Consider the following 115,343-nt stretch of genomic DNA (forward strand, 5'->3'; position numbering starts at 1 on the left):
AATTTCCCAGAACACAGTTATTTGCGTTATTTCGATTGCTTATGAAGACGCCGCTCCCGGTCTGTCGGCTTGGCGTGCATGATTTTTATCGGGCGACGTGTAATCAGGCGGAACTTTTGGCAAGGATATCCATTCTTGACGCGAGGCTCCTAACCTCAGTTCCCCTCTGAATTGCCCGCCGCGAGCGGGCATTTTTTTGTCACCCCGTGAAAATACCATTTGGCACAGGGAACAGCTCCCGGGCGCATCGCGTTTTCCTGCGTTGGTCAACACGAGGGGATAGCTCATGTCCATAAATCTCAGACGAACTTGTGTGGTTGCCGTATTTGCCGTCCTGTCCATCCCGGCTGCCTCTTTCGCTGCCGACATGATCAATTACGGAAGGGAAACGGCCCCGAAATACAAAGTGCACCATCATCCACGTGCCGTTGCAAATGTCTATGCTGCCGGCGCGCCCTTACGCTGCAACGATAATATCGTGTCTTACCGCTCCCCTTACGAGCGGCATACGGAAGTGGTTACTCTCTGCCATCCGCCGCTAAACTGGCAAACAGAGTCTTCTACCGCAACAATATGGTCGCCTTGATCTTGTCATAATTCATTTGATGTGCTTTTGTTCGCTCGCCCTTGTGGGAGGGGGTAAAGGTTGAGACCCGCTGGCTGTTTCGATACGGCAAGCGGGTTTCCCTTTTTTTGGCGTCCGGCCAGCCACAGGCAGTGCGAGGAATGCCGCAAATTCTCAACGTACGTCCAGAAGACGACGCAAACTTTGCTTTTCTCATTGAAGATGAATGGTAGCGGGAGAGGGACTTGAACCCCCGACACGCGGATTATGATTCCGCTGCTCTAACCACCTGAGCTACCCCGCCACAGGGAAAACGTGACAGCCATGTGACCGTCCGCTCCATCAGGATGAGCGGCTTATAAGGTGCCGCTCCCCAAAGTGTCAAGCGCATGACGCGCAAAAAATTCGCTTTCCACACGGCGGTGAAAACCGATTTGTTTCAGGCAGCAACCGGCTTTTCCAAAAGCGCCTTCAGCGAAGCCTCGGCGTCCACCGAGCGTTCCGAACGTTCGATGAAACCACCACCGTAAACGCGGGCATCCGCGCCCGGTGCAGAATAGAGCACGCAGGCCTGACCGGGAGCGACACCCGCCTCGCCGGTCATCAAATCCACGTAGATGCCGTTTTCATCGGCATGCAACATCGCTTCGGTTGGCGGGCGGGTGGAGCGCACCTTGGCGAAGCAGGCAAAGCCCTGCCCGGCCTCGTCCGCAAGCGCGCCATCGCCAAGCCAGTTCATGTCTCGCAGATAGACACGGCGGGTCTCCAGCGCCTCCCGCGGACCGACGATGACCCTGCGGCCACGCGCATCGAGATGCACGACATACAGCGGCTCCCCAGTCGCGACACCAATACCCCGGCGCTGACCGATGGTAAAATGCACGATACCGTCATGGCGGCCGAGTACGCGCCCGTCCAGATGGACGATATCGCCCGCCAACGCCGCATTCGGCTTCAGCTTGTTGATGATATCGGTATATTTGCCCTGAGGTACGAAACAGATGTCCTGACTGTCGGCCTTCTTGGCGACGACGAGACCCATATCTTCCGCCAGCGCGCGTGTTTCGGCCTTTGAGAGGCCGCCGAGCGGAAACCGCAGATAGTCGATCTGCTCCTGCGTCGTTGCAAACAGGAACCAGCTCTGGTCACGATCGCTATCGATCGGGCGATAGAGCGCGCGGCGTCCCGGTTGGCCGGCAACGGGATTGGGACGCGAGCGGATGTAGTGGCCGGTCGCCAGCGCATCTGCGCCGAGTTCCTGAGCAGTGGCGAGCAGATCGGCGAATTTTACCGTCTGGTTGCAGGCAACGCAGGGGATCGGCGTTTCACCCATCGCATAGGCTTCGGCAAAGGGATTGATGACGGTTTCGCGGAACCGCGCTTCATAATCCAGCACATAGTGGGGAATGCCGAGCGTTTCGCAGACCCTGCGCGCATCGTCAATATCCTGTCCCGCACAGCAGGAGCCGGCGCGGTGCACAGCCGCACCGTGGTCGTAAAGCTGGAGAGTTATGCCGAGGACGTCATAGCCCTCGCGCTTGAGGATACCGGCCACAACCGAAGAATCGACGCCACCGGACATGGCGACAACGATCCGGGTGTCTTCCGGCCTCTTGTCAAAATCGAGCGTATTCACGTTTTTTCCCATCGTCAGTCATAACGGGGGTAAAGGCCCCGCCGCCTGTCGGTCATCCGCTGCGGCAAGCCTTAGTCGAAAAAGACTGTCCTGCCTCGCCACCATGCGGATTTAAGGGCTGCATATAGAAAGGAATGGCCGCGCACGCAAGTACGGGGCGGAAAACCGCCCCGTAAAGCCATTAGAGTGAGGTGGTGACCGGTTGTTAAGCGCCCGCCGTCTTCTGGCCGCTGCTGCCAATCCACTTGTCGCGCTCCCTCCACAGGGCCGGCAAAGCCAGCAAGCCTATTGCGGTAAGGGCAATTAGCGTCTTGCTGACCTGCGAAAGTTCGGCCGTACGGCCATCCAGATAATAGACGCCATAGACGATAGCCACGTGCCAGACATAGACCTGAAGCGAATGGCGGCCGAGCAGCTGCAGGAATTTCAGCGAGAGCACCCAGATCACGCCCTCCGCAATCGAGCGGACGATCGGGCGGTGATGCTTCGGACCAGCGATCACCAGCCAAGTGAGACCCACACCAACAGCAAGGAAATTGATGAGGTAGACCGGGCCGAAATCGGCACGGATCTCCATCGTGGAGAACTTGCCCATCACGAATTCCGGCATCAGGCCCCAGGCGGTTGCGATACGAAGCGGCATGAAAAACAGGCAGATGAGAAGTGCCGCCTTCGGAAGCCATGTTTGTTGCGGTGAGAAGATCGCCTTCCACGGAATGCGGTTCTGCGCCGTCATCGCGCCCAGCACCAGCGCCGAGTAGAACACCAGCTGCCAGCCGAGAAGATTGAAGCTGACGCGGATACCCTGCTCGTCGGCACCCTTGACGAGTTCATTGAGCGGCGTCGTCACGATCTGCTGAAGACCGAGCTGGCCGGCCATCCAGACCAGCAGCGAGCCTGCCATGACATAAGCCCATTTGCCGTCGAGGCAGAGTTTAACGAGGACGGGTGCGAACAGCATGTAAACAATGTACTGCGGCAGAATATCCATGAATGTAGGCTGGAAAAGGAATGTCGCAATCGCCGCCAGACGCAGCGGATCGTCGAACGACGTCATGCCCAGCCAGTTGTACCAGATATAGGGCGCATGCGGGATGACCATGCGGAAGAACAGCACGGCGATGACGAGACCCATCGCATAGCGATAGAGCTCCATCGCCCGGTTCCAGATCATCTGTTTGCCGGCATCATAGCCATATTTCATCATCTTGCGGGCATAGACCATGCCGATCAGCAGACCGGACAGAAAGACGAAGCCCTGCGCGTCTTCCACGAAGGCAAACTGGCGGTGATTGATTTCCACCAGCCAGAAACCGCCTGCAAACACCAGATGGTTGATCAGCATGAAGACGAGGAAGTAACCACGCATCCCGTCGATCAGGTCAAAGCGTTTCATCTCGATAGCTCTCCGTTCTCGCGGGCCGTGCATTGCCCGGCCACCCAGCCCGGCTTGCGGGAGGCGGGCCGGGAATTGGATTGTCAACGCTGTTTTGCGCCTGTGGTTCCCTTCCCAAAGCGGTTTAGAACCGGCGCGAAAAGTAACATTGACGTGTACGCATGCTGGTTAGGATGCGCGGACTGAACACCGGATGAATGAAAAACGGCAATTCCGTGGAGCAAAAGAGCTATGCGTCAGCGCCACGCCTCGACGAAGAGGGCGCAAACCCCTGCATGGCAGGGAAAACGCGGACAGCCACTCGCGGGACGATACAGATATCACCCGTTAGATTTATCAGTCATTTTTTTGGAGAGTTGCGATCTGCCACCGCGATCACTGAATTATCGACGAAAGACAATGTCGCGGCATCACGCATCGCGGTACGCAAAAGCCCGGAGGTTGGTAAAACCTCCGGGCTGTTTCATTCAGACAAGACTACGCGTCGTCTCAGGCAGCGGCCTGAATGGCGGCGACCTGCCAGTTGTCGTTACCGCCACGGCGCACGAAGGTCCACATTTCCACCGCTTCGGACGGATGCTGCTCGTCCCCTTCGATCACCTTGCCGGAGGTGCGGTCGCGCATAATGTCGATGGCGGAGTAGCGCATGGCTACCGTTGCATAGTCCTGGCCCTCTTCGTGCCAGGCTTCGGCAACATCGCCCTGCAGCAGCGTTACGTCGCGCACGTCGTTTTTCACGCCGCTCGTCGCGTTGTCGCTCAGTTCCTCAGCAAGATAGGACATGGCTTCCGGCGTCGTCAGCTTGCGCAACGTGCCGTAATCTTCAGCCCCATAGGCAGCCTGAACATCCTGCAGCATTTTCTGGAAGACTTCGAGATCGCTCTGGGTAATGCCAATTTCGTCACCTTCGGACATAGCATTGGCATGTGCCACCGGCTTTGCGGTTGCGGCAGTGGCCGCGGCTGCGCCGCCCGCAGCACCGGCAAGCGCGCCGATCTTCGGAATCTTGAACGAGGATGCGGAAGGACCTGCCTGCGGGCCGCCATTAAAGGAGGAGCCGGAATGATCCGTGCGCTGCGATCCGCCTGCGCCACCGAAAGCCGGCTGGCCCTGACGGCGCGATGCGAAGAAACGCATGGCGAACATGACCAGAAGGCCAATCAGCGCCACCTGCAGCAACATACCGAAGAAACCGGCCATACCGCCGAAACCGCCGCCCATGAGCATGCCGAACAGGCCACCCATCAGCAGTCCGCCCATCAAGCCACCCATCATGCCGCCAAACAGGCCACGGCTCTGCTGCGGTGCCTGCGCACCGGGACGCGCCGGCTGTGCAGCGCCGGGCGTCGCCTGGTTTTGCTGGGTGTTAGGAGTCATGCTGCGGTTGATCGGCGCGGTCTGGCCGGGGGCGGTGCTGGTCGACGGCGGCGCGGAAAACGTCCTTGTGCCGCGGCTACCGAAACCGCCGCTCGCACGGCGTGCTTCCGCCATATCGACGGCTACGAAAGATACCGCGATACCAAGCGCGGCGACTGCGAACAAACCTTTGAAGCGCCGAAAGGCAGCAAACATCACTATCTCCTGTTGGCCACCCTCCCATGAGCGGCATATCAGCACGCGATATAGCAACTCATGATCATCATTTTTAGTATGCCCGCCTTAAATTTTTCGTGATATGCAACCAGAGAGAGAAACACGCACACATTTCGGTGAAACCGGCGGTTCAGAAACAAAAAAACCGGCACAGGGTTTCCCCTGCACCGGCCCTTATTGTCCCCTTGGGAGGAACGATAGGTATCAGTCGATGTTGAATGTCAGCGGCCTGACCTGGCGGATTGCCGGGTTGGCGCGCAGCTTGTCCAGCACGTCTTCGGAAACCGGACCATCGACATAAAGAAGCGCGATGGCGTCGCCGCCTTCCTTTTCACGACCGAGCTGGAAGTTGGCAATGTTGACGCCAGCCTCACCAAGCGTGGTGCCCATGAAGCCGATCATGCCGGGAACGTCGGTGTTGGTGATGTAGATCATGTGCGATCCAACATCCGCATCCATGTTGATGTTCTTGATCTGGATGAAGCGCGGCTTGCCATCCGAGAACACCGTACCAGCAACCGAGCGAACCTGGTTTTCAGTCTTGACCGTCAACTTGATGTAACCGTCGTAAACGCCGGTCTTGTCACGCTTGACCTCGGACAGGATAACACCCTTTTCCTTGATCATAACAGGCGCGGAAACCATGTTCACATCCGCAACCTGGCTGCGGATAAGGCCCGCCAGCAACGCGCTGGTCAGCGCCTTGGTGTTCATGTTGGCGGTTGCACCATCATAAAGGATTTCGATTTCCTTGGTGGCGCTTTCCTGCACCTGACCGACGAAGGAGCCGAGGACATCCGCCAGACGGATGAAGGGCTTCAGGCGCGGTGCTTCTTCCGCCGTGATCGATGGCATGTTGATGGCGTTGGAGACGGCACCCTTGACCAGATAATCCGACATCTGCTCGGCAACCTGAAGCGCAACGTTTTCCTGTGCTTCCGTGGTCGAAGCGCCGAGATGCGGCGTGCAGACGACATTGGGAAGACCAAAAAGCGGGCTTTCGGTGGCGGGCTCGACTTCGAAAACGTCAAAGCCTGCACCGGCGACATGGCCGGACTTGATGGCGTCGGCAAGAGCCGCCTCATCCACCAGACCGCCACGGGCGCAATTGACGATACGTACGCCCTTCTTGGTCTTGGCAAGGTTTTCGGCATTGAGGATGCCGCGTGTCTTGTCGGTCATCGGCACATGCAGGGTGATGAAATCGGCCTGCGCCAACAGCTCGTCCAGCTCAACCTTCGTCACGCCCATTTCCTGCGCGCGCTCCGGCGACAGGAAGGGATCGTAGGCCAGAACGTGCATCTTCAGGCCAAGTGCGCGCGAGCAGACGATGGAGCCGATGTTGCCGGCACCGATGACGCCGAGCGTCTTGCCGGTGATTTCGACACCCATGAATTTCGACTTTTCCCACTTACCCGCCTGCGTGGAGCTATCGGCAGCCGGAAGCTGACGAGCGACGGCGAACATCAGCGCAATCGCATGTTCGGCAGTGGTGATAGAGTTGCCGAACGGCGTGTTCATGACGATGATACCGCGGCGCGAAGCGGCCGGGATATCGACGTTATCGACGCCGATACCGGCGCGGCCGATGACCTTGAGATTGGTCGCCGCTTCGATCAGCTTTTCGGTCGCCTTAGTGGCGGAACGAATGGCAAGACCATCGTAATTGCCGATGATTTCAGCCAGCTTGTCCTTGTCCTTGCCGAGTTTCGGCTGGAAATCGACTTCGACGCCACGATCACGGAAAATCTGGACGGCGGTTTCCGACAGTTCGTCGGATACGAGTACGCGAGGTGCCATGGTTCAGGGGCTCCTTGAAAAACGGTGCAGTTTTAAAAGCGGGAAATCGGCGGCCCTGCATCAACGCAGGGCCGGTATCAAAATCAGGCGGCAGCCTTGGAAAGTGTTGCCTTCTGCGTCTGGTAGGCCCAGGCGAGCCAGGGCATGACGGCTTCCATATCGGCCGTCTCGATGGTTGCGCCGGCCCAGATGCGCAGACCGGACGGTGCGTCACGGTAAGCGCCGATATCGAGGGCGACATTTTCCTTTTCAAGCAGGGCAACGATGCCCTTGGCGAAATCCGCCTGCGCAGCAGCATCCAGCGCCTGTACGTCGGGATCGACGATCTTCAGGCAGACGGAGGTGTTGGAGCGGGTTTCCGGCTTGACGGCCAGGTTGGCGATCCAGTCGTTCTTCTCGATAAAGTCGTAGATGACCTTGGCATTGGCATCAGCACGGCCAATCAGCGCCTTCAGGCCACCAAGGTTCTTCGCCCACAGCAGCGCGTCGATATAATCCTCAACGCAGAGCATGGACGGGGTGTTGATGGTTTCGCCAGTGAAGATGCCTTCGATGAGCTTGCCGCCGGAGACCATGCGGAAGATTTTCGGCAGCGGCCATGCCGGCGCGTAGCTCAGCAGACGCTCGACAGCGCGCGGCGAAAGGATGATGACGCCGTGGCCACCCTCGCCGCCCAGAACCTTCTGCCAGGAGAAGGTCACGACGTCGAGCTTTGCAAAGTCCATATCCTGCGCGAAGGCCGCCGAGGTGGCATCGCAGATAGTCAGACCCTTGCGGTCAGCAGGAATGAAATCGGCATTGGGAACGCGGACACCGGAGGTGGTGCCGTTCCAGGTGAAAACCACATCGCGGTCGAAATCGACTTCTGCCAGGTTCGGCAGCAGGCCGTAATCGGCCTCCAACTTGCGTACGTCCTTCAGCTTCAGCTGCTTGACGACATCGGTAACCCAGCCGGCACCAAAGCTTTCCCAGGCAAGCATATCGACGCCGCGTTCACCGAGCAGCGACCAAAGGGCCATTTCAACGGCGCCGGTGTCGGACGCGGGAACAATGCCGATGCGATAATCGGCGGGAACATTGAGAATTTCACGGGTGAGATCGATGGCCTGCTTCAGCTTGGCTTTGCCAACCTTGGCGCGATGCGAGCGACCGAGCGGTGCATCGGATAGAGCATCTAGCGACCAACCGGGACGCTTCGAGCAGGGACCAGAAGAAAAATGCGTATTGCCCGGACGGAGGTCCGGCTTCACTATATCTGTCATTTGACTACCCTTTCAGATAGGCGCCTCTCGTTAGGGAGAGGTGTCCTGACGCCGTTGCTATTCCTCTCACCGGCCTCCGTCAAGCGGAATATGTCGCTACGCATGAGAATTTTAGTCCATATGCGTCATGCGACGAATTGGATACCGCTGAAAACAAAAACCGCCCGCACCGGAGGAGGATGCGAACGGCTTGAAGCTAACAGTCGGGCGTGACGTTTATTTATAAACGGCAGGCTGCAGCGGAATATCGGCAGGCGGCATGTATTGCGCGGTATCGCAGCCGTTAAAGACATAACGGCCACCGACGCGAACCTCATGCGAATACAGACCCTTGTCGCGGCCAGGACCGCCACCATTCGCAAAATCGAACATGTCGCCCTTGTTGATCTGGCGGAAGCGGTAACCGACATCTGCCTTCAGATTACAGGTAACATCGATCGATGCACCGGCCATCAGGGCATAGGCGAAGCGCCACTTGCCTCTGCCGCCATGTTCGGTGGTCGGGTCGCAGCCAAGGCCGTTGGTGCTGCACGAAGTATTGCGCAGCTTATCCCATTTGACGTAGGAGCCGCCGATACCGCCACCAACATAGGGCGTGATGCGGCCATAGGTACCAAGATCGACATAGGCGTTTGCCATCAGCGTGTATGCTCTAAGCGAGCTGAGATCCGCTGAAACGCAGGGACCGGGCACGGAACCACAGCCGCCGATGGTAGAACCGCGGAAATCCGATTTACCCATGTAATCGAAGGTTACGTCACTGCGGAAATAGTTGTTGAACTGATAACCGACACCGGCGCCGACGATGTAGCTATCCTTGACATTAGCCGTATCAAAATCGGCGAGATAACCACCCGGTCCACCCTGATAATAGTTGGCGCCGCGAAGCTTGTTGAAGGAATAACCGACGTCGCCGCGCAGATACCAACCACTTGCCTGCGTGATCTGCACTTCGGGTGCCTCGACATAGGCAGGCGCAGGTTCAGCTTGATAAAGATCGGCAGCGAAGGCGCTCGTGCCGGTCATCAGAACGGCCAGAATGCCGGCCAAAGCGTTTTTCATGACTTCCACTCCAGAAGAGGCACCTGCCGTTGCGGCAGCAAATGCCAGTGAACTGTTCAGTCACGGAGATTGGCGTAAAATGGTTAAGTCCCGATTAACCACGATCATTCACTATATTTATTAGGCAATACTCAAAGAAAAAGCCGACTCGAAAGCCGGCTTTTTCTTTTCACATTTGGTGGCGCAATTTATGCAGCCGAGCGGGCATTGGTGATAACGCCGACGAGATCGTTGACGATCTGCTCCACCTTCGCACTATCGTCGCCCTCCGCCATGACGCGGATCAAAGGCTCCGTACCGGAGGGGCGGATAACGAGGCGGCCATTATTGGCCAATGCGCTTTCCGCATCGGCGATCGCCTGCTGCACGATCGGATTTTCCAATGGCTTGCCGCCGGAAATACGGACGTTCTTCAAAAGCTGCGGCACCGGCTCGAACTTGCGGCAAACCTCGCTGACGGTGAGGCCCGAACGTTTGACCTTGGCGAGAACCTGCAAAGCTGCCACCAGCCCATCGCCAGTCGTGCCATAATCCGACAAGACGATGTGGCCGGACTGCTCACCGCCGACGTTGAAATTGTGGTTGCGCATATGTTCGACAACATAACGGTCGCCCACCTTGGTGCGGGCAAGGGTGAGACCCTTGTCGCCAAGGAAACGCTCAAGACCGAGATTGGACATCACGGTTGCGACAATGCCGCCACCACGCAGGGTATTGTCGGAAGCCCAGCTGTCGGCAATCACCGCCATGAGCTGGTCGCCGTCGACGATCTCGCCGCGTTCGTCGACGATGATGACACGGTCCGCATCGCCATCGAGCGCGATGCCGATATCGGCCCGCACCTCATGCACCTTTTTCTGCAGGGCTTCCGGGTGGGTGGAGCCGCATTCGAGATTGATATTGATGCCGTTCGGCTCGTTGCCGATGGTAACGACTTCGGCGCCCAGTTCCCAGAGTGCTGCGGGAGCCACCTTGTAGGCAGCGCCATTGGCACAGTCGATGGCGATCCTGAGCCCGCTCAGCGTCACATCACGCGGCAGGGTACGTTTGACGAATTCGATATAGCGGTAGATATCGCCATCCACGCGCTTGGCGCGTCCGATCTCGCTCGGCTTGGCGAGCTGGGCATAGAGATCCTTGTCGAGAAGATCTTCGATTTCCAGCTCAAGCTCGTCGGAAAGCTTGTATCCGTCGGGTCCGAAAAGCTTGATTCCATTATCGGAAAATGGGTTGTGCGACGCCGAGATCATTACGCCGATATCGGCCCGCAGCGAGCGGGTCAGCATGGCAACAGCGGGGGTTGGAATGGGCCCGAGCAGGAAGACATCAAGGCCGGCCGCGGTGAAACCTGCGACCAGCGCGTTTTCCAGCATGTAGCCCGAAAGCCGTGTATCCTTGCCGATCACGACACGATGGCGATGATGGCCCCGGCGGAAGATCGTTCCGACCGCAATGCCCACACGCATCGCCAGATCCGGCGTCATGGGAAAGACGTTCGATTGTCCGCGGATACCATCGGTTCCGAAATAACGGCGTGCCATTTGAACTCCAAATCTTTCGGGCATTCCGGCATAGCATAAAACTACCGGAAGCGTTTTTGGCTAAATGCCACAAACCACGATAAACAGCACGTAAATTACCGCAAAAATGGCTTATATCTTGTTACCAAACTGAAAAGGCCACCCGGAAAACCGGATGGCCTTTTTCAATAGTCGTCTTGGCCAAGCAATCAGTGCGGCTGCGGCTCCATGCCGCCTTCAGCCTCGCCGTCGCCCTTGGCTTCGCCGTCACCCTTGACTTCGCTTGGGCCGTCCTTCTTGGTGCCTGCTTTCGGAACAGCCGAGCCACGGCTGCCAGGAGAATCGTCACCCAGATCGCGGGCCGGCTTCTCGCCCCTCAGCAAAGCCTTGATCTCGTCGCCCGTGAGGGTTTCGTATTCAAGAAGACCCTCGGCAATAGCAACGAACCCGTCGTGATTGTCCGTCAGGATACGACGTGCCTCTGTATAGGCCTCGTCGATCAGGCGGCGGACTTCGGTGTCGATCGTCTGAGCCGTTGCCTCGGAGACATTCTTGGACTGCGAGACGGAATGGCCAAGGAAGACTTCCTGCTGGTTTTCACCATAGGCGACCTGGCCGAGAGCGTCGGAGAAGCCCCATTGCGTTACCATGGCGCGGGCAAGCTTGGTGGCCTGCTCGATATCCGAAGATGCGCCGGAGGTGATGTTTTCCTTGCCGAAGGTCAACTCCTCGGCAACGCGGCCACCCATCATGATCACCAGACGCGACACCATCCATTTGTAACTCATGGAGTAGCGGTCACCTTCAGGCAACTGCATGACCATGCCGAGTGCACGGCCGCGCGGAATAATTGTCGCCTTGTGCAGCGGATCAGCCAAAGCAACCTTGAGCGCGGTAATCGCATGCCCCGCCTCGTGGTAAGCGGTCAGTTTCTTTTCCGCTTCGGTCATGGCGGAGGAGCGGCGTTCCGCACCCATCATGATCTTGTCCTTGGCGTCCTCGAACTCCTGCATGGTAACCACGCGCTTGTTACGGCGGGCGGCCATCAGGGCGGCTTCGTTGACGAGGTTCATCAAGTCAGCGCCCGAGAAACCGGGGGTGCCACGGGCCAGAACCTTGAGATCGACATTCGGAGCCAGCGGCACGTTGCGAACGTGAACCTTGAGAATGCGCTCACGGCCGACGATATCCGGGTTCGGCACGACGACCTGACGGTCGAAACGGCCGGGACGCAGAAGCGCGGGATCGAGAACGTCCGGACGGTTGGTGGCGGCGATGAGGATGATGCCTTCATTCGCCTCGAAGCCGTCCATCTCGACCAGCAGCTGGTTGAGCGTCTGTTCGCGTTCGTCATTGCCACCGCCGAGACCGGCGCCGCGGTGACGACCGACAGCGTCGATTTCGTCGATGAAGATGATGCACGGCGCATTCTTCTTGGCCTGCTCGAACATGTCACGCACGCGGCTTGCGCCGACGCCGACGAACATTTCCACGAAGTCAGAACCGGAAATGGTGAAGAACGGCACATTAGCTTCACCCGCGACGGAGCGCGCCAGTAGCGTCTTACCAGTACCTGGAGGGCCGACCAGCAGCACGCCGCGCGGGATCTTGCCGCCGAGTCGCTGGAACTTCTGCGGATCGCGCAGGAATTCCACGATTTCCTCAAGGTCCTGCTTGGCTTCGTCCACACCTGCGACGTCGTCAAACGTCACGCGGCCGTGCGCTTCCGTCAAAAGCTTGGCCTTTGACTTGCCAAAGCCCATCGCGCCGCGCGAGCCGCCCTGCATCTGCCGCATGAAGAACAGCCAGACGCCGAGGATGAGGAACATCGGCAAAAGCGTGCCGAGATAGCTCAAAAAACCGGAAGAACCGTCGCTCTCGGGACGCGCGACGATGGTGACGTTCTTGCTCTGCAAGCGCTCCATCAAGCTGTCGTCGATTACTGGGGAATAGGTCTGAAAGGCCGTGCCGTTCTCGGTATAGGTTCCGAGAACCCGGTTACCGGTGACGGTCACGTCGCGAACTCGCCCGGAATCCACATCGCGGAGAAACTGGGAATACGGAATTTCCCGCGAACCCGTTTGCGTCGGCGAAGTCTGGAACATGCTGAACAAAGCGATCAGCAAGAGGGCAATCACGGCCCACAAGGCGAAATTTCTGAAATTTGGGTTCATCGAACTCCCCGAACTCACACGGACATGTTTGCTGCCCGCTATTACTCGACCCTAACATAAGGACGACATCTGCCGTTGCCAAGGCAAAGGGCGTTATCTGATGCGTTTTGGTGTAAAAACTATTCCAAGGCAATTCACGAAAAAGAGGCCGGATTTAAACCGGCGGCTGTGGATAGGCCGCACGGCCGAATAAAACCGCGATGGCATTCGCCAACTCAAGGTCGAAGCGCGGCAGAAAAAGATCGAAGGGGGCAAGCCTCGGCACGATACTGATGGCACCTTCCGGAGAGGCTCGACCGGGAACCAACGCGGCAATTTGCGGCAGGATCGCCATCGCCTGTTTTGCAATCCCTGGCGGCACCGCTGGAAAAAGCGCTGCCGCATCCGCAATACCACCCGTCCTGCCCGCCGCAATATTGACCGGAAAAGCCGACGTGTTTTTCACAAGGAAACGATCGTCCCAGAGGCCCTGCCCACCAGCCTCGACTTGCAGTTCCGGCATATTCCGATGCTCGCGGAAAAGATAAAGCCCGTCCTTTCGGCGATCGAAAAGAACGCGGCCAACCGTTATCCGTCCGTTCTCGCCGGTTTTTAGAAACTGCAACACCCGATCCATGCTGCTGGCCGCCGGGAAATAGGCCCTTCCACCGAGATTAGCGATGAGCACCGCTAGCCCGTGCCGAAATTCGGGAAGATCGGGCATCAGGCCTTCAACCGACAATCTGGCGAGCGTGGCGTGAAAGACTTCTACGTTTTGTTGGAGAAAAAAGGCGGTTTTCTCGGAATATGCCTGTCGTTTAACGGCGGCCTGCGCATCAAACGGCGGCGGAGAGTCGGAAAGCGACTGCCGCACACGAACCCGCTCGTAGCGCGCGTTGTCATTACTCGGGTCGTCAAACCAGCCACGCGAGCGAGATGATACGAAATCGCGGATCTCCTGTCTTTCACAGGTCAGGAACGGCCGCATGATCCAGTGGCGTCCACCGTATAATACAGCATCCGCCATGCCGGCGAGGCCGAGATTTTCGCTGCTGCCGCTTCTGGCGGCACGCATCGCCACGGTTTCCCGCTGGTCGCCAAGAGTATGCCCCGTCACGATGAGATCAGCGCCAATGTCGCTCGCAACGTCGGCGATCAGAGTATATCGGGCAAGACGAGAGGCTTCGGAAATGCCGGAAGCGGGTTTGGGGTCATCCCATCGGCGCACGGTATGCGGGATACCGAGTTCCGCGCAGAGCAGGGAGACCTTGTGAGCCTCATCAGCGGATTCCGCCCTTAGGGCATGGTCAACCGTGACGGCGGAAAGCTGCACCCGGTCCGGGCCTGCCTCCGCCCTCGCCTCATGCGTTGCCAGCAACAGACCGGTGGAATCGCTACCGCCGGAGATTGCGATGAGAATATGGACGGGTTTGCGAAGATTTTCGACGAAGGACCTAGCCGCAGCGAGCGGCGCAACCGTCTTTTCGTTCAAAATGCGGACATCAACCGGCATGGAAAGACCGCCGCCATGGCAGGAGCAAGATCAGCAGCTCAGCCGCTTCTGTTCGCTGGCAACCTTGTTCAGCACAGTCTTTGAAGCACTGGGATAACGCTTCGGCACTTCGCGCAGCGTGGCGCAGGCGGTCTCGGTGTTGTCCAGAGCTGCAAGCGACATGCCGAGCTTCATCAGCATTTCCGGTGCTTTCGGAGACTTGCCATAGGTCTGATGGCCGTTCAGGAAGGTTTTTGCGGCCTCGTTGAACTTGCCCTGCGAATATTGTGCCTCGCCCAGCCAGAAGCTGGCATCGGCGGCCTTGGTGCCCTTCGGGTAACCCTGGAGATATTGCTGGAACCCCTGCTCCGCCAGCTTGTAATCGCCGGAAAGAACATGGCCGTAAGCAGCCTGATAGATATCGCCCTCGCTGGTGAGTGCTGCGGTGTTGACCGGATCGGTCTTGCGCGAACCGTTGCCGGTGGTAACGCCCGGAAGACTACCGGAAGAATTGTTGGCACCCTGGTTCAATGAGCCACCGATCGGCATGCCCTTGGAATCAAGCTCGATGGAGCCAAGCGTCGTCTCTCCCGGTGCACTCGTCGGCGCGTTCGCGGAAGAGGACGGCGAAACGGAAGCGCCACCCTGAGGTGGCGTTTCGATGATCGTTGCAACGTCGTCGCTCGGCGGAGCGGCCGGAGTGGCCTCCGCCTTCTTTTTCGGCGCAGTGGTACTCGCGCCTTTGCCGCCTTCCAGTTCCTGGAAACGGAATTCATTGTCTTCCTGCGCCTTGCGGATCGTTTCCTGCATCTGCAAAAGCTGGAAGCTCATTTCTTCGATACGGCCGTTGAGCTGCCGGATCTGTTCTTCAAGCTGCTGAACCTTATAGGCTTCATTGGCCTGAACCCGCACAATTGGGACCTGCTGAGAGTTGATCGTGCCGAAGCTACCCCCCGCACCGAACAGCGGACCCGAAACGGCTGTGCCGCTCAAGCCGGTGCAGGCTGCAAGCCCCAGCATTCCCGCCACGACAAGTTTCTTCATCTCATTTGCCCTGCCTTAACTGATTTGCACCGGAATGGCGCAAGCCGGATTTTTTCCATATCAACCGAAAAAGCAACTTAACTTCGGCCAAACTATGAAAAAAACGAAAGGCGGCCCATAGACCGCCTTCCAGTCGAGATCACAAAAGCGTTAGGCGATTACATGCCTGCGCCACCGAGAACCGTCACAGCGCGGCGGTTCTGCGACCAGCAGGAAATGTCATCGCAGACGGCGACCGGCTTTTCCTTGCCGTAGGAGATCGTCTTCATGCGGCTTGCCGGAACGCCCTGGGACGCCAGGAAGTCACGGGTTGCAGCGGCACGACGGGCGCCGAGCGCCAGGTTGTATTCACGCGTACCGCGCTCGTCGGCATGGCCTTCCACGGTGATGGCGTATTTCGGATAACGGGCAAGCCACTGTGCCTGGCGCTGCAGCGTCTGCTGCGCGTCTGCACGGATGGACGTCGAGTCCGTATCAAAGAAGATGCGGTCGCCAACATTAACCGTGAAGTCCTGCTGGGAGCCGGGCGTCGCAGAGCCCGCACCGCCGAGACCGAGCTCACCGGCGCTGTTCGGCATGTTCTTCTTGTTCGCGCAGCCTGCGAGAGCAAGAGCGAGCGTCATGGCGATAACAGCCGGATTACGGGCCAGTTTCTGCATCGGGCTGAGTGCCGAAGTGTGTGTACGGCTCATCGCCGGTCTCTCCTTGGGATTGCAATAACGTTGCCAGACACTAACGGATCGAGGTTAATAGCCGGCAAACGCTTATGGTTAACAGAAAGGAAACGTCCCACTTTTTTGCTCCCTCACAACACTTTGCGGCAAGAAAGAGGCAGTTTCCCGTACGGCATGTGTAAAAACATGACGGCGCCGGTTGGCCGGCGCCGTCATGGCAGTCAATATCAGTCCAGAAGCGGCGACCAGGCCGGGTCCGAAGCGAAGGTGGGAGTCTTGATCAGCTGTTCGTTGTAGCCGGTCAAGTCGATCGAATAGAGCTGCGGACCGCCAGCACCAGCGTTCTGGCGGAAGAACATCAGCACACGGCCGTTCGGCGCCCATGTTGGGCCTTCATTATGAAAGCCGCTGGTCAGAATGCGCTCACCCGAACCGTCGGTTTTCATCACGCCAATCGAGAACTTGCCGCCCGATTGTTTGGTGAAGGCGATCAGATCGCCGCGTGGCGACCAGACCGGCGTGGAATACGACCCGTCGCCGAACGAAATACGCTGCTGTCCTGAACCATCGGCATTCATTACGTAAATTTGCTGACGGCCGCCACGGTCGCTTTCAAAGGCAACACGTTGCCCATCCGGGGAGAATGACGGTGCAGTATCGATCGCGGACGTGTTCGTCAGGCGCGTCGTGGTTCGTGAGCGCAGGTCCATGGTGTAGATATTGGCGTTACCATCCTGCTGAAGGCTCATGATGACCTTCTGGCCATCCGGCGAGAAGCGCGGCGAGAATGTCATGCCGGGGAAATTACCGACCACTTCGCGCTGTCCGGTTTCCAGCTGCAGCAGGTAAACGCGCGGCTGCTGGCCTTCAAACGACATGTAGGTGACTTCCTGACGGTTCGGCGAAAAACGCGGCGTCAGAACGATGTCGTTCGAATTGGTGAGGTTACGGACGTTGAAGCCGTCCTGGTCCATGATCGACAGCTGACGCTTGCGGGCTGTCTTCGGGCCGCTTTCGGAGACGAAAACGACGCGGGTATCGAAGTAACCCTTTTCACCGGTGACGCGCTCATAAATGGCGTCCGCGATGATGTGGGCGACACGGCGCCAGTTTTCCGGCTGCGTGAAGAACTGCTGCCCGGTCATCTGCTGGCCTGCGAAAGTATCCCAAAGGCGGAACTCCGCACGCAGACGGCCATCGCTTTCACGCGTCACGCGGCCCGTTACGAGTGCCTGCGCGTTGATAACCTTCCAGTCCTCAAAACGCGGCTGCTGATCCGGGTTGGCGATTTTTTCGATGAAGGCACTCTTGTTGACTGGCGCAAACAGGCCGGAACGCTGCAGATCGGCAGCAATTACGGCCGATACCTGCGCGCCGATGCCGTCACCCGAGATGAAGTCGGTGATGGCGATGGGCAAGGGTTCGACGTTACCCTTGTTGATGTTGATTTCCACCCGCGCAAAAGCCGGTGCGGAGAAAACCGACATAAGGGCCGCGACAGCGAGCACCAGCCGGATCGGCGAAAATATCTTCATGTTGCCAGGCCTTTCAGCATTCATAGCAATTCACTGGGATCGAAATTCACTACGACTTCGTTCCATGCATCATATTTGTCGGCAGGAAGGTTCGTGAACGGAGCAGAACGCATGATGGCGCGATAGGCACCACCGGAAAGGGCGCGACGCGTTCCCTCGGAACCACCCGTTGCTTCGATCTCGGGTCGGCCGATGATGGATCCATCACGGTCAAGCTTCATGGTGACCCGAACGCGAACGTCCGAGGCATCCGCCATGCCGGGAATGATCTGCCAGTTTTTCTGGATTGCGCCACGCAGCGCATCCATTTCCGTCTGGCTGAGCGTCGAACCGCCCGTGGTCTTTTTGCCGCCAAGCGATGCCTGCTGGGTGGAGCGCTTTGCACCACCACCGGAGGGCGCCTGCTTGTTCAAAAGCGCGGCAACATCGTCAGCGTTAAAATCGCTTTCCTTCGACGAAGCGGATTTCGCCGTTTCCTGCTTTTTCTCACCCGGCTTCTTGTCGGAAGGCTTGTCCGTGGACTTTGCCTGATCGGGCTTGGTCTCTGCAGGCTTCTCAGCGGGCTTCTGCTCGGCAGGTTTGGTCTCAGCCTGTTTCGGCACTTCCGGCTTCGGCGGCTCCGGGCGGGAATTCGGGCGCGGCACATTCGGCGGCACGGGAATTTCGGCCGGTTCCTGTTGCACCGGGGGTGGCTCTTCCGCTTTCGTTTCCTGCGGCGGCGGCTCCGTCTTCGGTTGCGGCGCGATCTCGGGCTTGGTCTGCGGCAAGGCGGCCATTTCCTGCGGCTTCGGAGCCGAGGTCTCTTCCTTGACGATTTCCTTCACCTCATTCGCCTTGGTGTCGACAACCGGCTGCGGCTTTTCCTGCTTTGGCGGAGCGGCCGCACTGATATTGTCGTTCGGCTTTGTAGTAGGTGTCGGCGGCGCTTCTATATCGGCCACGTTGTTGCCGACATTCTGAGCGTTCGGAACGATATCCGGACGTGTAGTCGGAACCGGGGCCGACTTTTCCGCCTTCGGCGCGTTCTTGTCGCCTTGCTGGATCTGGCTCAATTCCTCGATTGGCACCAGCTCCACAGGCAGTGCCTCAGCCTGCGACACGTCAAGAGGCTCCGGCGAGCCCAGGGAAACGAGGGCGAAAGCCAGAAGCGATGCGTGCACGATCGCGGATGTGGTAAGGCTGCCCTTCATCGCTGACGTCAATTATCCTGTTTCTGCTGGGTCACAAGGCCGATATTCTTGAAGCCCGCTGCCTGGATACGCGCCATCACGTCGGCGACGACGCCGTAGGCGGCAACGGAATCCGCGCGCACGAAGATGCGTTCGTTATAACCTGTCGTGGCGATTGCCTGCAGCTTGTCGGCCACCTCGGCCGCCTGGATTTCCGTTTCCTGCAAATGGATCTGGCCATTGGCATTGACGGAAATCGTGATCGGCTGCGTATCCGAATTCAGCGCGTTGGCAGATGTCTGCGGCAGGTCGATCGGAACGCCGACCGTCATCATCGGTGCGGCCACCATGAAAATGATGAGCAGCACAAGCATGACGTCAACCAGTGGCGTCACGTTGATTTCGCTGATCGCGCCGCCCCTGCGACGTCCGCCGCGCCCACGGCGTCCACCGGAACCGCCGCTGCTGCCACCTGCTGACATACCCATAACATCTACTCCATTTTGCCTTGCGGCAAATTACTGCGCGGCGCGCTTATTGGGCTGCCTGCCGCGTCTGAAGTTTTTCATCGATCTGGCGCGACAGGATCGCGGAGAACTCGTCGGCGAAACCTTCCATGCGAGCGGAAAGCTTGTGTGCGTCAGCCGTGAACTTGTTGTAGGCGATAACCGCCGGAATAGCCGCGACAAGACCGATGGCCGTTGCCAGAAGCGCTTCGGCGATACCCGGCGCCACGACCGCAAGGTTGGTGGACTTCGAACCGGCAATCGCCTGGAACGAGGTCATGATACCAACGACCGTACCGAAGAGGCCGATGAACGGACCGGCAGAACCGATCGTCGCCAACGAACCGAGGCGAGCCTCGTATTGTTCGCCTTCACGAGCAATCGTCACGTCCATTGCCCGGTCGATACGCATTTGCAGACCGATGGGTGAACGGGCGCCGCGTTCAAATGATTTCTTCCACTCCCGCATGGCGGAAACGAAAATTGCCGCGAGACCAACATTCTGGCGTTCTGCCAGAGTGCGGTAAAGCTCTTCGAGCGACTGGCCAGACCAGAAGACCTGTTCGAACTGGTCGAACTGGCGCTTTGCCTTGCCGAAGCTTACGTATTTGTCGAAGACGATCGCCCACGTCCAGACCGAGGCGGCGATAAGTCCAATCATCACGAACTTCACGATGAGGCCCGCCTGCATAAACAGCGCCCAGAGACTTACATCGTGCGTCGCCGCTGCCAAACCTGCCTGTTCCATAAATATCCAATCCCCGAATCCAAACGCCCGGTACGGGACCGGGCGATTCAAACGCGTGTTAACGCTCGAAGCTATGCAGCAACAGCCGCAAACCCCTTTGCCATACCCCGATACTTGCCAGTAAGCCTTACTTGCCAATAAATTTGGTGAAAGGAAGGCGTGCGCCGCACAAATGCCAGTTGCTAAAGTAAGACACCATTATGGTTAAAGGAGTGTTACAACCGCGCCACGTCTGATGGATTTACTGGACCAGCCCCGAACTTACTTCAGGAATTTTTCGGCCACCGTCTCCGGAAGGCGCCTTGGCCGGCCATTGGCATTGATGACGGCGATGATGACCTTGGCGGCAACAAGCAGCGTTTCGCCGCGCCGGATTTCCTGATTGAGCACCATTTTTGCGCCCCCGGCCTTTTCGGTAAGGGTGGTGATCGTCAACACATCATCCATCCGGGCCGGGCTCTTGAAATCGATCTCCATACGATGGACGACGAAAATGAGACCCTCCTCGTCGGCGGTCAGGAGTGCGCTTTGCTCGCAGCCGAGGCAACGCAGGTAGTCGGTTCGACCGCGCTCGAGAAAATGCAGATAGCGCGCGTGATAAACGAGGCCGGAAAAATCCGTGTCCTCATAATAGACCCGCTGGGTCAGGCGGTGCCCATGTTCGATGAGTTCGCCGGAAAGCGAAACCACAAGCTCGCTCATGATATCTCCTTGGAAAGTTCGGCCGCACCTGAACGACCCTCGCGGACGATAAGATGCTCGTGGCGCTGAGGCAGCATCTCGATGCGCTCAGCAATGAAACGGGGTCTGAGATCGTGTTCCACCAGCGCGGAAGGCTGCGCGGGCAGCCAGCGGAACTCCACCTCGACGCCATCCAGCACGCGATGCACTATATCGCTTTCATGGAACGGCAAAGGCTGGCGCAGCGAAACCAGATAATAAAATGCCAGTTCATGCGCGGCATAATCATCATAGGCGAAAAAATTCTCCGCCGACCAGAGAAGACGCTCGACAACGCAATCCCGGTCAAGCTCCTCGCCGATCTCGCGGATGATGGTCTGCTCGGAGCTTTCACCGATTTCCGCCCGCCCGCCCGGCAGGGCCCAATAGCTATCCTTGGCGCCGCGCTGGCCGAGAAGATAGTTGTCGTGGAAAATCAACGCCGCCACACGCATGCTGAACAGCTGCGGCTTGCGGTCCAGCCGGATCATATGGCGCTCAGGGGCAGAAGTCATTTGGCGTCCAGGTCGCCGTCATACCAGACAAGGTGTCTTGTGGTCTCAGGCAGGTGTTCTATTTCATCCGCGATGAAATAGGGCGGAATATCGAGTTCGGTCAATGCATCACGGGTCGCAGCGACCCAGCGAAACTCCAGCTCGTTATCGCCATCCTGAACGCGGTGAATGATATCCGTGGGGTGAAAGGCAAGGGTCTCTGGCAAATCCATCAGGTAATAGAAACCGAGTTCGTGCCACTCCTTACCCTCATAATGGAAAAAATTCTCGACCGCCCATAGAAGCCGCCCGACCTTCGCTTCGACGCCAAGTTCCTCGACCATTTCGCGCGCCAGCGTTTCTTCGGAACGCTCGCCCATTTCGGCGCGGCCACCCGGAAAGGTCCAGAATTTCTCATGGGACGCGCGGTGCACCAACACGTGGCCATCCCGAAACGCCAGCCCCGCAACGCGCATCTGGAAAATGCGTTTCGGCTTGAATTTCATGCGGATACGGGTGTCCTGCACCGTGGTGTCTTGTGTCATTAACTGAACCTGCTGGCTGGAAACATCAAATCGGTTTCCGTCCACCCTAACGCATCCATCTCGGCTTTTCTCGCCTTTGCGTCGTCTCCCACAATGAATTCATCCAGTTGTGGCGGCTTGATCATGGTGCCGGACAACATGGCATGCACCTGCCCGCGATGATGCGTCTGATGCTGGAAGAGATGGGACAACACATCATCGCAGCGATCCTGCTGGATGCGTGTTCCACGATGAATATTGACGATGGCAGCGAGGCCGTCTTCATCCAGCATGTCGACAAAATCGATGAGTTCTTCGTCCAGTTTCGCTTGGGCAACATGCAGCTCCGCCATGGTGGCGAAAGGCTCTTCCTCTTCAAAAGCGGCAAGGCCGAGCGTCCCGCCTTTAATCGCGTCGATATAAAACAGGTCAACGGTGTAGATGTGGTTCAGGGTCGCCCGAAGGGTTGGAAAGAAGCTGACGCGAGCGGCCACGAATTCCTCCTGCAACAGCTGAAGACAAGCCTGATGCAGCCTTAAATTAGCCAGCCGGTTGTTGCGCGCGAGTTTGCGGAAAACCCGCGTCGGATCGTAGGCCATCGACGTCCCTTCTCATGGCGCCTGATAACGCCGCTTTTCAATCGACGTGTTCGAGCTCGGACTTGCTCTTCAGAACCTTCGCCCCATCTTCCTGCTCGATAAGATAAGCGGGTTCGTCCTTGCTGGCCTTGCGCTTTATCGTGGAACCGGAAATCGTTTTTTCGACATCATCAGTAAACGTCTCGACGATTTTTCCTTCGCCGGTTCCGTTGCCCCATTTCCAGCGAACCTTCGTACCCTTGCGATATCCAGACATCATCATTTCCTGACCAAAGAAAATCAAATGCGAAAGCGCCGGGCTTGTTCCCTCAATCCTCTTCCAGCGTCAGCCGGAATTGCGCCGCCTCGAGATCTTTAGGCGGCTGCATGCCCAGATGTTTCCAGGCAGTACCGGTCAGAACGCGGCCGCGCGGCGTGCGCTGGATGAAACCCTGCTGGATCATGTAGGGTTCTATGATGTCTTCGATCGCATCACGCGGCTCCGACAAGCCAGCGGCGATGGTCTCGATACCAACAGGGCCGCCGCCGAAATTGACCGCGATCATGGTCAGATAGCGCATGTCCAGCTGATCGAGACCCATTTTGTCGACAAGCAACCGCGTCAGTGCTTCGTCGGCAATCTCACGGGTGACGGCTTCCGCCCGTGCCACCTCAGCGAAATCGCGAACCCGGCGCAAGAGCCGTCCGGCGATGCGCGGCGTGCCGCGTGCACGCCTTGCTATCTCGCGTGCGCCATCGTCGGTCATGTTCAGACCCATCAGCCGCGCGCCGCGCCGAACGATCAGTTCCAGCTCGTCGACAGTGTAGAAGGCCAGACGGACAGGAATGCCGAAGCGGTCGCGCAGCGGCGTTGTCAGCAAACCAAGACGCGTGGTCGCGGCAACGAGGGTGAACTTGGAAAGATCGATCTTCACCGAGCGGGCCGCAGGCCCCTCACCGATGATGAGGTCGAGCTGGAAATCCTCCATTGCCGGATAGAGAATTTCCTCGACTGCCGGGTTGAGACGATGGATTTCATCGATGAAGAGCACATCGCGCTCCTCGAGATTGGTCAAAAGTGCGGCAAGGTCGCCAGCCTTGGCGATCACTGGTCCAGAGGTGGACTTGAAGTTGACGCCAAGCTCCTTGGCCATGATCTGCGCCAGCGTGGTTTTGCCGAGACCGGGAGGCCCGACGAACAACACATGGTCCAGCGCCTCGCCACGGTTCTTTGCCGCCTCGATAAACACCTTGAGATTGGCGCGAGCCTCGGCCTGGCCGGTAAAATCGTCCAGCGACTGCGGGCGCATTGTGGTGTCGATATCTTCACCGCGCTTGTCCGCCGAAATCAGTCTGTCCGCATCGCTCATAGAGGGCATTCCATTGTTCTAAACCAATTCAAGAGATGGTCTTCGCCGCTATATCACGACTGTCGCACGAAGGCGCTTCACGAAATTCAGCATCGCACCCGGCTTCGTTCGCTTGCTGCGCGCAGCTTAGCGTGAAAGTTCGCGCAGGCCGAGCCGGATGAGTTTGGCGCTGTCGCCGCCCTCCCCGCCGTTCTTCAGCGCTGCCGCAACGGCATTTGCGGCCTGATCGCGTGAATAGCCGAGATTGGTGAGCGCCGACACGGCATCCGCCACCGGCGCGGAGGCGACACCCTCGCCAAGTTCCTGCTTGAGCCCGATGGAAGCCGAAGCTTCTCCTGCAAAGGCAGGCGCCTTGTTGCGAAGCTCGGTAACGAGGCGCACCGCCACCTTCGGCCCTACGCCCGGCGCACGCGAAATCATCACCTTGTCCTGCAGCGCTATCGCATTGGCGAGTTCAGAAGGCGACAGGGTAGACAAGACGGCCAGCGCCACTTTCGAACCGACCCCCTGCACGCTCTGCAGGAGATTGAACCATTCCCGCTCAAGTGCGGACAAAAAGCCGAACAGCCTCAACTGGTCTTCGCGCACATAGGTTTCGATGAAGAGGACGACCGCTTCACCAGCGGAACCTATTTTTGAGAGTGTGCGCGCCGAGCAATAGGCGACGTAACAAACGCCGTGCACATCCACCAGCACGTAATCCGTACCGATTTCCTCGATGGTGCCTTTAAGTTTTCCGATCATGATGCCGCCCGCTGCAATGAGACTTCAATATTCAACCGGCCGCCAATAGCCGCGCCATCCTGTCGCCGCCGCGATTATGGGCGTGGCAGATTGCGATCGCCAAGGCGTCCGCCGCATCGTTACCCTTGAATTCTGCTTTCGGCATCAGGATTTTCAGCATCATGTGGATTTGCTGCTTTTCGCCGTGCCCAACACCTATGACGGCTTTTTTGACCGCGTTCGGCGCATACTCGAAAACAGGCAACCCTGCCCGCGCCGGAACCAGCATGGCAATGCCGCGCGCCTGACCGAGCTTCAGCGTGGCGACAGCATCCTTGTTCACGAACGTCTGCTCCACCGCCGCCTCATCGGGCTGATAGCTGTGAACGGTATCCGCCAGCCCATCATGCAGCTGGCACAGGCGGGAGGCGAGATCCATATCACCATCCGATGTCACAGTGCCGGAAGCGACAAACCGAAGGCTGTTGCCGAAGGTTTCGATGACACCCCATCCGGTGCGCCGCAACCCGGGGTCGATACCGATGATTCGAATCGTCTTTTGCATAAGCCACCCTATCTTTTCGGCTGCGACCCTGCCAGCGATAAGTGAACAAAACGACAACATTGATCAAATTTGCAGTGCAGCATTTACCTCTGCTTAAACCGCGTACCGCATTGTTCCCGCACAAAATCAAAAAAGGGGAGCTGCGGACATGATGATCCGCAGCGCAATATTTTCGCCATATCAGCCATCCGGTGGCGCCATCAATGCATGGTGCGGGAAGTGATACGGCATTGAGGGCTGCATCGGCCATGCTGAACCGTTTTCATTCCATATCCACCAAAGTGCTCGTGATTTTCCTTGCGCTGATGACGATCTCGACCGGGGCTCTCACGCTTCTCGGCTATCAAAGCAGCAGCGGCGTTCTCGAGGAACAGGCGTCGAAATCCATGGAGAGCATTCTCGTCTTCAGGGGCGACATGCTGCAGGAACGCCTTGAGCAGCTTGAAACGCAGGCGGATTCCATCGCCAAGATCGAATCCCTGCAGATGGCGGTAGTTTCCATGCGCAGCGGCTGGGGCACCGTGCAGAAGAGTTCCGGCGACGCAAAGGCGGAACTGCAACGCGTCTTCGTCAAGGAAAACCCCTACGGAGAGAAAGAAAAGCTCATCAAGCCCGAAAATCCGAGCGGCTTTTATTATTCCACCCATGAAAAAACCCAGACGGATATCGGCGGCTACCTCAAGGGAACCCCATTCAGCGATGTTCTTTTCATCGATCCGGCCGGCACGGTTTATTACTCCTATCTGAAAGGACCGGCTTTCGGGGAAACCGTCACGGGTGGCGCCTGGGCGGATAGCGGCCTTGGGGCTGCTTTTGCGCGCGGAGCCACCAACGCAGGAAAAGCCGTGAACGACGTGGCGCAGACGAGTTTCTCCGGCCTGCGCATCGACGCCGCGACTAAAGAGGCCAGCATCTATTTCGGCATTCCGGTAGTCAAATTCGGTGCGTTCAAGGGCATCGTTCTCTTCCGCGTCAAACAAGAGGTCTTCAGCCAGATCCTCGCGAAAGGCATCTCCGCCGGCAGCTCCGAACAATCCGCGATCGTTTCCGCCGATGGCAAGGTTCTGGGCGTGGACGGCAACGGTCTCGTCAGCCTTAATCCGGCAATCTATGGCTTCCATGCACAAGCACTCAATACGTCCGGCATGACGATCGCCAAGATCAACCGTCCGGACGGCGAAGCCAATGCCTATGCCCGCGCCTTCTCGTTTGCCGGTGAAAAATACGTCGCGGTGGAAAGCATGTTGCGCAGTGAGTTGAACGCCGGTTCCATTTCGATTGCCGGCACGCTAGCCGTCATCGGCCTTTGCGTTCTGGCAGCGATGTGCGCGGCAACCGCCTTTTTTGCACGGCGCCTGTTCGCACCGCTGGAGAAGCTGGCCGGGCTGACCGGCGAAGTGGCGGCAGGCCGTCTCGATGCCGAGATCGGCAATCAGGACCGCAAGGACGAGATCGGCCGCATGGCGCGCGCGCTTGGCAGTTTCCGCGAAAAACTCATTTTGCAGCGGGAAATGGAAGCGACCACGTCCCGCACGCGCGAGGAAGCCGAAACGGCACGCCGCGCACATCTTGCGGAACGAGAGGCCGAGGCCGGCACGCTGCAAATGGTCGTGCGTTCTCTTGACGAAGGGCTGGATCGACTGGCAAGCGGCAATCTCGCCTATCGCATTGAGACTGTCTTCCCAGACGATCTTGAAAGTCTGCGCCACAACTTCAATACGGCGCTTGCAAGGCTCAGCGAGACCATGCAGGCCATCGGCGGCAATTCCGCCGCCGTTCGCGGCGGCTCGGAGGAAATGCGGGTAGGTGCAGACCAGCTCGCTGAGCGCACTGAACGGCAGGCCGCCTCCATTACCGAGACGGCAAGCGCCATCAAGGCAATCACCGAAGCCGTCCGCGACCAGATCGAACGTGCCGAACAGGCAACACGGATCGCCCGCGACGCCAGTACGCAGGCCACTGCGTCCAGCCACGTCATGGAGCAGACCATCGCCGCCATGGAAGCGATCCAGACCTCGTCGCGCCAGATCAACCAGATCATCGGCGTTATCGATGAAATCGCCTTCCAGACCAACCTTCTCGCCCTGAACGCAGGTGTGGAAGCCGCGCGTGCGGGCGAGGCCGGCAAGGGTTTTGCCGTTGTGGCGCAGGAGGTGCGCGAGCTGGCACAACGCTCGGCCGCCGCCGCAAAAGAAATCACCAGCCTGCTGAAGCGCTCCACCGACGAGGTTTCCACCGGCGTGGCACTGGTCGAAAAGGCGGGGGCCTCGCTAACCGGCATCGGCAAGCACGTGCAGACCATCAGTTCCCGCATCGAAGAGATCATGGAATCCACCCGCGAGGAGGCGCATACGCTTGCTGAAATCAACAGCACCGTCACCAGTCTCGACACCATGACCCAGCAAAACGCCGCCATGGTGGAGGAGACGACGGCGGCCATTCACAATCTCGCTTCCGAGGCGGGAGAGATGGACGGCAGGCTCGGACAATTCGTGCTCGCTTCCGACCGGCAACCTCCAGACCATCGCGAAACCCGGCAATTCCGTCGAGCGGGCTAAAAAAATGAAAAGGGGCCTCTTTCGAGGCCCCAATTTTTTTGAACCATCCTTCAATTCTGCGCGACTTCTATGGTAAATCGGGACACGCGCCTTACATCCGCATCAAAGACAGAATTTGTGTAGGAGCGTTGGATGATCCCCTTTTCCATTCTCGACCTTTCGCCAATCGGCGAAGGCGAGAGCGTCAGCCAGGCGCTTGAAAATTCTCGCCGCATGGCGATCAAGGCTGAAGACCACGGTTACAACCGCATCTGGCTTGCGGAGCACCATGGCATGCCTGGTATTGCGAGCGCAGCCACATCGCTCGTGATCGCCCATGTTGGTGCCGCCACGAAACATATTCGCGTCGGTTCAGGCGGCATCATGCTGCCTAACCACTCCCCGCTCGTCATTGCCGAACAATTCGGCACGCTGGCGGCACTGTTGCCTGGCCGGGTCGATCTCGGACTTGGCCGCGCGCCGGGAACCGATATGCGGACGGCAAGGGCGCTGCGCCGCAATCTTGATGCCGGTGCGGAGAACTTCCCGCACGACATCATCGAGCTCCAGCAGTACCTTGGCCAGCCCCAGCAGGATCAGGCGATCCTTGCCGTGCCCGGCATGAATTCGCACGTGCCGCTCTGGTTGCTTGGCTCAAGCACCTATAGCGCGCATCTGGCAGCGGCACTCGGCCTGCCCTATTCCTTTGCGTCGCATTTTGCGCCTGACATGCTGATGGAGGCGATCCATATCTATCGCGAGCGCTTCCAGCCCTCTGCGACGCTGGACAAGCCCTATGTGATGGTTGGAGTGATGGGAGTCGGCGCCGATACCGACGAGGAGGCGCAATATCTCTTCACCTCGTCACAGCAGCAATTCGTCAACCTGCGCCGCAATGTACGCGTCCCGTTCCCCAAGCCGGTTCAGAGCATGGACGACCACTGGAACGAGATGGAGCGTTTTTCGGTGGAACATACCTTGCGTTTCGCCGCCGTCGGCTCGCCTGAAACAATCGGACGCCACCTCGACGGCTTCCTCGCCGAAACGCAGGCCGACGAACTGATCGTCTCGATGCCGATCCACAATATCGAAAAACGGCTGCGATCCGTGGAGATCTTCGCCGATGTGCGGACCTCCATCAGGAAGGCCGCCTAAACAAAAAGCCCCGGAGCGAGGACGCTGCCGGGGCTTTTTTTTAAATCTGAACCGTCAGGCGGAAAGCTTGGCGAGAATTTCTTCCGAAACTTCGAAGTTGGAATAGACGCTCTGCACGTCGTCATCGTCTTCGAGATTGTCGATGAGCTTCATCAGCGACTGCGCCTTTTCCTCATCCACCGGCACCGTGTTCTGCGGCTTCCAGATGGCCTTGACGCTTTCAGCTTCGCCGAGCACGCCTTCCAGCGCCTTGGAAACCTCGTTCATCGCCTCGAAACCGCAGATGATGGTGTGACCGTCCTCAGAAGATTCGACATCGTCGGCACCAGCTTCGATAGCCGCTTCCATGACCTTGTCGGCATCGCCGACTTCGGCCTTGTAAGTGATCTCACCGACGCGGTCGAAGGAGAAGGAAACTGATCCGGTTTCGCCGAGTGCGCCACCAGCCTTGGTGAAGATGGAGCGGACGTTGGAGGCGGTGCGGTTGCGGTTGTCGGTCAAGGCCTCGACGACGACGGCGACGCCACCCGGGCCGTAACCCTCGTAACGGACCTCATCGTAGTTTTCGCTGTCTGCACCGGAAGCTTTCTTGATCGCGCGCTCGATATTGTCCTTCGGCATGGACTGGGCCTTGGCGTTCTGAATTGCCAGGCGCAGGCGCGCGTTCATGTTCGGGTCGGGCATGCCCGCCTTTGCCGCAACGGTGATTTCACGCGCAAGCTTGGAAAACATTTTGGACCGAACGGAGTCCTGCTTGCCCTTGCGGTGCATGATGTTCTTGAACTGTGAATGACCAGCCATGGAAAACCTGATTGTCTTAATTTGGAGATTGCGGGCCTTATAAGTGCGATATGCCCGCCGTTCAAGCCCGCAAGCGCTTTCTCTTGGCCGCAAGAATATAAGGAACTGATTTATCCGCTTTTCGTTTTGACAATGAAAGCGGAAGAGCGGGACATTTTTCACCCTCCCGATCGCCGCAGCAAACCCAACGGAGGAAACACATGGTCAGCCTGACTGAAGCAAGAGAAAACCCTGCCCGCCAGCTCTGGGATGAGGTCAATTCGGTCCATGCCGGCATGCTTGGCCTCGAGGGCCTGCACAATCATATGCAGCCGATGGCACCGCACGCCGACCCCAAGACCAACACGATCTGGTTTTTCTCCAAGAAAGACACCGATCTCGTCAAAACGCTGAAGCCGGGTTCGCGGGCTCATTTTTGTGTCGTCGGCAAGGACCATGATTATCACGCCTGCCTCTCGGGTGTGCTCGAGGCGCGCGACGACAGGACAAAGATCGAAGAATACTGGAACTCTGTCACCGCAGCATGGTACGAGCACGGTAAGAGCGATCCGCAACTGACGATGCTGGCGCTGCATGTTGACGATGCGGAAATCTGGGCCTCGACTGACAGCACGCTAAAATTCGGCTGGGAAATCGCCAAGGCCAATATGTCCGACGATAAAATGCCTGATGTCGGCGTTCGCCAGCACCTCGCCTTCGCCTGAGATACCGACTCCCCCGACTTTCCTCGCCGGTCGCTTTACTACATGCCTTTAGGCACCAGTATCTGCGGCTGGCGGGGAAGGTTTCTCATTGAGACCCGGATGATCGCATCTTTTGCGTAGGCAATCTGGAAGCTTTCCCCAAACATCGTCAGAAACTGCTCCAACGGAGGCCCAGTGCGGTGCATGGGCAAGATCAGTGCGGAGCGCAGGCGCTTGACCACGCGGCTCATGCTGTCGGCCCCCATCGTCAAACCACCATCCACTGGAACCATCAGCACATCCAGACGACCGATTTCGGCATAATGCTTGTCCGTCAGTTCGTGATGCAGATGGCCGAGATGGCCGATACACAGCCCCGCAACCTCGAAGATGAAAATGGAATTGCCGTTTTCCTGAAAGGATTCGTAATCGCCCCAGCGGTTGCGAATGTCAGTCGCGACGTTGCGGATATAGACATCACCGACCAGAAGCTTGTGCTCGGCCTTGTCTCCGGGCGTATCGCTCCAACCGTGCAGCACATGCTGAATGGCCGGATCCGGACTGAGAGTGAAATGCGTCATATGCGCCCGGTTCATCGTCACCACTGTCGGCGTGACCGGTGGGCGATAGACACCATTATAATCTGTGGCGATCGTCACGCCGCCAGGACTTTCGATGAGATAGGTGGAATGGCCGATGAAGCTGATCTTCACCTCTTCCTTAGCCGTGGCCTGCGCCAGCTGGGCACCTGCCGGTTTGAAGCTGGCGAACATGACGCCGGGAATGTTGCGGGCGATTGCCTGGCACTGGCTAACGGGAGGGCGGCTTCCAGCCTGGGAAAAGGCCGCTCCCGCGCACGCAACCAGTCCGGCCATTGCAAGCATTAGCACGCGCAGCATCATGCCACTCCCTCGAACTTGCGAAGAAAGGAAGATGAGGCAGGTTTTGCAGGGCGTCCAGCGCCAACAGCGGCGGAACGCTCACGATCTCGTCATTGTGAACGGGTGATGAGCGCTAGAAGCCGAAAGCTCACGCCCAGAAGGACGGGAGGGTTTCGGAGAGCCTCGGGCCAATTCGCAGCGGTGCGATCTTTTCCGCAAGGCCGGTCCGGTCGGAAATCTCGACGCCGACGCCGCAGATCGTCGCAGGTCCACTGGCGGCTTCGAAACGGCCCTTCGGCATTTTGGAAATGAAGCGGTTGATCGGCTCTTCCTTTTCCATGCCAAGCGAGCTGTCGTAGTCACCGCACATGCCGGCGTCCGACATATAGGCCGTGCCACCGTTCAAGATCTGGGCGTCAGCAGTCGGAACATGGGTGTGGGTGCCGACGACGAAGCTTGCACGTCCATCAACGAAATGACCGAAACACTGTTTTTCGCTCGTCGCTTCCGCGTGGAAATCGAAGATGATGGCGTCGGCCTGCTCCTTCAGCGGGCAAGCAGCGAGAATGTTCTCCGCCGATTTGAAGGGATCGTCCAGTTCCGGATGCATGAAGACCCGGCCCATGATGTTGGCGACAAGCACACGCGCGCCGTTGCGGGCGTAAAAAATGCCCGAGCCCTTGCCCGGCGTACCATCGGGATAATTGGCTGGCCGCAGGAACTGGTCATGGCGCTCGCAGAAGGAAACGGCCTCCTTCTGGTCCCAGACATGGTTGCCGGTCGTCACCACATCCGCACCGGCATTGATGGTTTCGAGATAGATATCCTCGGTGATGCCGAAACCACCGGCGGCGTTTTCGCCATTAACGATGACGAAATCGAGCTTCAGATCGGAAACAAGCCCGGGCAACCTGTCCCAGACAGCCGTGCGTCCGGTCTTGCCAACCATATCTCCGAGAAAAAGAAGCCTCATTCACCCGCCCCGATCTTGCGCATGTTCCTAAATTCCGTCCCCTCTAACGGGTAATCCATCTTTTAAAAAGTGCTAAAGCGCCTTTTTCCCATCGGTCATCAACGGCTAAGCCGAAAACCAGCGCAGGCCACTCTCCGTCAGAACCGCCTGAAGCGGCACGTCATGCGGCTCCGCCGGCACGGATGGCACTTCCTGACAATCAAATGCGACGCCGATGAGAACGGGCGCTCGGCCTTTGCCGTGCAATCTCGCAATAGCGCGATCATAATGACCCGCGCCATAACCGATACGCTGACCCTGCCCGTCAAAGACGGAAAGCGGGACGAGCAGAATATCCGGATCGAGAACTTCTGCGTCCTCTGCCGGACCGGTCGTGCCGAAGCCCGTCTTCACCAGCGGTGCATCCGCATCAAAGGCGCGGAAAACGATGGTCTCCCGGTTCAGCACAACGGGAAGGGCGAGGCGCCCGCCTCTTGTCCGCAGTGCCTCCATCAGCGGCCGAATATCGGCCTCTGAACGGATGGGCATGAAACCGGAAATAACGGCACCTGGCGAGAACGGAATGGCAGATGCACCATATGCCGTCATCGCCTCGCTTTTTTGCTGACGCTCGGCTTGTGGCAACGCATCACGCGCGGCAAGCCTTTCGCCGCGCAGCCTTGCTTTTTCGGCGATGTCGCCAGACATCAGGCAGCCCGGCTCACGAGCACCTTGTCGATACGGTGTCCATCAAGGTCTATGACCTCAAAACGCCAGCCGTTGCGGGTGATGTGTTCGCCCAGTTCCGGCAGGCGACGGAACTCGTCAAGCACCAGACCGGCAACGGTCTCGAACTCGGCGTCTTCGTCGATCTGGAAGCCCATGCGGTAAGCGAACTCATCGGCGGGCATCCAGCCGGCAACGAGGAACGAACCGTCCTCGCGCTCGACGATCGCCGGCTCCTCGTCATTGTCTTCCTGGAAGGCACCTGTGATTGCTTCCAGAACGTCGCCAGAGCTGACGATACCTTCGAAATGGCCGTATTCGTCATAGACCAGCACCATATGCACGGTGGAGCGGCGCAATGACTGGATGACATCGACAGCACTCGTCAGATCCGAGACGACGGGAACTTCGCGCAGAAGCTCGCGCACGTTCAGCTCCTTGCCGGATGCCAGCGCATCGAAAGCGTCCTTGGCGAAAAGCACGCCCAGAATTTCATCGGAGGCGCCGTTGCGCACGGGCAGGCGGGAACGCTGCGTTTCCCGAAGCTGAACACGGATTTCTTCCGCACTGTCTTCAATATCGACGACTTCCACGTCGCGGCGCGGCGTCATCAGGCCACGGGCATTACGGTCGGCAAGGCGCATGACGCTGGTGATCATCGCCGATTCCTCGGTTTCGATGACGCCGGCGCTATGAGCTTCCGCCAGAACCGTGCGGATTTCGTCATCCGTGACCGATGCATTGGACGTGCCGCTATGGCCGAGAAGCGCAAGGATGGCTTTACCGGATTTGTCGAGAAACCAGACCAGTGGCGCGCCGACCTTGGAGAGCATCACCATAGTGGGTGCAACACGGGCAGCGATCTTTTCCGGATCGCGCAGCGCAATCTGCTTCGGCACCAGTTCGCCTACGATCAGCGACAGATAGGTGATGGCGACGACCACGGAGCCCACGCCCAACGCATCGGCAACCCGATCGGGGACGCCCTGCACCGACAGCCATGCCGTGAACCGTGCGCCGAGGGTGGCACCGGAAAACGCACCGGAGAGAACGCCGACCAGAGTGATGCCGATCTGCACCGTGGAAAGAAAGCGTCCGGGATTTTCGGAAAGACCGAGCGCCATCGTGGCGCCCTTGCTGCCGTGCGCGGCAAGCACTTTGAGCCTCGCCGGTCTGGAGGAGACAACGGCAAGCTCGGACATGGCAAGCACACCGTTCAATACGGTGAGCAGGACCACGATCATAATTTCAGTAAACAAGTTTAGCTCTTTGGGCTGTTGAACGGCACGTCGCGGTTTTGGCCGCAGCGCCCTCTTTCAAAAAAAAGGGCATGACAGACATACCAATTGAGATAATAGGGAATTGTTCCGCCATTGCAATGACAGCAGCATAAAAAAGCCGTCTCCGGCAGCAATGAAAAATAACTGTCGACACTATGAGAGTCAGAAGAAGAATCGGGGAGTGACCCGAAACTTCAAGTGCGATCCACGGCGACCGATGGAGATTTACGATCCTGGGTGCCTACAAATGTAGGTGGGCGCCATGTGTCCAGCCCCACGGGACTGGCCAGGGACAGCTCCCTTTGGATCGAGTATGGCCCCAGGGATTGTGGTTCCTGTCGGGAAGCGCAGAACGCCTCTTAGATATAGGACGTATCCAACCAAACCACCAGAGGGCCAAGAACGAATTTTGTTGCTGGAAAGCTTTGCCGGCGATCAATGCGCCGCAGGCTTTGGCCGCGCCAGGAGTTTTTCGGTAATACCGTTCAGACGGTCGGCCAGATCGCTGATGGCAACGGCAACCATCTCGTCCGATCTTGCCTTGTGTTCGGCCATACCGTCGCGGTTGCGAGAAAGGGACGCTATTTCCCCCTCAAGCTTTTCGATCTTGCGGTTGAGCTCGGAAAGTTCGTCCATCACCATGATACCCGACATGACGGTCAAGCGCAGATCACCGATTTCGCCGAACTGGCTCTTTAGATGCCCCACATAACGGTCAAAACGGGTAGCGAGATCGGTCAGGTGCTCTTCCTGCCCTGCCTCGCAAGCCATGCGGTAGGCCTTGCCGTCGATCATAACAGTAACTTGCGCCATGAAACCGCTCCCTATCGATCCAGCACCGCGCGAATCGTCTCCATCGCCGTCACCAGACGGCGGGAAACCTCGCGGTTGACTTCTTCGAGACGATTGGCGCGAAACTCGGCCTGGTCCAGCTCGTGCGCGAGCCTTGCGCGATCGACATGGACCCGCTTGACCTCGTTATCGATTTCGCCCGTCTCCCTTTGCCGTTCGATACGCATATCGATGGCATTTTCGAGATTTGTGATGGCAGCGCTCAGCTCCGTCACCGCAGATTGTACGGTCTTCTCAGCCGACATCGTTTTTTCCAACTCGCAAGTAACCGGCCGAATCGTCCGGTTTCAGGCCTTTTCAACATCCAAGAGGTTATTACCCGATTTATCATCACGTCAATCAAACCAGTGCATTGAGGCGTTTTGCTCTGTGGATGAACGAGGAAACGGCGACACATATCGCACGATTTTTCTCGAGACACCCGTTTTGCTAAACGATTTTTATCCTTGAGAGAACCGCAATTGCCCGTGGATTTATTGACTTGCCTGCCTCACCTGCTATGGATCAACCCGCTTTTTGGATAGTTGCGTAAAACTATCTCCCTTCACCCGGAAACAGACGGAAAAGCCATGATTTCTCGCGACAAACACGACCGGATGGCCAATGCAATCCGCTTTCTTGCCATGGATGCAGTAGAGAAGGCCAACTCCGGCCATCCCGGCCTGCCGATGGGCGCAGCTGATGTCGCCACTGTTCTTTTTACCCGCTTTTTGAAGTTCGATCCCAAGAGCTCGCTGTGGCCGGATCGTGACCGCTTCGTGCTGTCTGCGGGCCATGGTTCGATGTTGCTTTACTCGCTGCTCTATTTGACGGGCTACGAGGACATGACGATCGACGAGATCAAGCGTTTCCGTCAGTTCGGCTCCAAGACTGCCGGCCATCCCGAATATGGCCACGCGACCGGCATCGAAACGACGACCGGCCCGCTCGGCCAAGGCATCGCCAACGCCGTTGGCATGGCAATCGCCGAACGCAAGCTGGAAGAAGAATTCGGCTCCGATCTGCAGAACCACTTCACATATGTGCTGTGTGGCGACGGCTGCCTCATGGAAGGCATCAGCCATGAAGCCATCGCGCTCGCCGGCCACCTGAAGCTTAACAAGCTCGTTCTCTTCTGGGATGACAACAACATCACCATCGACGGTGAAGTTGGCCTTTCCGACAGCACCGACCAGATCGCCCGCTTCCAGGCTGTTCACTGGAACACCATACGCGTCGACGGCCATGATCCGGATGCGATTGCCGCCGCGATCGAAGCTGCACATAAATCCGACCGCCCGACCTTCATCGCCTGCAAGACCGTGATCGGTTTCGGCGCACCAAACAAGCAGGGCACCCACAAGGTTCACGGCAACCCGCTGGGCGCCGAAGAAATCGCCGCCGCCCGCAAGAGCCTCAACTGGGAAGCCGAAGCTTTCGTCATTCCGGAAGACGTGCTGGATGCATGGCGTCTCGCCGGCCTGCGCTCCACCAAGACCCGTCAGGACTGGGAAGCCCGTCTCGAAGCCACCGAAGCCGGCAAGAAGGCCGAATTCAAGCGCCGCTTCGCCGGCGATCTGCCCGGCAACTTCGACAGCGCGATCGATGCCTTCAAGAAGAAGATCATCGAGAATAACCCGACCGTCGCCACCCGCAAGGCGTCCGAAGATGCGCTCGAAGTCATCAACGGCATCCTGCCGGAAATGATCGGCGGCTCGGCCGACCTGACGCCGTCCAACAACACCAAGACCAGCCAGATGAAGTCCATCACGCCGACGGACTTCTCCGGCCGGTACCTGCATTACGGCATCCGCGAACACGGCATGGCAGCAGCGATGAACGGTATCGCACTGCATGGCGGTCTCATTCCCTATGCCGGCGGCTTCCTGATCTTCTCGGACTATTGCCGTCCGTCGATCCGTCTGGCTGCCCTGATGGGCATCCGCGTCGTCCACGTTCTGACGCATGATTCCATCGGCGTCGGCGAAGACGGCCCGACTCACCAGCCGGTGGAGCAGATCGCCGCGCTGCGCGCCATCCCGAACCTGCTCGTCTTCCGCCCGGCGGATGAAACCGAGACGGCGGAATGCTGGCAGCTGGCGCTTGAGCAGAAGCATCGTCCTTCGGCGCTAGCGCTCACCCGCCAGAACCTTGCGCCTTCGCGCAAGGAATACGAAGAAAAGAACCTTTCCGCTTACGGCGCCTACGAACTCGTATCCGCAAGCGATGCCAAGGTTTCGATCTTTGCATCCGGCTCGGAAGTGGAAGTAGCGCTCAAGGCCGCAGCGACGCTGAAGGACAAGGGCGTTTCCGCCCGCGTCGTTTCCGTTCCCTGCTTCGAGCTCTTCAAGGAGCAGCCGGAAACCTACCGCAACGCCATCATCGGCAAGGCTCCGGTCAAAATTGCGGTGGAAGCCGCCATTCGCCAGGGCTGGGATTACTTCATCGGCTCCGACGGCGCTTTCGTCGGCATGCATTCCTTTGGTGCGTCCGCGCCGGCGAAGGATCTCTTCAAGCACTTCGGCATCACGGCGGAAGCTGTCGTCGCCGCAGTCGAGGCAAAACTTGCATGAGGGCTTCCCAAGCCCTCACATTCCGCAAAGACCAAGCACATATCTTGTTCGGGAGACTATAAATGACTGTAAAAGTTGCCATTAACGGCTTTGGCCGCATCGGCCGCAATGTTCTGCGTGCCATCGTCGAATCCGGCCGCACCGATATCGAAGTCGTTGCCATCAACGACCTCGGCCCGGTTGAAACCAACGCCCACCTGCTGCGCTACGATTCGATCCACGGCAAGTTCCCGGCAGATGTGAAGGTCGAAGGCGACACGATCATCGTTGGCGGCGGCAAGCCGATCAAGGTTACGGCCGTTCGCGATCCGGCAACGCTGCCGCACAAGGAACTGGGTGTCGACATCGCGCTCGAGTGCACCGGCATCTTCACCGCCCGCGACAAGGCCGCTGCCCACCTGACGGCTGGCGCGAAGCGCGTCATCGTTTCCGCTCCTGCTGACGGCGCTGACCTCACGGTCGTCTTCGGCGTCAACGACGATCAGCTGACGAAAGACCATCTAGTCATTTCCAACGCGTCCTGCACCACTAACTGCCTCGTGCCAGTTGTGAAGGTTCTCGATGACGTCGTTGGCATCGATCACGGCTTCATGACGACGATCCACTCCTACACGGGCGACCAGCCGACGCTGGACACCATGCACAAGGATCTGTACCGCGCCCGCGCCGCAGCCCTTTCCATGATCCCGACCTCGACGGGTGCAGCCAAGGCCGTTGGCCTCGTTCTGCCGCACCTCAAGGGCAAGCTGGACGGCACGTCGATCCGCGTTCCGACCCCGAACGTTTCGGTCGTCGATTTCAAGTTCATCGCCAAGCGCGACACGACGGTTGAGGAAGTCAACGAAGCAATCAAGTCCGCTTCCAACGGCAAGCTGAAGGGCATTCTCGGCTACACCGAAGAGCCTTTGGTCTCCCGCGACTTCAACCACGACAGCCACTCCTCGATCTTCGCGATCGATCAGACCAAGGTCATGGAAGGCAAGTTCGTGCGCGTTCTTTCCTGGTACGACAACGAGTGGGGCTTCTCCAACCGCATGTCGGATACGGCCGTCGCATTTGCGAAGACCATCTGAACAGGCACCACGGTTCGCGAATTAAGAAAAACCGGCAGGCGCAATCCTGCCGGTTTTTCTTTGCCAAAAAATTGCCGGCGGGACGAGGGACCCGCCGGCATCGATCCTGAAGCAAGGCGGGGCGCTTCGGATCGAAGACCATCGCCCGGCAAGAGGCGCATGAGACCAGGCCGACCAAGTCTGATGAACTGCACAACCCGTTATTTCTTGTTGTTGATGATAATCTGATCCGAACTGCTACCGCTCCAGATCGTATCGAAAGTCTGTTGCCTCAAATCGCTTTGCTGCATGGAAAGCTTCATCATGCAGTCAGCGAAATCACGCGAACCTTCAGGGTAACCAAACACCCGGCAACGCTCGCGTTGGGCGGCCATGTTTTCAGCCGTCTGTTCCGTGCTGGAACAGCCCGAAACAATTGGGCCGACCGCCAGCAAGGCAATAAATATAGTAATGGATTTCCGTTTCATCCGATCGCTCCGGTCATGGTGAAAGCAACTCGGACGCGACAACTAACGTAGCTGCATTGTCTCTATGTTACGTCGAATCGCCGGCACGCGAATTGTTTGCGCGAAACATCCACAGCGCTACACGCCATGAACGTTTCGCCCGGGCGCCGAAAAAAATCCCATTTCCTGCCTTCGTCTGGTCCACTTTGAAACGGACAAGAAGAACAGGGACAACGGTCGTGCGCAATGCACTTCGGCCCTGCCGTATCATTCGATACACCCCGCCTTGCGTCGCCTTTCATCGCCACCCACAACAGCGCTGACAGACCGCAACCCGTGGCGCATTGACTGCAAACGTGCAGGGCATTGATTGCGACGGCCAGCGCGGTTTGAAAGAGGCGGTGGACGTGGAATCATTTTATCTTCTGTTGCTGGTGGCAACTGTTCTGGTTCTCGTCGCAGCGTTCTCAAGCCTCATCGCCTTCCGGTTCGGCGCACCGCTCCTGCTGCTCTTCCTGATGATTGGCCTTGCGGCAGGCGTGGATGGCCTCGGTATCCAGTTCACCAACAATCCGCTCGCCTATATGCTCGGCTCGCTCGTTCTCGCCGTAATCCTTTTCGATTCCGGTTTCGGTACGTCGATACAATCCTTCCGGCTTTCGGCAGCCCCCGCCGTCGCCCTCGCCACCGTCGGCGTCATCCTCACATCCGTGTTTTTCGCAGGCGCTGCCGCCCTGTTGCTCGGACTGTCGTGGCTGGAAGGCCTGCTGCTCGGCGCCATCGTCGCCTCTACGGATGCGGCAGCCGTATTCTTTCTCTTGCGCATCGGCGGCATTCATATCCGCGATCAGGTCCGCTCAACGCTTGAGGTCGAATCCGGCACCAATGATCCCATGGCGATTTTCCTCACCGTCGCGCTGGTCGAGATCATCGCCAAGGGACAGGGACTGGCCGGCATCGACACCGGCTTCCTGCTGCTGTTCGTCGAGGAAATGGGTCTCGGTGTTATTTTCGGCCTGCTCGGCGGCGTCATGATCGCAACAGTCGTCAACCGTTTCGCTGCCGACCGCGGGCTGGCGCCGATCTTCGTGCTGGCTCTTGCCCTGCTGGTCTTCTCCTTCACCGGCGCTGTTGGCGGCAGTGGATTTCTTGCGGTCTATGTGGCGGGCATCGTTGCCGGCAACCGCCGGATTTTTGCCAAGGAGACCATCCGCCGTTTCCATGAAGGGCTGACCTGGCTTGCCCAGATCATCATGTTCCTGATGCTCGGCCTTCTGGCAACGCCATCGCAATTTCCAGCGATTGCTATTCCGGCCGTGCTGCTTGCGCTTTTCCTGATCTTTGTCGCCCGCCCGCTTGCGGTGTGGCTCAGCCTCATGCCCTTCAACTATACCCAGCAGGAAACCTCCTTCGTGGCATGGGTGGGCCTTCGTGGAGCGGTTTCCATCCTGCTTGCCATCATGCCCATTCTTGGCGGCCTGGACGATGCGCAAATCTATTTCAATGCCGCCTTCATCATCGTGCTCGTGTCGCTTCTGCTGCAAGGCTGGACCATCAAGCCGGTGGCAACACGGCTCGGACTGATCGTGCCGCCGCGCATGGGTGATGTCGACAAACTGGAAGTGGACCTTCCCGGCACTGCCAATCACGAACTGATTTCATACCGCGTGGCCAAAGGCAGCGCCATCATGCAGGGCGAGCGTATTCCCCGCTGGGCAATGCCCTCGCTCGTCGTGCGCGACGGCAAATCCATTCGCTACCAATATGCCGGGCGCCTGCGCGAAAATGATCTCGTCTATCTTTTCATCGCGCCCGGTTATACGCGGCTGATCGACCGGCTGTTTGCAAGCGCCCTGCCGGTTGCGGATGACGACGCCGATTTCTTCGGGATCTTTGCAATCTCTCCCGCGCGTCCGGCCACGGAGCTTGACGCCGCCTACGGCCCCGGCCTTATTTCGGCAAACGAGCATGCCATGAGCATCGCGGAACTGATCGAGGCGCGCCTTTCCGGCAAGGCAGATTATGCCGACCGGGTGCGCCTCGGTTCTATTGTTCTCATCGTTCGGGCGCTGGACGAACATGAGGCGATTACCGGGATCGGAATTTCGCTTGAGCCGGTCGAACCGGCTATCGGCCTGCCGATCTTTATCAGCTTTTCGGAAATTCTCCGCCGCGTGCGCGCTTATCTGGCGCAGCGGCGCCAGTCGGGCTCCACCGCTGCCGGCAAGGGCATTTCCGCGCCTTCAGACGAGGCAAGAGAAAATGAGGCCTGACCGGCTTGCGTCGGCAATCAGGCATAGTATGGTCCGTCCCGAACTCGCAACGAAATCAGGATCGACCTATGCCCGCCTTCAAGACCATCGATGACCTTAACGATATTGCCGGAAAGCGCGTCCTTGTCCGTGTTGATCTCAACGTGCCGGTTGCGGATGGCAAAGTGACGGACAGCACCCGTATCGAGCGGGTTGCACCGACCATTCTGGAGCTTTCCGAAAAAGGCGCAAAAGTCATTCTGCTCGCCCATTTCGGTCGCCCCAAGGGTGAACCGGTCGCCGACATGTCGCTCTCCCAGATCGTGCCTGCGGTCGAGGAAGTGCTGGATCACGCCGTTTTCTTTGCATCCGATTGCATCGGTGCGCCGGCAGCCGACGCAGTCGCGAAAATGAATGATGGCGATATCCTGCTTCTGGAAAACACCCGCTTTCACAAGGGCGAAGAGAAGAATGACACCGCCTTCGTCGAGGCTCTGGCAGCCAATGGCGATATCTATGTGAACGACGCCTTCTCTGCCGCGCACCGTGCGCACGCCTCCACCGAGGGCTTGGCGCGTCATCTGCCCGCCTATGCCGGTCGCACCATGCAGGCCGAGCTGGAGGCGCTGGAAAAAGGCCTTGGCCAGCCTGTTCGCCCGGTCGTCGCCATTGTCGGCGGCGCCAAGGTTTCCAGCAAGATCGATCTCCTGATGAATCTCGTCAAGAAGGTCGATGCCCTCGTCATCGGCGGCGGCATGGCCAATACCTTCCTTGCCGCGCGTGGCGCACAAGTCGGTAAGTCCCTCTGCGAGCACGACCTTGCCGAAACCGCAAAACAGATCATGATCGAGGCGGCGACATCCGGCTGTGCGATCGTACTGCCGGAAGACGGCGTGGTTGCCCGCGAATTCAAGGCCGGTGCGGCAAATGAAATCGTCGATATCAACGCCATTCCCGCTGACGCCATGGTTCTCGATGTCGGCCCAAAATCGGTCGAAAGCATCAAAGCCTGGATTTCGCGCGCGGAAACGCTGGTCTGGAACGGCCCGCTTGGCGCCTTCGAAATCGAGCCCTTCGATGCGGCAACCGTTGCTGCCGCAAAACATGCCGCCGAATGCACGAAGGCCGGCAAGCTCGTCTCCGTCGCCGGTGGCGGCGATACGGTCGCGGCACTCAACCATGCCGGAGTCTCGGACGATTTCACCTATATCTCGACGGCAGGCGGCGCCTTCCTCGAATGGATGGAAGGCAAGGAATTGCCGGGCGTTGCCATCCTGACCGCCGCCAAGTAGACTTCCCACACTTGCCTGACACGAGGCCGGACAAGCGATGCTTGGCCGGCCTCGTTTTTTGGTAAGTGCGCATGGGAGGAAAGTTTCAAACGATTGAAATGATTTCAATCGTTTCAATGAGTTAGCATGCCATTTCCCTGCCCTGGAACTTCTGTTATCGGGAATTTATTGTGCCTTGGGAGAATAGCAAATGACCGAACGTCTCGAAGACATCGCAATCAAAATGGTTGCAGACGGCAAGGGCCTGCTCGCCGCCGACGAATCCACAGGAACGATCAAGAAGCGTTTCGACAGCATCAACCTGGAATCAACCGAGACCGCCCGCCGCGATTATCGCGAAATGCTGTTCCGCTCCGACGACGCCATGAAGAAGTGCATCTCCGGCGTCATCCTTTACGAAGAAACCTTGTTCCAGAAGGCCGCCGACGGTACGCCATTCGTGGACATCATCAAGGCCGCCGGCAGCCTGCCGGGCATCAAGGTGGATATCGGCGCCAAGCCGATGGCTTTCCACCCGGGTGAATTCATCACCGAAGGCCTTGACGGCCTGTATGAGCGCCTGCGCAAGTACCATGAAGCCGGCGCGCGTTTCGCCAAGTGGCGCGGCGTCATCACCATCGGTGATCAGCGTCCGAGCTGGGGTTCGATCAAGGCAAACTCCCAGTCGCTCGCCCGTTACGCTGCCCTCTGCCAGCAGGCAGACATCGTGCCGATCGTGGAACCGGAAGTGCTAATGGACGGCGAACCCGGTACGCACGATATCGATCGCTGTGCGGAAGTCACGCAATGGGTTCTCCAGACCGTGTTCGCGGATCTGTTCGACGCCCGCGTCAACCTTGAAGGCATGATCCTCAAGCCGAACATGATCATCGACGGCAAGAATGCCCGCAAGGCTTCCGTTGATGAAGTGGCGGAAAAGACCGTGAAGGTTCTGAAGGCGACCGTGCCTTCTGCCGTTCCCGGCATCGCTTTCCTTTCCGGCGGCCAGTCCTCCGAAGAGGCGACGGCGCATCTCTCCGCCATGAATGCCGGTTACGACCTGCCCTGGTCGCTGACCTATTCGTACGGCCGCGCCCTTCAGGACACCGCACTCAAGGCGTGGGGCGGCAAGCAGGAAAATGTCGCCGCCGGCCAGCGTGCTTTCACTCACCGCGCGATGATGAACACCCTGGCTGCCAAGGGCAACTGGAAGCAGGAACTCGAAAAGGCTGCCTGAGGCATAGCCCCAGGCATTTATAGAAAATTGAAGCCGCCCCTTGGGCGGCTTTTTCTTTATGGGCGCAAAAGCAGCGTCGCCGACCAGATGACGAAGGCGGCAACCGCTATCTTCCAGCAATCGCCTCTTTTCTTGAGGCCGGGCAGGCCCAAGGGGCGGATGATCTGCACAATCATCGCCAGCAGTAAAAAAAGGCCGATCGCCTTTGTCATTTATTGAGCCTTTTCTCTATTTCTGCATCGTCACAGGCTGGACATTTTTACCGTTCACCAGAAGAGTGCAACTCATTCGGGTAACCCCCGTCTTATGGCCTGCCGACCATACGTTCGAACGCATGAGAGTGTCTTCATGAGCAGAAATCTTCTACCCGTATTCGCTCTTTTATCCAGCACTCTGTTTCTTTTTCTCGGTAACGGCCTTCAGGGTCTCGTGCTACCCATGCGCGGTTCGGCGGAAGGTTATTCCAATGAAATTCTGGGCTTTCTCGGCACCTCCTGGGCGGCAGGCTTCGTCATTGGGTGTTTTGTGGCGCCCGCCATCGTGCGCCGTGCGGGGCATGTGCGGGCATTTGCTTCCTTCGTGGCGCTTGTCTGCCTGACCGTGCTGATGACCGGCCTCGTTATCGATGATGTCTGGTGGATTACGCTCCGCGCGCTTACAGGCTTCTGCACCGCCGGCACTTCCATGATCATCGAGAGCTGGCTGAACGAGCGCGCGACGAATGAGAGCCGCGGCATGATCTTTTCGCTCTATATCGCCATAACGCTGCTTGGCGTCGTGGCTGGGCAGATGATCGTGCCGATGGGCGATATCAGTAATAGCTCGCTGTTCATGATCTGCGGCATCATCTATTGCATCGCCATTCTGCCGGCCACGCTTTCTAAGGCTGCCAGTCCCCAGCCCTTGCAAAAGGTGAAGCTGGACTTACCCGCCCTCTATCGGAATTCGCCGGTCTCCTTCGTCGGTATCCTGATGATCGGCATCGCCAATGGTGCTTACGGTACGCTTGGCGCCGTTTTCGGCGCGCGGGCGGGCCTTGATCCGACCATGATCGCCATCATGGTTTCCGTCACGATTTTCGTCGGCGCACTCGCCCAGTTTCCTGCAGGCCGCCTTTCGGACCGGATTGACCGCCGTTATGTGCTTGCAGGACTGGCGGGGCTTGGCGCGGTTGCGGGCCTGGCCGTGGCGGCCGTGCAGCCGCATGATGTCTATGTGCTCATTCCGATGATCGCCATTTACGGCGCCGCCGCGAACGCGCTTTATCCCATCGCCGTAGCGCATGCCAACGACTTTGCGGCATCGGAAGACTTCGTCAAGGTTTCCGGTGGACTGCTACTGCTTTATGGCATCGGCACCATCATCGGCCCGACGCTCGGCGGCGCGGTCATGACCTATTCCGGCCCCTATGCGCTGTTCCTGGTGACAGCCGTCGCCCATGTGCTGATCACGGCCTATGCCATCATCAGAAGCCGTCAGCGCGCCACGCTTTCGAACGCCGAAAAGGACAATTTCTCGACGATGATGCCGACAACGCCCTCACCGCTCGTGACACCGGAAAGCATTGCGCTTGACCCGCGCGCGCCGCAATATCCCGAGGACGATGGCGACCATGTTGAAAAAGGAGCAGGCATATGAGCCTCTTGGACGATGACCGTCCGCAAAAACCGGTAGCGCATGAGATCGGCAGCGATCTCAGCCTTCTTTCGGTGGACGAGCTGAGCAACCGCATCGACATTCTTCAAACCGAAATCACCCGACTTGAAGAGGAGAGGAAAAGGAAGTCTGCTGGCCGGCTTGCGGCGGAGAACCTCTTCCGGTCCTGACAGGCGGCCTTCAGCAAAACCTCCGGCCAAGTCTTAACTCGATAAGCTGCTGCCACAAAGGCAAACGAGATTAACGATTCTGATGCAGTCTTTCGTTTACCATTAACCAAAAATTAAGCTTTCTGAGAGATTACTATACATGTCCAGTTCTTCTGGGCCTCAGGCATCTTCTCCATACGGCGAATTGGTCTGATTTTTCTCCCTGTTTTACCTTGAGAGCCGCTTTCGCGGCTCTTTTTTTACCGATCACCGGATTTCGTAAAACTGTGGGTATTAACCCTTCTTTAATAATTGCCTTGCGCATTTCAGGTAAAGATACCATCCTGAAAACACTAAAGGCCGGAACAAAATATTACCGGTCGTCGTTGCCTGACAGTGTGGTGCGTGAGCAGGGATTTAAAGAAAATGTCGGAACAGGTTTTAAATACCATTAGCTTTGCGGGTCGCGCGGCTGCTTCCAACCAGTTCAAGACCCTCTATACCGAAGGCATGACCTTGGTTGAGGAAACGGCGAGCTATCTTGATGGAGCCGGTCGTACCGCTTCAAAGGTTCTGCCGCGCATGGCGTCTGTCCTTTACGCGGCAGAATCGATGCGCCTCACCACCCGCCTGATGCAGATGGCGTCCTGGCTGCTTCTGCAGCGCGCCGTCAACAATGGCGAGATGACACGCGATCAGGTTCTCAGCGAAAAAAGCAAGGTGCGGCTCGACAGCTTCAACGTCGATCGCAACGCTCCAGGCTGGAACGACCTGCCTGAGTCGTTCCGTGACCTCATCGAGCGGTCGCTCCGCCTCCAGAACCGCGTTGCCCTTCTCGACCGCGAAATCTACCGCCCGTCCGAAGCCACCAAGGTACCTGACAACGAAAACAGCGTGCAGGCGCAGCTTAACCTTCTGCGCACGGCTTTCTCGATCAACTGAGAAAAGACGACCTTATCCAGACAATTTGAAAAGCAGGCTCATAGGCCTGCTTTTTTGTTTTGGCCTACAATGGGCTCGTTTCACCGGATCGACAGACAATAAAAAAGCCCGGTAAAACCGGGCTTTTTTAAATGATCCGTCCACAAGTGGATTAGAGGCCGAGGCCGCCGAAACGCTTGTTGAACTTGGAAACGCGACCGCCGCGGTCCATAAGCTGCTGGTTGCCGCCCGTCCATGCCGGATGGGACTTGGGGTCGATTTCAAGGTTCATGACTGCGCCTTCCGAACCCCAGGTCGAGCGGGTTTCGTATTCGGTGCCATCGGTCATGACGACCTTGATCGTGTGATAAGCGGGATGGATATCAGCCTTCATGACAATCTTCCTGGTTAAGTGACGTGCGGTCCATTTGCCGCAATTGCGTCAACTGAGCCATTTCAATAAATGAAGCCATAGTCCTGATGGGCTATGGCTTCCCAATTCGATGCGGAGCCTATACATGAAGGTCGCCCAGATAACAAGAGCCTGCTATCCCCTTGTGAAAGGAGATGGCCGCAGGGACTAGAATTTTACCGCGTGCCGGAAATTCACCCGCAAAAGGCCGAAAAACGGCACGGAACGAGGAGTGTAGCGGACGTGGCAGACATTGAAGAGCAGAAAGCGGCTAAACAGAGAAACCTGAAGCCGCTGCTTGGCCTGTTTCCGTATCTCAGGCGTTATCGCGGCCTGATGGCGGCGGCCCTGTTTGCGCTTGTGCTTTCTTCCGCCACGACACTTGCCTTGCCGCTTGCCGTTCGCCGTATCATCGATCACGGTTTCCAGACGCCGGACGGTGGCATGATCAACAGCTACTTCGCCGTGCTTCTGGCCATTGCTGTCCTCCTCGCTCTCGCCAGCGCCATGCGCTATTATTATGTCATGACCATCGGCGAAAGGGTCGTTGCCGATCTGCGCCGGGATGTCTTTGCTCATCTCACCACGCTGTCCCAACAGTTTTTCGATGCCAACCGCTCGGGAGAGCTGACCTCGCGGTTGACCGCGGATACCGTACAGATTCGCTCGGCGTTCGGTTCCTCAGCTTCCGTTGCGCTGCGTAACATCATCATGTGCTGCGGCGCGGTGGCGATGATGATCTATACCAGCCCCGGCCTTTCCGGCCTCGCGCTCCTGGCCATCCCGTTCATCGTTTTTCCTTTGATTGCTTTCGGGCGCTCGGTTCGTGCCCGCTCCCGCAATACGCAGGACACATTGGCCAATTCCGCCGCCTATGCCTCGGAAACGATCGGGGCGAGCCGCACCGTGCAGTCCTTTAACGCCGAGGCGCTTGCAAATGCCCGCTACGGCGCCTCCGTAGAAGCAGCCTATCAGGGTGCGCGCGCAGCGATAGGCGCCCGCTCCATCCTCACCGCCGTCGCCATCGCGCTCGTTTTCGGCAGCGTCGTCGGCATTCTCTGGTATGGCGCGCAAAGCGTTTTGTCCGGCGGCATGACGGCGGGTACGCTTGGCCAGTTCGTGCTTTATTCGGTCATCGCGGCAAGCGGCCTAGGCCAGCTCTCCGAAGTCTGGGGTGAACTGGCGCAGGCGGGCGGCGCGGCTGAACGGCTTTCCGAACTGCTGAACGAGCGCTCGCCCGTTGCCGAGCCGTCAGCACCCGTTTCGATGGTTCAGCCGCCGCGCGGCGAAGCGGCATTCGAGAATGTCGGTTTCATTTATCCACTCGCAACCGGTGGCCCGATCATCTCCGGGCTCTCCTTCAAGGTCAATGCCGGCGAAACCGTCGCCATCGTTGGCCCTTCCGGGGCGGGAAAAAGCACGGTCTTTTCGCTGCTGATGCGGTTCTACGATCCGCAGGAGGGCCGCATCACCATCGATGGCGTCGATATCCGCGATGTCCGCCTTGCCGATCTGCGCGCGCGACTGTCCATTGTTCCACAGGATGTGGCGATCTTTGCCTCCTCCATCCACGATAACATTGCATTCGGTCGGCCGGCTGCGACACGCGAAGAAGTGCGCACGGCCGCTATCGCCGCGCAGGCAGACAGCTTCATCGCCCGGCTGAACGATGGTTATGACACGCAGGTGGGCGAGCGCGGCGTAACGCTTTCCGGCGGTCAACGCCAGCGCATCGCCATTGCCCGCGCCATCCTGCGCAACGCCCCTATCCTGCTTCTTGACGAAGCGACCTCCGCACTGGATGCCGAAAGCGAAACGCTGGTGCAAAAGGCGCTCGATGAGCTGATGAAAACCCGCACCACCATCGTCATTGCCCATCGCCTCGCCACCGTGTTGAAGGCCGACCGCATTCTCGTGATGGATGAGGGCCGTATAATCGAGGAAGGCACGCACCAGAGCCTTATCCGCCAGAACGGCCTTTATGCGAGACTTGCCCGGCTGCAATTCCAGACCGGGCCGGACGAACTGCGCGCTCAAGCGTGAGCCGTGTGGGCTTAAGCCAGCACGCTACGCCCCGCGACACGGCCCGAAAACAGGCAACCGCCGAGGAATGTGCCCTCCAGCGCATTATATCCGTGCATGCCGCCGCCGCCGAAGCCTGCCACCTCTCCGGCAGCATAAAGGCCCGGAACAGGGTTGCCGGCCGCGTCCAGCACCCTCGCCTCTAGGTCCGTATGCAAACCGCCAAGCGTCTTGCGCGTCAACACATGCAGGCGCACCGCAATCAGCGGCCCTTTTGTCGGGTCTAGCAACCGATGTGGTTTTGCAGTGCGCATTAACCGATCACCAAGATAACGCCGCGCTCCGTGGATCGCCGTAACCTGCGCATCCTTGCTGAAACCGTTTTCGATCTCCCGGTCTCGGGCCTCTATTTGATAGCGGATGTGGTCAATATTCAGCCGATTGTCCCCGTTTATGGTATTCATCGCCGCCACGAGTTCTTCCAGCGTATCACGGACGGCGAAATCCTCGCCGCGTTCCATAAAGGCCTGCACCGGCCCCGGTGGCTCCTTGCCCAACCGTTTGAGCAGTAGCCGCACATCCTTGCCCGTCAGATCCGGATTTTGCTCCGAACCAGAAAGCGCAAATTCCTTCTTGATGATTGCCTTGGTCAGAATGAACCAGCTGTGACCGCTGCCGCGTTCGCCCAGCATCTTAAGCGTGCCGAGCGTATCGAAGCCCGGCATCGCGGGAGCTGCGAGCCGGTTTCCATCCGCATCGCACCAGAAAGACGAGGGGCCGGGCAAAATACGAATGCCATGGTCCGGCCAGATCGGATCGTGATTTTTCACGCCCTCGGTATAATGCCACATACGGTCGCGATTGATGACCGTTCCGCCCGCAGCTTCCGTAATGGCGATCATACGGCCATCCACATGCGCAGGCACGCCACAGACCATGGTCGCGGGGGGCTTGCCCAGCCGCTCCAGCGGCCAGTTGCGCCGCACCAGTTCCTGATTGCCGCCGATGCCACCGGAACTGACGATGACCGCCGAGGCCGAAAGGACAAAATCACCCTGCTCTTCCCGGCTGCTTGGTTGCCCGCGCAACACCGGATCCCTGGCAAGAACAACACCGGAAATGCCCGTCACCCTGCCGTCAGTGATATCCAGATGATCGACGCGGTGGCGGAACCGAAAGGTGAGCCGACCGCTTGCCGTCATGGTCTTTGCCTTTTCAACGAAAGGCGCCACCACACCGGGGCCAGTGCCCCAGGTGACATGGAAACGTGGAACGGAATTGCCGTGGCCATGAGCAAGGGCACCGCCACGCTCGGCCCAGCCGACCACGGGAAACCAGCGCATGCCCAGCCGATGCAGCCATTGACGTTTCTCGCCTGCGGCGAAATTGAGATAAGCCTCCGCCCAGCGGCGCGGCCAATGATCTTCCAGGCGATCAAAACCGGCGGAGCCGAACCAGTCCTGCCTTGCAAGATCGAGATTGTCGCGCACCCGCATTCGGCGCTGTTCGGGACTATCAACAAAAAACAGACCACCCAGCGACCAGAAGGCCTGCCCGCCAAGGTTCTGCTCCCCCTCCTGATCCACAAGGCAAACACTGAAACCGCGCTCGACAGCCTCTGTCGCTGCGACCAGACCGGCAAGCCCCGCGCCGACAACGATCACATCATATCGCTCCATCAGCTCCTCCCAGATGCGACAGAATTACGTTTACGCGAACGTAAATTTACTTGCAGCTCAAGGCAACCGCTATGATACGGCTTAAGGTGTCAGCGCTCGGTGAGCTTCAGTTCGATACGGCGGTTCTGCTGGCGTGCTTCCGGCGTGTCGCCTTCGGCAATCGGCTGATATTCACCGAAACCGGCAGCGACCAGCCGGTTGGCAGGAACACCCTTGGAGATCAGGAACTTCACCACGGAGGTTGCGCGTGCCGAGGAAAGTTCCCAATTGTCACGGAAGCGGCCGGACCCGGAAAGCTGGACATTGTCCGTGTGGCCATCCACGCGCAGAACCCAGTTGATCTCGGTGGGGATTTCCTTGGCAAGATCGATCAGCGCGGCCGCCAGCTTCTCCATCTCCGCCTGCCCTTGCGGATTGAGGTCGTTGCCACCGGATGGAAAGAGCACCTCGGACTGGAAGACAAAGCGGTCGCCGACGATGCGAATGTTTTCGCGATCCGAGAGGATTTCACGCAGACGCCCAAAAAAATCAGAACGATAGCGGTTGAGTTCCTGAACCCGCTGCGCCAGCGCAACATTGAGACGGCGGCCGAGATCGGCGATCTTGACTTGTGATGAGGTATCCTTGGCTTCCGACGCCTGCAGGGCGGCTTCCACCGATGCGATCTGCGCCCTGAGCGCCGCAATCTGCTGGTTGAGCAATTCGATCTGTGCGGAGGCGCGGGAATTGGCCTGTCTTTGGTCATCCAACTCGCCGGTCAGGCTGCCAATCCGGGCATTGGCGCTTGCATTGTTGCCCGATCCCGCATCGAGAAGCGACTGCAGGCGTGAGCGCTCGCTTTCAGATGCGGCAAGGGTTGATTGCAGGCTCGCCAGCGCATCCTCGATATCCTGCTTGCTGCCCTTTTCCATGGCCAGAAGTTCAGTCAATTCGGCAATCTGGCTGTTGAGGCGGGTCAACACCTCGTCCTTACCACTAATTTCCCGCGACAGAACAAATTGCGCCAGCACGAAGACCGTCAGCAGGAACATGATGGCCATGAGCAGCGTCGACAGCGCATCGACGAAACCCGGCCAATAATCCACACCCCTGTCGCGGCGGCGGTTGCGCGCAAGCGCCATGGCTACTCGCTCCCGTTATCGTGCCGGGTGCGTCCGGAGGATTTTGTCTCGCCGTCGATACGTGTCGACAACCGGTCGAGCGTGCGGCGAAGCGATTTCGATTCCTCCTGCTGCGCCTCGATCCAGTCACGCAACATCTGCTGCTCGCTGCGCATGTTCTTGACCAGACCTTGAATGCCTTCAGCAAGACTCGTCATGGCGGCGAGCGAGCGCTCAGTGCTGACCATTGCGCCGGGTTCAGCGTTGAATTCCCTTGGCCCATCCGCCGACGTATCCGTCACCGACGACAGCCAGTTTTCGAGCTGGGTGTAAAAACGGTTCTGGGCACGGCCGGCCTGAAGATCGAGGAAACCGAGGATCAGCGAGCCTGAAAGGCCGAGGAGCGACGAGGAAAACGCCGTTCCCATGCCGGAAAGCGGCGCGGTGAGACCGGTCTTGAGCGAGCTTAGAATATCGTTGCTGGTGCCGGCGCTGGGATCGAGCGACTGAATGACATTGCTGATGGCGCCGATGGTGCCGATCAGACCCCAGAAGGTGCCGAGCAGGCCGAGAAACACCAGAAGGCCGACAAGATAACGTGAAGTATCGCGCGATTCATCAAGGCGTGTCGCGATAGAATCGAGAATTGTCCGCTGCGTAACTGCAGAAAGCCGGACTTCGCCACGCTTGCCGATCAACGTGCTCATGGGGGCCAGCAGTTTTGGAGCGCGGCCGACTTTCTCGGCGCTGCCGGCGGCCCGGAATGCGTTAAACCAGCGGACTTCCGAACGCAGGCTCATGGTCTGCGTGAATACCAGAATGATGCCGATGACGAGAACGCCGAGAATGAAGCCGTTCAAGCCCGGATTCGTCATGAAGGCCGTGTGCGCCTGCCGGTAAAGAATGGCCGCCAGAAAGCCGACGAGGATCAGAAACAGAACCATCGTCCACAGAAACGGTGTGGGGCTGGACAGCTTGTGGCTGTATTGCCGTGTGGTCACCGGCTTCTCCACGCCGAGATCGAGCAACTCCGAATCCGCCATAACGTTCGCATTCCCTTCGGTCACGTATCAACCGGACGCTATTTGAAAATTGCGACGATTTGAAGCGAAAAGCCTGTCTTTCGTCACAGGCATTTCACGAAAGCCGGCTTGACCGAAGACCGAAAAAACAAAAACGCCCGGCGATAGTTCGCCGGGCGCCTAAAACCTGGATTAAACGGCAGGTTTTCTGCCGAAATCGATCAACGACCCGGAATCGGACGGTTGGCAACTTCCACAAGTGCCTTGTGGATATATTCGTTTCCGGCAGCAACACTGCCGCTGCCGAAGATATCCGCGCCGCCCTTGGCGTCGGAGGTGAACCCGCCAGCTTCGCGAATCAGCACCAGACCGGCCGCCATATCCCACGGCGAAAGCTCTGCTTCCCAGAAACCGTCGAGGCGACCTGCTGCAACATAGGCAAGGTCGAGTGCTGCAGCACCCATGCGGCGGATGCCGGCCGCTTCACCCATGACATGGCGAAGTTCGACGAGGAATTTGCCGTGATTGCCGCGACCGAGATGGGGCACACCGCAGCCGATGACGCAATCCGTCAAGGCCTTGCGCGCGGCAACGCGGATACGACGATCGTTAAGGAACGCGCCGCCGCCACGCTCGGCGGTGTAGAGTTCGTCGGTCGCGGGATTGAAAATCACGCCGGCTACGACTTCGCCGTTACGCTCGAGCGCGATGGAAACGGCGAAATGCGGAATGCCGTGCAGGAAGTTGGTCGTGCCATCCAGCGGGTCGACGATCCAGCGATGCGCACCATCACTGCCCTTTTCCTCGCCGCCTTCCTCACCCAGAAAATCGTAGGTGGGGCGGGCTTTCATCAGCTCGTCGCGCACGATCTTTTCAGCCTTTAGGTCCGCCTGCGATACGAAATCGCTCGGTCCCTTGACCGAAACCTGAAGGTTCTGCACTTCACCGAAGTCACGCGACAAAGACTTACCCGCCTTGAGGGCGGCCTGAACCATGACATTGAGAAGGGCTGAACGTGCCATCGAATTTGTTTCCTGGAAAGCTTGCGAACCACCCGCAAGCTAGCCGGGCAGGAACGTCATTATTTTCTTGAATTGAAAGTTTGCGGTTCAAGACCACAAAACGCGCGGAAATTCAAGGCAAAAAGCCTGCACATGCACGCTGGCGCCGAACAACCGGCCTTGCATCACATCGGACGGAAACGATTTGCCGCCTCGATAGCCTTTTTCTGCTGCTCGTCGGTGATCCCGAGATAAAAATCCTCGAGAGAGGGATCCTTCAGCCCGGCGCGGCGGGAAAGCACGTACCATTTGGCCGCCTCCACCGGATCGGGCCGTGTGCCGAGCGCCTGAATGTAAAGATGCGCCACCTTGTTCTGCGCCACGACATTGCCGCGCTGTGCAGCACCGTAAAGCCAGCGGAAGCCTTCATCCAGATTTCGCTCGCCGCCAAAACCGTTGACCAGCCAGATGCCGAGATCGACCTGCGCGGTATCGTAGCCGGCCTTTGCGGCCCGCGTCAGCCAATCGCGCGCCTTGGCCTTCTTTTCGGCCGGCACATCCTTGACCGAGTGGTAGATCTGCGACACTGCATATTGCGCGTCGGCAATGCCCTGCTCGGCGGACTTTTCATAATACGGCATGGCCATCAGTAATCCCTTTACGCCGGGATTTTCCGAAACCAGTATCTGCCCCCAGTTGAACTGAGCCGAAGCATTGCCGGCTTCCGCCGCACGGTGCATGTAATCGTCGGCCTTCGCCTTGTCGCGGGTAACGAACTTGCCCTCCATCAAAATGAGGGCGAATTTGAACATCGCGACGGGATCGCCACCCTGTGCCGCCTGCTGATACCAGAAGGCCGCGGTCTTTTCGTCGCGGGCGATGCCGAGACCACGCGACATCATTTCCGCCACCAGCGTCTGGGCGGCCGCATCGCCGTTCTGCGCACGGTTGAGCGCCTTGTCGAGCGCCTGGACATATTCGCCGCGCTGGAAATGCCCATAGGCCTCATCCACCCGGCCCTTGAACTCCTTTTCAGGCGGCAAGGCCGGCAGGTCCGCGCCCATTCGCTGATAGACGTTGACGCCCTGCGACGGTTGCAAGTCCTTCTGCTCTTCGGACTGCACCCTGCCCTGACGGGAAGGCTGCGCCTCATCCTCCAACTGGCGGGAAAGCGCGTTGCTTTCGCTTTGCGGTCCGGATTGGGCAAAAGCGACGCCCGCCGGCGCGCCGAAAGACAGCGCCAGCAGCGAAATAGAAAGGCAGACGTGAACCGAGCGCATCAACATCGCCTGTATCAACCGTCAAACCGTGGCGCTTTTTCGTCAAGCAACGCGTTGATTTCAGAAACGGCCTGGGCAGCACCCGAGGCATTGTCAAAAACGCCGCTGCGCATCGCCACGAATTCCACGCCGGCGTCGGCCACGGCAACCACAGACGAGATATCGGTGCCGCCCATGACGATGGATGGAATCTCGATCATCGATGCCCACCATTCGCCGAGTGCCAGATTTTTGGGATGCGCTTCCGGCTTGATGTCGCCTTCGAGCTTTCCAAAAAACACGTAGTCCGGATTGGACTCACCCATCTCCAGAGCCTTATGCCGATCATCGGCATTGCCGCCGCCAACGATCAGCTTCGGCGCGAAATTTTCTACGGCCTCCGCAAGCGCCTCGGCATTGCCCGCCACATGCAGGCCATCCGCCTTCACCCGGCTCGCAACGCGGCTGTCGCCCGCGATAAGGGCAGCGGCACCAGCCTCCTGCACCATCGGCACGATCAATTCGGCGCGTTTCTGGAAAGTGGCGTCATCCAGATCATATTGCGGAATGATGACCGAAGCCACATCGCCGCCTCGCAGTGCTTCTTGCAATTCTGTCGCCTGCTTTTGCGCGTCGTCCAATTGCGGGACAATCAGAACAAGGCGGCAACGGTTATCAACTTTGGTCATCGGTTCGTCCATTTCAGGCAGAAGACACTTTCGGCGTTATCTGCACTCGTTTTGATATGATAAATCCGATAGACCGGACCGGCGAAAGGATCAACCTTCATCCATGCTGACCGATTTTCATTTTTTCCTCGTCGCCATCCCCGCAGTCGTGCTTGTCGGCCTTTCCAAGGGCGGGTTGGGCGGTGCGCTGGCACTGATGGGCGTGCCGCTGATGGCGCTTGCCATCCCGCCCGTGCAGGCGGCGGCAATCTTCCTGCCGATCCTGATCGTGATGGATCTTGTGGCGCTATGGGCCTGGCGGCACCACAACCACCGGCAAACGCTCCTCATCATGCTTCCGGGCGCGATCGCCGGCATTACTCTCGGCTGGGCGACCTCAAGCCTCATCTCGGCAGACGCCATGCGCCTCGTCGTCGCCTCGGTGACGATCCTGTTCGTACTGCGTTATTTCCAGGAGAGCTTCAAAAGCCGCAAAGGGCAGGAGATTCCGGCCAGACCGCAGCGTCCGGTGGCTGCAACGCTCTGGTCCAGCCTGTCCGGTTATGCGAGTTTCGTGGCCCATGCGGGTGGCCCACCCTTCCAGATCTATGTTCTGCCGCTGAAGCTCGATCCCAGGACCTATACCGGCATGAGCGTGCGTTTCTTCGCGATCATGAATGCAATCAAGCTCATTCCCTATTTCGCGCTGGGAGCGCTTGATGCAACCAACCTCAAGACATCGGCGAGCCTGTTGCCGGTGGCAATGCTGGCGACGCTTGCTGGCGCAAGGGTGGTGAAATATCTGAAACCATCAGTGTTCTACCCGCTGATGTATACCATGGCGCTGATCGCGGCGCTGAAACTGCTGTGGGACGGGCTGCCTTTCTAGACCCAAGGCGGCCACTAAAAAGCCCTGGCAGCACGCACGTACCGCCAGGGCCGAAAAAGAATCCGTCAGTCCTTCATCGAAGGCTGGGGAATGGCATCAATCAATGCCTTGTGGAGGCGCGAAGCCTCTGTAGTTCATCCTTCAGGCGCAGTTTACGGCGTTTGAGATCGGCGATCTCTCTATCGTCAGAGGACGGGGAAGCAAGAATACTTTCGAGCTCCTCCTCCAGAGCACCGTGTTTCTTTTCGAGCGATGCAATATGAGCCTGAATGGTCATGCGGCACGTCCTTCCATTTTTAAGCCTACCTCCAGCTCTCCATCGCTGGAGTTTCAGGTTTGCGACGACAATGTGACATGGATCGTTGGTCTTGTCGAAGGCGAAATGAAGGCAATAAGTGGGCAATTTGGTCGCAAGGGATAACTTCCCGTTACCGCGATTTGATGATAGAGGCTCGAGAACCGATGACATACGCGCCGGAGGCTCTCCGGCTGGCATAAAATGGGGATGACAAGATGCCCGATCAGGACCAGGCGGACATCAGGCTTACGCTGGCGCGGCTGCGCCAGGAGCATGAGGATTATGACGCTGCGATCAACGCGATGATCCAGACCAACTGCGATGCGCTGAGAATACAACGCATGAAAAAGAAAAAGCTGGCCGTCAAGGACAAGATGACCCAGATCGAAGATCAGGTCATTCCCGATATCATTGCCTAGAGTGGGCTCCGTGCTTCCTGCCGGATGCACGAGAGACGCTCTAATCTATTGAATTTACGCATCGTGCCTTGCAGAAATCAAAATCGATTTTTGCGCCTATGCTGTAAGCCGGAGAAGCGAAGTGACAGCAGAGACACCCCCCGTCGCCATCATCATGGGCAGCCAGTCCGACTGGGAGACCATGAAGAATGCCGCCGATACGCTGGATGCGCTGGACGTGGAATACGAAGCCCGCATCATTTCCGCCCACCGCACGCCTGATCGCCTTTATGATTTTGCCAATGGCGCGAAAGACGAAGGCTTCAAGGTCATCATCGCGGGTGCCGGCGGCGCCGCCCATCTGCCGGGCATGACCGCCGCCATGACCCCGCTGCCGGTTTTCGGCGTCCCGGTACAATCCAAGACGATGTCCGGGCAGGACAGCCTCTATTCCATCGTCCAGATGCCCGCTGGCATTCCCGTCGGAACGCTTGCCATCGGCAAGGCCGGCGCTATCAATGCCGCACTTCTGGCAGCTGCGGTTCTGGCGCTGGGTGACGAGGACCTGGCAGACCGGCTCGATGCATGGCGCGCGCGCCAGTCAGCGGCCGTTGCCGAATATCCCATGGACAGCGCCCAGTGACAGCCTCTGACATGACGATGAATACGAACAATCTCACCATCGGCATCATCGGCGGCGGGCAGCTTGGCCGCATGCTGGCAATGGCCGCCGCGCGCCTCAACCACCGCACCATCGTTCTCGAACCACAAGCCGATTGTCCAGCGGCGCAGGTCTGCAACAGCCAGATCGTCGCGGAATACGGTGACGAGACGGCGCTTGCGGAACTCGCTCGCCTTTGCGATGTCGTGACCTACGAATTCGAGAACGTACCCGTCACCGCAGCCGAGACCCTGAGCGCTTCCGTTCCCGTTTATCCCCCGCCGCAGGCTCTCAGCGCCTCGCAGGATAGGCTGACGGAGAAACGCTTCCTCAACGGTTGCGGCATTCCGACCGCCGATTTCCGCGCCGTGGATAATCAGGAAGAACTGGAAGCGGCATTGGCCGCTTTTGGTGGCAAGGGTGTGCTGAAAACCCGCCGCATGGGCTATGACGGCAAGGGCCAGAGGCTTTTCAAGGGTGGTGAGGACATCGCAGGCGCCTTCGCAGCACTCGGTGGTGTGCCGCTCATCCTCGAAAGCTTCGTCGCTTTCGAGCGGGAAATCTCGATCATTGCCGCCCGTTTCAGGGATGGCACCGTTACCTGCTACGATCCGGCCGAAAACATTCATCTGAACGGCATTCTGCATACATCCACCGTGCCGGCAGCACTCTCCGATGCGGCGGAGGCGGTTGCCGTGCAATCGGCGGAAAAGCTTCTGGCCGCGCTCGACTATGTCGGCGTGATCGGCATCGAGTTTTTCGTCCTGACCGATGGTTCGCTCGTTGCCAATGAAATGGCGCCGCGCGTGCACAATACCGGCCACTGGACGGAAGCGGCCTGCGTGGTCTCGCAATTCGAACAGCATATACGAGCCGTCTCCGGTCTTGCCCCCGGCAGCACGGCCCGCCATTCGGATTGCGTCATGACGAACCTCATCGGCGATGACATCAATGATGTGCCAGCATGGCTTTCGAAAAAAGACTGTCTCGTGCATCTTTACGGCAAGACGCAAGCACGGCCTGGCCGCAAGATGGGCCATGTGACCGAGCTTTTGCACACAGGAAAAGCCTCAGTCTTTTAAGGCAAAGACGTCTGGAAGTGTTGACAGGCAGGGGTCAAACGGGTATTTGCCTGCCAACCGAAAAGAGCGCGCCCCGTTGCGCGCTTTTGATTGTTTGAATAAGCACGGTAAAAGCCGTGCAAAACTGCGGACCAGTAAAATGAAAATCAAGAATTCGCTTAAAGCGCTTAAGGCCCGTCATCGCGATAACCGCCTGGTTCGCCGCAAGGGCCGCGTCTACATCATCAACAAGCAGAACCCGCGCTTCAAGGCTCGTCAGGGCTGATTGAGTGCCACTGCGGTTCGCGATCACATCGCGGATCACTTTGTTGACAGTGCAGAACTTTGCATTTGATATTGGGCGCAGTCGGGTTAAGCTTTAACCCATGCGCCCAAATCGTTTATGCACGGCTATCATCGTCGCTCAGGGTTTCCTGCTTTCGGGCCTCCTGCTTTCAGGAATGGCGTCCCTTGGTCATGCGGCAGATGGTCAGCCTCCCGCAGCCCTGGAGGCTGCGCCTTCACCTGCAAAGACAGTTGACAGTCTTTTCGCATCGCTGAAAAAAGAGCGGAATGCGGTCAAGGCGCGCAGCATTGCCAACCAGATCGCTTCCGAATGGAACGATTCTGGCAGCGCGACAATCAATCTCCTGATGCAATGGGCAGGTGAAGCCGCAGACGAGAAGCGCAACGCCGCCGCTTACGATTTTCTCGACCAGGCTATTTTACTCGATCCGGACTACGTGCAGGCGCCCTATCGCCGCGCCATGGTGCATTTTGCGGATGGCGACACCCGAAAGGCGATGGCGGATATCAATCTGACGCTGGAGAAGGAGCCGCGCTATTTTCCGGCATTGGCGAGCCTTGCAAACATCCTCGAAGCCTCAGGCCGTGACGATCTGGCGCTGAAAGCCTGGGAACGCTATCTCGCGCTCTATCCCGCGGACAAGGACGCCCGCAAAGAGGCCGCTGACCTTTCTGAAAAGCTGGCTGGCACTCGCAGCTGAATATCGCAGACGATCCAAACAAAAATCGCCGCAAAAGCGGCGATTTTTCATTGTGGGACCGTCAACCGATCATTCCATGCCAAGCGCAGCCATATAGGTCTGAAGAATGGTTTCTTCCTCGATACGCTCGTTGGCGTCCTTCTTGCGCAGGCGGATGATGGTGCGGATCGCCTTGGTATCGTAGCCACGACCCTTCGCCTCGCCCATGACATCCTTGATGTCTCCCTGAATGGCGGCCTTTTCCTCTTCGAGACGCTCGACGCGCTCGATGAATTGACGCAGTTCGGCGGCGGCGACGGTTTCGGTGGTGCTCGTTTCGTCCATCATATCATCCTTCATTGGTAGCAGCTCGGGTGAGCCTTGTTCATTAAATCCAGGCGAAGCCTTCGCCGGTCGCCGCCAGCCGGGCAGCAAAAATTCCGGCCTGTGACCTGCCCACTGACGGGCCTCACGTCAAGTCGTTTCCGTCGATCGGGGGTTATTCCGTTGGCTTGTTCTGCTCAAAGGCGGCTTTCTGGGCGTCGCTCGCCTCCGCCTGATATTTTTCCTTCCACTCCTCATAGGGCATTCCGTAGACGATTTCCCGGGATTGCTCCTTGGTGAGTGCAACGCCGGCCTCGTTAGCGGCTTCCCCATACCAGTTGGAAAGGCAATTGCGGCAAAAGCCCGCGAGATTCATCAGGTCGATGTTCTGCACATCGTGACGCTCGCGAAGATGCTCGACGAGACGGCGGAACGCGGCGGCCTCGAATTCAATCTGCTGTTTGTCATTCGGTGTCGTCATGGGGCAGCTCCAGGCTCAGTAGGGGCCGGTGCGAGAGGTGAACAGCTCATATTCATGCAAAATGGGATCGTCGTTCATTGCGGCGAAAATGGGAGCGAGCCGGTCCGACCATTCGGCAATCCCTTCCTCATCCGCGATCAAATCCTGCCGAACTTCAAGAAGCGCATGCGGTATGCCCTTCATCATGCAATGGCGATACATGGTATCGCCCTTCAGCGCCCCGTCATAGGGTTCGTTGTCACCAACGAGAATGTCGCCGGTCGCGCGCAGATGCGCCAGAAGCGGATCGACCGCACGATTATCCGTGTCCCAGAGAACCGCCGCATGCCAGGGCCGCGGTGTTTCTTTCCAGAACGGCGTGTACGAATGCAGCGACAGAACAAGCGGCGCTTCCCCCGACGACTGCGCTACACCGGTGAGCACGCGATCGACGGCATTGTGATAGGGACGATGAAAAATCTCGATCCGTCTTTGCCATTCCTCATCCGAAATCGGGTGGTTGCCGGGGATGATCGCCCCGTCCGAAATCTTCATGATAAGGGTCGGATCGTCCTCGCCGCGATTAGGGTCGATCAGGAGGCGCGAAAATCGCCCAAGCACGGCCGGCACGCCGAGGCGGGCCGCAAGAGAGCGCGTCAGCCCTTCAATGCCGATATCAAATGCGATGTGACGATGAAAAGCGGTTTGCGGAAGGCCAAGTTTGCCGTAGTGTGCCGGCAGGAGGTTCATGGCATGGTCCGCCAGAAGAACCATGCCTTTGTCATAATCGCCTTCTATGATTTCATAGGGTATGAAGTCGTTCATCGATAATTTTCTGGGGCAAGATTGAGGAGAAAAGCTTGATGGCATGGCTTGAGGCCGGGCGCAAGTTTCGGCGACAGAACAGCCATCTACCTTATCGCACTCACGATCCCACGAACAATATAATCGATTAAACTCGCGTTGACTTTCTTTGGCGGCCACGCCAAGAAGTGTGTTCATTATAACCATGGAATCCGGATGGAAGCCGTGACTCAGTCATCTCTCGCTCTTCCTCGCCACTTTCGGCATCTTGCCCGTCTTTTCTCCGCAGCGGCATTGTTTCTGACCCCGTTTGTCTTCGTGGAGGCCGCGCATGCGGACTTCCGCGTCTGCAACAGCACGCAAAACCTCGTGGGGGTTGCAATCGGCTACCGGGCGCAGGACGGCTGGGTCAGTGAAGGTTGGTGGCAGGTCCCCTCCTCCACCTGCGCAACGCTGATAGAGGGTGAGTTGCAGTCGCGTTATTATTATCTTTATGCCGAGGACGCCGCTCACGGCGGCCGCTGGACCGGTGACGTCAACATGTGCGTGGCGGAAAACGAGTTCAAAATCGCCGGCGTAGACGATTGTTATGCCCGCAGCTTCCAGAGAATGGGTTTCAAGGAATATGACACGGGCAGACAGGGCAGCTGGATGGTCCAGCTTTCCGATACGCCAGGCACACAGGGAAATCAAAACTGATGAAGCGTAACCGCAAAGTCAAAATTCTTGCAACTCTCGGCCCCGCCTCTTCCGACGAGGCAATGATCGAAAAGCTGCATCTGGCCGGCGCCGATCTCTTCCGCATCAACATGAGCCATGCGAGCCACGACGTGATGCGGACGCTGATTGAGCGTATTCGCTCCGTCGAAAGCCGTAACGGCCGTCCCATCGGCATTCTGGCCGACTTGCAGGGTCCCAAGCTGCGCGTCGGTAAATTTGCCGAAACCAAGGTTGATCTCGTTCCCGGCCAGACGTTTACGCTGGACAATAACGATACGCCCGGCGACAACACCCGCGTTTTCCTGCCGCATCCTGAAATTCTCGAAGCGGTCAAGCCTGGTCACCGCCTGCTGATCGATGACGGCAAGCTGCATCTGCGCGCTGAGAAGAGCGACGGCAAGAGCATCGTCACCACTGTTGTTTCGGGTACCCGGATTTCCGACCGCAAGGGCATTAGCCTGCCCGACACCCTGCTCGGCGTCGGCGTTCTGACCGACAAGGACCGCGTCGACCTCGACGCCGTTCTCGCAACCAACGAAGTGGACTGGGTTGCCCTTTCCTTCGTTCAGCGCCCGGAAGACCTGGCCGAAGTGCGCAAGATTTCGCGCGGTCGCGTTGGCCTGATGTCCAAGATCGAGAAGCCGCAGGCTATTGAGCGCATCGAAGAAATCATCGAGCTTTCCGACGCATTGATGGTCGCACGCGGCGATCTCGGCGTGGAAATGCCGCTGGAAGCCGTTCCGGGCATCCAGAAACAGCTGACCCGCGCCTGCCGTCGTGCCGGCAAGCCGGTTGTCGTTGCCACACAGATGCTGGAATCGATGATCACAGCTCCGGTTCCGACCCGTGCGGAAGTTTCGGACGTTGCGACTGCCGTATTCGAAGGCGCCGACGCTATCATGCTCTCGGCCGAGTCCGCTTCCGGCGATTATCCGATCGAAGCCGTATCGACCATGGCATCCATCGCCAGCACGGTGGAACAGGACCCCTATTATTCCAACATCATCTACGCGCAGCGCCCACAGCCGGAAGCGACGGGTGCAGACGCCATTTCGCTTGCTGCCCGCCAGATTGCCGAAACGCTGAAGCTCGCCGCGATCGTCACCTACACCTCGTCCGGCACAACGGGTCTGCGCGCCGCGCGCGAGCGGCCACAGGTTCCGATCATTGCGCTTTCGCCGATCATCCAGACCGCACGCCGTCTCTCGGTCGTCTGGGGCCTGCATTGCGTGGTCACCGGTGACGCCAGCGATCTGGACGATATGGTGAACCGCGCTTGTCGCATCGTCGTGTCCGAAGGTTTCGGCAAGCCGGGCGACCGCATCATCATCTCCGCCGGCGTGCCGCTCGGCACCCCGGGCGCGACCAACATGGTGCGCATCGCCTATATCGGTTCGGACGGCCAGAGCGGCGTCTGATATCGCGATATCAAGCATAATAAAAAACCCGCCGTCACCGGCGGGTTTTTTGTTGGCCTTTCGGCCGCATTGCAGAAAGCGGGGCTCAGTGCATCTTCACCGGCGTGCTGAAACGGCTGGACTCGATCGCCGCTGCACCGGGCTTGAAACTTGCCGATGTGGCCGAAGCCGACATGTCGTGGCTGAGCATACGGTTGGCGACGACGCGCGGCGCCTTCACCGAGCGGCCGGTCGAGCCCTTGTTCTGGTTGAGCGCCCAGTCAGAGATCAGATCCTGCGTCAGACGACCACCGCCGACCATGGCCTGATGGGAAACGGCGGCATCCTGCCTGCTCGGGCGTGAGCCCTTGGTCGGCAAGCCGGCCGTCAGCCCACCATTGATGGAGGGTTTCAGATCAAAGGCGTCACCGAAACCTGCCTCTGGCTCAGCCTTCGCCGTTTCGGCGGGCGCGACTGTAACCTTGTGGTTGACGGCAGCCGGGAACGGCGCGGCTGTCGGCACCGTAGCGGAATTGATCTGCGAGCGGGCAGCCTGACCGCTCTGTTCCAGAGCAGCAACCACAGTCGGCGAAAGCGTATCTTTCCGCTCTTCGGCGAGATCTTCGTCGCCTTCCGGATCAGCATTGGCCTGTGCCAGCAGGGCTTCCGCCACAGCCGGACGATTGGCCGGCACCGGAATAGACGCAAGTTCGCCACTCGCTGCGGGTGTCGCACCATCTGCGGATGCGGTCAGGATCGATCCTTCAGCGTCGCCACGCATGCCACGCGGCCCAAGAAGCGTCGGCACAGGCACGGATACCTCAGCCAGATCGGCAAACTGCTGACGCTCGGCCGGAGCAGAGGTCGGCGTCGGTGTTGTCGCAGCCTGGAGGGCATCCTGCGCCGCATTACGGGCCGGAGAATAAAGCGCGGTGGCAAGGCCCGTATTGGCCGGAGGCTGGTTGCCGAAAGCTGGACGTGCAATGGGCAGCGGCGCGGTGCTCACACCGGGAAGCGGTTGGGCGGAAGCAACGGCGATCGTCGGTTCTGGCTCAGGTGCAGCAGGCGGTGGCGTTGCAGGGCGAGCGACAGCCGGACGTTCTGCGGGCTGCGGCGTAGCGATGCTATCGGGATCTTCATCCTCGTCGCCTCCGCCAAAGAGCGCCTGCAACAGTGTCTTGCGCTTGCCGCCACCACCGGAGGACGCAGGGCCGGCACCGGCGCTGGAAGCAACCTGAATGGAAGAAGAATTGACGCGCTTCTTGTAGTCAGCCAAGGCCTGTTCATAACCGGGAAGCGGATTGCCATCGGAAGGAACGTGCAGCGTATTGCCCTTAGGGAAGATACGCACGAGTTCCTGACGGCTCATGCGCGGCCAGGCACGAACGCCGCCGACATCCATGTGCACGAAGGGAGAACCCGAGGTCGGGTAGAAACCTACGCCGCCAATCTGCATCTGCATGCCGATTTCGCGCAGTGTGGAAAGCTTCACGCCCGGAATGTAGAAATCCATGGCCTTGCCGAGCATATGCTGGCTTTTTTCCGCCACGCCCTTGGTGCGCGTGCGCAGGAGGCCGTTAGTCTCAGGCGAACGGAAGGCCGAAACAACGTTGATGTAATCGGTCGCGCCACTGCGGCGGTAGACTTCCCACACAAGATCGAAAAGACGCGGATCCATCCGCGTCGGTTGGTTACGACGCCAGTCACGCAAAAAGCGGTTCAGCTCCTGCAGACCCTTCTGGTCGTATTTTCCGTTGCGCTTGAAGGTTATGACCGCCTTCTCGCGTGTATGGATATAATACAGTTTGAGACTGCGCGTTTCGGCGAAAGCTTCCGTCGCCGAGACACCTGCGAAAGGCATTGCGGCGAGCATCAAGCAGGCAAAGGTGACAGCGCGTGCCGACAGCTTCGTGCATATATCCTTGATCAAGCCGCGCGCGATCTTGGTCGACAGCGCGATATTTCGATGCAGATATGGCAATTCGATCCCCGCCTGGAAGACAATTTCTGTCACATTGCCTCAAATGAACGTCAAATACGGTGACACGATGGCAAAATTGCCACACAGATGCAACCTTCCTCTATATAGTGAATCAGCCACTAACAAGAGGTTTATAGACGGTAAGCGGATATCCTTGCTCAGAAGTTAACGAATCTTGCTATCTGCCGTCGAATAAGCGGTTTGTGCAATCAGGCCGCATCTCGCAACGGATCGTCCGGATCAATGCCATAATCCTTCAGCTTGCGATAAAGCGTCGAGCGGCCGATACCAAGTTTCCTTGCGACCTGACTCATCTGCCCGCGATAAAAACGAAGGGCAAAACGGATAAGCTCCTCTTCGATCTCGGCCAGCTTCCTGATATTGCCTGAATCGTCCATGCTGGAGATCAGGTTTCCTCCCCGGTATATCGTGGTGGAAATATCTGACGCCTCATCCAGAATGGCGTGACTTTCGGCGGCCGGCGGCGGCGGAGAATAGGCGGCGAGTGTCAGCGACGATCCAGACGGCGACCGGATCGACTCACCCGCATCGTCCCCACCTGCGAATTCCGGCAATTGCAGCGCGATTTGCGGAAAATCGGAATCAGCCAGTTCCTCGCCCTGCGACAGCACGACGGCGCGGAAGACCGCATTTTCAAGCTGGCGGATATTGCCCGGCCAGTCATAGGCCGTTAGCAGTGCCAGCGCGCTGGCATCGAGGCCGACGGGATTTGGCAATTTCTGTTCCACCGAAAAACGCTCCGCGAACACCCGTGCTAGATGGGGAATATCCTCCTTGCGCCGGCGCAACGCCGGAATGGTGATAGGAAAGACGTTGAGGCGATAATACAGGTCCTCGCGGAAGCGGCCTTCCTTCACCTCTTCGATGAGATTCTTGTTGGTGGCGGAAATCAGGCGGACATTCACCTTCTGCACACGCGCGGAACCGACAGTTTCGATTTCGCCCTGCTGAACTGCCCGCAGTAGCTTTACCTGCACGTCGAGCGGCAGATCACCGATTTCATCGAGGAACAGCGTTCCGCCATCCGCTTCCATGAACTTGCCAACGTGTTTTTCCGTGGCACCGGTAAAAGCGCCCTTCTCGTGACCGAAAAGAATACTCTCCACCAGATTGTGCGGGATAGCGCCGCAATTGACGGTGATGAATGGTTTGTTCGCCCTGTCGCCAGCCGACTGGATTGCACGGGCGACCATTTCCTTGCCGACGCCGGATTCGCCTTCCAGCACCACGGGAATGCTGGACTGGGCGGCGCGCTGCGCCAGTTCTATCACCCTCAGCATGGCCGGGCTTGCGGAAACGATATCAGTAAAATTCACGGCATTGCTCCGTCCGCGCCTGCCCGTGCGGGCCTTTGCCTCTCTCCTGTCGAGCTTGAGGGCATTGGAGATGGCGGCGCCGATCCGTTCCGGCGAGACCGGCTTCACGACGAAATCGAAGGCGCCGGCGCGCATGGCCTGCACGACGGTATCGATGCCGCCCTGCCCCGTCTGGACGATGACCGGGACGTCGGTGCCGAGTTCGCCAACGGCTTTCAGGAAGGCGAGGCCATCCATTTCCGGCATCATCAGGTCGAGGACGACAACATTGATCTCGCCGCTATATTGCTTGAGCAGCTCCAGCCCCGCCCTGCCGTTTTCTGCAAGCAAGGCCAGATGCCCATAACGTTCCACCGCATTTTTGAGCAGGCGGCGCTGGACGGGATCATCGTCTATCACGAGAACATGCGCGGTCATTTTTGGCTCCGGTTTCCGGTTTATGGACCTGCGTCATGCGGTCCCTTGTGGCGCACTCTGGCACGGGAGATTTGAACATCCAGTTTTGAGATTTGCTTGCATTTTATCCATTGCTGCGGGAAACAAAGGCCCCATATGCTGCGCAGGCATAACGACAAGGACGCGTTCGATGACCCTCAATCGCCCAACACCGCACCCCGTATTTTCGCTTGCCGAAACCTCCGGCCCTGCCCTTGGCGACCTGCCCGGCTGGAAACTCTCGGATCTCTATCCCTCGGGCGATTCGCCGGAATACAAGGGCGACATTGAGAAGGCGGCGACGCTGGCGGCGGCTTTCGAGGATAAATGGAAGGGCAAGCTTGAAGACGCTGCAAAGGCGACGGGCGCCAACGGCATCGGCGCTGCTCTCAAGGAATATGAAGCGCTGGACGATCTTATCGGCCGCATCGGCTCCTTTGCGGGGCTGACGTATTTTTCAGATACGTCCAACCCGGCAAACGGCAAGCTTTACGGCGACGCCCAGGCGAAACTGACGGATATTTCCGCCCATCTGCTGTTCTTTACGCTTGAACTGAACCGCATCGACGACGCCGTAATGGATGCCTGCATGGCAAACGATGCCTTAGCTGGGCACTACAGGCCGTGGCTGGTGGATTTGCGCAAGGACAAGCCGCACCAGCTCGATGACCAGCTCGAACAGCTATTCCTCGAAAAATCGATGACGAGTGCCAGCGCCTTCAACCGCCTGTTCGACGAGACGATGGCCGACCTGCGCTTCGAGATAGACGGCGCAAGCCTTTCGCTGGAAGTAACGCTCAATATGCTTCAGGAGCCGGAGCCGGAAACTCGCAAGAAGGCAGCACAGGCGCTCAGCACCACTTTCACCAATAATCTGCGGGTCTTCACCCTCATCACCAACACACTGGCCAAGGACAAGGATATTTCCGACCGCTGGCGCAAGTTCGAAGACATCGCCGACAGCCGCCATCTGGCAAACCGTGTGGAGCGCGAGGTAGTCGACGCTCTGGCTGCCGCCGTGAAAAATGCCTATCCGCGCCTTTCGCATCGTTATTACGCCATGAAGGCGAAATGGCTCGGCATGGAACAGATGAACTACTGGGACCGCAACGCGCCGCTTCCCGATACATCGAATACGATCATTCCATGGGATGAGGCGAAGGACACCGTGCTGTCCGCCTATGGCGATTTTGCGCCGGAGATGGCCGATATCGCCCGCCGTTTCTTCGATGAGCAATGGATCGACGCCCCCGCCCGGCCCGGCAAGGCGCCGGGCGCCTTCGCGCATCCGACCGTGCCTTCGGCCCATCCTTATGTCCTCGTCAACTATCTCGGCAAACCGCGTGACGTGATGACGCTTGCCCATGAGCTTGGCCACGGCGTGCACCAGGTGCTGGCCGGCGACCAAGGCGCGCTGATGTGCGCGACGCCGCTGACGCTTGCCGAAACTGCCTCCGTTTTCGGAGAAATGCTGACCTTCCGCAGATTGCTTGACGACACGAAGGACGTCAGGGAACGCAAGGCCATGCTCGCCCGCAAGGTCGAGGACATGATCAACACGGTCGTGCGACAGATCGCGTTTTATGAATTCGAACGCAAGCTGCACACCGCCCGCAAGCAGGGTGAGTTGACCTCCGAACAGATCGGTGAATTGTGGCTTTCCATTCAGGCCGAGAGCCTCGGCCCGGCGATCAAGATTTCCGAAGGGTATGAGACCTGGTGGACCTACATCCCCCATTTCATCCACTCTCCCTTCTATGTTTATGCGTATGCCTTCGGTGATTGCCTGGTGAACTCGCTGTATGCCGTTTACCAGAAGGCCGAGACCGGCTTCCAGGAGAAATATTTCGAGCTTTTGAAAGCAGGCGGCACCAAGCACCATTCGGAACTTCTGAAACCATTCGGCCTCGATGCGACAGACCCTTCCTTCTGGGACAAGGGTCTTGCCATGATCGAAGGGCTGATCGACGAACTGGAAGCGCTTGACAGCAAACAGGCCTGATTGCCTCCGAAAAATACCGATGACAGGCGACGAGCAAAGGCAATGAAACGCAAACCCGCCGATCTGACCTTGAGAGAAACGCTGCGCTGGGAGCCGCAATCGGGCTTTCAGCGCATTGACCAGCATATGCGCCGGCTATTGCGCTCAGCCGATGCGCTCGGTTTCCGAGCACCGGTCAACGCGGTTCAGGTACTGGAGAAGAAGGTGGGCGGCGAAAGTCCGCTCTGCGTGAAGCTGGTCATGAACTACAAGGGTGAGCTCGATATCGAAACGGCCGAGTTTCGGCCGTTGCAGGAGGGAACCGTCTGGCGGATCCGCATCGCGACGCAAACCAGGCTTGATTCCGCCGACACCTTCTATCGCCACAAATCATCGCGCCGGGAACCCTATGATGCCGCCCGCGCCGAATTTTCAGCCGGGGATGCAGACGAGGTTCTGCTGCTCAACGAGCGCGGCGAGTTGTGCGAGGGATCATCGACCAGCATCTTCGTCGAAATGCCGGACGGGCAATTGCTGACGCCGCCGCTCGACAGCGGTATTCTGCCGGGCGTCCTGCGTGCCGATCTCATCCGCCAGCGAAAGGCGCGCGGGCAGGCATTGAAGCCGGAGGATATTGCCGGTCGACGGCTGTTCGTGGGAAATTCGCTGCATGGGCTGATCGCGGCGGAGCTGGTCTAAACCGTCACCGCCAAAAGCCGGTCGCGGCCCTTTTCCTTGGCAGCGTAAAGCGCCTGATCGGCGCGCATGAAAACATCGTCGGCACTTTCTGCCATCCGATAGGTCGTCATTCCAGCGGAACAGCTATAGGAAAAATCCGGAAACTCGGCCAGAGGTCTGGAAAGACGCACCTTTTGCAGTAGCCGCTCGACGATCTCCCGGCTCTCAACAACCGAACTGCGCGGCAAGATGAGCATGAATTCCTCACCGCCGATCCTGCCAAAACAATCCACCCGCCGGACGACGGAATGGGCGATCCCGACAAAATCGCGCAGCACCGCATCGCCGCATTTGTGGCCGAAACGATCGTTGATGTGCTTGAAAAAGTCGATGTCGAGCGTGCAAAGGCAAAAGGGCGCTTCAAGCCCCTTGCCGACCCGCTCCACCTGCAGCGCGAGTTTGGCGAAAACAAAACGCCGGTTCGCCGTTCCCGTCAATTCGTCGGTCTGCGAGGCGCGCACCGCCAGATCCCGGTCCTGCCGCAGGGTTCTGTAGCCCTGGCGCAATTCGGTGACATCGCTTGCGACACACAGCATCCAGCCATCCTGCTGCACCGTCTCCGTCATCCAGAACCAGCGGCCGTCATACATGTCCATCTCGAAGGCACGATACGGCAGCTTGCCGCGCCGGGACTGCGCTGACAAAAGCCAGCCCTCGAAATCGCTGTTTCTGACGACCACGCCGGTTCGCAGACGGTGGTTCAAGCGCATGATTTCCGCCCAGGTCGAAAAATCATCGTCGGCAAGCTGAAAGCTCTGCCGAAACGACGGGTTGGCATGCCGCAACCGGTCTTCGGAATCGTAAAGTGCAATAAGAACGGGGGTGGCGCTCTGAAGCGCTGCGACACGCTCGATAAGACTATTCAACAGGCAACACTCCTGTGATGACGAAAAGCCCCCTTTTCGCCATCTTGCAAAAGCCCCCAAGCCCTAGGACATATACACGAAAAGAAGAACTTGATTATAAACGTAGTCTCTAAAATGCGAAGGGGAAGAATGCGGTCGGAAGGTCTCGACTTCAATCTCGCCAGATCGCAACCGCGCAGAACGGGATCACCACACACCAACCCGTCACAACTTTCGCATCCCGGGCTTGCGCCACCGTCATATGTCCGTCATGCACCTGCCCTTTATTGTGGCACGCTTTTATGATCTAGCTTACTTATTGGCTTAAAAAGGAAAAATGACGAATGACGGACGCAAACCATCCGATTTACGGCGATATTGACGGCCCCATCATCATGATCGGCTTCGGCTCCATCGGGCGCGGCACTCTTCCGTTGATCGAACGTCATTTCAACTTCGACAAGACTAGGCTCGTCGTCATAGACCCGCGCGAGGATATCGCAGCGTATCTGGCCGAGAGAAATATTCGCCATATCCGTACGCATCTGACCAAAGAAAACTACAAGGAGGTGCTCAAGCCACTCCTTAAAGGGGTTCAGGGTCAGGGCTTCTGCGTCAATCTTTCGGTCGATGCCGCATCCGTCGATCTGATGAGGCTCTGCCGCAAACATGGCATGCTCTACATCGACACCGTAGTGGAGCCGTGGCCCGGCTTTTACTTCGATGCAGACGCCGACAATGCCTCCCGTACCAATTATTCGCTGCGTGAGACCATGCTGAAAGAAAAGGCTCGGAAACCGGGCGGCACAACGGCCGTTTCCACCTGCGGTGCAAATCCCGGCATGGTGTCCTGGTTCGTAAAACAGGCGCTGGTCAATCTCGCCAAGGATAGCGGTCTCGACATCGAAGAGCCCCAACCGCATGACCGGCAGGCATGGGCAAAGCTCATGCAGCAGCTCGGCGTCAAGGGCGTGCATGTGGCAGAGCGCGATACGCAGCGGGCAAAAAATCCCAAGCCATTCGGCGCATTCTGGAACACCTGGTCCGTCGAGGGTTTTATCGCCGAAGGTTTTCAGCCCGCCGAACTCGGCTGGGGAACGCATGAAAACTGGATGCCGAAAAACGCGAAAAAACAAAAAAAGGGCAGCAAGGCAGCGATCTATCTCGATCAACCCGGCGCCAATACGCGGGTACGGACATGGTGTCCCGGACAAGGGCCGCAATATGGATTTCTGGTCACCCACAACGAGGCGATCTCGATTTCCGACTATTTCACCGTCCGCAATGACGATGGCAATCTGATCTACCGGCCCACCTGTCACTATGCCTACCACCCCTGCAACGACGCCGTCCTTTCCCTGCACGAACTTTTCGGTAATGGCGGCACGCCGCAGCCGATCCAGCATGTGCTTGGCGAAGACGAGCTTGTCGATGGTGCCGACGAGCTGGGTGTTCTTCTCTACGGCCATGACAAAAATGCCTATTGGTATGGCTCGCGGCTAACCTTGCAGGAGGCACGGGCGCTCGCCCCCAGCCAGAACGCGACCGGATTGCAGGTCAGCTCCGCGGTACTGGCCGGAATGGTTTGGGCGCTTGAAAATCCGCAGGCCGGCATCGTCGAGGCGGATGAAATGGATTATCGCCGTTGCCTTGAGGTGCAGCGTCCCTATCTTGGACCGGTCGAAGGACATTACACGGACTGGACGCCGCTTGACGGTCGCCCGGGACTGTTTCCAGACAATATCGACACCTCGGATCCCTGGCAGTTCCGCAACATCCTCGTGCGCTGAGGGCATGGCGTCTCATATTTGTCACGCAGGTGTTTTCATGACGGATGTCAGGAACCCGGGAGAGCAAACAACGTTGCCTTGAAATAAATAACGCTTCACGGCATGGTCGAAACATCAGGGTTTCATCGAATCGCAGGAGAACAGGCTCATGAACTTCAAGACAAGCGCTGCTTTGCTTTGTGCCGCAATCGCGGTGTCTTCATGCGTTGCGCCGGGTCCCTCCCAGCAGACGTCGATGGCACCCTCGCTTGCCCGCGGCCCGGCCGTGGATGGCCGCTGGATCGACCGCAACGGCATCGTATCGACATTCCAGAACGGTGCTTTCTCCACCCGTTCGACCGATACCAACACGCTTCTGGCATCAGGCACCTATGTTACGATTTCGCCGACGCTCTATGAAATCAACATGACGTCGCTGGTGCGCAACACGCAATCGCGCGTCAACTGCGCGCTCGTCTCCCCGTCACAACTGAATTGCACGACAGACAGCAACAGCCAGTTCTCGCTGTCTCGTCAGGGCTGATAACACAGACTTTTCAATGGTATGAGCTTTTAAAACGCACGCCTCAAGCGTGCGTTTTGCTTTATTGCGCCACTGTCACAATTTCCGCTTGCGGCAGCTGCCGCTAAATGGAAACATCGCGCTTTGAAAGACTGACATACTTTCAGACTAGAGAATGAGCACGGCCTGATGATGATCGACCGGCCAGGGCTTCCGCTTTGAACAGGAGAGAGGGACCATGAAGAAAATTTTGAGACTGAGTATGCTGAGCGTTTCAGCGATAACGCTTTCAGCCGGAGCGGCTCTGGCCGATTACGAACTCAACATTCTTCACATTAACGATTTTCACTCCCGTATCGAATCGATCAATAAATTCGACTCGACCTGCTCAGCGGAAGAGGAAGGCAAAAACGAATGCTTTGGCGGCGCCGCGCGCCTCTTGACCGCAATCAACCAGACAAGGGACGCGCTCAAGGCTCAAGGCAAGAACGTTCTCCTGCTCAATGCCGGCGACAATTTTCAAGGTTCTCTGTTCTACACCACCTACAAGGGTACCGTTGAAGCCGAAGTGCTGAACGCCATGAAGTTCGACGCCATGACCGTCGGCAACCATGAATTCGATGATAGCGAAGACGGACTTGCGGGCTTCCTCGACAAGGTTCAGTTTCCGGTCGTGACCGCCAATGTGGTTGCCAGCGCCGCCTCGAAAATCGGCGATCGCGTCAAGCCGTCCATCGTCCTTGAAGTCGGCGGCCAGAAAATCGGCATTGTCGGCGCTGTCGCCAACGACACGGCGGAACTTGCGACCCCCGGCCCCAATATCACCATTGCGGAAGATGTCGCGAAAATCAGCGAACAGGTGCAGAAGCTGAAAGGCGAGGGTGTCAACAAGATCATTGCCCTGACCCATGTCGGATATCCACGCGACCTCGAATTCATCGCGAAAATCCCGGATGTGGACGTCGTTGTCGGCGGCCACTCGCATACATTGCTCTCCAACACCGACCAGAAGGCCGAAGGGCCTTATCCGACACTCGTCGACAATCCCGGCGGCTACAAGGTTCCGGTCGTTCAGGCAGGGCAATACAGCAAATATCTGGGTGACCTGCGCGTCGTCTTCGATGACAGCGGCGTGGTCAAGGAAAGCAAGGGCGATCCGATCCTGATCGATTCATCCTTCAAACCCGACGAAGCAACGCTCAAGCGTATCGATGAACTGAAAGCACCAATCGAGGCGCTGAAATCGAAGGTCGTCGGCACTTCGGAAGGCCCGATCGAAGGTGACCGCAAGGTTTGCCGCGTCAAAGAATGCTCCATGGGTAATCTGGTAGCGGATGCGACCCTTGCCCGCGTCAAGGATCAGGGCGTCACCATCGCTTTCGCAAATAGCGGTGGCCTGCGCTCCTCCATCGATAGCGGCGATGTCTCGATGGGCGAAGTCCTGACGGTTCTGCCGTTCCAGAACACGGTCGCGACTTTCCAGCTGAAGGGCGAGGATATTCGCGCTGCCCTCGAAAACGGCGTCAGCCAGATCGACGATGGCGCGGGTCGTTTCATGCAGGTTTCAGGCATGAAATATTCCTTCGACCGCTCCAAGCCGGCCGGCAGCCGCGTTACTGCGGTCGAGGTCAAGGAGGGCGACGCTTTCGTGCCTCTCGACCCGGCAAAGACCTACACTGTTGCGGCGAATAATTACGTTCGCACCGGCGGCGATGGCTTCAAGGTATTCGCGACCAAGGCGATCAACGCCTATGACTTCGGCCCCAACCTCGAAGAGGCTGTAGCTGCCTATATTACGGCCAACAGCCCCTATAAGCCCTTCACGGACGGCCGCATCACCGAAGTGACGCCTGCCGGTTATGTGGCTCCGGCAAAGCCCGCTGCATCAGCGCCTGCCGCAACAGCACCGGCGGCAACTGCAACCGCTCCGGCCGCCACACCAGCCCCGGCTCCCGCAGCACCTGCTGCGACTGCACCTGCCACCACCACGCCGGCAGCGGCCGCGGCTGCCGCCAGCAAATATGTCGTCGCAAAGGGCGATTCGCTATGGAAGATCGCGGCGGAGAAGTATGGCGACGGTGCCCTTTGGACCAGGATTGCCAAGGCAAACACGCTGAAGCGTCCGAACCATATCGAAATCGGCGAGGAACTGGAGGTTCCGGCTCAATAAGCCGTGAACACATACAGACAGGGCAATTTGCCGCAGACGGGAAGCCGGCCTCGCACCATGAGGCCGGCTTCTTATTTTCCCTTTAAAAACAGATCATTACAGGCTGCGTTTTATCAAAAGACAATGCGTCCGTTACCGCACCTCGGAAATCACCTCTGCAGGTGGTTCAATCCTTACAAATTTCGTCTAGAACACGTGAACAAATTGACGGCACGAGCATATAGCTTGAGCATTTCCGGCAAAACCGCGTCACGGTTTGCGTCCGGCCATGTATAAAAACAAAAAATGGAGCGTTTCCGCCCTTTATCCCAAACGGAAACGTTCTCATGCAACCAGTACGAGTTCAGGGTGTCATTCATGACGACAGAATTATCCGCACTTCCCGTAGACCATCCCCGCGTAAGATTTGGCAAGGTTGGCGTTCTGCTTGTCAATCTTGGCACGCCGGATGGTACGGACTATTGGCCGATGCGACGTTATCTGGCGGAATTTCTGAGCGACAAACGCGTGATCGAATGGTCGCGCCTCTACTGGTATCCGATCCTGTACGGCATCGTCCTCAACAAGCGCCCGCAGAAGGTCGGCAAGGCCTATGAGGCAATCTGGAACCGCGATCGCAACGAAAGCTATCTGCGCACCTATACTCGCAGCCAGGGCGAACTGATGGCACAGGCGCTGAAGGATTTGCCGAATGTCGTCGTTGACTGGGCCATGCGCTACGGCCAGCCTTCCATCGCCTCGAAAATCGACGCGCTGAAGGAGCAGGGATGCGAGAAAATCCTGCTATTCCCGCTCTATCCGCAATATGCCGCATCGACCACGGCGACGGTGAACGACAAGGCTTTCGAACATCTGATGAAGCTGCGCTGGCAGCCCGCCATCCGCACCGTTCCGCCCTATCATGACGATCCTGCCTATATCGAGGGGCTTGCCGCCTCCGTCAAAAACCATCTGGCAACGCTGGACTGGGAACCCGAGATGCTGATCACCTCCTTCCACGGCATTCCGCAATCCTACTTCAGGAAGGGCGATCCCTATTATTGCCACTGCCAGAAGACCGCCCGTCTGCTGAAGGACGCGCTGGGACGGACCGAGAAGAACTTCATGATCACCTTCCAGTCGCGTTTTGGGCCAGAAGAATGGCTGCAGCCCTATACCGACAAGACCATGGAAAAGCTGGCATCCGAGGGCATCAAACGCATCGCCGTCATGAACCCCGGTTTCGTATCGGATTGTCTTGAAACGCTGGAGGAAATTGCCGGTGAGGCCGGAGAAATCTTCCTGCATAATGGCGGCGAGAAATTCACCCACATCCCGTGTCTCAACGACAGCGTCGAGGGTATGACAGTTCTCGAAAAGGTTGTACGACAAGAGTTGCAAGGTTGGGTGTAATCTTGCCATAACGATGCGGGTGTACGATCCCAAAAGGTTGTGGTGCTGGAGGAGGAAGTGATGATTGCATTGGGCGGTTTCGATATCGTCGTCATAGCGGCGGTTGTTTTGGTCATTCTGGTGCTCTTTGCCGGCATCAAGACCGTACCGCAGGGACATCGCTACACGGTTGAACGGTTCGGGCGCTACACCCGCACACTCGAGCCGGGCCTCAACCTCATCGTGCCGTTCTTCGAAAGCATCGGTTCGAAGATGAATGTGATGGAGCAGGTTCTGCATATACCGACACAGGAAGTTATCACCCGCGATAATGCCAGTGTCTCGGCTGATGCCGTCACTTTCTATCAGGTCCTCAATGCCGCACAGGCCGCTTACCAGATCACCAATCTGGAAATGGCGATTGAAAACCTCACCATGACCAACATCCGCTCGGTAATGGGCTCGATGGATCTCGATGAGTTATTGTCGAACCGTGATGCCATCAACGATCGCCTGCTGCGCGTGGTTGACGAGGCGGTGGGACCATGGGGTATCAAGGTTACGCGCATCGAGATCAAGGATATCGCGCCGCCGAAAGATCTCGTCGATTCCATGGCAAGACAGATGAAGGCGGAGCGTGAAAAACGCGCGCAGGTGCTGGAGGCCGAGGGCGCCCGCAATGCTCAGATTCTGCGCGCAGAGGGCGCAAAACAATCTGCCATTCTCGAGGCGGAAGGCCAGCGCGAAGCGGCGTTTCGCGATGCCGAGGCCCGCGAGCGTCTGGCCGAGGCCGAAGCCAGCGCCACCCGCATGGTGTCGGAAGCCATCGCTGCCGGCAATGTCCACGCGATCAATTACTTCGTTGCCCAGAAATATACCGAAGCGCTCTCCAATATCGGCACCGCCAAAAACTCGAAAATCGTGTTGATGCCGATGGAGGCTTCTGCGTTGATCGGCTCGCTCGGCGGCATAGGGGCAATCGCCCGTGACGTTTTCGGCGACAAGGGCGATGCACCAACCGCGCCCGCCGTCCCCGCATCTTCCCGCTCGGTGCCGCCGTCGCGGCCTTCGGCCCAGGCCATCAACGTTACAATTCCCGGTAATCCCTTCGGCTCTTCATCGGAGAAGTGACGATGCTGCAACGGCTTGCCACGGAACTGGGACCATGGAGCTGGTGGATTGCCGGCTTCATTCTGCTGGCTGCCGAGTTGGTCGCTCCGGGCGTGTTTCTGATCTGGATTGGCATTGCCGCGCTGGTGATCGGCGCGCTCTCCCTGCTGCTCTGGGATGCTGCATTCTGGGCGTGGCAATTGCAACTGGTGCTTTTTGCCGCCCTCTCCATCGCCTTCGCCCTGCTTGGCAGGAAATATTTCGGCAAAAACCGTGAGGCAAGCGACGAACCCTTCCTCAATCAACGGGAAGCAAGCCTTGTTGGACGCACAGCGACCCTGCAGGAGCCGGTTGTCGAAGGACGCGGCCGCATAAGGCTGGACGATACCTGGTGGTCCGTTAACGGTGAGGACATGCCAGCCGGAACACGTGTCAGGATCGCAGCTGCGCGTGGCCGCACCCTGACAATAGAGCCGCTCGACCGCCCATAGCGATCAGGCTACACCGATTCTCAACAGATCGTGGAAATGCACCAGCCCTATTGGTCGGTTATCGTCATCAACGACGATCAGCGCACCGATATGGAATTTTTCCAGCGTCGCGAGAGCGCTGGTCGCCAGCACCGATTTTTTGACCGTTTTCGGAGTACGGGTCATAATGTCGTCCACCGTCAATTCCGCGAGGTTGCGCGACAGGTTGCGCGCCATATCGCCCTCGGTGACGATGCCACACAGACGGCCATCCTCGTCCAGAATACCGACGCAGCCGAAATGCTTGCGGGAAAGAACACTGACTGCTTCCGGCATGGAAGTTCCCTTGCCGACTAGCGGCACCCGGTCGCCGGTATGCATGATATCGCTGACCAGCGTAAGGCCCGCGCCCAGTTTGCCGCCGGGGTGAAACACCTTGAAATCACCGGCAGTGAAATTGCGTGCTTCCAGAAGCGCAACGGCAAGGGCATCGCCAAGTGCCAGCTGCATCAATGTGGAGGTGGTAGGCGCAAGACCGAGCGGGCAGGCTTCCTGTTCATTGGGAACCAGAAGCACGATATCGGCTGCCTTCGCCAGCGATGCACTCTCCGAACATGTAAGTGCAATCAGCGGGATGGAGAAACGGCGCGAATAGTTGATGATGCTACGCAGCTCTGAACTTTCACCGCCTTTGGAGATCGCCAGCACTACGTCATCACCGCCGATCATGCCCAGATCGCCGTGGTTGGCCTCTGCCGCATGCACGAAAAACGCAGGCGTTCCCGTGGAGGCGAAGGTGGCCGCGAGCTTGGCGCCTATGTGGCCGCTTTTACCGACACCGGTGATGATGAGGCGGCCATTAGACTGGCCGATCGTCTCGATCGCCTTGCAGAAAGGTTGGGAAAGCCCGTTCCTGAGGGCCTCTTCAAGAGCGGCAAGGCCAGCCCTCTCCATCGAAATCGTCCGCACGGCGGATTCAATCGCATTGTCTTCAACCAGTTTGACGGCTCTCGTAATCATGGCCGACTGTTACTATTTCAACCGGAATAAGTCCACTCTACAGCCGAAAATCGCCGCTCTTTAGTGGCGCAGGTTCGGCGGAGAAATCTCCTCCATCGTTCCCATCCGCTTGAAAGGGATGTTCTCTTCATCGACCAGGTATCGCCCGACTGTCCTTATCCACGAGATAGAGCCGTCATCACGGCGCACGGCATATTCCTGATGGTAAAAGCTGGCGGCCTTGAGCGTCGTGAGCGCAGTTTCGATCACATGATTGCGATGGCCGATATCCACTTTTTCGAGCATCTGAAAAATGCTGATGCCCTGCATCGCCTGCCGCAAAGGAATGCCCAAGAGTTCAGCGCAGACTTCGTCTAGATAGAATCGGTCATTGGTAATATCCCAGCAATAAAAACCGACCTGCTTGACGTTCAAAACGGGATTCATGAAACGACGCTGTGACACAAAATAAAAATCAATTGGATTGCTAAAATAAAACGGATGAGTTCCACCCAATCATAGGGCGATTCCGTATCAAAATGAAACGTTTAAATCTGATCATATTCGAAATATTGGGCATCTCGGCAAATTTTCTTCAGTCGCGGTGCCGAAGCGGCCAGATCGAACGAGGAAGCCCCCCAGCTTTGCCGCAGCCACAGATGTGGTGAAATCGGGGAGGTCTTTATCAACTGTTAACCATAAAAATCCTATTGTTAAAGCGATATTAAAACTTGCGTCGCGTGTCTGGTCTCTTGGTCGTCCACTTCATCTGTCTGCCGCTCATTCGGCTTCAGGAAATGCTGAGACGAACTTTCGATCCGACATGGGCCAAATGCGCCGGGTGAAGAGGAATGATTGTGAAGGGCACCGCCACACGTCTGCCGACGTCGCGGAAAGCAGCAACCCTGCTGCTGCTTGCCTGTACGCTTCTCTACACCCCGGGAACTGTTTTCGCGCAAACAGCGGCCACGCGGCTGCCGGTCGCAGTTCCATCCGGCGATGCAACGCCGACAGAGAACCCCACAACGACAACTGAAAACGAGGCAAGCACGGTGCGAGCAGCACCGCCACAGCAACTATGGCGCCCCTCGACTAATCCGGGCGACCCGATCTCCGAACAGCAGGAAGAAGCGGGCCAGCCTTATGCCGACGCGGAAAACCCATATGAGCCAACGGTAGACGGCGGTGAAAACCCGCAAAGAGCCACCGAACCCGGACAAACCCCCGGCATCCGGCTCGGTACATTCCTGTTGCGGCCCTCGATCAGCCAGACGATCAATACGGAAAAGCAGACGAACACCGGCGGCCCTTCCAGACGTAACTACCTGACGACGGGTATTCGCGGCACGCTAACCAGCGACTGGTCCCGCCATGCGCTGACTGTAACAGGCGATGGCGCCTGGGAGAAAAATTTCGGCAGCAAGAATGGTGAAGAGCCGAGGGCGCGGATAGAAGCCGATCTGCGCCTCGATCTCGGCGAAGAAACGACGGCTAATCTCAAGGCGGGTTACGAATTCAGTCGTGAAGGCACCACGGACCCCAACGCTTTGACCGGCGCTGCCGTGCAGGGCGGAGAACACCGTTTCACGACCGGCGCATCGATCCAACGGGATTTCGGCAAGCTGCGCGGGCTGGCGGCGCTCGATCTGTCGCGTACGGTCTACACGGATGCAAAGGGCATAAACGGCCAGCCGATCAGTCTTAGCGATCGCGACCAGAACGGCGCGAACCTGCGCGGCCGCATCGGCTACGAATTGTCACCGGCCCTGATCCCGTTCCTCGAATTGAACGCGGGAACGACCAAATATGACAGGCGCCTGGACAATACCGGTTACGCACGGTCCTCGAATTCCTACGGCGCCAAAATTGGAGCCGAGGTCGATCTTGGCGAGAAGACCCGCGGCGAGGCCGCCATCGGCTATCTACGCAAGCAATATGACGACGACCGCATCGCTTCCATCGGCGCGCTGACACTGGACGGCGAACTGAACTGGTCGCCGCAGCGCGGCACCAACGTCAATCTTGGCCTGCGCACGACGATAGAGGATTTCGCCGGCGGACCGCAGGGCGGCTGGATTTCCTATCGGCTGGATGCCGGGCTGACCCATGAGTTGCGCAGCAATCTAGTCGCGCGGCTGACCGGGCAGATCGTGCACCGGACATTTCCCTCCTCCGATATCGAGGATGCTGTGGAATACACCGCAGGCGCTGGCTTGACCTGGGGGCTGAACCGCTATCTCGATCTGACGGCGGACGTTAGTTATCAGTGGACGCCGATTTATGACAGCAACGAACTGCGCGTCGGCGCGGGTCTTGTCCTGAAACGATAACGTCGCCCCAAACAGAAATCCCGGCGCGAAGGCCGGGATCCCGTTGTCCAGTTGGTAAATTACTTCAGTCCGTCGATAAGAGCCTTGATCGGCTCCTCGATTGCGGGGCGGATGTCAGAGCGTTCGAGCGCGAAAGCGACGTTGGCAAGAATGAAACCATCCTTGGCGCCGCAATCGAACGTCTGCCCGCGGAAATGATAGCCAGCGAATTCCTGGGACTTGGCAAGCGTCAACATGCCGTCCGTCAGCTGGATTTCGTTGCCGGCGCCCCGTTCCTGATTTTCCAGAATGTCGAAAATCTCAGGCTGAAGGATGTAGCGACCGTTGATGTAGAAATTCGAAGGTGCCGTACCCTTGGCAGGCTTCTCGACCATTTCAGTGATCTTGAAACCCTCGCCCACGGCGTTACCCACGCCGACGATGCCGTATTTATGCGTCTGATCGGGAGCGCATTCCTGCACCGCGATGACGTTGCCGGCCGTCTGGTCATAAAGTTCGACCATGCCCTTGAGGCAGCTTTTCTGTGAGTGCATGATCATATCAGGCAGCAGCACGGCGAAAGGCTCGTCGCCGACGATATCACGCGCACACCAGACCGCATGGCCAAGACCGAGCGGCACCTGCTGACGCGTGAAGCTTGCCGTGCCCGCCTTGGGCAGAAGGCCGGCCAGCAATGTAAGCTCGGCATTCTTGTTGCGCTCGCGCAGCATTTGTTCGAGTTCAAATTGAATATCAAAATAATCTTCAATCACCGCCTTGCCGCGGCCGGTGACAAATACAAAATGCTCGATGCCCGCTTCCGCCGCCTCGTCGACGACGTATTGAATGACCGGCTTGTCAACGACAGTGAGCATTTCTTTCGGAACCGCCTTGGTTGCGGGCAGGAAACGCGTACCCAGACCTGCGACCGGAAATACGGCCTTCCGAATTTTCTTATGTTCTACCACATATCCCTCCTGAGAGATAAAACTTGATCACAATCCCCGCACAGTGTTGTTATTTCAAAAATAACAACGTTTTGTAAAGGGTGACGCTACCATCTATTAATGGTAAAGAATTTGTTGACATTCTTTTGTTATGCATGACGACGCCCGATGCGTTTTCGCAATCGAAATGATATTCGAGAGAACGAAAGACTGACGATGACAAAGATGATCCTTTCAAATGTCCGCAAATTCGGCTGCATGATGGTTGCAGGTCTGGCGATCTCGCTGGCCCCCGTCTCGGCCCGGGCCGATGCTGGGTTCAAGCAGTGGATCAACCAGTTCTACGCAACAGCCGCGAAAGAAGGCATTAGCAAGGCGACCTACCAGAAAGCCTTTGCTGGTGTCAGCGAGCCGGATCCGGATGCGCTGCGCAAGGCGACCTTCCAGCCGGAATTCACCACCCAGATCTGGGATTATCTCGATTCCCGCGTCAACCCCTATACGGTGCGCATCGGCCGCGAGATGAAGATGAAGCACGCGACGACGCTCAACTGGATCGAGCGTAACTTCAACGTCGACAAACATATTATTCTCGCCATCTGGTCGATGGAATCGAATTACGGCGCGGTTCTCGAAAAACCGGAGCGCCTGCACAATATTCCGCAGGCACTGGCCACGCTCGCCTATTCCGACCCCAAACGCGCGAAGTTCGCGCGCACGCAATTGATCGCCGCACTCAAAATCCTGCAGGCAGGCGATGTCACGCCCAAGCAGCTGACGGGTTCCTGGGCGGGTGCGATGGGCCATACCCAGTTCATTCCGACCAGCTACCTGCTCTATGCTGTCGATGCGGACGGCAACGGTAAGCGCGACATCTGGCACTCGGTTCCGGACGCGCTGGCGACGGCCGCTAATCTACTCGCCAAGAACGGCTGGGAACCCGGCCGGACCTGGGGTTACGAAACAGCCGTGCCGCGTGGCGGCGCCCGTTATGAGGGGCAGACGAAGTCCATTGCGGAATGGACCAAGCTTGGCTTTGCCCGCCCGAACGGCAAGAATTTCACCCGCGGCTCCGATCGCGCCATGCTGAAACTGCAGGGTGGGGCAAATGGTCCAGGTTTCCTGATGATGAAAAACTTCTTCACCATCAAGAAATACAACGCATCCGACAGCTACGCGCTGGCCGTTGGCCTGCTTGCTGACGAGATCGCCGGTTATGGCGGCATGCAGCAGAAATGGCCGCGCCCGGACGGCACGCTGGATATTCGTGAAAAATTCGAACTCCAGACCCGCATGAAAGAACTTGGCTATTACGATGGCGAAGTCGATGGCAATTTCGGCTCCGGCTCGAAGGCGGCGATCAGCGCCATCCAGTCGCGCATGGGTCTGGAAACCGACGGTCAGCCGTCGCAGCGATTGCTGAGAGCACTGCGGAATTGATAATATGCCGGTGAATTCGGCGGCGGTCTTCAACGCCGCCGAAGCATCCGGAAGGATCGATGTCATGAGTAGGAAACCTGCGGCGAAAAGCACAAGGACGGGCTGGCGCATCTGCGCCATCATTCTTTGTGCTGTCTTGTGCACGCCGCTTGTCCCTTCGCAAACCTTCGCCCAGGAACAGCGACGCACCCTGTTCGAAATGCTGTTTGGCCGGCCCGTGGGCCGGGAGGACACGCCCGGCCGCGAATACCAGCCCCGCAGTCGCCGGGATTTCCCGGCTGCCCCGCGTGAAAAATCAGTCACCCGCCCGCAACCCGCAAGAAAAGCGCCTTCGGTGGTTCAGATGCGAACCATAAAACCGGAGCCTACCGCCAAGCTTGAAAATGCCAGGCGTGTTCTGGTCGTCGGTGATTTTCTGGCCGGTGGGATGGGGGAAGAATTGGTCAATGCCTTCGCCAGCTCTCCGGGAATCTCGGTCGATGTGCGCGCGAATGGTTCTTCGGGCCTCGTACGCACGGATTATTACGACTGGTTCGCCAATCTGCCGCAGTTCATAACCGAAACAAATCCCGCCACCATCGTCATCATGATGGGATCGAACGATCGCCAGCAGATGCAGATCGGCGATACCAGGGAAAAATTTGGCACCGATGTCTGGTTCAAGGAATATGAGCGGCGGATCGATGAACTTCTGACCCTTGCCGGCCGGCCGAAGGTACCGCTGCTGTGGGTTGGCCTGCCGGCCTTCCAGTCAACCTCACTCTCGGCCGATCTCGTCGGCTTCAACCGGCTTTATCGCAGCCATATCGAAAAATACGGCGGCGAATTCGTCGATGTCTGGGACGGCTTTGTCGACGAGGCCGGTAAATTTGTCATCACCGGCTACGACATGAACGGCCAGCAGGCCCGTCTGCGTGAGGCAGATGGCGTCGGCATGACGCAGGCCGGCAAACGCAAGCTTGCTTTTTACGTCGAGAAATTCGTGCGCAGGCACCTCGACAGCGCCGGACCGGACCTCGTGAAACTGGACGGCAGCAATTTGCCTGCACTCACCTCCCTGCCCGCGCTTGGCATCGACGCGGGACAGGTGCGCACCCAGCCGATCAGCCTGACCGATCCGAACCTCGATGGCGGTGACAAGCTGCTTGGCGATGTCCCTTCGACGGCCGTATCGACACGTGTCTCGGTGGTGGAATCGCCACGCGAACGGCTGACCAAGCGGGGCGAGATGGCCGATGCACCGGCGGGTCGTATCGATGACTACCGGATTGTCCCGGATACTGCTCAGGCCCGACAGTAGCCACTTCTCCGCCGTCGCTACGGCTCGAACCGGCGTAATGTTGAGGCAACCCGGCAATGGCAGGATAAATTCAGCTTTGCAGCAAATGCGGGGTCGGCCAATTGCCCTCCCCTGCCCGCGTCTTACTGCACGGTGATATTTATCCGATGCCCCCGCGCCCCTTCCTCTCCGGGAAGGCGTACGCCAGACACTGCCGAGAACAATTCATGCGCCTGCTGCTTGTTGAAGACGAACGCGAAATGGCAGCAGCCCTTTCCGCCGCCCTGCACCGGTTCGATATCATCGTGGACAATGTCGGCACGCTCGATCTTGCCCGGCATGCGATCATGGACGGTGTTCACGATCTTGTCGTACTCGACCGGCAATTGCCCGATGGCGATGGCATCCAGCTTGTAGAAGATCTGCGTCTGCTGCCCGTCACACCGCCCGTCATCGTGCTGACAGCGCAAGGCACGCTTGCGGATCGGGTAAACGGCCTGAACCTTGGTGCGGACGATTATCTGGCCAAGCCCTTCGCTGTCGAGGAACTCCTTGCTCGCATCCGCGCCCTGATGCGCCGGCCGGCCGGCAGCGTGACGATGACGGCGAAACTGGGCAAGCTGGAATTTTGCTTCGAAACCCGCGAAGTCCGCATCAAGGGAGAGTTTATTCCCCTGACCAGACGCGAATTGCTGATCCTTGAAGCCCTGTTGCGTCGGCAGGGCAGAACGGTGCTGCGATCGGTACTGGAAGAGGCGGTTTATAATTTCGACGATGAAATCCAGTCGAATGCGCTTGATTCCCATATCTCCCGTCTGCGCCGCAAATTGCAGGCAGCGGATGCGGGTCTGGAGGTTCACGGTATTCGCGGCGTCGGTTATCTGCTGAGGGCGGCCTCATGAAATCGGCCGGAAGGAAATCGCTCAAGCGACGCCTGACCATTCAATTGCTGCTTTTCCAGATCGGCAGCCTTTTCATCGTCACTGCCGCCTTCGTCGCTTACCTGTCCAGCGGCGCCTCTGGCAGCGCCCTTCTCAGCCCGGCAGCGGCCCAGATTACAGCCAATGCCATCATGCGTGACAAGGATGGCCGGCTGATGCTTGACGAAACAAATGAATTTGTCGAGCTGCGCGACAGCATGCCCGGTTTCTGGTTCGTTGCAGTCAGCGAGAAAGGTGAGATCGTGCAGGGTGGGCCGGTGCCTGAGGCCTTTAGCAACATGGATCAACAGCTTAGCGACGTCAAAGTGTCGGACGTACGCGATGCGGCATTGTCCTACTCCTATCTTGCTGTCTTGAGAATCGCCGTCGTGCGTCGTGCATCGGGACCGGCGGGCGAATTCGTTATGGTCGGCAAGGGCGGAGCCTTCAGTATGGCATTCCCCGTCCTACTGTTCTCCAACATACTGATCATGCCGATCCTCCTTATCATGTCCATTGTGACAATCGTGACCATTCCATGGATCATCCGTCGGGAATTTTTCGCACTTTCCGCTATTGCGCGAACGGCGGAAAGCATCGACATCGACAAGCGCGGATATCGATTGCCGGATGGCGATATTCCATGGGAGGTGCAGCCGCTCGTGCATGCCGTCAACGGCGCGCTGAAACGGCTGGACGATGGTTACGAGCGGCACAAGCGCTTCATTCTCGACGCCGCCCATGAATTGCGGACCCCTGTCGCCATTCTCCAGACCCGTGTCGAAACGTTGCTGGACGGACCGGACCGGAGCCGGATATTAGCCGATGCCAGCCGCATCGCCGTGCTTGCCGAACAGTTGCTCGATCTGCAACGACTTGGCGGGCAAAAGGCGCCGCTTATTCCACTAGATCTTGTTGGCCTCTGCCGGTCTGTCGTCGCTGATATGGCGCCGCTTGCAATCTCTCAAGGCTACGAACTTTCGTTCGAGCCGGACGAAGAGCCGATCCTCGCCCTTGCCGATGACGCCTCGCTGCAACGCGCCCTGATGAACGTCGTGCAAAACGCCATCGAACATGGCGGTAATCGCGGAACGATCACCATAAAAGTGGGGGCCAACCGCGTGATCGACATATCCGACCAAGGCAACGGAATTCCCGAAGAGGACCGGGAAGCCGTGTTTGACGCATTTCACCGGTTGATACCGAAGGATCGCGGTACCGGGCTCGGTCTCAACCTCGTGCAGGAAATCGTCCGCTACCATGGAGGCGAGATCACCATCAGTGATTCCCCATCCGGCGGCGCCTCCTTCCGCATCAGCCTTCCTTATTGCTGAAACGAATCCTGTCTTCGGACACCACGTAATGTCATTGCAATTCTCAGGCGCGATATGTTGCCGTCCCCCTGAATGCGACACCTCCATCGCGTTTCAGTTCTCCAGTCAAACGAAAGGCCTGTTGTGAAACACAACAGGCCTTTCCGTTTTCGTTACGACGGCTTGCGCCGCGTCAACTCGCTCAGCGCGGAAGGACGGTTGCGCCCATCAGCTCTTCGTCGATAGCGCGTGCCGCCTGACGGCCTTCGCGGATTGCCCAGACCACCAGCGACTGGCCACGGCGAACGTCGCCTGCCGCCCACAGCTTGTCGACCGAGGTCTTGTAGTCCGTTTCGTTGGCGATCACGTTGGTGGAACCGCGACGATCGGTGTTGAGCGACAGCTTGCCATCCATTTCCTTCAGCACGCTATCGGTGAAAGGACCGGAAAAACCGATGGCGATGAAGGCAAGATCAGCCTTGATGATGAATTCCGTACCGGCAATGGGCTTGCGCCGGTCGTCCACCTGACAGCACTTCACACCCGTCAAAACGCCGTCTTCACCGACGAATTCAAGCGTGGCCACCTGGAACTCGCGAACGGCGCCTTCTGCCTGCGAAGAAGAGGTGCGCATTTTCGTTGCCCAGAAGGGCCATACGGCGAGCTTGTCTTCCTTTTCCGGCGGCATCGGGCGGATATCGAGCTGAGTGACTTTAACCGCACCCTGACGGAAGGCCGTGCCGACGCAGTCAGACGCCGTATCGCCACCGCCGACGACGACGACATGCTTGCCGCCGGCGAGGATCGGATCGGCCGGCCAGCCGATGCTGTCGATGTTTTCGCGGCCAACGCGGCGGTTCTGCTGCACGAGATAGGGCATGGCGTCATAAACGCCATTGAAATCGGCGCCACCGATGCCGGCCGGGCGCGGGGTTTCCGAACCGCCGCAATAAAGAACCGCATCGTGATCAGCCAGAAGCGCTTCGACCGTTACATCCACGCCGACGTTGACGCCGCAATGGAAGGTAACACCTTCACCCTTGATCTGCTCGACACGGCGGTCGATGAAGTTCTTCTCCATCTTGAAATCCGGAATACCGTAACGCAGCAAACCGCCGGGCTTCGATTCACGCTCGTAAACGTGGACCTCATGACCGGCGCGGCCAAGCTGCTGCGCTGCCGCCATGCCGGAAGGACCGGAACCGATGATGGCGACCTTCTTGCCGGTGTGGATCGTCGCCGGCTTCGGCACGATAAAGCCCAGCTCGTAGGCCTTGTCGGCAATCGCCTGCTCGACGGTCTTGATGGCGACCGGCGCATCCTCGAGGTTCAGCGTGCAGGCTTCCTCGCAGGGTGCCGGACAGACGCGGCCGGTGAATTCCGGGAAGTTGTTGGTGGAATGGAGGTTGCGGATCGCCTCTTCCCAATTGTTGTTATAAACCAGATCGTTCCAGTCGGGGATCTGGTTGTGCACGGGACAGCCCGTCGGGCCGTGACAGTAGGGAATGCCGCAATCCATGCAGCGCGCCGCCTGCTTCTGCACCTCGGCATCCGACATCGGAATGGTGAATTCGCGGAAATGGCGGATACGGTCCGATGCGGGCTGATACTTGCCCACCTGCCGGTCGATCTCAAGAAAACCTGTAACCTTGCCCACGTTTATGTCCTCACATCAAAGCGGAGCGCCTGTCGGGCCCCAGTACCAGTAAGCGAAACCGAAAGCCGCCCCCAATACGATGAATTCAAATCCGGTCTCGCCGCTTGTCCAATAGATCACCATTGGAACGGCGACCGCGATCATCAGCGAGACCAGTTGGTGTAGTATCCTCACGCGGCGGATTATTCCGCCGCGACGCCCATGCGCATGCGCTCCATTTCCTCAAGCGCACGACGGTATTCGACCGGCATGACCTTGCGGAATTTCGGACGGAACTCGCTCCAGCGGTCGAGTATATCCTTGGCGCGTGCAGAGTTGGTGTAGTGGAAGTGATTGGAAATCAGCTGGTAGAGCCGCTCCTCGTCGTGCCGCGTCATGTCCTCGGAGACGTCAACGCGTCCCTTGTGCATGAGGTCGCCACCGTGATGGTGCAGCTTCTCGAGCATGTCGTCCTCTTCCGGAACCGGCTCCAGCTCGACCATGGCCATGTTGCAGCGGGTGGCGAAATCGCCCTTCTCGTCGAGAACGTAAGCCACGCCACCGGACATGCCGGCCGCGAAGTTGCGGCCCGTCTCGCCGAGCACCACGACAATACCGCCCGTCATATATTCGCAACCGTGGTCGCCGACACCTTCGACAACCGCGACCGCGCCGGAGTTGCGCACTGCAAAGCGCTCACCCGCAACACCGCGGAAATAGCACTCGCCGGTGATGGCGCCGTAAAGAACGGTGTTGCCGACAATGATCGAGTTTTCCGCGACGATACGGGTGTTTTCCGGCGGGCGCACGATAATGCGGCCACCCGAAAGACCCTTGCCGACATAGTCATTGCCGTCACCCACCAGATCGAAGGTGATGCCGCGAGCGAGAAACGCGCCGAAGGACTGACCGGCCGTGCCGCGCAGCGTCACGTGGATCGTATCGTCCTTCAGACCCTTATGGCCCCAGCGCTTGGCAAGCGCGCCTGACAGCATGGCACCGGCGGAACGGTCGACGTTCTTGATCGGCACTTCGAAAACGACAGGCTCGCGGTTTTCCAGCGACGGTAGCGACTTCTCGATCAGCTTGCGATCGAGAATATCGTCGATCGGGTGCTTCTGACGCTCGGTCCAGAAGGTTGCCTCCTTGGGAGCCTCTACCTTGTGGAAGATGCGGCTGAAATCCAGACCCTTGGCCTTCCAGTGCGCCAGCATCTCATCCTTTTCGAGGAGTTCGGAAGCGCCGATGATCTCGTCCAGCTTGGTAACGCCAAGCGAGGCGAGGATTTCGCGCACTTCTTCAGCCACGAAGAAGAAGTAGTTGATGACGTGTTCCGGCGTGCCCTTGAAGCGCTTGCGCAGAACCGGGTCCTGCGTTGCGACGCCGACGGGGCAGGTGTTCAGATGGCACTTGCGCATCATGATGCAGCCCGCAGCAATCAGCGGCGCGGTGGCAAAGCCGAATTCATCCGCACCAAGCAGCGCGCCGATGATGACGTCGCGGCCGGTCTTCAGACCACCATCCACCTGCAGCGCGATGCGCGAACGAAGGCCGTTCAGCACCAGCGTCTGCTGGGTTTCAGCAAGGCCGATTTCCCAGGGCGAACCGGCATGCTTCAGCGACGTCAGCGGCGAAGCACCGGTGCCGCCATCGAAACCGGCGATGGTGATATGGTCGGCGCGCGCCTTGGCGACACCCGCCGCAACTGTGCCAACGCCCACTTCCGACACCAGCTTCACAGAAACATCTGCTTCCGGGTTGACGTTCTTCAGGTCGTAGATCAGCTGCGCCAGATCTTCGATGGAGTAGATATCGTGGTGTGGCGGCGGCGAAATGAGGCCGACTCCCGGCGTGGAGTGACGGGTCTTTGCAACCGTGGCATCCACCTTGTGGCCGGGCAGCTGGCCGCCTTCGCCGGGCTTGGCACCCTGCGCGACCTTGATCTGCAACATGTCGGCATTGACGAGATATTCCGTCGTCACACCAAAGCGGCCGGATGCGATCTGCTTGATGGCGGAACGCTCGGGGTTCGGCTTGCCGTTCAGAAGCGGCATGTAACGGTCGGATTCTTCGCCGCCTTCGCCGGTGTTGGACTTGCCGCCGATGCGGTTCATCGCAATCGCAAGCGTGGTATGCGCCTCGCGGCTGATCGAGCCGAAGGACATGGCGCCCGTCGAGAACCGCTTGACGATATCGACCGCCGGTTCGACGTCGTCGATGGAAACCGGCTTGCGGCCGAGCGCTTCCGCCGATTTGACCTTGAACAGGCCGCGAATGGTGTTCATGCGCAGCGCCGTCTCATTCACCATGGCGGCAAATTCACGGTAGCGCTCCTGGCTGTTGCCGCGCACGGCGTGTTGCAGCGAGGCGACGGCATCCGGCGTCCAGGCGTGGCTTTCGCCGCGCATGCGATAGGCATATTCGCCGCCGATATCGAGCGTGTTGGCAAGGATCGGATCCTTGCCGAAAGCCGCCGTGTGGCGCGTTACGGTTTCTTCGGCGATCTCGGTCAGACCCACGCCCTCGATGGAGGTGGCGGTGCCGAAGAAATACTTCTCGACGAATTCCGACGACAGGCCGATGGCGTCGAAAATCTGCGCGCCGCAATAGGACTGGTAGGTGGAAATGCCCATCTTGGACATGACCTTGAGGATGCCCTTACCCACTGCCTTAATGTAGCGATAGACGACTTCGTCGTCCGACACTTCCTTCGGGAAGGCGCCGTGCTTGTGCATGTCGAGCAGCGTGTCGAAGGCGAGGTAGGGGTTGATCGCCTCCGCGCCATAGCCAGCGAGCAGACAGAAATGATGGATTTCGCGCGGTTCGCCGGTTTCAACGACGAGGCCGACCGAAGTGCGCAGACCCTTGCGGATCAGGTGGTGATGCACGGCAGCCGTCGCCAGCAGCGCGGGGATCGCAATCCGGTCCGGGCCAAGCTGGCGGTCGGACAGAACGATGATGTTGTAACCACCGCGAACAGCGGATTCAGCCCGCTCGCACAGGCGGTCGAGCATATCAGGCATGCCTTCGGCGCCGCGCTCCACATCATAGGTAAAGTCGAGCGTCTTGGTATCGAAACGGTCTTCGGTGTGGCCGATGGAGCGGATCTTTTCCAGATCGCCATTGGTGAGGATCGGCTGGCGCACTTCCAGACGCTTGGCACGGGCCGCACCCTCGTGATCGAGAAGGTTCGGGCGTGGGCCAATGAACGAAACGAGGCTCATCACCAGTTCTTCGCGGATCGGATCGATCGGCGGGTTGGTGACCTGCGCGAAGTTCTGCTTGAAATAGGTGTAAAGCAGCTTGGACTTGTCCGACATCGCCGAAATCGGCGTATCGGTACCCATCGAGCCGATGGCTTCCTGGCCCGTTGTTGCCATCGGCGACATCAGGAGCTTGGTATCTTCGCTGGTGTAACCGAAGGCCTGCTGGCGATCGAGCAACGACACGTCACGCCGCAGCGCCCGCGGCTCCACCGGCTTCAGATCCTCAAGAATGAGCTGGGTACGGTCTAGCCAGGTGCGATAGGGGTGCTTGGCAGCAAGCTCGTGCTTCACATCCTCGTCGGAAATGATCGAGCCCTTTTCCATGTCGATCAGCAGCATCTTGCCGGGCTGCAAACGCCACTTCTTGATGATGCGTTCTTCCGGAACCGGCAGCGTGCCGGCTTCGGATGCCATGATGACGCGGTCGTCGTCGGTGACGAGATAGCGCGCCGGACGCAGACCGTTACGGTCGAGGGTTGCGCCGATCTGCTTGCCATCGGTGAAGGCAACGGCGGCCGGGCCGTCCCACGGCTCCATAAGCGCGGCATGATATTCGTAGAAAGCCTTGCGTTCAGCCGACATGGACAGGTTGCCCGACCAGGCTTCCGGGATCAGCATCATCACGGCGTGGGCCATGGAGTAACCGCCGCGCACGAGGAATTCGAGCGCGTTGTCGAAGCAGGCGGTGTCCGACTGGCCTTCATAGGAAATCGGCCAGAGCTTGGAGATATCGTCACCGAACAGCGCCGACGAAACAGACGCCTGACGCGCCGCCATCCAGTTGACGTTGCCGCGCAGCGTGTTGATCTCGCCGTTATGGGCGACCATGCGATAGGGATGCGCGAGCTTCCAGGACGGGAAGGTGTTGGTGGAGAAACGCTGGTGCACTAGCGCAACCGCGGATTCGAAACGCGGGTCCGCCAGATCCTTGTAATAGGCCCCAACCTGATAGGCGAGGAACATGCCCTTGTAGACGATGGTGGAGGAGGACAGCGAGACGGGATAGAAATCCTGCGTTTCCTTACCGCCGCCCTCGTCGTAGATGCGGTTGGAGAGAACCTTGCGGATCAGGAACAGCTTGCGCTCGAAGTCATGATTGGTCGCGGCATCGCGGCCGGCGCCGATGAAAACCTGAACATGGTGCGGTTCGGTGCCAGCGATATCGGGTGCCTTGGAAAGGGAAGAATTATCGACTGGCACGTCGCGGAAGCCGAGGAACTGCTGTCCCTCCTCGCCGATCACGTCGACAATGACCTTCTTGTAGTGATCGATACGGGACGGATCGCGCGGCATGAAGATGTGGCCAACGGCATATTCGCCAGCTTTCGGCAGCGTCACACCCTGGCTCGCCATTTCCTCGCGGAAAAAGCGGTCGGGGATCTGCACGAGAATGCCCGCACCATCGCCCATCAGCGGATCAGCGCCGACAGCACCGCGATGCGTCAGGTTTTCAAGAATGAACAGGCCGTCCTTGACGATCTGGTGGGATTTCTGACCCTTCATATGGGCAACAAAGCCGACGCCGCAGGCATCGTGCTCATTGCGCGGATCGTAAAGACCCTGCTTTTCCGGCAGGCCGCCCGCGAAACGCCCCTTCGCAGAAACGGGTGCGGCCGCAGCCGCGGTGGGACAGTCTGTGGTCAGGGTTGCGGCGACGTTGTCTGCCTGCAGCTTGTTTGTCATTTTCGTCCCTCCTGCAAAATTACTTGCATGGTTTCATGCGAAGATCCGGCTCGACACGAATTTCGCTTTCCGAAAAATCCGCATTCAATCCGGCTCGACCAAATTTAGGACAGCAAAGCTGTCTCAATTCGGGAGAATTTTGGCAGAAACCCGCGGGTTTAGCAAGGGTGCGAATCCAATTAGTCGCAGTGCCGATTTGCAGCGAAGTTTCGATACTGACCCATTGCGCGAAACTTTCTTGTCACAAAACGCTTCGGGCCGTTGCTTTCATTGCCGGATTTGCCAACCGCGAGGTTAGGTCCTAGAACTTTGCGGGTCATCGTCAACGCATTCCCAACACCAGCACAACAGCCATCGGAAAGCTTTCAGAGATGTTTTTTGCCTCAGACAACTGGGCCGGCGCCCACCCTGCCATCAACGAGCGCCTTTCGCGGGAATCCACCCGATTTGCGGCTGCCTATGGCACCAGCGCCCTCGACCTTTCCATAGAAAAGCGCTTCAATGAAATATTCGAACGCGAAGTGGCGGTGTTTTTCGTCGCCACAGGTACGGCGGCCAATTCTCTTTCGCTGGCAAGCATTGCCCGCCCCGGCGGCCTGACCTTCTGTCATTCCGAAGCCCATGTGATCGAGGATGAATGTGGAGCGCCGGATTTCTTCTCCGGCATGCGCATGGTTGCCGTCGAGGGACCGAACGGCAAAATGCTGCCGGAAAATCTGATCGAGCGCATTTCGCGCTATCCGCAGGACGCCGTTCATCACGGACGCGCCGCAGCGGTTACGATGACACAGGCAACCGAGGCCGGTACTGTCTATACGCTCGATGAAATCGACGCGATTGCCAAAATCGCCAAGGAGAACGGCCTGCCGCTGCATATGGACGGCGCACGCTTTGCCAATGCGCTTGCCGCACTCGGCACCACGCCCGCCGAAATGACCTGGAAACGCGGCGTTGATGTGCTCTCTTTCGGTGGCACGAAAAACGGCTGCTGGTGCGCGGAAGCGATCGTGTTTTTCGACCCCGCGCTCGCCAAAGACTTCGCCTTCCTGCGCAAGCGCACCGCCCAGCTTTTTTCGAAGTCGCGCTTCATCGCCGCACAATTCGAAGCCTATCTGCAGGACGATCTCTGGTTGGGTCTCGCAAGCCACGCCAATGCCATGGCCAATCGGCTGCGCGCCGGCTTCGCCTCGCTTAACAGTGCCCGTCTGGCATGGCCGACCACTGCAAACGAGGTTTTCGCCATTCTGCCGAAGGCTGCCGCTGAAGCGGCAACGGAGAAAGGCGCGAAGTTCTACGACTGGCTGGTGCCCCGCGATATGCCGGAAAAGGTCGGAAAGGACGAGGTGCTGATCCGCATGGTCACCAGCTTCGCAACGACCGAGACTGATGTCGACGACTTCCTGTCGATCTGCGCCGCCGTCTGACAAAACATTCGGGGGCGCCGTGTCGTAACGGCGCCCTCAAACCTCCTGCAGCCGGTAGCCGACACCGGTTTCCGTGAGGATATAGCGCGGCTGATCCGGAATTTTTTCGATCTTCTGGCGAAGCTGGCGTACATAAACGCGCAAATATTGCACGTCGGTCAACTCGTCCCACACATGCTCCAGCAGGAAACGGTGCGTCAGCACCTTGCCCGCATGCTGGACCAGAACCCGCAGAATATCATATTCCTTGGGCGAGAGTTTCACCTCCCGGTCCTCCACCTTGACGATGCGTCTGACGAGATCGACCGAAAGATCACCGGTATGAAACACCGGTCTCTCACCCTGGCTCTGAAGGCGATGGCGCAGGGCGACACGAATGCGGGCAACAAGCTCGTTCATGCCGAAAGGCTTGGTGATGTAATCGTCGGCACCCAGCTCCAGCGCCTTGACGATACCCGCCTCATCAGTGCGGCTGGAAAGAATGATGACGGGTAGGGAAAGCCCCTCGCCCCGCCATTTCTCCAGAAGCTCGTGTCCCGACATATCCGGAAGACCGAGATCAAGGACCACGAGATCGGGCTTGTCCTCGTTCATCAACTCCATCGCGACGCGGGCATTCATCGCCTCGCTGACCGCATAGTCCTGCGTCGAGAGACCGACCCGCAAAAGTTTGCGGATCGGCGGTTCATCGTCGACGATCAGAATGCGAACGGCGGAATTGGTCATTGCCGATCTCCTTCAGCCCTAGTCATGATTCAGCACCGGCACTTCGGCGGGAACGGGCAGGCTTATGGTAAATTGCGCGCCCGTGCGACCTGATCTGTTTTCAGCGCGAATAGATCCACCCATGGCCTCGATAAACCCCTTGCAGATGGATAGCCCGAGGCCGGTCCCGGCCTGCACATGGTCCGCCTTGCGCACACGGTAGAAACTGTCGAACACCCGCTCGGTATCATCAGGGGGAATACCCGGCCCCTCGTCGGCAACGGACAGGAAGACATGCCTGCCCTGCCGCCACCCGCGAATCTGGATTACGGTTTGTTCGGGCGCATATTTGGCGGCATTGTCGATCAGATTGAACAGAACCTGCTCAAAAAGCACCGGATCGACCTTCAGCATCGGCAGATCGGAGGGAATGTCCAGAACGATCTCGTGCCTGACAATTATTTTCGCCGCGCGTGAAAGCGCTGTTCCGACCATATCGCCAACAAAGTGCAGTCCGTAATTCGGCTCCATCGCGCCCGAACCGATCCTCGTCATATCGAGCAGGTTGGAAATGAAGCGGTTCAGCCGTTCGGATTCCTCGACGATGGTTAGAAGCAGTTCGGTGCGCGCCTCGAGCGGAATGTCGTCGGCGAAATCCTTCAGCGTTCCGGCGGAACCCAGAATGGCGGCGAGCGGCGTTTTCAGGTCGTGGGAGATGGAGGTCAAAAGCGCGGTGCGCAGCCGGTCGGTTTCCGCCGCAAGCCTTGCCCGATCGACATCCGAAACCAGCTGGATGCGCTCGATGGCAAGTGCCGCCTGATCCGCCAGCGCATCGAAAAGCCGCTGCTGCTCAGGTGTGAAAAGCGGGCCAAGCCGGTCGTCGTCCAGCCCCACCACCCCGACGGCGCCGCTGCCGGTGCGCAGCGGCAGATAAAGGCGTTTGGCACCCGGGAGCGTATCGGCGCCCCGGCCTGCAGCCTTGTTGTGTTCCCAGGCCCAGTGTGCGGCCGCAATGTCCGCATCCACGAGCGTGTCATCGGGCGGATAGCCCGCCTTGACGGTGATCGAATTGTTTTCGGGCAGAAGCAGGACGACCCTGACTTTCAGCATCGACGCCATCTGGAACGCGGTTGCCCACAATACGTCATCCAGCGTGCCGGTAACCGCGAGTTTTTTGGAAAAAAGGTACAAATCTTCCGTGGTTCGCGCACGCATCCGTGCAGCTGCGGCCTGCCGCTGCACCGCCGCAGTCAGATTTGAGGCGACAAGCGCCACACCGAGATAGAACAGCAGCGCCACGACGCTTTCGGGATCGCGGACAGTCAGGGTATAACGCGGTTCAAGAAAGAAAAAATTGAACGCAAAGGCACCAAGCAGGGAAGCATAAAGGCCAGGCCCCAGCCCTCCGCGCACGGCTGCCGCAAAAACCGCCATCAGGAACACCAGCGCCAGATTTTGAACATCAAGGGCTTGGTCAAGCACGATGCCGGCCACGATTGCCAGTCCGACAAACAGGGTGCTGTTGAGATAGGGCAGTATCGAAAACCGCGATTGAGCCGTTGCCGGTTTCACGGTCTGGACCGGCTTCTCCACGTTTTTGTCGCCGGAAATGACATGCACGCTGATATCGCCGGCATGGTCTATCAAATCATGCGTCAGCGAACGCTGCAGAATTCTCTGCCACCACGACCTTCGGGGACGGCCGATGATGATGTGGGTGAAGTTATTGGCGTTGGCATAGGATATGATTTCGTGCGTCAGGTCGAGCGCCGGCAGGGTTACTGTCTCGCCGCCCAACTGCTGCGCGAGCCGCATGGTGCCGGCCAGCCGATCCTTCTCCGCCTCCGACAATTGCTGAGAGCGAGGCGTGTCCAGATGCAGTGCCGTCCACGGCGCGCGCAGGCGATCGGCCTGCCTTCGGGCATAACGCACCAGACCGGGGCCGTTGCCGCCGTGGTCCAGACAGACCAGAACACGGTCTCCCGCAGCCCACGGCCCGGAGATGGCGTGCGACTGCATGTGGTTGAGCAATTGCTCGTCCACCCGCTGCGCTGTGCGCCGTAGCGCAAGCTCGCGCAGGGCCGTCAGATTGCCGCGCGAAAAATAGTTCTCGATGGCGCGCCGCGCGGTGCGGGGCATATAGACCTTGCCGTCCTGCAGGCGCTTGATCAGATCGTCGGGGGTGATATCGATGATCTCAACATCGTCAGCCCGGTCAATGATGCTGTCCGGCACCGTTTCGCGCACGCGGATACGGGTGATCTGCGCCACCACATCGTTCAGGCTTTCCACATGCTGAATGTTCAATGTCGTATAGACATCGATGCCCTGCGCGAGAATTTCCTGAACATCCATATAGCGCTTGGGATGCCGGCTGCCGGCCGCATTGGTGTGGGCCAGCTCATCGACCAGAACCAGCGCCGGTCGACGGGCAAGAATGGCGTCGAGATCCATCTCGTTCAGCGCCTGGCCGCGATAATCAATGTTCCGGCGCGCAATGATCTCGAAACCCTGCACAAGTGTTTCGGTTTCCTTGCGGCCATGCGTTTCCACGACACCGATAATGGTATCGACACCATCTGCGAGTTTTGCCCGGCCGGACATCAGCATTTCATAGGTCTTGCCGACACCGGGAGCTGCGCCCAGAAAAATCTTCAGCCGCCCTCGCGCCTCGCGCCGGGCGTTTTCAAGCAGCGCATCCGGCGATGGTCTGCTCGGCATATCACGATTATCGTCAGGCATTTAACCCACCAGTGGACAAGCTATGGCTTCCAAAGAAGCCATAGCCATTTCAGTTCATGAGCCGGCTGCGTCAAGAGCCATGTTGAGAGCCAGCACATTTACAACGGGCTCGCCCATGAAGCCCAATTCAGGCGCCTCCACATGGGCGTCGACGACGGCGCGCAGTGACGCTTCGTTCATGCCCCTTGCCTTGGCGACACGCGAGACCTGAAAATAGGCGGCCTCAGGCGACACATGCGGGTCAAGACCGCTGCCCGATGCCGTCACCAGATCAACGGGAACCTCGGCTGCCGGATTTTCGGCTTTAGCAGCCTCGTAGTCCTGCTTCACCCGGTCGATAAGCTTTGCGCTCGTCGGTCCCAGGTTGGAGCCGGAAGACGACGCGGCATTGTAGCCGTCGCCGGCAGCTGACGGCCTGCCGTGGAAATATTTCTCGCCGGTGAAGGCCTGCCCTATCAATTGCGACCCGACAACAGTCCCATTCTTCTCGATCAGACTGCCATTTGCCTGGAAGGGAAAGATAGCCTGTGCGAGGCCCGTCATTCCAAGAGGATAGGCAAGGCCGGTGATTGCGGTGGTGGCAAGGATCAGCACCAGTGCGGGACGTAGCTGTTTCAACATTTCCATACTCCTCAGGCGAGACCAAGCGCCGTAATGGCGAGGTCAATGGCCTTGATGCCGATGAAGGGCACGATGATGCCGCCCAGACCATAGATGACGAGATTGCGCGACAGCAGCGCCCCGGCCCCGATCGGGCGGTATTTGACGCCCTTCAGCGAGAGCGGGATGAGCGCGATGATGATGAGCGCGTTGAAGATGATGGCAGACAAGATCGCACTTTGCGGTGTCGAAAGACCCATGACATTCAGCACGCCAAGCTGCGGATAGAAGGCCAGGAACATTGCCGGGATGATGGCGAAATATTTGGCGATGTCGTTGGCGATGGAGAATGTGGTGAGCGCGCCGCGCGTCATCAGCAATTGCTTGCCGATTTCGACGATTTCGATGAGCTTGGTCGGATCGCTGTCGAGATCGACCATGTTGCCAGCCTCGCGCGCTGCGACCGTGCCGGTGTTCATGGCGACACCCACATCGGCCTGCGCCAGTGCGGGCGCATCGTTCGTGCCGTCACCGCACATGGCGACTAGCTTGCCCTTGGCCTGTTCCTCGCGGATAAGCTCCAGCTTGTTTTCCGGGGTCGCCTGGGCGAGGAAATCGTCCACCCCTGCTTCCGCCGCGATGGCAGCGGCCGTCATGGGATTGTCGCCGGTGATCATCACCGTGCGGATGCCCATGCGGCGAAGTTCGGCGAAACGCTCGCGAATGCCGCCCTTGACGATATCCTTCAGCTGCACGACGCCGAGCAGCTTTCCGTCGCGCACGACGGCAAGCGGTGTGCCGCCTGTCTTGGCTATCTCTTCCGCGATCGTGCGGATGTCGCGCGTTACATCCGTTTCGGTTTTAACGGCAAGCGCCGTATTGCCTTGCTGCGTAACACCGCCATCGACATAGGAAAGAACGGCATCGACAGCCCCCTTGCGAATGGAAGAGCCTTCGAAATCCACACCGCTCATGCGGGTCTGGGCGGTGAAGGGCACGAAAGTGGCGTGCAGTTTCTGCATGTCGCGGGCACGGATGCCGTATTTTTCCTTGGCGAGAACGACGATGGAACGGCCTTCCGGCGTTTCGTCAGCAAGCGATGCAAGCTGCGCCGCATCGGCCAGTTCCTGTTCGGAAACACCGGTGACGGGGCGGAATTCGGTTGCCTGGCGGTTGCCGAGCGTTATCGTGCCGGTCTTGTCGAGCAGCAGCGTGTCGACGTCGCCGGCGGCTTCCACCGCGCGGCCGGACATGGCAAGCACGTTGAAACGCACCAGCCTGTCCATGCCGGCAATGCCGATCGCCGACAAGAGAGCGCCGATGGTCGTCGGGATGAGCGTCACGAACAGCGCCACCAGCACGATGATCGGGATGGAGCCACCGGCATAGGCCGCAAAGCTCGGAATGGTCGCGGTGGCCAGAACGAAGATCAGCGTCATGCCCGCAAGCAGAATGTTGAGCGCGATTTCGTTCGGCGTCTTCTGGCGCTCGGCGCCTTCAACGAGCGAAATCATCCGGTCGAGGAAGGTGGAGCCGGCAGCAGCGGTGATGCGAACCCTTATCCAGTCCGACAGCACCTGCGTACCACCGGTGACAGCCGAGCGGTCGCCGCCGGATTCGCGGATAACAGGGGCGGATTCGCCCGTTATTGCCGCTTCATTGACTGAGGCAACACCTTCGATGACTTCACCGTCGGACGGAATGATGTCGCCAGCCTCGACGAGAACGACATCGTTCACCTTGAGGCCAGCGCCGGCTACCATCGTGTATTGGCTACGATCATCACCGGTCAGAAGTTTCGCCTGGGTTTCCGTGCGGGTTTTCCGCAGCGAATCCGCCTGCGCCTTGCCGCGCCCTTCGGCTACGGCCTCGGCAAAATTGGCGAAGAGAACGGTGAACCAAAGCCACAGATTGATCTGGAAGGAAAAGCCGAGATTTGCATTGCCGATGATGAGATCGCGAACGAACAGCACGGTAGTCAGCACCGATACCGTTGCCACGACGAACATGACCGGATTGCGCGCAAGCGTGCGCGGATTGAGCTTTTTGAATGCGTCGGCAATTGCCGGAACGAGAATGCGAGAATCAAGGATGCTCGCTTGTTTGGACTGGCTCATGAAGAGACTCCAGCGTTTGAAAACAGGGCGACCGATGAGGGTCGATCAGCCCGTGAGAACTTCGAGAGCGCAGACGGCGGCGAACAGAGCCGCCATCATTGCAAGAATGAGATTGGATGCGCACCAGCCGCCCGGGCCGGCGCTCCCGCGAACAGGAGCGCCAGTGCGGACAGGAAGGGTGCGGTTAAATCGGGGAGTATCCTTCGTCATGGCACCACCTCAAAATACCTGGCCGGCGGCCATGACCAGATGTTCCACGACCGGACCAAGCGCCAGGGCCGGCAGGAAGGTGAGGCCCCCGACGACCACGATCGTGCCGACGAGCAGACCGACGAAGAGCGGGCCGTCCGTGGGGAAGGTGCCGGCTGATGCCGGAACGGTCTTTTTGGTAACCAGCGAGCCGGCAATCGCCAACGCCGGGATGATCACCAGAAAACGTCCCATCAACATGCCAAAACCAAGCGTGATGTTGTACCAGGTCGTGTTGCCCGTGAGGCCGCCGAAGGCAGAGCCGTTGTTGGCAGCAGCGGAGGTATAGGCATAAAGAATCTCGGAGAACCCGTGCGGTCCGGCTGTGCCGACCGACGCGACCGCCGAGGGCAGGATGGTGGCGGTGGCTGTGAAAACCAGCATGGCGAGCGGCAGGCAGAGAATGGCCAGAACCGCCATCTTCATCTCCTTGGCCTCTATCTTCTTGCCGAGATACTCCGGCGTGCGCCCGACCATCAGCCCCGCCACGAAAATGGCGATGATGATGAAGAGAAGAATGCCATAGAAACCCGCGCCAACGCCGCCGACGATTACCTCACCCAGTTGCATGTTGATGAGCGGAATGAGACCACCGAGCGCCGTGAAGCTGCCATGCATGGCGTTGACCGCACCGCAGGAGGCAGCGGTGGTGATGACCGCAAAGAGCGACGAGAGTGCCACGCCGAAGCGAGCTTCCTTGCCTTCCATGTTGCTTCCGGCAAGGCCGAAGCTGTGCATCAGCGGATTTCCGGCTGCTTCCGCCCAATAGGTCACTGCAACACCGGCGATGAACAGAACACCCATGGCAGCAAGGATTGCCCAGCCCTGACGGGTGTTGCCGACCATACGGCCGAAGACGTTGGTGAAGGCAGCACCGATCGCGAAGATCGACACCATCTGGATCATGTTGGAGATGGCATCAGGGTTTTCGAACGGATGCGCGGAATTGGCATTGAAGAAACCGCCGCCATTGGTGCCGAGCATCTTGATCGCCAGCTGCGACGCTACCGGGCCGACTGCGATCGTCTGCCGCGCGCCTTCAAGCGTCTGGGCGCCGACATAAGCGCCAAGCGTCTGCGGCACGCCGAGCCATACGTAAACCAGGGTCAGCACGATACAGGCAGGCAGCAGGATGTAGAGCGTCGAGCGCACCATATCCACCCAGAAATTGCCGATGGCCTTGCCGGACGCGCGCGCGAAGGCGCGGATTAGCCCGATTGCAATCGCCATGCCCGTCGCGGCAGAAACAAAGTTCTGCACGGTGAAACCAGCCATCTGGGTCAGATAGGACATGGTGCTTTCGCCACCATAATTCTGCCAGTTGGTGTTGGTGACGAAGCTGACTGCCGTGTTGAAAGACAGTTCCGGCCCGACTGCTGCCATTCCTTCCGGATTATATGGCAACATACCCTGAAAGCGCATGAGGGCGTAAAGCAGGGCAAAACCGAAGAGGTTGAAGAGGAGCATGGAAAACGCATAGGTCGTCCAGTGCTGTTCTTCGCGCTCGCTTGTCCCGGCAAGGGCATAAAGGCCGCGCTCGACGGGTGCGAGAACCGGCGAAAGCAGGGTGCGTTCGCCATTGAAGACTCGCGCCATATAGAAGCCGAGAGGCTTCACCGGCGCGACAACGATCCCGCAGAAAAGCAGGATCTGAAACCATCCATTGAGGGTCATGGTATTGAACTTTCAATAGCCGCCGCTTCCCGATCAGAAGCGTTCGGGGCGAATGAGAGCATAGGTGAGGTAGGCGGCGATAAAGACGGTGACGGCACCGCTCAAAACATAGTCGAATAACATCTCGACCTCCGCCTAAAGCCGGTCGCAGGCGCGCGTATAGGCAAAGCAGAGCGCGAAAAACACCGTGGCTGCGCCGATCAGAATAACGTCCATCATCGATGGGACTCCTTTTTTAACCGAGGAGCCGGACAGGAAGAAAAGCGCCGTCATGTGGGACGTCGCTTTTCATTCTTTCTGGCTGGGAAGAAACACCATCCCTTCCCGCACAGAAGAATGCACCCGAACCGCATAAAGGTTCGAGACGGCGGCAGATGGAATAAAATAGGAATCTCATAGGAATTTCGATGCCCGCCAATGCGGGCATTGCAGCCGATGCTTAAGAGAGCGAGCCGTCTTTGAACGCGGAAACGATCTTTTCCGCCGGGCTGTTGGCGGCAATCAGCGCCGCAAGCAGTATACGCGCCTGTCCGGGGCGCAGCGTTGACGAATGGATGGCACCGGCCGCGACCAGATCGTGACCACCGCCGCCACCGCCGTAACTCGCCACCAGCAGTCCTTCCGGGACCCTGCTGGAGACGACGACGGGAACGCCTCGCTCGGCACAGCGCTTCACCGCCACAGCGATGCCCGGATTGGCGTTGCCGGAGCCAAGTGCGGCAAGCACGATCCCATCCGCACCGGCCTGCAGGCTTGCCTCGATATGGGCGGCATCACAACCGGGATAAATGGCAACGATATCAACCCGCAGATCGGCGAGGGGCACTGCAAGCTCCAGCGCTGCGGCATGGGCCGCCGGCCGCGCAGAGCGGAACGCATCCGCCGCATCCGCGCTCAGCTTGTACAGCCCCCATGCCGGCAGACATCTGCCGCCGAAGGATAAAAGCACGCCGCGTTCGGCATTCGTCTGATCAAGCGCCGTTTCTATGGCCGCGGCCAGATTGGACGGCCCGTCCGCATTCGGATGGTCGGCCGTAAACTGTGCGCCGGTGAAGACAACCGGCTTGGTGATGGCATGCTGCAAATGCACGAGCAGCGAGGATTCTTCCATCGCATCGGTTCCATGCAGAACGACGACACCGGTGACAGCGGGATCATTGAGCTCCACGCCTACCGCATCGCTGATGCGCTGCATGTCGGCCAATGTCAGGCTGGAGGAATCCTTCGCCATCAGATCGACCGGCTTCAGCCTCGCGTTGATTTGCGGAACCAGTGCAAGCAGGTCTTCACCCGAAAGGCTTGGTGTGCTGGCGCCATCGGCGCCGCGCCTGCTGGCGATGGTACCACCGGTGGCGATGACCGCCACCAATGGAGCTTCACCATGCCCGCTCAATGCGACGCTCCCGCGCCTGCACGTTCGCCGGCCAGACGGTGGATACGGTCGCGCAGCATATACCAGCCGATGACCAGCGCCGGGATGATGACCAGCAGCGAAGCGATGGTCCACGAGCCGACAGGGTAATCAAAAGCCATCAGCACCAGCACGCCGAACAGGAAGACGAGTGTGAGAATGCCAGTGTAAGGCGCACCGAACATGCGGAAATCCGGGCGAGCCAGTTCGCCGCGCCTGGAAAGCTGCCACAGTTTGAGCTGGCAGAGCACGATGACGGCCCATGCGCAGATGATGCCGAGCGCCGACAGGTTGAGTGCAATTTCGAAGGCCGCAGCTGGCACGACGGCGTTCAGCGCCACACCGAGAACGGTGACGGCGGCGGTCACCGCAATACCGCCATAGGGCACGCCGGCCTTGTTCATCTTTGCCAGCGCTGCCGGCGCCGATCCAGAGACCGCCATCGAATGAAGAATACGGCCGGTAGAATAAAGCCCGGCATTGAGCGAAGACAGCACGGCGGTTAGCACCACAAGGTTCATGATCACATCCGCACCCTGAACACCGATGGAACCGAAGAAGGTAACGAAGGGGCTCTCGCCAGCCTTATAGGCGGTATAAGGCAGAAGCAGCGTGAACAGCAATACCGAGCCGACATAAAACACCACGAGGCGCAGCACCACGGCGCGGATGGCGCGGGGCATGACTTTGCGAGGGTCTTCGGTTTCCCCTGCCGCCGTGCCGATCAGTTCGATCGAGGCGTAAGCGAACACTACCCCCTGAATGATGACGAAGGCAGGAAGAATGCCGTTCGGGAAGAAGCCGCCATTGTCGGTGATAATGCTGAAGCCTGTCACATGCCCTTCAATGGGCGTGCCAAAGATGACGAAATAGACGCCAACGACGAGGAAGATCGCAAGCGCCAGCACCTTGATCAGGCTGAACCAGAACTCAAGCTCGCCAAAAACCTTCACCGACAGCATGTTCATCGCCAGCACAACCAGAAGTGCCGTCAACGCAAACACCCATTGGTCGATGCCCGCCAGCCAGGGGACGTAGTGCTTGAAGAAGTTCATATAGAGCGCAACGGCGGTCACATCGGCCACCGAGGTCATTGCCCAGTTCAACCAATACATCCAGCCGGCAAAGAAAGCCATCTTCTCGCCATAGAACTCGCGGGCATAGGACACGAACGAGCCGGAACTCGGGCGATGCATGATAAGTTCGCCAAGTGCACGCAGCACCAGAAACGCAAAGAAGCCGCAAAGCGCATAAACAAACACCAGCGCCGGACCGGCCTGCGCCAGCCGTCCACCGGCGCCCAGGAACAGCCCGGTGCCAATTGCGCCACCAATCGCGATCATCTGGATCTGACGCGGTTTAAGTGCCTTGTGGTATCCGAGGTCTTCTTCCGTGAAGACCTCGCGTTCGGCAGGTGCCGTTTTTACAGATTTCATTGATATTTCTCCTCCCAATGAATTTGCTTTGCAGTCGGCGATACGCCGGAAATCAAAATTGGAACTGGCATGCTCGGCGCTGGATACAGCGCCAGCAAGCTCATGCATCGCTGTAAAGCTGCATGACAGATTTTTGCCCTCATAATTGCAGAGAATGCTGTTCGTCAAGGGGATCGAAGCATTATTGACCTTCGTACGGCGAAGGATTAAGGTCGAAAAATCTGTAAGACAGCTTTACAGATTTAGGTAACGCTTTGAGCTATTGGAGGAAAAAGTGGGCGTGACGCGCATGGAGCATGATTTGCTCGGAACGAAGGAAATTCCGGCAGATGTTTATTGGGGCGTGCACACGGCGCGCGCGGTGGAGAACTTTCAGATCACCGGCGTAACGATCGGCCACAACCCCTATCTCGTCAGGGGACTGGCCTATGTGAAGGAGGCCGCCGCCCTCGCCAATCACGAGCTTGGCTTGCTCGACCAAGAGCGGATGGAAGCAATCGTCAGGGCCTGCCGCGAAATTCGTGAGGGTGCGCTTCACGAGCAGTTCGTCGTGGATGAAATTCAGGGCGGTGCTGGCACTTCCACCAACATGAACGCCAACGAGGTCATTGCCAACCGGGCACTTGAACTGCTCGGCCACGCGAAAGGCGATTATGCCCACCTTCACCCCAACGACCACGTCAATCTCAGCCAGTCCACCAACGATGCTTATCCGACGGCGGTCAATGTAGGAATGATCGAAGCGATCGACGATCTCGCGGCTTCGATGGGTGTGCTGAAAGACGCGTTCGATCGCAAGGCACAGGAGTTTTCCGGCTTCATCAAGCTGGGACGGACGCAATTGCAGGATGCCGTGCCGATGACGCTCGGTCAGGAGTTCCGCACTTTCGTGGTGATGCTGGGCGAGGATCAGGCCCGTCTCATCGAATCCGCAGCCCTGCTGCACGAGATCAATCTCGGCGCCACCGCCATCGGCACCGGGCTCAATGCACCGCGCGGTTATGCGGCGCTTGCCTGCCAGCATCTGGCGCGGTTGACCGGACGCCCGCTGGTGACGGCCGCCGACCTGATCGAAGCGACGCAGGACCCCGGCGCATTTGTGCATCTGTCCGGCGTGTTGAAACGTGTCGCCGTCAAACTGTCAAAAACCTGCAACGACCTTCGCCTGCTCTCTTCCGGCCCGCGCGCCGGCATCGGCGAAATCACCCTGCCCTCCGTTCAGGCGGGGTCCAGCATCATGCCGGGCAAGATCAATCCGGTCATTCCCGAAATGGTCAATCAGGTGGCTTATGCGGTAATCGGCAACGACATCACCATCACAATGGCCGCAGAAGCCGGGCAGCTTCAGCTGAACGCATTCGAGCCGATCATGGTGCGTGCCCTTTCCCAGAGCATCAGCCAGCTGAGCGCCGCTTGCCGGACTTTGGCGGCACGTTGTGTCGATGGCATCGTCGCCAATCCCGCCATCATGGCACAGCGTGTGGAGGAATCGATCGGTCTCGCAACCGCGCTTAACCCGCTGATCGGATACTATGCAGCAACTGACGTCGCAAAAGAGGCGCTGGCCAGCGGCCGCACCGTGCCGCAGGTGGTGCTGGAGCGCGGCTATCTGACGGAGGAGCAACTTCAGCAGGCACTGAGCCCACGCCACCTCGCCAACCTACCCGCGCTTACGGGTGTCGAGCCCGATCTTCTCCAATAATGGTGGTTACCACCTGCTTCACCTGACCCAGGTGAAGCTCCATCGCTTCGCGCGCATCGGGGGGCTGAACCCCGCCGGATCGCCTCGACGATCCGGCGGTGCTCCAAATTCGATGCAACGCGCCGGCCAGCCATCAGGTTGACCATCTCGGACTGTTGGGAAAGAGCCTCGCGCGCATCGGCCACAACCTTGGCAAACAGTGCATTGGACGAGGCTTCCGCAATGGCGCAATGAAACTGCCCGTCCAGCAGCACCCACGGATGCGGCCTTTCCTCAGCCTCCATCCTGTCGCAGAGTTCGAGCAGAGTCTCTAGTTGGGCATCCGTGCGACGCAGCGCCGCCCAACCGGCCGCCGGCACCTCGATGAAGGGGCGTGCCTCGATCAGATCACGGGCGGAATATGCTCCGTAACTCAATTCAGCAGGCGGTGTGGCGGTCATTACATAGGTGCCGCTACCCGTGCGCGTCTGCGTCAACCCCAGAGTCTGGAGAGATCGCAACGCCTCGCGCACGATCGGCCGGCTGACACCATATCTTTCCGCCAGATGGGCTTCGGAGGGCAGCCGGGTTCCGACCACGAGCTGACCAGAGGTGATGGCCGAACGGATATCTTCGAACACCACTTCTGCGGCATTCTTGCGATTGATCGGCTTTGCGTCCGCAAGCCAATCCGACAACCCGCCCATCCTTGAACCCTCCGGCACCCTTGGTCTGTCAACGACGCAGAAGCAAACGCTTATCTATTGAAGGACAGCGCCGCTCCCGCAGCTAAGCCGATCTTCCTAACACTATCTGCGCCGAAGGAACAACGATGGCGGGCACATTTGCAGAATTTAAGCGGGACAGTGGCTTTGCCGGCGCCACACCCTCGCGATCACGAGGGTGTGGCTGTCTCGCAGGAAATTACGTCTTGATTTCCTGTGCTTCCTGTTTGTCATGCTCGCGCGGAATGCGGAACCACGCGACATAGAGTGCCGGAAGGAACAGCAGCGTGAGCGCCGTGCCAACCACGATGCCGCCCATCATGGCATAGGCCATCGGACCCCAGAATATCTCCCGAGATATGGGGATGAGGGCAAGTGTTGCCGCCGCAGCCGTCAGCATGATCGGTCGCATGCGATGCTCGGTCGCCTCGATGACAGCGTGCCAGGCAGAGACCCCCTCGCTTCTGAGATGTTCGATCTGAACGACGAGAATGACCGAGTTTCGGATCAGAATACCGATCAGTGCCAATATGCCGAGAATGGCGACGAAACCCATCGGCGCGTTGGAGAGCAGCAGCGCTGCCACCACGCCGATCAGCGCCGTCGGGGCAACGGCAAAGACAAGAAATAGCCGGCTGAAACTCTGCAACTGAACCATAAGGATCGTTGCCATCGCAAACAGCATCAGAGGCACCACGGCTACGATTGGCGCCTGCGAATCCGCGCTGGATTCCACCGAGCCACCTATTTCCACCTTGTACCCCACGGGGAGCGACTTTTCGAAAGCCTCGAGTTTCGGCTTCAACTGCTCCACGATCGTCGCCGGCTGCGTCGGGCCGATGATGGCGGCCTTGACGGTGACTGTCGGAATTCTGTCGCGACGCCAGATGGTCGGCTGTTCCAGCTCGTAGCGGAAATTGGCGATTGCCGATAGCGGCACGGCCTTGCCGTTCGTGGCTGGCAATTGCAGGTTCTGCAATGTTTCGATGGAGCCGCGCTCCGCCAGCTGCGCACGCGCCACCACATTGACGAGGTAGATATCATCCCTGACCTGCGTCACTGTGGAACCCTCGACAATGCTGTTCATGGCATTGGCGATGTCTTCCGAAGACACGCCCAGTTGGCGGGCCTTGTCCTGCAAAACGTCGACCTTGACCACCCGCGTCGGCTCATTCCAGTCCATGACCATGTTGGACAGCAGCCGATGCTCGCCGACGATGCCCGCCAGCTGCTGGCCGAGTTCGCGGACATGCTGGATATCCGGACCGCTCAAGCGATATTGCACCGGCTTTCCGACCGGAGGGCCGATGTCGAGCAATTTCACGAAGGCGTCGGTGCCGGTAAACGTCCGGTTCAGATAGTCCTGCAACTCAGCGCGCACCTTGTCGCGCACATCAAGCCCCTTGGTGACGATGATCGTCTGGCCGAAGGTGACATCAGGCGTCTGCACGTCAAAGGAGAGGATGAAACGTGGTGCGCCTTCACCGACATAGGTCGTCCAGTGGTCGATGTCAGGGTTTTTCGCCAGCGCTTCCTGCTCGAACTGTGCCATCTGCCGGTTGGTTTCGGCAATCGAGCTGTTTTGTGGCAGGTTCCAGTCCACGATCAGTTCCACACGGTCGGAGGCCGGGAAGAACTGCTGCTGCACGAGGCTCATGCCACCAACGGAAAGGGCAAACAACGCAACCGTGAGGATGATCGTAACCCAGCGAAAGCGCAGCGCCCGGGATAGAAGCCAGGAAAAGCCAGAGGCAAAACGGCCCTTCTTCTCATGGTGCGATTTCATCGTCTTGGGCAACATCGCCACGCCAAGCAGTGGCGTGAACACAACCGCGACAATCCACGACACGATCAGCGAAACGGCGATCACCACGAACAGGGTGAATGTGAACTCACCCGCCGCGCTGTTGTTGAGGCCGACGGGAATGAAGCCGGCAACGGTGACCAACGTACCGGTCAGCATCGGGAATGCGGTCGAAGTATAAACATAGGTCGCCGCTTTTCTGAGATCGTCGCCGACCTCGAGGCGTGCGACCATCATCTCGACAGCAATCATAGCATCGTCGACGAGAAGCCCGAGCGCGATGATAAGCGCGCCGAGAGAGATGCGTTGCAGCGAAATGCCGGTATATTCCATGTAGACGAAGGTGATCGCCAGCACGAGCGGTATAGAGACCGCAACCACCATGCCCGCCCGCAATCCGAGGCTTATGAAGCTGATGACGAGAACGATTGCAATTGCCTCGAACAGCGCCGAAGTGAAGCCGGAGACCGCCTCATCGACCACGGCCGGCTGATCGGACACCCGGTGCACATCGACGCCAACAGGCAGATCCGCCACGATACGCTTCATCTGTGCATCCAGCTCCTCGCCGAAATGTACGAGGTTCGCACCGGTTTTCATGCCTATGGCAAGACCGATGGCCGGTTGCCCGTTAAAGCGGAACAGCGAAGACGGCGGATCAACATAACCGCGCCGGATCGTCGCCACTTCCGTCAGCGGGAAGAACCGGTTGTTGACGCGCAGATTGATGGCGCGAAGGCTGTCTTCCGAGGTGAACTGGCCGCTGACACGCAGCGCAACACGTTCCGGCCCGGCATTGACGAAGCCGGACTGGGTGACAGCATTTTGGGCTTGCAGCGTCTTGATGATCGATTGCTGATCGATGCCCAGCGCTGCGATCTGCCGCGTGGAAAACTCCAGATAGATCGCCTCGTCTTGCGCGCCGATGACATCAACCTTGCCGATATTATCGACAGTCAGAACCTTGGCACGCGCGTCCTCCACCAGATCGCGCAATTGCCGCTGGCTGAGACCGTCGCTGGTGAAGGCGTAGATATTGCCATAAACATCGCCGAAACGGTCGTTGAAGAACGGGCCGACAACGCCCGAGGGGAACTCGCCCTTGATGTCGCCGATCATGTTACGCACGCGCACCCAGGTGGGTTCGACATTCTTGGCTTTGGTTTCCGGCACGAGTTCCACGAAAATCGTCGTCTTGCCAGCCACTGTCTGGCTGCGAAGATAGTCGAGATTGTCGAGTTCCTCGAGCTTCTTCTCGATCCTGTCGGTCACCTGTCTGGCCACTTCCTCCGCCGAAGCGCCGGGCCATTGCGCGCTGATCACCATTGTCTTGATGGTGAAATTCGGATCTTCCTCACGTCCGAGGTTGAGATACGAGAAAACACCGGCAAGAACGAAGACCAGCATGAAGTACCAGACGAGCGAACGGTGCTCGAGCGCCCAGTCGGAAAGATTGAATTTCTTCACTGATGGACCTCCTGATCGATCCTGATGGCTTGACCATCCTTAAGCTTGTGAACGCCGGCACTGGCGACACGTTCGCCGGGCTTGACGCCGCCGGTGATGCGCACACTGCCGCCTTCAGCGGGCTCTCCCTCTATTTTGACCGGGCGCGAGGTGACCGTGGCCGTATCGGTATTGACGATCCAGACACTCCAACCGTCTTCGGTTTTCAGCAGGGCCGACGAGGGGAGCATGATCTGCGATTCGGAGGCGGCAACTGCCGAGGCCGTGACGACCGAGCCGAGCCGGAATGTCGGCGGCGCATCCTGAAGGCTGATTTTCGTGCGGCGCGTGCGTGTCGCGGTTTCGGCTTCTGGGGCAATCTCACGCACCACGCCGGTGGTGCGTATCTTTGGGTCCAGTTGCAAGGCGATATCGAAGGTCGATCCGATATCAAGTCGCTGCGCCGAAAATTGCGGAACATCGACCACAACATCCCGCACTTCCGGGCGGGCAATAGTCACGACCGTCTGTCCGGCAGAGACGACCTGGCCAATTTCACCGGATGTCGCAGTCACCACGCCGTCAAATTCCGCGTGCAGCTGCGTATAGCCCAGTTGCTCCTCGGCCTTATCAAGATTTGCACGGGCTTTGGCGACGGCGGCATTGGCCGTTCGCGTGGCCTGCTCGGCCTCTTCAAGTGCTGCTTCCGTGCCGCTGCGGGCCTCGGCCAGCACGCGCTGACGCTGCTCGGTCGTCACCGCATTGGCCAGTTGCGCTTCGGCGTTTGACAGATCGGATTGGGCACTCTTTACCGAAAGTTCCAGCGCGAGCGGATCGATCGAGGCCACCACATCGCCTTTCTTGACCAGATCGGCCACATCGACATTGCGGGCAATGATCCGGCCGAGAACACGAAAGCCGAGATCGGTCTGAATTCTCGATTCCACCGTACCGGTCAGCCGCAGCGCATCGGCGCGCGTCTCCCCTACGACAACGGACAGCACCGGGCGCGGCGCCTCAGCGGGCGCTTCCTGCTTTTCCTGGCAGGACGAGACCGCAATCGCCGGAAGCAGCAAAAACAAGCTTCTGTTTATCCTGAACATTATTGTGCCTGCCCCTTTTCATAGGCGACCTTTTCACCGGTGCGGAGAAATTTGGTCCCGCTGGTCACGACGAGATCGCCGGGAAGAAGTCCTTCCGCCACGACGAATTGACCCGTCTCATAGTCGGAGACCTCAACCCGGCGCATGGCGATTTCCGAGGACTGCGCATCGACCACCCAGACGGCGGGAAGGCCGTTCTGCGATGCCATTGCCGACCAGGGAAGCTCAATCGCCTCCACCTGCTTGAAGCGGAAATGACCCGATACCGGTGCTCCGAGCGGCATGGTCATATCGCCGTTCAGGCCAACCTTGACCCGGATCGTCCCATTGTCGGGATCGATCGTCGGGGAAATCTCCCGCACCGGTCCCTCGACAGCGCGGGCGGGATCCGACAGGAGGCTGACATTGACGAGATTGTCGATATCGCGCTCGAGGAACAGGGATTCGTAGACATCAAATACCGCATCGCGCGGCCCGTCATGCGCCAGCGTGAAAACGAGCTGAGCGGCCTGCGCCACCTGGCCGACTTCGACATTGCGCGCGGTGATCACACCATCCGCATCGGCCCTGAGTTCGGTGTAGGAAAGCGCATCGCGCGCCGTATCCAGCTGGGCCTGCGCCGATCTGACGGCGCCTTGTGTGGTGAGCAGGGTTTCCTGCGCCTTGTCGACCGCGGAGCGCGAAGTCACCTGCGTCTTGAAAAGACTTTGCTGGCGATCGAATGCCAGCTGCGCCTGCGTCATCTGCGCTTCGGCAGATTGCAGGTTGGCCACCGCAACGTCGATATCCGCCTTTTGCTCTTCCGGGTCTATGCGAGCAAGCAATTGCCCGGCCTTTACCGGGGTACCCACATCCACCAGCCGCTCGGTGATCTTGCCGCTCACCCGAAAGGAAAGGTCCGTCTGGACCCGTGCCCTTACTTCGCCGGTGATGACGCTGCCACGGCCGACGGGCTTTTTCGCTGCCGCAACCACATCGACGACACGCAACGGCTTTTCAGCAGGCGGCTCTTCGTTGCTGCAGGACGACAGGGCGAAAATGCCGCCGACCGCCATTGCTAAAAGAATGCTTTTCATGGTGACCTCTTGATCTTCGCCTCACCCTATAATATTTGACTGACTGAATAGTCAATGAAATTCTTGTGTCGCCGATCTGGAACCGTCCGGACGTCAAACCGGGCTCCCCGAATGATCATTCCGAATTGCCCGGCGCGTCCTCGCGGACGCATCGGGGGATGTGCTGACATATTGAACCACGCACCACGTCTTGTAAAAATCGATTCCGGTTTTTACGCCGGTGCTATAGGCAAACCACCTGTCATTTCCGCCGATTGCGACGGGTAAAAAGAGGCAAGTGCCGAAAGAATACGTAGGGATCCGGGGTTATGGCAAAAGCAAAACTGACACGCGCAGAACAGAAGATACAACGTCCGTTGGAAATTCTCGACGCCGCATTCGAGGAATTCACCAAGAGAGGATTTACGGCCACGCGGGTGGAGGACATTGCCGAGCGGGTGGGAGTGACGAAAGGCACGGTCTACGTCTATTTCGAAACCAAGGAGGCTCTTTTCGAGGCGATGATCAGGCATGCCTCGGCACCTTTTCAGGAGGCATTCAAGGCTTATGCACGCACGTCGGATGATCCCGTCGAGGAGCTTCGGATGCTTCTTGAATTCCTGTTCGACGCCCTCGTCGACAATAGAAAGATGCGGGAACTGTTTCGCTTCATCGTTGCGGAAGGAGCAAAATTCCCCGATCTCATCGACCAGCACCATGACGTGGTGATGGCGCCGGTATTCGAGCGGATCAATACGATCCTCGAAGATGGCGTGGCGAAAAAAAGGTTTAGAGCCAACCCCACCGAACTGGCCAAGGTCGTCATGTCACCCATAGTCGGAACATTGGTTTTCCGGTTGATTTTCGACGATCGGCGCAGTCTGGACAAGCAGGTCGTTCTGAAGATTCATCTCGAACTGATCATGCGCGGGCTG

Annotated in this window: 100 protein-coding genes, 1 tRNA gene, 1 other RNA gene and 1 pseudogene (1 of these 103 cut by a window edge); 36 read left to right on the plus strand and 67 right to left on the minus strand. The window is 58.6% G+C overall.

Translation table 11 applies throughout. From position 1 onward, the window contains the following. Positions 1–792: 792 nt before the first annotated feature. From T18_RS11190 to ruvC, 24 genes are all read right to left on the minus strand, one after another. Positions 793–869 (minus strand) — tRNA-Met (locus T18_RS11190). Positions 870–1,004: 135 nt separating this feature from the next. Next, positions 1,005–2,201 (minus strand): tRNA 2-thiouridine(34) synthase MnmA, encoded by a 1,197-nt coding sequence (gene mnmA, locus T18_RS11195; RefSeq protein ID WP_038494218.1) that lies wholly within the window; start codon positions 2,199–2,201, stop codon positions 1,005–1,007. 205 nt (positions 2,202–2,406) lie between these two features. Further along, a complete protein-coding gene (locus T18_RS11200) occupies positions 2,407–3,597 on the minus strand; it encodes an OpgC family protein (RefSeq protein WP_003511376.1) in 1,191 nt (396 codons plus the stop codon). 489 nt (positions 3,598–4,086) lie between these two features. Next, positions 4,087–5,169 (minus strand): Tim44 domain-containing protein, encoded by a 1,083-nt coding sequence (locus T18_RS26610; RefSeq protein ID WP_003511377.1) that lies wholly within the window; start codon positions 5,167–5,169, stop codon positions 4,087–4,089. Between the two features lie 225 nt (positions 5,170–5,394). Continuing rightward, positions 5,395–6,990 (minus strand): phosphoglycerate dehydrogenase, encoded by a 1,596-nt coding sequence (gene serA, locus T18_RS11210; RefSeq protein WP_003511378.1) that lies wholly within the window; start codon positions 6,988–6,990, stop codon positions 5,395–5,397. Between the two features lie 83 nt (positions 6,991–7,073). Continuing rightward, the gene (locus T18_RS11215; protein ID WP_003511379.1) at positions 7,074–8,252 is read right to left on the minus strand and encodes a phosphoserine transaminase; all 1,179 of its coding nucleotides are present in this window, start codon (positions 8,250–8,252) and stop codon (positions 7,074–7,076) included. Between the two features lie 216 nt (positions 8,253–8,468). Then, positions 8,469–9,314, minus strand: coding sequence for an outer membrane protein (locus T18_RS11220; RefSeq protein WP_003511380.1), 846 nt, complete (start codon positions 9,312–9,314; stop codon positions 8,469–8,471). Positions 9,315–9,502: 188 nt separating this feature from the next. Continuing rightward, the gene (gene glmM / locus T18_RS11225; protein ID WP_003511381.1) at positions 9,503–10,855 is read right to left on the minus strand and encodes a phosphoglucosamine mutase; all 1,353 of its coding nucleotides are present in this window, start codon (positions 10,853–10,855) and stop codon (positions 9,503–9,505) included. 188 nt (positions 10,856–11,043) lie between these two features. Continuing rightward, a complete protein-coding gene (gene ftsH, locus T18_RS11230) occupies positions 11,044–13,008 on the minus strand; it encodes an ATP-dependent zinc metalloprotease FtsH (RefSeq protein WP_013761814.1) in 1,965 nt (654 codons plus the stop codon). 154 nt (positions 13,009–13,162) lie between these two features. Continuing rightward, on the minus strand, positions 13,163–14,500 hold the full coding sequence (gene tilS, locus T18_RS11235) for a tRNA lysidine(34) synthetase TilS (protein WP_038494221.1): 1,338 nt from the start codon (positions 14,498–14,500) through the stop codon (positions 13,163–13,165). 30 nt (positions 14,501–14,530) lie between these two features. Beyond that, positions 14,531–15,523: a tol-pal system protein YbgF gene (ybgF, locus tag T18_RS11240; RefSeq protein ID WP_003511385.1), complete on the minus strand. Its 993-nt coding sequence runs from the start codon at positions 15,521–15,523 to the stop codon at positions 14,531–14,533. Positions 15,524–15,681: 158 nt separating this feature from the next. Continuing rightward, a complete protein-coding gene (gene pal, locus T18_RS11245) occupies positions 15,682–16,215 on the minus strand; it encodes a peptidoglycan-associated lipoprotein Pal (protein WP_003511386.1) in 534 nt (177 codons plus the stop codon). A 209-nt stretch (positions 16,216–16,424) separates the two neighbouring features. Further along, complete coding sequence (tolB, locus tag T18_RS11250) at positions 16,425–17,732, minus strand: Tol-Pal system beta propeller repeat protein TolB (protein ID WP_003511387.1); 1,308 nt, start codon at positions 17,730–17,732, stop codon at positions 16,425–16,427. Between the two features lie 20 nt (positions 17,733–17,752). After that, a complete protein-coding gene (locus T18_RS11255) occupies positions 17,753–18,922 on the minus strand; it encodes a hypothetical protein (RefSeq protein ID WP_013761817.1) in 1,170 nt (389 codons plus the stop codon). A gap of 8 nt (positions 18,923–18,930) precedes the next feature. After that, positions 18,931–19,389: a protein TolR gene (gene tolR / locus T18_RS11260; RefSeq protein WP_003511389.1), complete on the minus strand. Its 459-nt coding sequence runs from the start codon at positions 19,387–19,389 to the stop codon at positions 18,931–18,933. Between the two features lie 46 nt (positions 19,390–19,435). Then, complete coding sequence (tolQ, locus tag T18_RS11265; RefSeq protein WP_003511390.1) at positions 19,436–20,155, minus strand: protein TolQ; 720 nt, start codon at positions 20,153–20,155, stop codon at positions 19,436–19,438. Positions 20,156–20,416: 261 nt separating this feature from the next. Then, entirely contained in the window at positions 20,417–20,857 is a 441-nt protein-coding gene (ybgC, locus tag T18_RS11270; protein ID WP_038494225.1) for a tol-pal system-associated acyl-CoA thioesterase, read from the minus strand. After that, positions 20,854–21,390 carry an NUDIX hydrolase gene (locus T18_RS11275; protein WP_038494227.1) on the minus strand — a complete coding sequence of 179 codons (537 nt, stop codon included), beginning with the start codon at positions 21,388–21,390 and terminating at the stop codon, positions 20,854–20,856. Before T18_RS11275 ends, ybgC begins: the two co-directional genes overlap by 4 nt. Continuing rightward, a complete protein-coding gene (locus T18_RS11280) occupies positions 21,387–21,914 on the minus strand; it encodes an NUDIX hydrolase (protein WP_003511393.1) in 528 nt (175 codons plus the stop codon). The genes T18_RS11275 and T18_RS11280 overlap by 4 nt, the downstream gene beginning before the upstream one ends. Further along, positions 21,914–22,492 carry a DinB family protein gene (locus T18_RS11285; RefSeq protein WP_003511394.1) on the minus strand — a complete coding sequence of 193 codons (579 nt, stop codon included), beginning with the start codon at positions 22,490–22,492 and terminating at the stop codon, positions 21,914–21,916. The genes T18_RS11280 and T18_RS11285 overlap by 1 nt, the downstream gene beginning before the upstream one ends. Before the next feature lie 37 nt (positions 22,493–22,529). Further along, positions 22,530–22,748, minus strand: coding sequence for a DUF2945 domain-containing protein (locus tag T18_RS11290; protein WP_075807662.1), 219 nt, complete (start codon positions 22,746–22,748; stop codon positions 22,530–22,532). Between the two features lie 52 nt (positions 22,749–22,800). Further along, positions 22,801–23,841 (minus strand): Holliday junction branch migration DNA helicase RuvB, encoded by a 1,041-nt coding sequence (gene ruvB, locus T18_RS11295; protein WP_003511396.1) that lies wholly within the window; start codon positions 23,839–23,841, stop codon positions 22,801–22,803. A 126-nt stretch (positions 23,842–23,967) separates the two neighbouring features. Further along, positions 23,968–24,585, minus strand: a complete 618-nt coding sequence (gene ruvA, locus T18_RS11300) for a Holliday junction branch migration protein RuvA (protein WP_003511397.1) — start codon at positions 24,583–24,585, stop codon at positions 23,968–23,970. Positions 24,586–24,616: 31 nt separating this feature from the next. Further along, the gene (gene ruvC, locus T18_RS11305) at positions 24,617–25,129 is read right to left on the minus strand and encodes a crossover junction endodeoxyribonuclease RuvC (protein WP_003511398.1); all 513 of its coding nucleotides are present in this window, start codon (positions 25,127–25,129) and stop codon (positions 24,617–24,619) included. 248 nt (positions 25,130–25,377) lie between these two features. On the opposite strand from ruvC, the gene T18_RS11310 reads away from it, so the two are divergent. Further along, complete coding sequence (locus T18_RS11310) at positions 25,378–27,687, plus strand: methyl-accepting chemotaxis protein (protein WP_038494230.1); 2,310 nt, start codon at positions 25,378–25,380, stop codon at positions 27,685–27,687. Positions 27,688–27,819: 132 nt separating this feature from the next. Then, the gene (locus tag T18_RS11315; RefSeq protein WP_003511400.1) at positions 27,820–28,821 is read left to right on the plus strand and encodes an LLM class flavin-dependent oxidoreductase; all 1,002 of its coding nucleotides are present in this window, start codon (positions 27,820–27,822) and stop codon (positions 28,819–28,821) included. Between the two features lie 54 nt (positions 28,822–28,875). Here T18_RS11315 and T18_RS11320 read toward each other — a convergent pair whose 3' ends face one another. Continuing rightward, positions 28,876–29,622 (minus strand): YebC/PmpR family DNA-binding transcriptional regulator, encoded by a 747-nt coding sequence (locus T18_RS11320; protein WP_003497595.1) that lies wholly within the window; start codon positions 29,620–29,622, stop codon positions 28,876–28,878. 200 nt (positions 29,623–29,822) lie between these two features. Here T18_RS11320 and T18_RS11330 point away from each other — a divergent pair, with 200 nt between their 5' ends. Continuing rightward, positions 29,823–30,326: a pyridoxamine 5'-phosphate oxidase family protein gene (locus T18_RS11330; protein ID WP_003511401.1), complete on the plus strand. Its 504-nt coding sequence runs from the start codon at positions 29,823–29,825 to the stop codon at positions 30,324–30,326. 38 nt (positions 30,327–30,364) lie between these two features. Here T18_RS11330 and T18_RS11335 read toward each other — a convergent pair whose 3' ends face one another. The 7 genes from T18_RS11335 to T18_RS11365 all read right to left on the minus strand — a co-directional run bounded on the left by T18_RS11335 (position 30,365) and on the right by T18_RS11365 (position 35,241). Next, the gene (locus T18_RS11335; RefSeq protein ID WP_035251509.1) at positions 30,365–31,207 is read right to left on the minus strand and encodes an MBL fold metallo-hydrolase; all 843 of its coding nucleotides are present in this window, start codon (positions 31,205–31,207) and stop codon (positions 30,365–30,367) included. A 127-nt stretch (positions 31,208–31,334) separates the two neighbouring features. Next, entirely contained in the window at positions 31,335–32,159 is an 825-nt protein-coding gene (locus tag T18_RS11340; RefSeq protein ID WP_013761826.1) for a TIGR00282 family metallophosphoesterase, read from the minus strand. A gap of 105 nt (positions 32,160–32,264) precedes the next feature. After that, on the minus strand, positions 32,265–32,846 hold the full coding sequence (locus T18_RS11345; protein ID WP_003511404.1) for a 5-formyltetrahydrofolate cyclo-ligase: 582 nt from the start codon (positions 32,844–32,846) through the stop codon (positions 32,265–32,267). Continuing rightward, positions 32,846–34,108, minus strand: coding sequence for a hemolysin family protein (locus T18_RS11350; protein WP_003511405.1), 1,263 nt, complete (start codon positions 34,106–34,108; stop codon positions 32,846–32,848). Before T18_RS11350 ends, T18_RS11345 begins: the two co-directional genes overlap by 1 nt. A 234-nt stretch (positions 34,109–34,342) precedes the next feature. Next, positions 34,343–34,501: non-coding RNA, 6S RNA (gene ssrS, locus T18_RS11355), on the minus strand. A 78-nt stretch (positions 34,502–34,579) separates the two neighbouring features. After that, positions 34,580–34,957: a cell division protein ZapA gene (locus T18_RS11360; protein WP_003511406.1), complete on the minus strand. Its 378-nt coding sequence runs from the start codon at positions 34,955–34,957 to the stop codon at positions 34,580–34,582. An 11-nt stretch (positions 34,958–34,968) separates the two neighbouring features. Then, positions 34,969–35,241 (minus strand): DUF4164 domain-containing protein, encoded by a 273-nt coding sequence (locus T18_RS11365; protein WP_003511407.1) that lies wholly within the window; start codon positions 35,239–35,241, stop codon positions 34,969–34,971. 324 nt (positions 35,242–35,565) lie between these two features. Here T18_RS11365 and tkt point away from each other — a divergent pair, with 324 nt between their 5' ends. Together tkt and gap are read left to right on the plus strand one after the other, a co-directional pair. After that, complete coding sequence (tkt, locus tag T18_RS11370) at positions 35,566–37,548, plus strand: transketolase (RefSeq protein WP_003511408.1); 1,983 nt, start codon at positions 35,566–35,568, stop codon at positions 37,546–37,548. Between the two features lie 62 nt (positions 37,549–37,610). Next, positions 37,611–38,621 (plus strand): type I glyceraldehyde-3-phosphate dehydrogenase, encoded by a 1,011-nt coding sequence (gene gap, locus T18_RS11375; RefSeq protein WP_003511409.1) that lies wholly within the window; start codon positions 37,611–37,613, stop codon positions 38,619–38,621. 200 nt (positions 38,622–38,821) lie between these two features. Here gap and T18_RS11380 read toward each other — a convergent pair whose 3' ends face one another. After that, on the minus strand, positions 38,822–39,088 hold the full coding sequence (locus tag T18_RS11380; RefSeq protein WP_003511410.1) for a hypothetical protein: 267 nt from the start codon (positions 39,086–39,088) through the stop codon (positions 38,822–38,824). A 386-nt stretch (positions 39,089–39,474) separates the two neighbouring features. On the opposite strand from T18_RS11380, the gene T18_RS11390 reads away from it, so the two are divergent. The 3 genes from T18_RS11390 (at position 39,475) to T18_RS11400 (ending at position 43,827) form a co-directional block, all read left to right on the plus strand. Next, a complete protein-coding gene (locus T18_RS11390; protein ID WP_035251577.1) occupies positions 39,475–41,340 on the plus strand; it encodes a potassium/proton antiporter in 1,866 nt (621 codons plus the stop codon). A gap of 68 nt (positions 41,341–41,408) precedes the next feature. Then, positions 41,409–42,611: a phosphoglycerate kinase gene (locus T18_RS11395; RefSeq protein WP_003511413.1), complete on the plus strand. Its 1,203-nt coding sequence runs from the start codon at positions 41,409–41,411 to the stop codon at positions 42,609–42,611. Between the two features lie 190 nt (positions 42,612–42,801). After that, positions 42,802–43,827 (plus strand): class I fructose-bisphosphate aldolase, encoded by a 1,026-nt coding sequence (locus T18_RS11400; RefSeq protein WP_003511414.1) that lies wholly within the window; start codon positions 42,802–42,804, stop codon positions 43,825–43,827. A gap of 56 nt (positions 43,828–43,883) precedes the next feature. Here the strand turns inward: T18_RS11400 and T18_RS27155 are convergent, their stop codons facing one another. Continuing rightward, positions 43,884–44,039: a hypothetical protein gene (locus tag T18_RS27155; protein WP_013761835.1), complete on the minus strand. Its 156-nt coding sequence runs from the start codon at positions 44,037–44,039 to the stop codon at positions 43,884–43,886. Between the two features lie 136 nt (positions 44,040–44,175). On the opposite strand from T18_RS27155, the gene T18_RS11405 reads away from it, so the two are divergent. The 3 genes from T18_RS11405 (at position 44,176) to T18_RS11415 (ending at position 46,574) form a co-directional block, all read left to right on the plus strand. Beyond that, positions 44,176–45,465: an MFS transporter gene (locus T18_RS11405; protein ID WP_003511417.1), complete on the plus strand. Its 1,290-nt coding sequence runs from the start codon at positions 44,176–44,178 to the stop codon at positions 45,463–45,465. Next, complete coding sequence (locus T18_RS11410; RefSeq protein ID WP_003511418.1) at positions 45,462–45,653, plus strand: DUF1192 domain-containing protein; 192 nt, start codon at positions 45,462–45,464, stop codon at positions 45,651–45,653. The genes T18_RS11405 and T18_RS11410 overlap by 4 nt, the downstream gene beginning before the upstream one ends. A 405-nt stretch (positions 45,654–46,058) precedes the next feature. Further along, complete coding sequence (locus T18_RS11415; protein WP_003511419.1) at positions 46,059–46,574, plus strand: DUF1465 family protein; 516 nt, start codon at positions 46,059–46,061, stop codon at positions 46,572–46,574. A gap of 151 nt (positions 46,575–46,725) precedes the next feature. Here the strand turns inward: T18_RS11415 and rpmE are convergent, their stop codons facing one another. Further along, a complete protein-coding gene (rpmE, locus tag T18_RS11420) occupies positions 46,726–46,947 on the minus strand; it encodes a 50S ribosomal protein L31 (protein ID WP_003506183.1) in 222 nt (73 codons plus the stop codon). 261 nt (positions 46,948–47,208) lie between these two features. On the opposite strand from rpmE, the gene T18_RS11425 reads away from it, so the two are divergent. Continuing rightward, on the plus strand, positions 47,209–49,008 hold the full coding sequence (locus tag T18_RS11425) for an ABC transporter transmembrane domain-containing protein (RefSeq protein WP_003511420.1): 1,800 nt from the start codon (positions 47,209–47,211) through the stop codon (positions 49,006–49,008). An 11-nt stretch (positions 49,009–49,019) separates the two neighbouring features. Here the strand turns inward: T18_RS11425 and T18_RS11430 are convergent, their stop codons facing one another. From T18_RS11430 to T18_RS11455, 6 genes are all read right to left on the minus strand, one after another. After that, on the minus strand, positions 49,020–50,666 hold the full coding sequence (locus T18_RS11430) for an FAD-binding dehydrogenase (protein WP_003511421.1): 1,647 nt from the start codon (positions 50,664–50,666) through the stop codon (positions 49,020–49,022). A gap of 89 nt (positions 50,667–50,755) precedes the next feature. Further along, positions 50,756–51,787 (minus strand): peptidoglycan -binding protein, encoded by a 1,032-nt coding sequence (locus T18_RS11435; protein WP_003511422.1) that lies wholly within the window; start codon positions 51,785–51,787, stop codon positions 50,756–50,758. A gap of 2 nt (positions 51,788–51,789) precedes the next feature. After that, entirely contained in the window at positions 51,790–52,809 is a 1,020-nt protein-coding gene (locus tag T18_RS11440) for a hypothetical protein (RefSeq protein ID WP_013761839.1), read from the minus strand. Positions 52,810–53,009: 200 nt separating this feature from the next. Beyond that, positions 53,010–53,810 (minus strand): inositol monophosphatase family protein, encoded by an 801-nt coding sequence (locus T18_RS11445; RefSeq protein WP_003511424.1) that lies wholly within the window; start codon positions 53,808–53,810, stop codon positions 53,010–53,012. Between the two features lie 164 nt (positions 53,811–53,974). Beyond that, a complete protein-coding gene (locus T18_RS11450) occupies positions 53,975–55,075 on the minus strand; it encodes a tetratricopeptide repeat protein (protein WP_013761840.1) in 1,101 nt (366 codons plus the stop codon). 8 nt (positions 55,076–55,083) lie between these two features. Further along, positions 55,084–55,737, minus strand: a complete 654-nt coding sequence (locus T18_RS11455) for a thiamine phosphate synthase (RefSeq protein ID WP_038494236.1) — start codon at positions 55,735–55,737, stop codon at positions 55,084–55,086. Positions 55,738–55,840: 103 nt separating this feature from the next. On the opposite strand from T18_RS11455, the gene T18_RS11460 reads away from it, so the two are divergent. Continuing rightward, complete coding sequence (locus T18_RS11460; protein WP_038494239.1) at positions 55,841–56,605, plus strand: sulfite exporter TauE/SafE family protein; 765 nt, start codon at positions 55,841–55,843, stop codon at positions 56,603–56,605. 100 nt (positions 56,606–56,705) lie between these two features. On the opposite strand, the gene T18_RS11465 is transcribed toward T18_RS11460, so the two are convergent. Next, a complete protein-coding gene (locus tag T18_RS11465) occupies positions 56,706–56,882 on the minus strand; it encodes a YdcH family protein (RefSeq protein WP_003511430.1) in 177 nt (58 codons plus the stop codon). A 236-nt stretch (positions 56,883–57,118) separates the two neighbouring features. Here T18_RS11465 and T18_RS11470 point away from each other — a divergent pair, with 236 nt between their 5' ends. The 5 genes from T18_RS11470 (at position 57,119) to T18_RS11490 (ending at position 60,030) form a co-directional block, all read left to right on the plus strand. Beyond that, complete coding sequence (locus tag T18_RS11470) at positions 57,119–57,322, plus strand: YdcH family protein (RefSeq protein WP_003511431.1); 204 nt, start codon at positions 57,119–57,121, stop codon at positions 57,320–57,322. Positions 57,323–57,476: 154 nt separating this feature from the next. Next, positions 57,477–57,944 (plus strand): 5-(carboxyamino)imidazole ribonucleotide mutase, encoded by a 468-nt coding sequence (purE, locus tag T18_RS11475; RefSeq protein WP_034501985.1) that lies wholly within the window; start codon positions 57,477–57,479, stop codon positions 57,942–57,944. An 11-nt stretch (positions 57,945–57,955) separates the two neighbouring features. Then, entirely contained in the window at positions 57,956–59,044 is a 1,089-nt protein-coding gene (locus tag T18_RS11480; protein ID WP_038494241.1) for a 5-(carboxyamino)imidazole ribonucleotide synthase, read from the plus strand. A 139-nt stretch (positions 59,045–59,183) separates the two neighbouring features. After that, entirely contained in the window at positions 59,184–59,309 is a 126-nt protein-coding gene (ykgO, locus tag T18_RS11485; RefSeq protein WP_003497670.1) for a type B 50S ribosomal protein L36, read from the plus strand. A gap of 100 nt (positions 59,310–59,409) precedes the next feature. Beyond that, positions 59,410–60,030 carry a tetratricopeptide repeat protein gene (locus T18_RS11490; RefSeq protein ID WP_038494243.1) on the plus strand — a complete coding sequence of 207 codons (621 nt, stop codon included), beginning with the start codon at positions 59,410–59,412 and terminating at the stop codon, positions 60,028–60,030. A gap of 69 nt (positions 60,031–60,099) precedes the next feature. On the opposite strand, the gene T18_RS11495 is transcribed toward T18_RS11490, so the two are convergent. The 3 genes from T18_RS11495 to T18_RS11505 form a co-directional block, all read right to left on the minus strand. Further along, positions 60,100–60,357: a DUF2312 domain-containing protein gene (locus tag T18_RS11495; RefSeq protein WP_006314683.1), complete on the minus strand. Its 258-nt coding sequence runs from the start codon at positions 60,355–60,357 to the stop codon at positions 60,100–60,102. Positions 60,358–60,508: 151 nt separating this feature from the next. Then, the gene (locus T18_RS11500) at positions 60,509–60,814 is read right to left on the minus strand and encodes a DUF1244 domain-containing protein (RefSeq protein WP_038494246.1); all 306 of its coding nucleotides are present in this window, start codon (positions 60,812–60,814) and stop codon (positions 60,509–60,511) included. A 15-nt stretch (positions 60,815–60,829) separates the two neighbouring features. Further along, entirely contained in the window at positions 60,830–61,618 is a 789-nt protein-coding gene (locus T18_RS11505; RefSeq protein WP_038494249.1) for an N-formylglutamate amidohydrolase, read from the minus strand. Between the two features lie 273 nt (positions 61,619–61,891). On the opposite strand from T18_RS11505, the gene T18_RS11510 reads away from it, so the two are divergent. Both T18_RS11510 and pyk read left to right on the plus strand, forming a co-directional pair. Further along, entirely contained in the window at positions 61,892–62,296 is a 405-nt protein-coding gene (locus tag T18_RS11510; protein ID WP_370647635.1) for a DUF1036 domain-containing protein, read from the plus strand. Beyond that, positions 62,296–63,735, plus strand: a complete 1,440-nt coding sequence (gene pyk, locus T18_RS11515; protein ID WP_003511440.1) for a pyruvate kinase — start codon at positions 62,296–62,298, stop codon at positions 63,733–63,735. Before T18_RS11510 ends, pyk begins: the two co-directional genes overlap by 1 nt. 85 nt (positions 63,736–63,820) lie before the next feature. Here the strand turns inward: pyk and T18_RS11520 are convergent, their stop codons facing one another. After that, on the minus strand, positions 63,821–65,728 hold the full coding sequence (locus T18_RS11520; protein ID WP_019564917.1) for a DUF882 domain-containing protein: 1,908 nt from the start codon (positions 65,726–65,728) through the stop codon (positions 63,821–63,823). Positions 65,729–65,904: 176 nt separating this feature from the next. After that, the gene (locus T18_RS11525) at positions 65,905–67,449 is read right to left on the minus strand and encodes a sigma-54-dependent transcriptional regulator (RefSeq protein ID WP_038494252.1); all 1,545 of its coding nucleotides are present in this window, start codon (positions 67,447–67,449) and stop codon (positions 65,905–65,907) included. Positions 67,450–67,618: 169 nt separating this feature from the next. Here T18_RS11525 and T18_RS11530 point away from each other — a divergent pair, with 169 nt between their 5' ends. Both T18_RS11530 and T18_RS11535 read left to right on the plus strand, forming a co-directional pair. Next, positions 67,619–69,469, plus strand: coding sequence for a M3 family oligoendopeptidase (locus T18_RS11530; protein WP_038494255.1), 1,851 nt, complete (start codon positions 67,619–67,621; stop codon positions 69,467–69,469). 42 nt (positions 69,470–69,511) lie between these two features. Then, positions 69,512–70,147, plus strand: a complete 636-nt coding sequence (locus T18_RS11535) for an aminotransferase class IV family protein (protein WP_038494257.1) — start codon at positions 69,512–69,514, stop codon at positions 70,145–70,147. On the opposite strand, the gene T18_RS11540 is transcribed toward T18_RS11535, so the two are convergent. Continuing rightward, on the minus strand, positions 70,144–71,052 hold the full coding sequence (locus T18_RS11540) for a sensor domain-containing diguanylate cyclase (protein WP_003511446.1): 909 nt from the start codon (positions 71,050–71,052) through the stop codon (positions 70,144–70,146). The two genes, T18_RS11535 and T18_RS11540, sit on opposite strands and share 4 nt — an antisense overlap. Positions 71,053–71,375: 323 nt before the next feature. On the opposite strand from T18_RS11540, the gene T18_RS11545 reads away from it, so the two are divergent. The 6 genes from T18_RS11545 (at position 71,376) to T18_RS11570 (ending at position 78,465) form a co-directional block, all read left to right on the plus strand. Then, positions 71,376–72,821, plus strand: coding sequence for a homospermidine synthase (locus T18_RS11545; protein ID WP_038494259.1), 1,446 nt, complete (start codon positions 71,376–71,378; stop codon positions 72,819–72,821). 148 nt (positions 72,822–72,969) lie between these two features. Then, the gene (omp10, locus tag T18_RS11550; protein ID WP_038494261.1) at positions 72,970–73,344 is read left to right on the plus strand and encodes an outer membrane lipoprotein Omp10; all 375 of its coding nucleotides are present in this window, start codon (positions 72,970–72,972) and stop codon (positions 73,342–73,344) included. A 217-nt stretch (positions 73,345–73,561) separates the two neighbouring features. Further along, the gene (locus T18_RS11555) at positions 73,562–75,493 is read left to right on the plus strand and encodes a 5'-nucleotidase C-terminal domain-containing protein (RefSeq protein WP_038494264.1); all 1,932 of its coding nucleotides are present in this window, start codon (positions 73,562–73,564) and stop codon (positions 75,491–75,493) included. Positions 75,494–75,850: 357 nt separating this feature from the next. Continuing rightward, positions 75,851–76,885 (plus strand): ferrochelatase, encoded by a 1,035-nt coding sequence (hemH, locus tag T18_RS11560; RefSeq protein WP_003511450.1) that lies wholly within the window; start codon positions 75,851–75,853, stop codon positions 76,883–76,885. A gap of 60 nt (positions 76,886–76,945) precedes the next feature. Continuing rightward, positions 76,946–77,995, plus strand: coding sequence for an SPFH domain-containing protein (locus tag T18_RS11565; protein WP_003511451.1), 1,050 nt, complete (start codon positions 76,946–76,948; stop codon positions 77,993–77,995). 2 nt (positions 77,996–77,997) lie between these two features. Then, on the plus strand, positions 77,998–78,465 hold the full coding sequence (locus T18_RS11570) for an NfeD family protein (RefSeq protein ID WP_003511454.1): 468 nt from the start codon (positions 77,998–78,000) through the stop codon (positions 78,463–78,465). A gap of 3 nt (positions 78,466–78,468) precedes the next feature. Here T18_RS11570 and T18_RS11575 read toward each other — a convergent pair whose 3' ends face one another. Together T18_RS11575 and T18_RS11580 are read right to left on the minus strand one after the other, a co-directional pair. Next, complete coding sequence (locus tag T18_RS11575; RefSeq protein ID WP_003511455.1) at positions 78,469–79,464, minus strand: KpsF/GutQ family sugar-phosphate isomerase; 996 nt, start codon at positions 79,462–79,464, stop codon at positions 78,469–78,471. A gap of 60 nt (positions 79,465–79,524) precedes the next feature. Next, positions 79,525–79,890 carry a PAS domain-containing protein gene (locus tag T18_RS11580; RefSeq protein ID WP_013761857.1) on the minus strand — a complete coding sequence of 122 codons (366 nt, stop codon included), beginning with the start codon at positions 79,888–79,890 and terminating at the stop codon, positions 79,525–79,527. Between the two features lie 404 nt (positions 79,891–80,294). Here T18_RS11580 and uppP point away from each other — a divergent pair, with 404 nt between their 5' ends. Next, the gene (gene uppP, locus T18_RS11585) at positions 80,295–81,773 is read left to right on the plus strand and encodes a polysaccharide biosynthesis protein UppP (RefSeq protein WP_038494268.1); all 1,479 of its coding nucleotides are present in this window, start codon (positions 80,295–80,297) and stop codon (positions 81,771–81,773) included. Between the two features lie 59 nt (positions 81,774–81,832). Here the strand turns inward: uppP and galU are convergent, their stop codons facing one another. Next, positions 81,833–82,720, minus strand: a complete 888-nt coding sequence (gene galU, locus T18_RS11590) for a UTP--glucose-1-phosphate uridylyltransferase GalU (protein WP_025595371.1) — start codon at positions 82,718–82,720, stop codon at positions 81,833–81,835. 195 nt (positions 82,721–82,915) lie between these two features. Between galU and T18_RS11595 the strand changes: the two genes are divergently transcribed. The 4 genes from T18_RS11595 (at position 82,916) to T18_RS11610 (ending at position 87,672) form a co-directional block, all read left to right on the plus strand. Continuing rightward, positions 82,916–84,139, plus strand: coding sequence for a lytic murein transglycosylase (locus tag T18_RS11595; protein ID WP_003511460.1), 1,224 nt, complete (start codon positions 82,916–82,918; stop codon positions 84,137–84,139). 64 nt (positions 84,140–84,203) lie between these two features. Then, complete coding sequence (locus T18_RS11600) at positions 84,204–85,439, plus strand: SGNH family hydrolase (RefSeq protein WP_038495819.1); 1,236 nt, start codon at positions 84,204–84,206, stop codon at positions 85,437–85,439. Between the two features lie 206 nt (positions 85,440–85,645). After that, on the plus strand, positions 85,646–86,320 hold the full coding sequence (locus T18_RS11605) for a response regulator transcription factor (protein WP_038494274.1): 675 nt from the start codon (positions 85,646–85,648) through the stop codon (positions 86,318–86,320). Next, on the plus strand, positions 86,317–87,672 hold the full coding sequence (locus T18_RS11610) for a sensor histidine kinase (RefSeq protein WP_013761864.1): 1,356 nt from the start codon (positions 86,317–86,319) through the stop codon (positions 87,670–87,672). Before T18_RS11605 ends, T18_RS11610 begins: the two co-directional genes overlap by 4 nt. Before the next feature lie 181 nt (positions 87,673–87,853). Here T18_RS11610 and T18_RS11615 read toward each other — a convergent pair whose 3' ends face one another. From T18_RS11615 to gltB, 3 genes are read right to left on the minus strand one after another with little or no spacing between them, the layout of a single operon-like run. Then, positions 87,854–89,308, minus strand: coding sequence for a glutamate synthase subunit beta (locus T18_RS11615; protein WP_003511464.1), 1,455 nt, complete (start codon positions 89,306–89,308; stop codon positions 87,854–87,856). Positions 89,309–89,323: 15 nt separating this feature from the next. Next, a complete protein-coding gene (locus T18_RS26975; RefSeq protein WP_155846257.1) occupies positions 89,324–89,482 on the minus strand; it encodes a hypothetical protein in 159 nt (52 codons plus the stop codon). Positions 89,483–89,490: 8 nt separating this feature from the next. Further along, entirely contained in the window at positions 89,491–94,236 is a 4,746-nt protein-coding gene (gltB, locus tag T18_RS11620; protein ID WP_038494278.1) for a glutamate synthase large subunit, read from the minus strand. 371 nt (positions 94,237–94,607) lie between these two features. On the opposite strand from gltB, the gene T18_RS11625 reads away from it, so the two are divergent. After that, positions 94,608–95,660, plus strand: a complete 1,053-nt coding sequence (locus T18_RS11625) for a low specificity L-threonine aldolase (protein WP_038494281.1) — start codon at positions 94,608–94,610, stop codon at positions 95,658–95,660. A gap of 36 nt (positions 95,661–95,696) precedes the next feature. On the opposite strand, the gene T18_RS11630 is transcribed toward T18_RS11625, so the two are convergent. The 9 genes from T18_RS11630 to T18_RS11665 form a co-directional block, all read right to left on the minus strand. Beyond that, positions 95,697–96,386 carry a response regulator transcription factor gene (locus tag T18_RS11630; protein ID WP_003511468.1) on the minus strand — a complete coding sequence of 230 codons (690 nt, stop codon included), beginning with the start codon at positions 96,384–96,386 and terminating at the stop codon, positions 95,697–95,699. A gap of 18 nt (positions 96,387–96,404) precedes the next feature. Continuing rightward, positions 96,405–99,107 (minus strand): sensor histidine kinase, encoded by a 2,703-nt coding sequence (locus T18_RS11635; protein ID WP_035251518.1) that lies wholly within the window; start codon positions 99,105–99,107, stop codon positions 96,405–96,407. Positions 99,108–99,161: 54 nt separating this feature from the next. Next, the gene (kdpC, locus tag T18_RS11640) at positions 99,162–99,728 is read right to left on the minus strand and encodes a potassium-transporting ATPase subunit KdpC (RefSeq protein ID WP_038495822.1); all 567 of its coding nucleotides are present in this window, start codon (positions 99,726–99,728) and stop codon (positions 99,162–99,164) included. Between the two features lie 11 nt (positions 99,729–99,739). Next, positions 99,740–101,824 carry a potassium-transporting ATPase subunit KdpB gene (gene kdpB, locus T18_RS11645; RefSeq protein ID WP_035199695.1) on the minus strand — a complete coding sequence of 695 codons (2,085 nt, stop codon included), beginning with the start codon at positions 101,822–101,824 and terminating at the stop codon, positions 99,740–99,742. A gap of 219 nt (positions 101,825–102,043) precedes the next feature. Then, positions 102,044–103,747, minus strand: a complete 1,704-nt coding sequence (kdpA, locus tag T18_RS11650) for a potassium-transporting ATPase subunit KdpA (protein WP_038494284.1) — start codon at positions 103,745–103,747, stop codon at positions 102,044–102,046. Between the two features lie 33 nt (positions 103,748–103,780). Then, positions 103,781–103,870, minus strand: a complete 90-nt coding sequence (gene kdpF / locus T18_RS11655; protein ID WP_003511473.1) for a K(+)-transporting ATPase subunit F — start codon at positions 103,868–103,870, stop codon at positions 103,781–103,783. 12 nt (positions 103,871–103,882) lie between these two features. After that, positions 103,883–104,020: a hypothetical protein gene (locus T18_RS26980; protein ID WP_003497749.1), complete on the minus strand. Its 138-nt coding sequence runs from the start codon at positions 104,018–104,020 to the stop codon at positions 103,883–103,885. 166 nt (positions 104,021–104,186) lie between these two features. After that, positions 104,187–105,140 carry an asparaginase gene (locus T18_RS11660; protein WP_038494287.1) on the minus strand — a complete coding sequence of 318 codons (954 nt, stop codon included), beginning with the start codon at positions 105,138–105,140 and terminating at the stop codon, positions 104,187–104,189. Next, on the minus strand, positions 105,137–106,594 hold the full coding sequence (locus T18_RS11665; RefSeq protein WP_019564934.1) for an amino acid permease: 1,458 nt from the start codon (positions 106,592–106,594) through the stop codon (positions 105,137–105,139). Before T18_RS11665 ends, T18_RS11660 begins: the two co-directional genes overlap by 4 nt. 289 nt (positions 106,595–106,883) lie before the next feature. On the opposite strand from T18_RS11665, the gene T18_RS11670 reads away from it, so the two are divergent. After that, complete coding sequence (locus tag T18_RS11670; RefSeq protein ID WP_038494290.1) at positions 106,884–108,296, plus strand: aspartate ammonia-lyase; 1,413 nt, start codon at positions 106,884–106,886, stop codon at positions 108,294–108,296. Here T18_RS11670 and T18_RS11675 read toward each other — a convergent pair. The 4 genes and pseudogenes from T18_RS11675 to T18_RS11690 all read right to left on the minus strand — a co-directional run bounded on the left by T18_RS11675 (position 108,265) and on the right by T18_RS11690 (position 114,429). Further along, positions 108,265–108,982, minus strand: a pseudogene (locus T18_RS11675) (FadR/GntR family transcriptional regulator). The gene T18_RS11670 and the pseudogene T18_RS11675 sit on opposite strands and share 32 nt — an antisense overlap. A 217-nt stretch (positions 108,983–109,199) precedes the next feature. Further along, positions 109,200–112,271, minus strand: a complete 3,072-nt coding sequence (locus tag T18_RS11680; protein ID WP_038494294.1) for an efflux RND transporter permease subunit — start codon at positions 112,269–112,271, stop codon at positions 109,200–109,202. Continuing rightward, positions 112,268–113,353 (minus strand): efflux RND transporter periplasmic adaptor subunit, encoded by a 1,086-nt coding sequence (locus tag T18_RS11685; protein WP_038494296.1) that lies wholly within the window; start codon positions 113,351–113,353, stop codon positions 112,268–112,270. Before T18_RS11685 ends, T18_RS11680 begins: the two co-directional genes overlap by 4 nt. Beyond that, positions 113,353–114,429: an efflux RND transporter periplasmic adaptor subunit gene (locus tag T18_RS11690; RefSeq protein ID WP_025595357.1), complete on the minus strand. Its 1,077-nt coding sequence runs from the start codon at positions 114,427–114,429 to the stop codon at positions 113,353–113,355. Before T18_RS11690 ends, T18_RS11685 begins: the two co-directional genes overlap by 1 nt. 308 nt (positions 114,430–114,737) lie before the next feature. Between T18_RS11690 and T18_RS11695 the strand changes: the two genes are divergently transcribed. Then, positions 114,738–115,343 carry the 5' portion of a TetR/AcrR family transcriptional regulator gene (locus tag T18_RS11695; RefSeq protein ID WP_003511481.1) on the plus strand. 9 nt of this gene lie beyond the right edge of the window, so 606 of the gene's 615 nt are visible here — the first part of the coding sequence; it begins with the start codon at positions 114,738–114,740; the stop codon falls past the right edge of the window.

The sequence above is a fragment of the Rhizobium sp. TBD182 genome (genome assembly GCF_001950375.1).
GTDB classification, from domain to species: Bacteria; Pseudomonadota; Alphaproteobacteria; order Rhizobiales; family Rhizobiaceae; genus Agrobacterium; species Agrobacterium tumefaciens.

Excerpts from the sequence above, each read along its gene's own strand:
- T18_RS11200 (WP_003511376.1), bottom strand. The coding sequence starts at position 3,597 with ATGAAACGCTTTGACCTGATCGACGGGATGCGTGGTTACTTCCTCGTC.
- T18_RS26610 (WP_003511377.1), bottom strand. The coding sequence starts at position 5,169 with ATGTTTGCTGCCTTTCGGCGCTTCAAAGGTTTGTTCGCAGTCGCCGCG.
- serA (WP_003511378.1), bottom strand. The coding sequence starts at position 6,990 with ATGGCACCTCGCGTACTCGTATCCGACGAACTGTCGGAAACCGCCGTC.
- T18_RS11215 (WP_003511379.1), bottom strand. The coding sequence starts at position 8,252 with ATGACAGATATAGTGAAGCCGGACCTCCGTCCGGGCAATACGCATTTT.
- T18_RS11220 (WP_003511380.1), bottom strand. The coding sequence starts at position 9,314 with ATGAAAAACGCTTTGGCCGGCATTCTGGCCGTTCTGATGACCGGCACG.
- glmM (WP_003511381.1), bottom strand. The coding sequence starts at position 10,855 with ATGGCACGCCGTTATTTCGGAACCGATGGTATCCGCGGACAATCGAAC.
- ftsH (WP_013761814.1), bottom strand. The coding sequence starts at position 13,008 with ATGAACCCAAATTTCAGAAATTTCGCCTTGTGGGCCGTGATTGCCCTC.
- tilS (WP_038494221.1), bottom strand. The coding sequence starts at position 14,500 with ATGCCGGTTGATGTCCGCATTTTGAACGAAAAGACGGTTGCGCCGCTC.
- ybgF (WP_003511385.1), bottom strand. The coding sequence starts at position 15,523 with ATGAAGAAACTTGTCGTGGCGGGAATGCTGGGGCTTGCAGCCTGCACC.
- pal (WP_003511386.1), bottom strand. The coding sequence starts at position 16,215 with ATGAGCCGTACACACACTTCGGCACTCAGCCCGATGCAGAAACTGGCC.
- tolB (WP_003511387.1), bottom strand. The coding sequence starts at position 17,732 with ATGAAGATATTTTCGCCGATCCGGCTGGTGCTCGCTGTCGCGGCCCTT.
- T18_RS11255 (WP_013761817.1), bottom strand. The coding sequence starts at position 18,922 with ATGAAGGGCAGCCTTACCACATCCGCGATCGTGCACGCATCGCTTCTG.
- tolR (WP_003511389.1), bottom strand. The coding sequence starts at position 19,389 with ATGGGTATGTCAGCAGGTGGCAGCAGCGGCGGTTCCGGTGGACGCCGT.
- tolQ (WP_003511390.1), bottom strand. The coding sequence starts at position 20,155 with ATGGAACAGGCAGGTTTGGCAGCGGCGACGCACGATGTAAGTCTCTGG.
- ybgC (WP_038494225.1), bottom strand. The coding sequence starts at position 20,857 with ATGAGCGAGCTTGTGGTTTCGCTTTCCGGCGAACTCATCGAACATGGG.
- T18_RS11275 (WP_038494227.1), bottom strand. The coding sequence starts at position 21,390 with ATGACTTCTGCCCCTGAGCGCCATATGATCCGGCTGGACCGCAAGCCG.
- T18_RS11280 (WP_003511393.1), bottom strand. The coding sequence starts at position 21,914 with ATGACACAAGACACCACGGTGCAGGACACCCGTATCCGCATGAAATTC.
- T18_RS11285 (WP_003511394.1), bottom strand. The coding sequence starts at position 22,492 with ATGGCCTACGATCCGACGCGGGTTTTCCGCAAACTCGCGCGCAACAAC.
- T18_RS11290 (WP_075807662.1), bottom strand. The coding sequence starts at position 22,748 with ATGTCTGGATATCGCAAGGGTACGAAGGTTCGCTGGAAATGGGGCAAC.
- ruvB (WP_003511396.1), bottom strand. The coding sequence starts at position 23,841 with ATGAGCGATGCGGACAGACTGATTTCGGCGGACAAGCGCGGTGAAGAT.
- ruvA (WP_003511397.1), bottom strand. The coding sequence starts at position 24,585 with ATGATCGGAAAACTTAAAGGCACCATCGAGGAAATCGGTACGGATTAC.
- ruvC (WP_003511398.1), bottom strand. The coding sequence starts at position 25,129 with ATGCAAAAGACGATTCGAATCATCGGTATCGACCCCGGGTTGCGGCGC.
- T18_RS11310 (WP_038494230.1), top strand. The coding sequence starts at position 25,378 with ATGCTGAACCGTTTTCATTCCATATCCACCAAAGTGCTCGTGATTTTC.
- T18_RS11315 (WP_003511400.1), top strand. The coding sequence starts at position 27,820 with ATGATCCCCTTTTCCATTCTCGACCTTTCGCCAATCGGCGAAGGCGAG.
- T18_RS11320 (WP_003497595.1), bottom strand. The coding sequence starts at position 29,622 with ATGGCTGGTCATTCACAGTTCAAGAACATCATGCACCGCAAGGGCAAG.
- T18_RS11330 (WP_003511401.1), top strand. The coding sequence starts at position 29,823 with ATGGTCAGCCTGACTGAAGCAAGAGAAAACCCTGCCCGCCAGCTCTGG.
- T18_RS11335 (WP_035251509.1), bottom strand. The coding sequence starts at position 31,207 with ATGATGCTGCGCGTGCTAATGCTTGCAATGGCCGGACTGGTTGCGTGC.
- T18_RS11340 (WP_013761826.1), bottom strand. The coding sequence starts at position 32,159 with ATGAGGCTTCTTTTTCTCGGAGATATGGTTGGCAAGACCGGACGCACG.
- T18_RS11345 (WP_003511404.1), bottom strand. The coding sequence starts at position 32,846 with ATGTCTGGCGACATCGCCGAAAAAGCAAGGCTGCGCGGCGAAAGGCTT.
- T18_RS11350 (WP_003511405.1), bottom strand. The coding sequence starts at position 34,108 with ATGATCGTGGTCCTGCTCACCGTATTGAACGGTGTGCTTGCCATGTCC.
- T18_RS11360 (WP_003511406.1), bottom strand. The coding sequence starts at position 34,957 with ATGGCGCAAGTTACTGTTATGATCGACGGCAAGGCCTACCGCATGGCT.
- T18_RS11365 (WP_003511407.1), bottom strand. The coding sequence starts at position 35,241 with ATGTCGGCTGAGAAGACCGTACAATCTGCGGTGACGGAGCTGAGCGCT.
- tkt (WP_003511408.1), top strand. The coding sequence starts at position 35,566 with ATGATTTCTCGCGACAAACACGACCGGATGGCCAATGCAATCCGCTTT.
- gap (WP_003511409.1), top strand. The coding sequence starts at position 37,611 with ATGACTGTAAAAGTTGCCATTAACGGCTTTGGCCGCATCGGCCGCAAT.
- T18_RS11380 (WP_003511410.1), bottom strand. The coding sequence starts at position 39,088 with ATGAAACGGAAATCCATTACTATATTTATTGCCTTGCTGGCGGTCGGC.
- T18_RS11395 (WP_003511413.1), top strand. The coding sequence starts at position 41,409 with ATGCCCGCCTTCAAGACCATCGATGACCTTAACGATATTGCCGGAAAG.
- T18_RS11400 (WP_003511414.1), top strand. The coding sequence starts at position 42,802 with ATGACCGAACGTCTCGAAGACATCGCAATCAAAATGGTTGCAGACGGC.
- T18_RS27155 (WP_013761835.1), bottom strand. The coding sequence starts at position 44,039 with ATGACAAAGGCGATCGGCCTTTTTTTACTGCTGGCGATGATTGTGCAG.
- T18_RS11405 (WP_003511417.1), top strand. The coding sequence starts at position 44,176 with ATGAGCAGAAATCTTCTACCCGTATTCGCTCTTTTATCCAGCACTCTG.
- T18_RS11410 (WP_003511418.1), top strand. The coding sequence starts at position 45,462 with ATGAGCCTCTTGGACGATGACCGTCCGCAAAAACCGGTAGCGCATGAG.
- T18_RS11415 (WP_003511419.1), top strand. The coding sequence starts at position 46,059 with ATGTCGGAACAGGTTTTAAATACCATTAGCTTTGCGGGTCGCGCGGCT.
- rpmE (WP_003506183.1), bottom strand. The coding sequence starts at position 46,947 with ATGAAGGCTGATATCCATCCCGCTTATCACACGATCAAGGTCGTCATG.
- T18_RS11430 (WP_003511421.1), bottom strand. The coding sequence starts at position 50,666 with ATGGAGCGATATGATGTGATCGTTGTCGGCGCGGGGCTTGCCGGTCTG.
- T18_RS11435 (WP_003511422.1), bottom strand. The coding sequence starts at position 51,787 with ATGGCGCTTGCGCGCAACCGCCGCCGCGACAGGGGTGTGGATTATTGG.
- T18_RS11440 (WP_013761839.1), bottom strand. The coding sequence starts at position 52,809 with ATGGCGGATTCGGAGTTGCTCGATCTCGGCGTGGAGAAGCCGGTGACC.
- T18_RS11445 (WP_003511424.1), bottom strand. The coding sequence starts at position 53,810 with ATGGCACGTTCAGCCCTTCTCAATGTCATGGTTCAGGCCGCCCTCAAG.
- T18_RS11450 (WP_013761840.1), bottom strand. The coding sequence starts at position 55,075 with ATGTTGATGCGCTCGGTTCACGTCTGCCTTTCTATTTCGCTGCTGGCG.
- T18_RS11455 (WP_038494236.1), bottom strand. The coding sequence starts at position 55,737 with ATGACCAAAGTTGATAACCGTTGCCGCCTTGTTCTGATTGTCCCGCAA.
- T18_RS11460 (WP_038494239.1), top strand. The coding sequence starts at position 55,841 with ATGCTGACCGATTTTCATTTTTTCCTCGTCGCCATCCCCGCAGTCGTG.
- T18_RS11465 (WP_003511430.1), bottom strand. The coding sequence starts at position 56,882 with ATGACCATTCAGGCTCATATTGCATCGCTCGAAAAGAAACACGGTGCT.
- T18_RS11470 (WP_003511431.1), top strand. The coding sequence starts at position 57,119 with ATGCCCGATCAGGACCAGGCGGACATCAGGCTTACGCTGGCGCGGCTG.
- purE (WP_034501985.1), top strand. The coding sequence starts at position 57,477 with ATGGGCAGCCAGTCCGACTGGGAGACCATGAAGAATGCCGCCGATACG.
- T18_RS11480 (WP_038494241.1), top strand. The coding sequence starts at position 57,956 with ATGACGATGAATACGAACAATCTCACCATCGGCATCATCGGCGGCGGG.
- ykgO (WP_003497670.1), top strand. The coding sequence starts at position 59,184 with ATGAAAATCAAGAATTCGCTTAAAGCGCTTAAGGCCCGTCATCGCGAT.
- T18_RS11490 (WP_038494243.1), top strand. The coding sequence starts at position 59,410 with ATGCGCCCAAATCGTTTATGCACGGCTATCATCGTCGCTCAGGGTTTC.
- T18_RS11495 (WP_006314683.1), bottom strand. The coding sequence starts at position 60,357 with ATGATGGACGAAACGAGCACCACCGAAACCGTCGCCGCCGCCGAACTG.
- T18_RS11500 (WP_038494246.1), bottom strand. The coding sequence starts at position 60,814 with ATGACGACACCGAATGACAAACAGCAGATTGAATTCGAGGCCGCCGCG.
- T18_RS11505 (WP_038494249.1), bottom strand. The coding sequence starts at position 61,618 with ATGAACGACTTCATACCCTATGAAATCATAGAAGGCGATTATGACAAA.
- pyk (WP_003511440.1), top strand. The coding sequence starts at position 62,296 with ATGAAGCGTAACCGCAAAGTCAAAATTCTTGCAACTCTCGGCCCCGCC.
- T18_RS11525 (WP_038494252.1), bottom strand. The coding sequence starts at position 67,449 with ATGACCGCGCATGTTCTCGTGATAGACGATGATCCCGTCCAGCGCCGC.
- T18_RS11530 (WP_038494255.1), top strand. The coding sequence starts at position 67,619 with ATGACCCTCAATCGCCCAACACCGCACCCCGTATTTTCGCTTGCCGAA.
- T18_RS11535 (WP_038494257.1), top strand. The coding sequence starts at position 69,512 with ATGAAACGCAAACCCGCCGATCTGACCTTGAGAGAAACGCTGCGCTGG.
- T18_RS11545 (WP_038494259.1), top strand. The coding sequence starts at position 71,376 with ATGACGGACGCAAACCATCCGATTTACGGCGATATTGACGGCCCCATC.
- omp10 (WP_038494261.1), top strand. The coding sequence starts at position 72,970 with ATGAACTTCAAGACAAGCGCTGCTTTGCTTTGTGCCGCAATCGCGGTG.
- T18_RS11555 (WP_038494264.1), top strand. The coding sequence starts at position 73,562 with ATGAAGAAAATTTTGAGACTGAGTATGCTGAGCGTTTCAGCGATAACG.
- hemH (WP_003511450.1), top strand. The coding sequence starts at position 75,851 with ATGACGACAGAATTATCCGCACTTCCCGTAGACCATCCCCGCGTAAGA.
- T18_RS11565 (WP_003511451.1), top strand. The coding sequence starts at position 76,946 with ATGATTGCATTGGGCGGTTTCGATATCGTCGTCATAGCGGCGGTTGTT.
- T18_RS11570 (WP_003511454.1), top strand. The coding sequence starts at position 77,998 with ATGCTGCAACGGCTTGCCACGGAACTGGGACCATGGAGCTGGTGGATT.
- T18_RS11575 (WP_003511455.1), bottom strand. The coding sequence starts at position 79,464 with ATGATTACGAGAGCCGTCAAACTGGTTGAAGACAATGCGATTGAATCC.
- T18_RS11580 (WP_013761857.1), bottom strand. The coding sequence starts at position 79,890 with ATGAATCCCGTTTTGAACGTCAAGCAGGTCGGTTTTTATTGCTGGGAT.
- uppP (WP_038494268.1), top strand. The coding sequence starts at position 80,295 with ATGATTGTGAAGGGCACCGCCACACGTCTGCCGACGTCGCGGAAAGCA.
- T18_RS11595 (WP_003511460.1), top strand. The coding sequence starts at position 82,916 with ATGACAAAGATGATCCTTTCAAATGTCCGCAAATTCGGCTGCATGATG.
- T18_RS11600 (WP_038495819.1), top strand. The coding sequence starts at position 84,204 with ATGAGTAGGAAACCTGCGGCGAAAAGCACAAGGACGGGCTGGCGCATC.
- T18_RS11605 (WP_038494274.1), top strand. The coding sequence starts at position 85,646 with ATGCGCCTGCTGCTTGTTGAAGACGAACGCGAAATGGCAGCAGCCCTT.
- T18_RS11610 (WP_013761864.1), top strand. The coding sequence starts at position 86,317 with ATGAAATCGGCCGGAAGGAAATCGCTCAAGCGACGCCTGACCATTCAA.
- gltB (WP_038494278.1), bottom strand. The coding sequence starts at position 94,236 with ATGACAAACAAGCTGCAGGCAGACAACGTCGCCGCAACCCTGACCACA.
- T18_RS11625 (WP_038494281.1), top strand. The coding sequence starts at position 94,608 with ATGTTTTTTGCCTCAGACAACTGGGCCGGCGCCCACCCTGCCATCAAC.
- T18_RS11630 (WP_003511468.1), bottom strand. The coding sequence starts at position 96,386 with ATGACCAATTCCGCCGTTCGCATTCTGATCGTCGACGATGAACCGCCG.
- T18_RS11635 (WP_035251518.1), bottom strand. The coding sequence starts at position 99,107 with ATGCCTGACGATAATCGTGATATGCCGAGCAGACCATCGCCGGATGCG.
- kdpC (WP_038495822.1), bottom strand. The coding sequence starts at position 99,728 with ATGTTGAAACAGCTACGTCCCGCACTGGTGCTGATCCTTGCCACCACC.
- kdpB (WP_035199695.1), bottom strand. The coding sequence starts at position 101,824 with ATGAGCCAGTCCAAACAAGCGAGCATCCTTGATTCTCGCATTCTCGTT.
- kdpA (WP_038494284.1), bottom strand. The coding sequence starts at position 103,747 with ATGACCCTCAATGGATGGTTTCAGATCCTGCTTTTCTGCGGGATCGTT.
- kdpF (WP_003511473.1), bottom strand. The coding sequence starts at position 103,870 with ATGTTATTCGACTATGTTTTGAGCGGTGCCGTCACCGTCTTTATCGCC.
- T18_RS26980 (WP_003497749.1), bottom strand. The coding sequence starts at position 104,020 with ATGACGGCGCTTTTCTTCCTGTCCGGCTCCTCGGTTAAAAAAGGAGTC.
- T18_RS11665 (WP_019564934.1), bottom strand. The coding sequence starts at position 106,594 with ATGAAATCTGTAAAAACGGCACCTGCCGAACGCGAGGTCTTCACGGAA.
- T18_RS11670 (WP_038494290.1), top strand. The coding sequence starts at position 106,884 with ATGGAGCATGATTTGCTCGGAACGAAGGAAATTCCGGCAGATGTTTAT.
- T18_RS11685 (WP_038494296.1), bottom strand. The coding sequence starts at position 113,353 with ATGTTCAGGATAAACAGAAGCTTGTTTTTGCTGCTTCCGGCGATTGCG.
- T18_RS11690 (WP_025595357.1), bottom strand. The coding sequence starts at position 114,429 with ATGAAAAGCATTCTTTTAGCAATGGCGGTCGGCGGCATTTTCGCCCTG.